Source organism: Brevibacillus gelatini (assembly GCF_003710935.1).
GTDB lineage: Bacteria > Bacillota > Bacilli > Brevibacillales > Brevibacillaceae > Brevibacillus > Brevibacillus gelatini.
The window spans coordinates 169,679-285,021 of sequence record NZ_RHHS01000017.1; the positions used below are offsets into that span (position 1 = coordinate 169,679).

The 115,343-nt window shown below is 53.5% G+C and carries 123 protein-coding genes and 2 pseudogenes (2 of these 125 running past the window's edge); 111 read left to right on the top strand and 14 right to left on the bottom strand.

Going from position 1 to position 115,343, the window contains the following annotated elements:
• Positions 1-159, top strand: the 3' portion of a protein-coding gene (locus tag EDM57_RS07255) for a M24 family metallopeptidase (protein ID WP_122904093.1). 912 nt of this gene lie to the left of the window's left edge; 159 of the gene's 1,071 nt are visible here — the last part of the coding sequence; its start codon lies beyond the left edge, outside the window; its stop codon occupies positions 157-159.
• Positions 160-201: 42 nt separating this feature from the next.
• Complete coding sequence (efp, locus tag EDM57_RS07260) at positions 202-759, top strand: elongation factor P (protein ID WP_122904094.1); 558 nt, start codon at positions 202-204, stop codon at positions 757-759.
• Between the two features lie 113 nt (positions 760-872).
• On the opposite strand, the gene EDM57_RS07265 is transcribed toward efp, so the two are convergent.
• The 3 genes from EDM57_RS07265 to comA are packed head-to-tail and all read right to left on the bottom strand — an operon-like array spanning position 873 to position 2,917.
• Entirely contained in the window at positions 873-1,343 is a 471-nt protein-coding gene (locus EDM57_RS07265) for a DUF441 domain-containing protein (protein WP_122904332.1), read from the bottom strand.
• 39 nt (positions 1,344-1,382) lie between these two features.
• A complete protein-coding gene (locus EDM57_RS07270; protein WP_122904095.1) occupies positions 1,383-2,105 on the bottom strand; it encodes a 2-phosphosulfolactate phosphatase in 723 nt (240 codons plus the stop codon).
• Complete coding sequence (comA, locus tag EDM57_RS07275; RefSeq protein ID WP_122904096.1) at positions 2,096-2,917, bottom strand: phosphosulfolactate synthase; 822 nt, start codon at positions 2,915-2,917, stop codon at positions 2,096-2,098. The genes EDM57_RS07270 and comA overlap by 10 nt, the downstream gene beginning before the upstream one ends.
• A gap of 151 nt (positions 2,918-3,068) precedes the next feature.
• On the opposite strand from comA, the gene EDM57_RS07280 reads away from it, so the two are divergent.
• From EDM57_RS07280 to EDM57_RS07380, 21 genes are all read left to right on the top strand, one after another.
• Positions 3,069-3,332, top strand: a complete 264-nt coding sequence (locus EDM57_RS07280; protein WP_122904097.1) for a YqhV family protein — start codon at positions 3,069-3,071, stop codon at positions 3,330-3,332.
• Between the two features lie 77 nt (positions 3,333-3,409).
• Positions 3,410-3,895: a CD1247 N-terminal domain-containing protein gene (locus EDM57_RS07285; RefSeq protein ID WP_122904098.1), complete on the top strand. Its 486-nt coding sequence runs from the start codon at positions 3,410-3,412 to the stop codon at positions 3,893-3,895.
• Positions 3,896-4,089: 194 nt separating this feature from the next.
• Positions 4,090-5,052, top strand: a complete 963-nt coding sequence (gene spoIIIAA, locus EDM57_RS07290; RefSeq protein ID WP_122904099.1) for a stage III sporulation protein AA — start codon at positions 4,090-4,092, stop codon at positions 5,050-5,052.
• A complete protein-coding gene (gene spoIIIAB / locus EDM57_RS07295; RefSeq protein WP_122904100.1) occupies positions 5,040-5,558 on the top strand; it encodes a stage III sporulation protein SpoIIIAB in 519 nt (172 codons plus the stop codon). Before spoIIIAA ends, spoIIIAB begins: the two co-directional genes overlap by 13 nt.
• 16 nt (positions 5,559-5,574) lie before the next feature.
• The gene (gene spoIIIAC, locus EDM57_RS07300; protein ID WP_005827263.1) at positions 5,575-5,778 is read left to right on the top strand and encodes a stage III sporulation protein AC; all 204 of its coding nucleotides are present in this window, start codon (positions 5,575-5,577) and stop codon (positions 5,776-5,778) included.
• 13 nt (positions 5,779-5,791) lie between these two features.
• Positions 5,792-6,181 carry a stage III sporulation protein AD gene (spoIIIAD, locus tag EDM57_RS07305; protein WP_005827266.1) on the top strand — a complete coding sequence of 130 codons (390 nt, stop codon included), beginning with the start codon at positions 5,792-5,794 and terminating at the stop codon, positions 6,179-6,181.
• Between the two features lie 16 nt (positions 6,182-6,197).
• Positions 6,198-7,385 carry a stage III sporulation protein AE gene (gene spoIIIAE / locus EDM57_RS07310; RefSeq protein WP_122904333.1) on the top strand — a complete coding sequence of 396 codons (1,188 nt, stop codon included), beginning with the start codon at positions 6,198-6,200 and terminating at the stop codon, positions 7,383-7,385.
• An 8-nt stretch (positions 7,386-7,393) separates the two neighbouring features.
• Positions 7,394-8,068 (top strand): stage III sporulation protein AF, encoded by a 675-nt coding sequence (gene spoIIIAF / locus EDM57_RS07315; protein ID WP_122904101.1) that lies wholly within the window; start codon positions 7,394-7,396, stop codon positions 8,066-8,068.
• A gap of 31 nt (positions 8,069-8,099) precedes the next feature.
• Entirely contained in the window at positions 8,100-8,738 is a 639-nt protein-coding gene (spoIIIAG, locus tag EDM57_RS07320; RefSeq protein ID WP_122904102.1) for a stage III sporulation protein AG, read from the top strand.
• A gap of 13 nt (positions 8,739-8,751) precedes the next feature.
• Positions 8,752-9,423: a SpoIIIAH-like family protein gene (locus EDM57_RS07325; RefSeq protein ID WP_122904103.1), complete on the top strand. Its 672-nt coding sequence runs from the start codon at positions 8,752-8,754 to the stop codon at positions 9,421-9,423.
• Between the two features lie 221 nt (positions 9,424-9,644).
• Complete coding sequence (accB, locus tag EDM57_RS07330; RefSeq protein ID WP_122904104.1) at positions 9,645-10,154, top strand: acetyl-CoA carboxylase biotin carboxyl carrier protein; 510 nt, start codon at positions 9,645-9,647, stop codon at positions 10,152-10,154.
• Positions 10,155-10,170: 16 nt separating this feature from the next.
• Positions 10,171-11,526, top strand: a complete 1,356-nt coding sequence (gene accC / locus EDM57_RS07335) for an acetyl-CoA carboxylase biotin carboxylase subunit (protein WP_122904105.1) — start codon at positions 10,171-10,173, stop codon at positions 11,524-11,526.
• Between the two features lie 70 nt (positions 11,527-11,596).
• Positions 11,597-12,013 (top strand): Asp23/Gls24 family envelope stress response protein, encoded by a 417-nt coding sequence (locus EDM57_RS07340; protein WP_122904106.1) that lies wholly within the window; start codon positions 11,597-11,599, stop codon positions 12,011-12,013.
• A gap of 145 nt (positions 12,014-12,158) precedes the next feature.
• Positions 12,159-12,716 (top strand): alkaline shock response membrane anchor protein AmaP, encoded by a 558-nt coding sequence (gene amaP / locus EDM57_RS07345; protein WP_122904107.1) that lies wholly within the window; start codon positions 12,159-12,161, stop codon positions 12,714-12,716.
• A gap of 12 nt (positions 12,717-12,728) precedes the next feature.
• Entirely contained in the window at positions 12,729-12,941 is a 213-nt protein-coding gene (locus EDM57_RS07350; protein WP_122904108.1) for a DUF2273 domain-containing protein, read from the top strand.
• A 57-nt stretch (positions 12,942-12,998) separates the two neighbouring features.
• The gene (gene nusB, locus EDM57_RS07355) at positions 12,999-13,403 is read left to right on the top strand and encodes a transcription antitermination factor NusB (RefSeq protein ID WP_122904109.1); all 405 of its coding nucleotides are present in this window, start codon (positions 12,999-13,001) and stop codon (positions 13,401-13,403) included.
• A gap of 19 nt (positions 13,404-13,422) precedes the next feature.
• Positions 13,423-14,388, top strand: coding sequence for a tRNA (adenosine(37)-N6)-threonylcarbamoyltransferase complex transferase subunit TsaD (locus EDM57_RS07360; protein ID WP_122904110.1), 966 nt, complete (start codon positions 13,423-13,425; stop codon positions 14,386-14,388).
• A gap of 85 nt (positions 14,389-14,473) precedes the next feature.
• The gene (folD, locus tag EDM57_RS07365) at positions 14,474-15,328 is read left to right on the top strand and encodes a bifunctional methylenetetrahydrofolate dehydrogenase/methenyltetrahydrofolate cyclohydrolase FolD (protein ID WP_122904111.1); all 855 of its coding nucleotides are present in this window, start codon (positions 14,474-14,476) and stop codon (positions 15,326-15,328) included.
• 90 nt (positions 15,329-15,418) lie between these two features.
• Positions 15,419-16,798, top strand: a complete 1,380-nt coding sequence (xseA, locus tag EDM57_RS07370) for an exodeoxyribonuclease VII large subunit (RefSeq protein ID WP_122904112.1) — start codon at positions 15,419-15,421, stop codon at positions 16,796-16,798.
• The gene (gene xseB / locus EDM57_RS07375; RefSeq protein WP_005827293.1) at positions 16,767-17,018 is read left to right on the top strand and encodes an exodeoxyribonuclease VII small subunit; all 252 of its coding nucleotides are present in this window, start codon (positions 16,767-16,769) and stop codon (positions 17,016-17,018) included. Before xseA ends, xseB begins: the two co-directional genes overlap by 32 nt.
• Positions 17,019-17,025: 7 nt before the next feature.
• On the top strand, positions 17,026-17,919 hold the full coding sequence (locus tag EDM57_RS07380; RefSeq protein ID WP_122904113.1) for a polyprenyl synthetase family protein: 894 nt from the start codon (positions 17,026-17,028) through the stop codon (positions 17,917-17,919).
• Positions 17,920-17,972: 53 nt separating this feature from the next.
• On the opposite strand, the gene EDM57_RS07385 is transcribed toward EDM57_RS07380, so the two are convergent.
• Positions 17,973-19,667, bottom strand: a complete 1,695-nt coding sequence (locus EDM57_RS07385) for a M3 family oligoendopeptidase (RefSeq protein WP_122904114.1) — start codon at positions 19,665-19,667, stop codon at positions 17,973-17,975.
• A 251-nt stretch (positions 19,668-19,918) separates the two neighbouring features.
• On the opposite strand from EDM57_RS07385, the gene dxs reads away from it, so the two are divergent.
• The 11 genes from dxs (at position 19,919) to EDM57_RS07440 (ending at position 31,721) form a co-directional block, all read left to right on the top strand.
• The gene (dxs, locus tag EDM57_RS07390) at positions 19,919-21,805 is read left to right on the top strand and encodes a 1-deoxy-D-xylulose-5-phosphate synthase (protein WP_122904115.1); all 1,887 of its coding nucleotides are present in this window, start codon (positions 19,919-19,921) and stop codon (positions 21,803-21,805) included.
• Positions 21,802-22,620 (top strand): TlyA family RNA methyltransferase, encoded by an 819-nt coding sequence (locus EDM57_RS07395; RefSeq protein ID WP_122904116.1) that lies wholly within the window; start codon positions 21,802-21,804, stop codon positions 22,618-22,620. The genes dxs and EDM57_RS07395 overlap by 4 nt, the downstream gene beginning before the upstream one ends.
• 112 nt (positions 22,621-22,732) lie before the next feature.
• Positions 22,733-23,590 (top strand): NAD(+)/NADH kinase, encoded by an 858-nt coding sequence (locus EDM57_RS07400; protein ID WP_122904117.1) that lies wholly within the window; start codon positions 22,733-22,735, stop codon positions 23,588-23,590.
• A 5-nt stretch (positions 23,591-23,595) separates the two neighbouring features.
• On the top strand, positions 23,596-24,045 hold the full coding sequence (gene ahrC / locus EDM57_RS07405) for a transcriptional regulator AhrC/ArgR (RefSeq protein WP_122904118.1): 450 nt from the start codon (positions 23,596-23,598) through the stop codon (positions 24,043-24,045).
• A 15-nt stretch (positions 24,046-24,060) separates the two neighbouring features.
• Complete coding sequence (gene recN / locus EDM57_RS07410) at positions 24,061-25,785, top strand: DNA repair protein RecN (RefSeq protein ID WP_122904119.1); 1,725 nt, start codon at positions 24,061-24,063, stop codon at positions 25,783-25,785.
• Positions 25,786-25,948: 163 nt separating this feature from the next.
• Positions 25,949-27,283 carry a SpoIVB peptidase gene (gene spoIVB / locus EDM57_RS07415; protein WP_122904120.1) on the top strand — a complete coding sequence of 445 codons (1,335 nt, stop codon included), beginning with the start codon at positions 25,949-25,951 and terminating at the stop codon, positions 27,281-27,283.
• Positions 27,284-27,636: 353 nt separating this feature from the next.
• Positions 27,637-28,428 (top strand): sporulation transcription factor Spo0A, encoded by a 792-nt coding sequence (spo0A, locus tag EDM57_RS07420; RefSeq protein ID WP_122904121.1) that lies wholly within the window; start codon positions 27,637-27,639, stop codon positions 28,426-28,428.
• A 257-nt stretch (positions 28,429-28,685) separates the two neighbouring features.
• Positions 28,686-29,075 carry a hypothetical protein gene (locus EDM57_RS07425; RefSeq protein ID WP_122904122.1) on the top strand — a complete coding sequence of 130 codons (390 nt, stop codon included), beginning with the start codon at positions 28,686-28,688 and terminating at the stop codon, positions 29,073-29,075.
• A gap of 115 nt (positions 29,076-29,190) precedes the next feature.
• A complete protein-coding gene (locus EDM57_RS07430) occupies positions 29,191-30,174 on the top strand; it encodes an NERD domain-containing protein (protein ID WP_122904123.1) in 984 nt (327 codons plus the stop codon).
• A gap of 109 nt (positions 30,175-30,283) precedes the next feature.
• The gene (locus EDM57_RS07435) at positions 30,284-30,862 is read left to right on the top strand and encodes a beta-class carbonic anhydrase (RefSeq protein WP_122904124.1); all 579 of its coding nucleotides are present in this window, start codon (positions 30,284-30,286) and stop codon (positions 30,860-30,862) included.
• A complete protein-coding gene (locus EDM57_RS07440) occupies positions 30,849-31,721 on the top strand; it encodes a metallophosphoesterase (protein WP_246005763.1) in 873 nt (290 codons plus the stop codon). Before EDM57_RS07435 ends, EDM57_RS07440 begins: the two co-directional genes overlap by 14 nt.
• Here the strand turns inward: EDM57_RS07440 and EDM57_RS07445 are convergent.
• Positions 31,715-32,581, bottom strand: coding sequence for a LysR family transcriptional regulator (locus EDM57_RS07445; protein WP_122904125.1), 867 nt, complete (start codon positions 32,579-32,581; stop codon positions 31,715-31,717). The genes EDM57_RS07440 and EDM57_RS07445 overlap by 7 nt on opposite strands.
• Before the next feature lie 98 nt (positions 32,582-32,679).
• Here EDM57_RS07445 and EDM57_RS07450 point away from each other — a divergent pair, with 98 nt between their 5' ends.
• The 8 genes from EDM57_RS07450 (at position 32,680) to EDM57_RS07485 (ending at position 38,311) form a co-directional block, all read left to right on the top strand.
• A complete protein-coding gene (locus EDM57_RS07450; RefSeq protein WP_122904126.1) occupies positions 32,680-33,483 on the top strand; it encodes a class I SAM-dependent methyltransferase in 804 nt (267 codons plus the stop codon).
• A complete protein-coding gene (locus tag EDM57_RS07455) occupies positions 33,467-33,841 on the top strand; it encodes a VOC family protein (RefSeq protein ID WP_122904127.1) in 375 nt (124 codons plus the stop codon). The genes EDM57_RS07450 and EDM57_RS07455 overlap by 17 nt, the downstream gene beginning before the upstream one ends.
• A gap of 1 nt (position 33,842) precedes the next feature.
• Positions 33,843-34,619, top strand: coding sequence for a class I SAM-dependent methyltransferase (locus tag EDM57_RS07460; RefSeq protein ID WP_122904128.1), 777 nt, complete (start codon positions 33,843-33,845; stop codon positions 34,617-34,619).
• Positions 34,620-34,757: 138 nt separating this feature from the next.
• Positions 34,758-34,934 (top strand): DUF2759 family protein, encoded by a 177-nt coding sequence (locus tag EDM57_RS07465; RefSeq protein WP_122904129.1) that lies wholly within the window; start codon positions 34,758-34,760, stop codon positions 34,932-34,934.
• Positions 34,935-35,044: 110 nt separating this feature from the next.
• Positions 35,045-36,211, top strand: coding sequence for a putative cytokinetic ring protein SteA (gene steA / locus EDM57_RS07470; RefSeq protein WP_122904130.1), 1,167 nt, complete (start codon positions 35,045-35,047; stop codon positions 36,209-36,211).
• 9 nt (positions 36,212-36,220) lie between these two features.
• On the top strand, positions 36,221-36,778 hold the full coding sequence (locus EDM57_RS07475; protein ID WP_122904131.1) for a copper transporter: 558 nt from the start codon (positions 36,221-36,223) through the stop codon (positions 36,776-36,778).
• A complete protein-coding gene (locus EDM57_RS07480) occupies positions 36,765-37,457 on the top strand; it encodes a glycosyltransferase family 2 protein (RefSeq protein ID WP_122904132.1) in 693 nt (230 codons plus the stop codon). The genes EDM57_RS07475 and EDM57_RS07480 overlap by 14 nt, the downstream gene beginning before the upstream one ends.
• Positions 37,439-38,311, top strand: coding sequence for a UbiA prenyltransferase family protein (locus EDM57_RS07485; RefSeq protein WP_122904133.1), 873 nt, complete (start codon positions 37,439-37,441; stop codon positions 38,309-38,311). The genes EDM57_RS07480 and EDM57_RS07485 overlap by 19 nt, the downstream gene beginning before the upstream one ends.
• Before the next feature lie 37 nt (positions 38,312-38,348).
• Here EDM57_RS07485 and EDM57_RS07490 read toward each other — a convergent pair whose 3' ends face one another.
• On the bottom strand, positions 38,349-38,609 hold the full coding sequence (locus EDM57_RS07490) for a DUF2627 domain-containing protein (RefSeq protein ID WP_122904134.1): 261 nt from the start codon (positions 38,607-38,609) through the stop codon (positions 38,349-38,351).
• 171 nt (positions 38,610-38,780) lie between these two features.
• Here EDM57_RS07490 and EDM57_RS07495 point away from each other — a divergent pair, with 171 nt between their 5' ends.
• The 10 genes from EDM57_RS07495 to EDM57_RS07540 all read left to right on the top strand — a co-directional run bounded on the left by EDM57_RS07495 (position 38,781) and on the right by EDM57_RS07540 (position 52,932).
• Positions 38,781-40,856, top strand: a complete 2,076-nt coding sequence (locus tag EDM57_RS07495; RefSeq protein WP_122904135.1) for a sigma 54-interacting transcriptional regulator — start codon at positions 38,781-38,783, stop codon at positions 40,854-40,856.
• Positions 40,857-41,064: 208 nt separating this feature from the next.
• On the top strand, positions 41,065-42,156 hold the full coding sequence (locus EDM57_RS07500) for a Glu/Leu/Phe/Val dehydrogenase dimerization domain-containing protein (protein ID WP_122904136.1): 1,092 nt from the start codon (positions 41,065-41,067) through the stop codon (positions 42,154-42,156).
• A gap of 199 nt (positions 42,157-42,355) precedes the next feature.
• Positions 42,356-43,777, top strand: a complete 1,422-nt coding sequence (gene lpdA / locus EDM57_RS07505) for a dihydrolipoyl dehydrogenase (protein WP_122904137.1) — start codon at positions 42,356-42,358, stop codon at positions 43,775-43,777.
• Positions 43,778-43,793: 16 nt separating this feature from the next.
• Positions 43,794-44,786, top strand: coding sequence for a thiamine pyrophosphate-dependent dehydrogenase E1 component subunit alpha (locus tag EDM57_RS07510; protein WP_122904138.1), 993 nt, complete (start codon positions 43,794-43,796; stop codon positions 44,784-44,786).
• Positions 44,787-44,800: 14 nt separating this feature from the next.
• Positions 44,801-45,784 carry an alpha-ketoacid dehydrogenase subunit beta gene (locus tag EDM57_RS07515; protein WP_122904139.1) on the top strand — a complete coding sequence of 328 codons (984 nt, stop codon included), beginning with the start codon at positions 44,801-44,803 and terminating at the stop codon, positions 45,782-45,784.
• A gap of 21 nt (positions 45,785-45,805) precedes the next feature.
• Complete coding sequence (locus tag EDM57_RS07520) at positions 45,806-47,152, top strand: dihydrolipoamide acetyltransferase family protein (RefSeq protein ID WP_122904140.1); 1,347 nt, start codon at positions 45,806-45,808, stop codon at positions 47,150-47,152.
• 277 nt (positions 47,153-47,429) lie between these two features.
• Positions 47,430-49,577 (top strand): copper amine oxidase N-terminal domain-containing protein, encoded by a 2,148-nt coding sequence (locus tag EDM57_RS07525; protein ID WP_122904141.1) that lies wholly within the window; start codon positions 47,430-47,432, stop codon positions 49,575-49,577.
• Positions 49,578-49,968: 391 nt separating this feature from the next.
• Positions 49,969-50,382: a methylmalonyl-CoA epimerase gene (mce, locus tag EDM57_RS07530; RefSeq protein WP_122904142.1), complete on the top strand. Its 414-nt coding sequence runs from the start codon at positions 49,969-49,971 to the stop codon at positions 50,380-50,382.
• A gap of 101 nt (positions 50,383-50,483) precedes the next feature.
• Entirely contained in the window at positions 50,484-51,608 is a 1,125-nt protein-coding gene (locus tag EDM57_RS07535; protein ID WP_122904143.1) for a M20/M25/M40 family metallo-hydrolase, read from the top strand.
• Positions 51,609-51,726: 118 nt separating this feature from the next.
• Entirely contained in the window at positions 51,727-52,932 is a 1,206-nt protein-coding gene (locus EDM57_RS07540; protein WP_122904144.1) for a DUF3866 family protein, read from the top strand.
• A gap of 10 nt (positions 52,933-52,942) precedes the next feature.
• Here EDM57_RS07540 and EDM57_RS24035 read toward each other — a convergent pair.
• A pseudogene (locus tag EDM57_RS24035) lies at positions 52,943-52,987 on the bottom strand (hypothetical protein); the annotation flags it as partial.
• Positions 52,988-53,092: 105 nt separating this feature from the next.
• Between EDM57_RS24035 and EDM57_RS07550 the strand changes: the two are divergent.
• The 42 genes from EDM57_RS07550 (at position 53,093) to EDM57_RS07755 (ending at position 93,041) form a co-directional block, all read left to right on the top strand.
• Positions 53,093-53,656: an NUDIX domain-containing protein gene (locus tag EDM57_RS07550; RefSeq protein WP_122904146.1), complete on the top strand. Its 564-nt coding sequence runs from the start codon at positions 53,093-53,095 to the stop codon at positions 53,654-53,656.
• Positions 53,656-54,834 carry an endonuclease Q family protein gene (locus EDM57_RS07555; protein ID WP_122904147.1) on the top strand — a complete coding sequence of 393 codons (1,179 nt, stop codon included), beginning with the start codon at positions 53,656-53,658 and terminating at the stop codon, positions 54,832-54,834. The genes EDM57_RS07550 and EDM57_RS07555 overlap by 1 nt, the downstream gene beginning before the upstream one ends.
• 57 nt (positions 54,835-54,891) lie before the next feature.
• Positions 54,892-55,527 carry a stage II sporulation protein M gene (gene spoIIM / locus EDM57_RS07560; RefSeq protein ID WP_122904148.1) on the top strand — a complete coding sequence of 212 codons (636 nt, stop codon included), beginning with the start codon at positions 54,892-54,894 and terminating at the stop codon, positions 55,525-55,527.
• Between the two features lie 94 nt (positions 55,528-55,621).
• Positions 55,622-56,086 (top strand): ferric iron uptake transcriptional regulator, encoded by a 465-nt coding sequence (gene fur / locus EDM57_RS07565; RefSeq protein WP_122904149.1) that lies wholly within the window; start codon positions 55,622-55,624, stop codon positions 56,084-56,086.
• A gap of 253 nt (positions 56,087-56,339) precedes the next feature.
• The gene (locus EDM57_RS07570; protein ID WP_122904150.1) at positions 56,340-56,579 is read left to right on the top strand and encodes a DUF4227 family protein; all 240 of its coding nucleotides are present in this window, start codon (positions 56,340-56,342) and stop codon (positions 56,577-56,579) included.
• A gap of 88 nt (positions 56,580-56,667) precedes the next feature.
• Positions 56,668-57,555 carry a site-specific tyrosine recombinase XerD gene (gene xerD / locus EDM57_RS07575; RefSeq protein WP_122904151.1) on the top strand — a complete coding sequence of 296 codons (888 nt, stop codon included), beginning with the start codon at positions 56,668-56,670 and terminating at the stop codon, positions 57,553-57,555.
• Between the two features lie 168 nt (positions 57,556-57,723).
• The gene (gene deoB, locus EDM57_RS07580) at positions 57,724-58,896 is read left to right on the top strand and encodes a phosphopentomutase (RefSeq protein WP_122904152.1); all 1,173 of its coding nucleotides are present in this window, start codon (positions 57,724-57,726) and stop codon (positions 58,894-58,896) included.
• Between the two features lie 62 nt (positions 58,897-58,958).
• A complete protein-coding gene (locus tag EDM57_RS07585) occupies positions 58,959-59,768 on the top strand; it encodes a purine-nucleoside phosphorylase (protein ID WP_122904153.1) in 810 nt (269 codons plus the stop codon).
• A gap of 24 nt (positions 59,769-59,792) precedes the next feature.
• On the top strand, positions 59,793-61,100 hold the full coding sequence (locus EDM57_RS07590; protein WP_122904154.1) for a pyrimidine-nucleoside phosphorylase: 1,308 nt from the start codon (positions 59,793-59,795) through the stop codon (positions 61,098-61,100).
• A 330-nt stretch (positions 61,101-61,430) separates the two neighbouring features.
• The gene (locus tag EDM57_RS07595; protein WP_122904155.1) at positions 61,431-61,901 is read left to right on the top strand and encodes an Lrp/AsnC family transcriptional regulator; all 471 of its coding nucleotides are present in this window, start codon (positions 61,431-61,433) and stop codon (positions 61,899-61,901) included.
• A 112-nt stretch (positions 61,902-62,013) separates the two neighbouring features.
• Positions 62,014-63,663: a peptide ABC transporter substrate-binding protein gene (locus tag EDM57_RS07600; protein WP_122904335.1), complete on the top strand. Its 1,650-nt coding sequence runs from the start codon at positions 62,014-62,016 to the stop codon at positions 63,661-63,663.
• A 237-nt stretch (positions 63,664-63,900) separates the two neighbouring features.
• A complete protein-coding gene (locus EDM57_RS07605; RefSeq protein ID WP_122904156.1) occupies positions 63,901-64,833 on the top strand; it encodes an ABC transporter permease in 933 nt (310 codons plus the stop codon).
• Between the two features lie 7 nt (positions 64,834-64,840).
• A complete protein-coding gene (locus EDM57_RS07610; protein WP_122904157.1) occupies positions 64,841-65,758 on the top strand; it encodes an ABC transporter permease in 918 nt (305 codons plus the stop codon).
• A gap of 14 nt (positions 65,759-65,772) precedes the next feature.
• Complete coding sequence (locus EDM57_RS07615; RefSeq protein ID WP_122904158.1) at positions 65,773-66,768, top strand: ABC transporter ATP-binding protein; 996 nt, start codon at positions 65,773-65,775, stop codon at positions 66,766-66,768.
• A gap of 14 nt (positions 66,769-66,782) precedes the next feature.
• The gene (locus EDM57_RS07620) at positions 66,783-67,742 is read left to right on the top strand and encodes an ABC transporter ATP-binding protein (protein WP_122904159.1); all 960 of its coding nucleotides are present in this window, start codon (positions 66,783-66,785) and stop codon (positions 67,740-67,742) included.
• A gap of 169 nt (positions 67,743-67,911) precedes the next feature.
• Entirely contained in the window at positions 67,912-69,984 is a 2,073-nt protein-coding gene (locus EDM57_RS07625; protein ID WP_122904160.1) for a methyl-accepting chemotaxis protein, read from the top strand.
• A 98-nt stretch (positions 69,985-70,082) separates the two neighbouring features.
• Positions 70,083-71,270 carry a D-alanyl-D-alanine carboxypeptidase family protein gene (locus EDM57_RS07630; RefSeq protein ID WP_122904161.1) on the top strand — a complete coding sequence of 396 codons (1,188 nt, stop codon included), beginning with the start codon at positions 70,083-70,085 and terminating at the stop codon, positions 71,268-71,270.
• 149 nt (positions 71,271-71,419) lie between these two features.
• The gene (gene spoIIAA, locus EDM57_RS07635; RefSeq protein WP_122904162.1) at positions 71,420-71,770 is read left to right on the top strand and encodes an anti-sigma F factor antagonist; all 351 of its coding nucleotides are present in this window, start codon (positions 71,420-71,422) and stop codon (positions 71,768-71,770) included.
• Positions 71,771-72,220 carry an anti-sigma F factor gene (spoIIAB, locus tag EDM57_RS07640; protein ID WP_122904163.1) on the top strand — a complete coding sequence of 150 codons (450 nt, stop codon included), beginning with the start codon at positions 71,771-71,773 and terminating at the stop codon, positions 72,218-72,220. It abuts the gene before it with no gap.
• Positions 72,221-72,231: 11 nt separating this feature from the next.
• Complete coding sequence (gene sigF, locus EDM57_RS07645; protein WP_122904164.1) at positions 72,232-72,987, top strand: RNA polymerase sporulation sigma factor SigF; 756 nt, start codon at positions 72,232-72,234, stop codon at positions 72,985-72,987.
• 162 nt (positions 72,988-73,149) lie between these two features.
• Entirely contained in the window at positions 73,150-73,764 is a 615-nt protein-coding gene (locus EDM57_RS07650) for a stage V sporulation protein AA (RefSeq protein ID WP_122904165.1), read from the top strand.
• Positions 73,761-74,180, top strand: a complete 420-nt coding sequence (locus EDM57_RS07655) for a stage V sporulation protein AB (protein ID WP_122904166.1) — start codon at positions 73,761-73,763, stop codon at positions 74,178-74,180. The genes EDM57_RS07650 and EDM57_RS07655 overlap by 4 nt, the downstream gene beginning before the upstream one ends.
• Before the next feature lie 102 nt (positions 74,181-74,282).
• A complete protein-coding gene (gene spoVAC, locus EDM57_RS07660) occupies positions 74,283-74,771 on the top strand; it encodes a stage V sporulation protein AC (RefSeq protein WP_122904167.1) in 489 nt (162 codons plus the stop codon).
• Between the two features lie 14 nt (positions 74,772-74,785).
• A complete protein-coding gene (gene spoVAD / locus EDM57_RS07665) occupies positions 74,786-75,811 on the top strand; it encodes a stage V sporulation protein AD (RefSeq protein WP_122904168.1) in 1,026 nt (341 codons plus the stop codon).
• The gene (gene spoVAE / locus EDM57_RS07670; protein ID WP_122904169.1) at positions 75,811-76,161 is read left to right on the top strand and encodes a stage V sporulation protein AE; all 351 of its coding nucleotides are present in this window, start codon (positions 75,811-75,813) and stop codon (positions 76,159-76,161) included. Before spoVAD ends, spoVAE begins: the two co-directional genes overlap by 1 nt.
• Before the next feature lie 33 nt (positions 76,162-76,194).
• Positions 76,195-76,809, top strand: coding sequence for a stage V sporulation protein SpoVABEA (gene spoVAEA, locus EDM57_RS07675; RefSeq protein ID WP_122904170.1), 615 nt, complete (start codon positions 76,195-76,197; stop codon positions 76,807-76,809).
• Positions 76,763-78,232 (top strand): spore germination protein, encoded by a 1,470-nt coding sequence (locus EDM57_RS07680; protein WP_122904171.1) that lies wholly within the window; start codon positions 76,763-76,765, stop codon positions 78,230-78,232. The genes spoVAEA and EDM57_RS07680 overlap by 47 nt, the downstream gene beginning before the upstream one ends.
• 174 nt (positions 78,233-78,406) lie before the next feature.
• The gene (lysA, locus tag EDM57_RS07685; protein ID WP_122904172.1) at positions 78,407-79,729 is read left to right on the top strand and encodes a diaminopimelate decarboxylase; all 1,323 of its coding nucleotides are present in this window, start codon (positions 78,407-78,409) and stop codon (positions 79,727-79,729) included.
• Positions 79,730-79,922: 193 nt separating this feature from the next.
• The gene (locus EDM57_RS07690; protein ID WP_122904173.1) at positions 79,923-80,357 is read left to right on the top strand and encodes a peptidylprolyl isomerase; all 435 of its coding nucleotides are present in this window, start codon (positions 79,923-79,925) and stop codon (positions 80,355-80,357) included.
• 122 nt (positions 80,358-80,479) lie between these two features.
• A complete protein-coding gene (locus EDM57_RS07695) occupies positions 80,480-81,148 on the top strand; it encodes a site-2 protease family protein (protein WP_122904174.1) in 669 nt (222 codons plus the stop codon).
• A gap of 20 nt (positions 81,149-81,168) precedes the next feature.
• Positions 81,169-81,930, top strand: a complete 762-nt coding sequence (locus EDM57_RS07700) for a segregation and condensation protein A (RefSeq protein WP_122904175.1) — start codon at positions 81,169-81,171, stop codon at positions 81,928-81,930.
• Positions 81,920-82,504 carry an SMC-Scp complex subunit ScpB gene (gene scpB, locus EDM57_RS07705; RefSeq protein ID WP_122904176.1) on the top strand — a complete coding sequence of 195 codons (585 nt, stop codon included), beginning with the start codon at positions 81,920-81,922 and terminating at the stop codon, positions 82,502-82,504. The genes EDM57_RS07700 and scpB overlap by 11 nt, the downstream gene beginning before the upstream one ends.
• 99 nt (positions 82,505-82,603) lie before the next feature.
• Positions 82,604-83,773 carry a D-alanyl-D-alanine carboxypeptidase family protein gene (locus EDM57_RS07710; protein ID WP_122904177.1) on the top strand — a complete coding sequence of 390 codons (1,170 nt, stop codon included), beginning with the start codon at positions 82,604-82,606 and terminating at the stop codon, positions 83,771-83,773.
• Positions 83,766-84,356, top strand: coding sequence for a nucleoside recognition domain-containing protein (locus EDM57_RS07715; RefSeq protein WP_122904178.1), 591 nt, complete (start codon positions 83,766-83,768; stop codon positions 84,354-84,356). The genes EDM57_RS07710 and EDM57_RS07715 overlap by 8 nt, the downstream gene beginning before the upstream one ends.
• Before the next feature lie 11 nt (positions 84,357-84,367).
• Entirely contained in the window at positions 84,368-84,901 is a 534-nt protein-coding gene (locus EDM57_RS07720; protein ID WP_122904179.1) for a spore maturation protein, read from the top strand.
• A gap of 113 nt (positions 84,902-85,014) precedes the next feature.
• Positions 85,015-85,764 carry a pseudouridine synthase gene (locus tag EDM57_RS07725; RefSeq protein WP_122904180.1) on the top strand — a complete coding sequence of 250 codons (750 nt, stop codon included), beginning with the start codon at positions 85,015-85,017 and terminating at the stop codon, positions 85,762-85,764.
• A 109-nt stretch (positions 85,765-85,873) separates the two neighbouring features.
• Positions 85,874-86,401 (top strand): thiol-disulfide oxidoreductase ResA, encoded by a 528-nt coding sequence (gene resA / locus EDM57_RS07730; RefSeq protein ID WP_122904336.1) that lies wholly within the window; start codon positions 85,874-85,876, stop codon positions 86,399-86,401.
• A gap of 8 nt (positions 86,402-86,409) precedes the next feature.
• Positions 86,410-88,038: a cytochrome c biogenesis protein ResB gene (gene resB / locus EDM57_RS07735; RefSeq protein WP_122904181.1), complete on the top strand. Its 1,629-nt coding sequence runs from the start codon at positions 86,410-86,412 to the stop codon at positions 88,036-88,038.
• Between the two features lie 24 nt (positions 88,039-88,062).
• Positions 88,063-89,292: a cytochrome c biogenesis protein CcsA gene (gene ccsA / locus EDM57_RS07740; protein ID WP_122904182.1), complete on the top strand. Its 1,230-nt coding sequence runs from the start codon at positions 88,063-88,065 to the stop codon at positions 89,290-89,292.
• A gap of 91 nt (positions 89,293-89,383) precedes the next feature.
• A complete protein-coding gene (locus EDM57_RS07745; protein WP_122904183.1) occupies positions 89,384-90,100 on the top strand; it encodes a response regulator transcription factor in 717 nt (238 codons plus the stop codon).
• The gene (locus tag EDM57_RS07750) at positions 90,101-91,891 is read left to right on the top strand and encodes an ATP-binding protein (RefSeq protein ID WP_122904184.1); all 1,791 of its coding nucleotides are present in this window, start codon (positions 90,101-90,103) and stop codon (positions 91,889-91,891) included. It begins immediately after the preceding gene.
• 16 nt (positions 91,892-91,907) lie between these two features.
• The gene (locus tag EDM57_RS07755; protein WP_122904185.1) at positions 91,908-93,041 is read left to right on the top strand and encodes an HAD family hydrolase; all 1,134 of its coding nucleotides are present in this window, start codon (positions 91,908-91,910) and stop codon (positions 93,039-93,041) included.
• A gap of 101 nt (positions 93,042-93,142) precedes the next feature.
• Here the strand turns inward: EDM57_RS07755 and EDM57_RS07760 are convergent, their stop codons facing one another.
• From EDM57_RS07760 to EDM57_RS07780, 5 genes are all read right to left on the bottom strand, one after another.
• Complete coding sequence (locus tag EDM57_RS07760) at positions 93,143-94,426, bottom strand: ArsB/NhaD family transporter (RefSeq protein WP_122904186.1); 1,284 nt, start codon at positions 94,424-94,426, stop codon at positions 93,143-93,145.
• Between the two features lie 126 nt (positions 94,427-94,552).
• Positions 94,553-96,136, bottom strand: coding sequence for a phosphoglycerate dehydrogenase (gene serA, locus EDM57_RS07765; RefSeq protein ID WP_122904187.1), 1,584 nt, complete (start codon positions 96,134-96,136; stop codon positions 94,553-94,555).
• Positions 96,129-97,283, bottom strand: a complete 1,155-nt coding sequence (locus EDM57_RS07770) for a pyridoxal-phosphate-dependent aminotransferase family protein (protein WP_122904188.1) — start codon at positions 97,281-97,283, stop codon at positions 96,129-96,131. Before EDM57_RS07770 ends, serA begins: the two co-directional genes overlap by 8 nt.
• A gap of 635 nt (positions 97,284-97,918) precedes the next feature.
• Positions 97,919-98,125 (bottom strand): ferredoxin, encoded by a 207-nt coding sequence (locus EDM57_RS07775; protein WP_122904189.1) that lies wholly within the window; start codon positions 98,123-98,125, stop codon positions 97,919-97,921.
• A 102-nt stretch (positions 98,126-98,227) separates the two neighbouring features.
• Positions 98,228-99,046, bottom strand: a complete 819-nt coding sequence (locus tag EDM57_RS07780) for a hypothetical protein (protein WP_246005765.1) — start codon at positions 99,044-99,046, stop codon at positions 98,228-98,230.
• 187 nt (positions 99,047-99,233) lie between these two features.
• Here EDM57_RS07780 and EDM57_RS07785 point away from each other — a divergent pair, with 187 nt between their 5' ends.
• The 7 genes from EDM57_RS07785 to EDM57_RS07815 all read left to right on the top strand — a co-directional run bounded on the left by EDM57_RS07785 (position 99,234) and on the right by EDM57_RS07815 (position 105,451).
• A complete protein-coding gene (locus EDM57_RS07785; RefSeq protein ID WP_122904191.1) occupies positions 99,234-100,352 on the top strand; it encodes a YpbB family protein in 1,119 nt (372 codons plus the stop codon).
• Entirely contained in the window at positions 100,345-101,853 is a 1,509-nt protein-coding gene (locus EDM57_RS07790; protein WP_122904192.1) for a RecQ family ATP-dependent DNA helicase, read from the top strand. Before EDM57_RS07785 ends, EDM57_RS07790 begins: the two co-directional genes overlap by 8 nt.
• Positions 101,854-101,871: 18 nt before the next feature.
• A complete protein-coding gene (locus EDM57_RS07795; RefSeq protein ID WP_122904193.1) occupies positions 101,872-102,453 on the top strand; it encodes a CPBP family intramembrane glutamic endopeptidase in 582 nt (193 codons plus the stop codon).
• On the top strand, positions 102,450-103,118 hold the full coding sequence (locus tag EDM57_RS07800) for a LysM peptidoglycan-binding domain-containing protein (RefSeq protein WP_122904194.1): 669 nt from the start codon (positions 102,450-102,452) through the stop codon (positions 103,116-103,118). Before EDM57_RS07795 ends, EDM57_RS07800 begins: the two co-directional genes overlap by 4 nt.
• Before the next feature lie 59 nt (positions 103,119-103,177).
• On the top strand, positions 103,178-104,107 hold the full coding sequence (locus EDM57_RS07805) for an NAD(P)/FAD-dependent oxidoreductase (protein WP_122904195.1): 930 nt from the start codon (positions 103,178-103,180) through the stop codon (positions 104,105-104,107).
• Between the two features lie 92 nt (positions 104,108-104,199).
• Positions 104,200-104,565, top strand: a complete 366-nt coding sequence (locus tag EDM57_RS07810) for a hypothetical protein (RefSeq protein WP_122904196.1) — start codon at positions 104,200-104,202, stop codon at positions 104,563-104,565.
• 286 nt (positions 104,566-104,851) lie between these two features.
• Positions 104,852-105,451 carry a genetic competence negative regulator gene (locus EDM57_RS07815; protein ID WP_122904197.1) on the top strand — a complete coding sequence of 200 codons (600 nt, stop codon included), beginning with the start codon at positions 104,852-104,854 and terminating at the stop codon, positions 105,449-105,451.
• A 71-nt stretch (positions 105,452-105,522) separates the two neighbouring features.
• Here the strand turns inward: EDM57_RS07815 and EDM57_RS07820 are convergent, their stop codons facing one another.
• Complete coding sequence (locus tag EDM57_RS07820; protein ID WP_122904198.1) at positions 105,523-106,275, bottom strand: PIG-L deacetylase family protein; 753 nt, start codon at positions 106,273-106,275, stop codon at positions 105,523-105,525.
• A gap of 315 nt (positions 106,276-106,590) precedes the next feature.
• Here EDM57_RS07820 and EDM57_RS07825 point away from each other — a divergent pair, with 315 nt between their 5' ends.
• A complete protein-coding gene (locus EDM57_RS07825) occupies positions 106,591-107,880 on the top strand; it encodes a Glu/Leu/Phe/Val family dehydrogenase (protein WP_122904199.1) in 1,290 nt (429 codons plus the stop codon).
• 115 nt (positions 107,881-107,995) lie between these two features.
• Here the strand turns inward: EDM57_RS07825 and EDM57_RS07830 are convergent, their stop codons facing one another.
• Positions 107,996-108,967 carry an asparaginase gene (locus tag EDM57_RS07830; RefSeq protein WP_122904200.1) on the bottom strand — a complete coding sequence of 324 codons (972 nt, stop codon included), beginning with the start codon at positions 108,965-108,967 and terminating at the stop codon, positions 107,996-107,998.
• Between the two features lie 83 nt (positions 108,968-109,050).
• On the opposite strand from EDM57_RS07830, the gene prsW reads away from it, so the two are divergent.
• The 9 genes and pseudogenes from prsW to rpsA form a co-directional block, all read left to right on the top strand.
• The gene (gene prsW, locus EDM57_RS07835) at positions 109,051-109,725 is read left to right on the top strand and encodes a glutamic-type intramembrane protease PrsW (protein ID WP_122904201.1); all 675 of its coding nucleotides are present in this window, start codon (positions 109,051-109,053) and stop codon (positions 109,723-109,725) included.
• A 21-nt stretch (positions 109,726-109,746) separates the two neighbouring features.
• Positions 109,747-109,905 carry a hypothetical protein gene (locus EDM57_RS23245; protein ID WP_170163409.1) on the top strand — a complete coding sequence of 53 codons (159 nt, stop codon included), beginning with the start codon at positions 109,747-109,749 and terminating at the stop codon, positions 109,903-109,905.
• Positions 109,906-109,937: 32 nt separating this feature from the next.
• Positions 109,938-110,604, top strand: a pseudogene (locus tag EDM57_RS24040) (cell wall hydrolase).
• Between the two features lie 36 nt (positions 110,605-110,640).
• Positions 110,641-112,008: a germination protein YpeB gene (ypeB, locus tag EDM57_RS07845; RefSeq protein WP_122904203.1), complete on the top strand. Its 1,368-nt coding sequence runs from the start codon at positions 110,641-110,643 to the stop codon at positions 112,006-112,008.
• A 120-nt stretch (positions 112,009-112,128) separates the two neighbouring features.
• Positions 112,129-112,812 (top strand): flagellar brake protein, encoded by a 684-nt coding sequence (locus tag EDM57_RS07850; protein ID WP_281274226.1) that lies wholly within the window; start codon positions 112,129-112,131, stop codon positions 112,810-112,812.
• A complete protein-coding gene (locus EDM57_RS07855) occupies positions 112,809-113,021 on the top strand; it encodes a hypothetical protein (RefSeq protein WP_246005767.1) in 213 nt (70 codons plus the stop codon). The genes EDM57_RS07850 and EDM57_RS07855 overlap by 4 nt, the downstream gene beginning before the upstream one ends.
• A 190-nt stretch (positions 113,022-113,211) precedes the next feature.
• On the top strand, positions 113,212-113,883 hold the full coding sequence (gene cmk, locus EDM57_RS07860; RefSeq protein WP_122904205.1) for a (d)CMP kinase: 672 nt from the start codon (positions 113,212-113,214) through the stop codon (positions 113,881-113,883).
• Positions 113,880-114,473 carry a lysophospholipid acyltransferase family protein gene (locus EDM57_RS07865; protein WP_122904206.1) on the top strand — a complete coding sequence of 198 codons (594 nt, stop codon included), beginning with the start codon at positions 113,880-113,882 and terminating at the stop codon, positions 114,471-114,473. The genes cmk and EDM57_RS07865 overlap by 4 nt, the downstream gene beginning before the upstream one ends.
• Positions 114,474-114,659: 186 nt before the next feature.
• Positions 114,660-115,343, top strand: the 5' portion of a protein-coding gene (gene rpsA, locus EDM57_RS07870; protein ID WP_122904207.1) for a 30S ribosomal protein S1. 489 nt of this gene lie beyond the right edge of the window; only the first 684 of its 1,173 coding nucleotides appear in the window; its start codon is at positions 114,660-114,662; its stop codon lies off the right edge, out of view.

Below are 115,343 nucleotides of genomic sequence, written 5' to 3' on the forward strand. Positions count from 1 at the left end.
ACGTACGTACTGGAGCCAGGCATGCTCGTGACGATGGAACCGGGCATTTACATCACCGGAGTGGGCGGAGTGCGCATCGAGGACGACGTGCTGATTACGGCAGACGGGCATGAGAACCTCAACAAATCTACGAAAGAGTTGCTCATTTTGCCCGTGTAATTTATACTATTCTACGTTATTGATTGATTTGGGAGGACAACGATGATCTCTGTAAACGATTTTCGGACCGGTTTGACGATCGAAGTGGATGGCAACATCTACACCGTGTTGGAATTCCAACATGTAAAACCAGGTAAAGGCGCGGCGTTTGTACGCTCCAAACTGCGCAACCTGCGCAACGGCAACACCACAGAAATGACTTTCCGCGGCGGTGAAAAAGTAAACCCTGCCCGCATCGAAACCAGCACCATGCAGTATCTGTATGCGAGCGGTGACGAGTACACGTTCATGAACACCGAAACGTATGAGCAACTGACCTTCTCGCGCAGCCAAATCGAGCGCGAACTGCGTTTCCTCAAGGAAAACATGAACGTGCAAATCGTGCAGTACAACGGCGAAACAATCGGTATCCAGCTGCCAAACACCGTTGAGCTGGTTGTTACCGAATGCGAGCCAGGCGTAAAAGGCGATACTGCTTCCAACGTAACGAAAAAAGCAACATTGGAAACCGGCTTCGTCGTCAACGTTCCGCTCTTCGTAGAAGAAGGCGACCGTCTGATTATCGATACGCGTACAGAAGCATACGTTTCTCGCGCGTAAGTCGGAACCCGCAGCAGTATGTATGCAAAAAGCTGTGCCCAATCGGGTGCGGCTTTTTTTCTTTGTACCGGATAAAAATCCCCTCTTCCCGGATGAAAAGAGGGGGAGCCGTTTTATTGAGGCCAGCGCCCGCCGAACCATTCCCACAGCTTCAGCACGAATGCAGTAATCCCTGCCGCCATCAGGGGACCGACTGGAATGCCGCGAAAAAACACAATGCCGATGATCGACCCGATGACAAGACCGATAATCATGTGCGGCTCGGTGCGCAAGAGGTCGAGCCCCTTGCCGTTCATCCACGTGGCAAGTGCGCCTCCTGCGAGTGCTGTGAAGCCGACGACCGTTGTAAACAGGGGCGTGACATCTTTCCACGATATTTTTTCACTGGCAAACGGGACCAGCACGGAAATCGTCAAAAAAAGCAAACCAAGCTCCAGTCCGCGGCGCTCGACTGAGGGGAAAAAGCGTTCCAGGGCCGTCAGCTTGAGCACCAACAGGATGCTCGCCGCCGTCGCGATAATCGGTGAACGGCCAATTAATCCTATGACGATCAGGATGACAAGCATGACTTCTCCAGACATCATCATTGGCATCAAAACCCCTGTCCCTATTCTCCTTTCACTCTATGAGACGAGGTGGGGGAGTATGCGTTTGTCCTTGACGTAGGGGACGAGCTGGAACTGGTCGACCTGGGAGCAGAAGCGGAGATCGTCGGCAAATTGGTGGGAGACGAGCCGCTTGCCTGTCGTGGTCTTTAGCAATTGCTCGCTCAATTTGTCGGCGTAATACAGGTAGCTTCCTTTCAAAGCTTCGCCCAGATCGCACGTCTGGATGTTGGCCAACGCTTTTTGCGCCTGCACGATCATCAGCCCGGCGGCAAGCCCATCCTCCAGCGCGAATTCGGAGCGCGTGCCCGCACAGTACAGGGTAATATCCAGATGATAGCTGAGCGCGTGTCTGATGCAGGCTGTCGCGTTTAAAAAGCAGCCGATCAGCAGGGCAGAGGCTCGCTCCGCCTTTTGGATCGCGCGCGTTCCGTTCGTCGTCGTCAGCACGAGTCGCTTGCGCTTGCCGGACGTTTGGGTCGCAGAGATTTCCGTTGGCGAGTTGTTGCAGTCAAAATCAGGAATTTTGCGGCAGTGCCGCTCGCCGGCCAACAGGCAGTCAGCAGCGCGCAGCGAGTTGGCCTGCCCGATCGTCTCAACCGGAATGACACAGTCAAAACCGTTTCCCAATGCCGTGACAATCGTGCTGGAAGCGCGCAGGACGTCGATGACGATGACGACATGGTTGCTGATCTGGTCAAAGCGAATTTCCTCGACCGTCGGCACGACTTCTATTCGCACGGGGCAGGCCTCCCCTCTTCCATCATCACGGCCGTATCCCCGCGCAGGCCCCGACGCAGCGTCTCTACGGACAAGACATCCGTGTACGCGATATTGCCCAGATTGACCTCGCTGCCAAGCGCATGGATCAAGCCTACCTGCTGGTCTTTTTGCGGGGCTTCCCAAATCAGCCGCTCCGCATTTTCTTGGGCAAGACAGACAATGTCCTGCACAAAGTCGTGATCGACCTTGCCGTTTCCATCGAAGACGCCGACCGTTCCGCTTTCCCTCGCTTCAACAATGACGTGGCTGGCCCCGGCTTGCAGGTCAAAGTCCAGTGTTTCCAGCAGCTCCTGGCGCTGTGCGCGGTAGCCGGCAGCCTTTTTGCCTACCTCTGTATAGACGACAAGCCCGGATTCCACCCCCAGCACAATTGCTTCCTTGCGCTTTTCAAACGAAAGGGGAAAAGTGCCGTCGGAAATTTCCACAGCGGAAAATCCGAGCGAGCGGATTTGCTGCATGTACTCCTTGATCGTACTGTACCGGATGGCAATCTCGAATAACGTACCGCCAGGCATGATGTGCAGCCCGTGCGCCTTCGCGGCTTCGAGCTTTTGCCGGAGCACTTTTGGCGGATAGAGGGCAGTCGTGCCAAAGCCGAGTTTGTATATATCGATATAGGGAGAAGCCAGATCCAGCAAATCGAAGTAAGCTGTAAGTCCCAGGCCTTTGTCAATGACCATGGTCAGCCCTTTTTGGCGAGGCTTTTCGCGCATGCGCCCGGACGGGTTCGCCCAGTTGGCGGGCAAAAACGGATGTTCATAATCTACCATCGCATTTTCCTCATTTCTTCTAGGCGTATGGTTCAGTGTATGCCCACTCAACAGGAGGAGTGAAGGGGAAAGGCGGTAGGCGATCACCCATCTCCAGTGCTGAAATGAAGGAGTACAGGCATAGAGTGAACGGAGGGGAGGACGAGACGGTATGTGGGAAAAAGCGATTATAGGCATGGCCGCACTGCGGGTTTTGTCAGGCAGTATCGAGATTTTGGCTGCCTTGCTCATTTTGAAGGTCAATCAGGTGGAAAAGGCGCTGCTCATCAATTCCGGGCTGGCGATTGTCGGGCCTGTCATTTTGATTGTGACGACCGCGATTGGTCTTGTCGGCATGTCGGATCGGGTGAGCTTTGCCAAGATCGCCTGGATTTTGCTCGGCATCTCATGTATCCTGATCGGGGTTCGCAAGTAGTCATCCAGTTCCTTCTACTTGTAAAAGACGCCATACTCGGGAATGCTAGTCTCAAATGGCCAACGGGAGGGAATGGAATGATCGAAGCAATGGCGAATCGAATCGCCTATTTGCGCGGACTGGTTGACGGTCTGGATGTAAGCGAAAAAAATGCGGAAGGCAAAATCGTGGCGGAGATGATCGAGATTATGGACGAGGTGTGCGCCCAGTTCCGCGAACTGCACACCCGCGTGGAAGAAGCGGAAGATTATATCGAGGCGCTGGACGAGGACCTCGAAGACGTGGAGCTCTATCTTTTTGGAGAGGACGACGATTTGTACGAAACGATCGAAGACGACGAGGACATAGAGTACGCTACCTGCTACGATCTCGACGATGACGAAGACGCTTACCTGTACGAAGCAAATGGCGATGCGCATCTGGAGGGCGGTTACGAATTTTCCTGCCCTCATTGCCAGAAAGAGATTCGCTTGCGAGAGGGCCGCGATGAGGAAGGCTACTCGCACTACCTCATCGAACGGTCAACTGACGAGCGCGAATGCCAGCCGATCAATCCTACGTAAAAAAAGCTTGTCCCGGCGCGTGAAAAAAGTGCCGGGGCAAGCTTTTTTGTTTGCAGCGGCGAGCGAATTGGCCCGGCTGCTTTTTCGCATTTTGCCAAAAGAGTCTTAGCATAAATCTCGTCCATTCCCGCATAGGATGGAGGTAAGTCAATGTGGACAAACGAGAGTCAGCCACAAAAAGGAGGGTACCGGATGTGAGAGAGATCATGGCGATTTTGCCGGAAGCCATACGCTCGATTTTGACTGCTCTTCCCTCCACGGTCAAAGAGCATTTGGAAGAGATACGACTTCGGCAAAATCAGCCGTTGGAAGTGCGCTTTGGCCAGCAATCCAGCTACGTGACGCCGACAGGCCAGCTTACCTCCACCGCGAGCAAAGGATGGATGTTTTCCGCAGAGCAGGCAGTCAAGCTGTTGAATCAGGTCAGCCAGCATTCTTTGTACGCGCTGGAGGAAGAGTTGAAGCGGGGCTACATTACAGTCGTAGGCGGCCATCGCATCGGCATCGCAGGCAGAGTGGTGCTGGACAAAGGGGATGTCAAAGGCATCAGGGACATCACCAGCTTCAATATCCGGATCGCCCGGGAGAAAAAAGGGGCTGCGCAAAAAGTAATGCCCTATTTGTTTGAAGGCGGCAAAGTGCTGAGTACGCTGGTGATCTCTCCGCCGCAATGCGGGAAGACGACGCTTTTGCGCGATATGGCCCGCTCCTTAAGCTACGGGAGCGAATGGGCGTCCAGTCGCAAGGTCGGGATTGTGGACGAGCGTTCCGAGCTGGCAGGGTGCCTGCAAGGCGTCCCGCAACGAGACGTCGGACCAAGGACAGATGTGCTGGACGCTTGCCCGAAAGCCGCAGGGATGATGATGCTGATTCGCTCCATGTCGCCTGATGTGCTGATTGTGGACGAGGTGGGGCGGGCAGAGGACGGGGATGCTGTCTGGGAAGCGATTCATGCCGGAGTTGCGGTGATCTGCTCCGCGCATGGTGCCGACATCGAGGAGGTGGCCCGGCGTCCGATGCTTGGCAACCTGGTGCGGCATGGCGTGTTTGCCCGCTATATCGTGCTTAGCCGGGCGAAAGGCGTGGGCACGATCCAGGCGATCTACGACCAGAGAATGAAGCCGCTGGAAAAGGAGAAGATCGCATGGTCAAGCTGATTGGTGCGCTGCTCATCCTGTTTTCCGCTTCCATGGTCGGCTGGCAGATCAGCAAGTACTACGCCTATCGCCCGGTTCAGCTACGAGCGCTGCTGGTTGCCTTGCAAATGCTGGAGACGGAAATCGTCTACGGCATGACACCGCTGCACCGCGCTTTTGTCAAAGTAGGCCACCGTGTCTCCAAGGAAGTGGGCAATCTGTTTCTGCACGCCGCAGAGCTTCTGGTCAGCGAAAAGGCGCATTCGGCGGAAGATTCCTTGCAGCAGGCGATGGGCAAGCATTGGCCGCAAACAGCCCTGCGCAGGCAAGAGCGGGAAGTGCTTGCGAGTCTCGGACAGGTTCTCGGTTCATCCGACAGGGAAGACCAGCAAAAGCATCTGCGTCTTGCGGTTACCCACCTGCGGGGGCTTGAGGAAGAAGCGCGGGCCGAGCAGGCCAAGTACGAACGCATGTACAAAAGTCTGGGCTTCCTTGGCGGGCTCTTGGTCGTCATCCTGATGTTCTAAAGGCGAGGTGTTCACAGTGGATTTTGATTTGACACCTGTTTTCCAGATCGGAGCGGTAGGATTCATTACAGCGATCTTGCACACGGTACTCAAACAGGCGGGAAAGGAAGATATTGCGCACTGGGCGACTCTGGTCGGATTCATCATCGTCCTGTACATGGTGTCCCACTACCTTGGCGACCTGTTTTCTGAGGTGAAACGCGTCTTCCTGTTCAACTGAGGAGGGGCTCTCGATGGAAATCGTACAAATCGTTGGACTTGGACTGGTCGCGACCATACTTGCCCTGGTGATTAAGGAACAAAAGCCGATGTTCGCTTTTCTTTTGGCGATTGCAAGCGGCGTCATCATTTTCTACTTTTTGGTAGGAAAAATCGCCGAAGTCATTCGCATCCTGGAAAGGCTGGCGGTCCAGGCAGATTTGAATCTCGTGTTTCTGGAAACGATTTTAAAAATTATCGGAATTGCCTACATCGCAGAATTTGGGGCGCAAATGACCCGCGATGCTGGACAAGGGGCGATTGCCTCCAAAATTGAGCTGGCAGGAAAAGTGCTGATCCTGGTCATGGCCGTGCCGATTATCCAAATCATCATCGAAACCGTGATCGACTTGCTGCCGGCATAAGGGAGGTGGGATGTCTGTGGTGCACACTGGCAAACTGATCCTGATATGGTTCGCACTCTTATTCTGTCTGTCGCCTTGTATGGTCTACGCAGCCGGGGCATCCGCAGCCAGCCCGATCAACCAGATTGTCGAGGAGCAAGTCGATCACCTGCAGCTGGACCGCGTCGAGAAGTATTGGCACAAGCTTCAGCGGGAGTACCAAGGCTACCTGCCAGACTTGAAATCCCAGGGCTTCATCCAGATTTTGCTGCAGCAGGAGGAACTGTCGATCGCAAGCTTCCTGCAAGGGATGGGCAAATTCATCTTCCACGAAATCTTGATAAACGGTAAGCTGCTCAGTTCGATCATCATCATCACGGTTTTTGCGATGATCCTGGAGACGATGCAAAACGCGTTCGAGCGTAACGCCGTTTCCACCGTCGCCTATTCAATTGCCTATCTCGTCCTGATGGTTCTGGCCATCAACAGCTTTCACGTCGCCATCACCTATGCCAAGGACGCGATCAACAGCATGACGGATTTCATGCTCGCCATGATTCCGCTCGTCATCGCCCTCCTGGCTTCGGTGGGGAACCTCGCGACAGCGACCATGTTTCACCCGCTGATTATTTTCATGATTAACATCAGCGGCATGATGATTACGTACGTCGTGTTCCCGCTCCTGTTTCTCTCGGCGATGCTGTCGATTGTCAGCCTGTTTTCGGAACGCTACAAGGTCACTCAGCTTGCGACCCTGCTCCGCAATATCGCGATGGGCGTGCTCGGTTCCTTCCTGACCATTTTTCTCGCAGTCATCTCGATTCAGGGCGCCACCTCTGCTGTCACAGACGGCGTCACCCTGCGGACTGCCAAATACATTACCGGCAACTTCATCCCGATTGTCGGACGCATGTTCTCCGATGCAGCCGATACGGTCTTGAACGCATCGCTTCTGGTCAAAAACGCAGTAGGCCTGGCGGGAGTGGTCATCCTCATCATCCTGTGCGCTTTCCCGGCTCTCAAGATACTGGTTCTCGCTCTGATCTACAACCTGTCATCCGCCGTGCTGCAGCCGCTCGGCAATAGCCCGATCATCAGTGCGCTCGGCACGATTGGCAAAAGTCTCCTGTTCGTCTTCGCCGCACTGGCGACGGTGGGATTGATGTTCTTTCTGGCAATTACCATCATCATTGCGGCAGGCAACATCTCCATGATGGTTCGGTAGGTGATGACATGGCATGGTTAACGCTTTGGCTGAAAAAAATCATCCTGCTCGTCCTCCTGGCAGCCTTTCTCGATCTGATCCTGCCCAATACGACCTTGCAGCGCTACGTGAAAATGGTGATGGGGCTGATCCTGCTTCTGACGATCATCTCCCCGGTGTTTGCCCTGTTCAGTCTGTCGCAGGATGACCTCGCCCTCCGGCTGGATCGCTACCAGCAGGAGCTGAACAAGCCAGCGTCCGTTGAATGGAAAAAAATGACTGACAAGCTGATGGGACAGCAAAACGAGCAAATAACCGCCTATGTGCAGGCGCAGGTAGCATCGGCTGTCAAGGCGAGAATCAAGGCAGACTACGGCATGGAGGTGGCGGACGTGACAGTTGTCGTCGATCAGAAGCGGGGGGAGCCGACCTTGTCCCGCATGGAGCTGGTGATTCGCGAAGCGGACGAAAGTCCAGACGAGAGCGGATCGCAGCAGGTCAAGCCGATTACGCCCATCAAGCCCGTCGCTCCGGTAGAGATCACGATTGGCGAAGGGCAAAAGCAACAACAGGAAATCGCCGTTACGGCCCGCGAGGAAAATGCGCTGATGAGCCGGATGGCAAGCGATCTGGCCGAGCAATGGGGACTTTCCAAAGAGCAGGTCATCATCAAAGACGAGTCGAGGGAAAGCGAAAGACAGTAATGGCGCTGGCGACACAAGCGAGGTGAGAAAAATGCTGGAAAAGCTGAAAAAACTGTGGGAAGGAAACGACAGCAGCAAAAAGCTCAAGCCGCTGCACTACTTGATCGTCGTACTTGGCATCGGGATCGCTGTCATGATCCTGACCGATTTTCTGCACGTTGAAAAAGATCAGCCGCTCGGATTCGCGATCAACACCGCGGAGACATCGTCGCAACCTTCCGGCGATGCGACGACTCCGGTGTTCGGCGGGTCTCCCGCGCCGGACATTATCGCGGAGTACGAAAACATCTACGAGTCCCAGCTGAAAGATATACTCGCGACTGTAGTCGGCGTGGGCGAGGTCGAAGTCATGGTCAATCTGGAATCGACACCAGAGCTGGTCGTCGAAAAAAACACGAATGTCCGCTCCTCGGTCAACCAGGAGACGGACAAGGAAAAGGCAACCCGGAATCAAAGTGACCAATCGCGCGATTCACAGGTCGTCATTGTCCAGGGCGGGAAGCAGGACCAGCCCGTCATCGTCAAGACGCTGAAGCCGCGCGTCCGGGGGGTGCTGGTGGTGGCCAAAGGGGCCGACAACATCCAGGTTAAAGCGTGGATCACCGAGGCCGTGCAAAAGGTTTTGGATGTTCCCGCTTACAAGATATCCATTTTGCCCAAAAAAGGGTAGGAGGTAATGGCGAATGATTCTGCGCAAGCAAACAGTTTGGTTGTTGACGATGCTGGCTGTCATGGTTGTACTCTCCGGCTACTATCTGGTGAAGGGACCGCAGGAGCAGGTTCCGACCTTGGGAGAGGAGCAGGCGGTCCAGTACCAGGAGCAGATTTCCGGTGTAGAGGTTGAGACGAAGCAGGTCGAACAGGCTCCGGGCGCAACGGCGGTCGATGCCAAAGATGCCAAGGATGGCAAGCCGGAAGCGACGACCCCTGTGGGGCAAACTCAAGCCACGGAGGAAGCGAAGCAAACCTCCGGCAATGCGGTCGTTCCGCTCACCGAGACGACGGCAGAAGTTTTCCAGGGCTTCAAGCTGAACCGGGAAGCGCAAATCCAGCAGCAAAAAGCTGAGCAGATGGAAATTATCAACAATGCCGACGCATCTCCCCAGGCGGTAGCAGAGGCCAAGGCCAAGTATGATGAATTGTCCAACCTGGAGACGGCTACGATGAACGTAGAGGAAATACTCAAGGCCAGCGGCTACAAGGATGCGGTCGTCCTCGTCCAGAACGACAAAGCGACCGTGATTGTCCAAAAAGACAAACTGAGCGCAAGCGAAGTGGTGGAAATCATCGCTCAGGTCAAGCAGCATTTGAACATGCCGGCAACGAATATCAACGTCCAGTTCAAGGCTTCCTGACAGATGAAAAAGGGCTGAGCTACCCCTTATAATTTGCCCCTGAAATGGGCATGCTGGTAAGGATTTTCTCGCTTCCTCTCGGCAGGAGGCGGGGAAATCCTTTCTTGACGTGGTATAGGCAACAGGCTACCATGGATTTATGGTTTGCCAAAAGGATACATATGGGACTCCCTGTTCCGCTATTGACGTTATTGAAACAAACGAAGGAGTGCTTTTTCGTCATGAAAATTCATGAAATCCGAGAAATTATCAAGTTGATCGATCAATCTTCCATTAATGAATTCAATCTGGAGACGGAAGGGGCAAAAGTGTCCCTGAAAAAATCCAGCGGTACTGAGACAGTAGTCGTGACTCAACCTGTCGTACAAGCCCCGGCAGCTCCTGTTGCGGCTGCGCCGGTAGCAGCGGCACCAGCGCCTGTGCAAGCAGCTCCTGCTGCGGTGGAAGCGCCCAAAGCGGCTCCGAGCGCTCCTGCTGCGGACGACGCAAACCTGCACAAGATCGTCTCACCGATGGTCGGAACCTTCTACTGCGCACCAGAGCCTGGCAAGCCTCCATATGTGCAAGTTGGCGACAAGGTCACTCCGAACAAGGTCGTCTGCATCGTGGAAGCCATGAAGCTGTTCAACGAGATTGAAGCGGAAGTAAACGGCGAGATCGTCAAGGTACTGGTCGAAGACGGCCAACTCGTCGAGTACGGTCAACCGCTGTTTTTGGTGAAGCCAGAATAAGGTGGGGGAGAGCGAAATGTTTCAAAAAGTATTGATTGCCAATCGCGGGGAGATTGCCGTGCGGATTATCCGGGCATGCCGCGAACTGGGCATTCGTACGGTCGCTGTCTACTCCGAAGCGGATCGTGAAGCGCTTCATGTGAAAATGGCCGACGAAGCTTACTGTATTGGTCCAAAAGCATCCAAGGAAAGCTATCTGAACATAGCGAACATCATGAGCGTAGCGACCAAGGTGGGCGCAGATGCCATTCACCCGGGCTACGGATTTTTGGCGGAGAACGCCGACTTTGCGGAGATTTGCGCAGCTTGCAATATCACCTTTATCGGTCCTGATCCGGAATCGATCGTGAAGATGGGCGACAAGTCCACGGCAAAAGATACGATGAAGGCGGCGGGAGTGCCGACTGTGCCAGGGACAGAAGGGCTGATCGAAGATATTGAGAGCGCCATCCGGACCGCCAACGAAATCGGCTATCCGGTGATGGTCAAGGCGACAGCGGGCGGCGGCGGACGCGGCATGCGCGTAGCGGTCGACGACGAGGATCTGGAAAAGGCGATCCGCCAGGCGCAAAACGAGGCGAAAACCGCTTTCGGCAACCCAGGCGTGTACCTGGAAAAATTCGTGGAAGGTCCGCGTCACGTGGAAATCCAGATCATGGCCGACAAGCACGGCAATGCGGTCTACCTGGGCGAGCGCGACTGCTCCATCCAGCGCCGTCACCAAAAGCTGATCGAAGAAGCGCCATCGCCTGCCTTGAGCGAAGAGACTCGCAGGCAAATGGGCGAAGCGGCTGTCGCGGCAGCCAAGGCGGTTTCTTACCACGGCGCAGGTACGGTTGAATTTTTGCTGGACAAGCACGGCAAGTTTTACTTCATGGAAATGAACACGCGGATTCAGGTAGAGCATCCGGTGACAGAGCTGGTGACAGGGATTGATCTGATTAAAGAACAGCTGACGGTAGCAGCCGGAGCGCCGCTGTCCTTTACACAGGAAGACATCAAGCTCGATGGCTGGGCAATCGAATGCCGGATCAACGCGGAAAACCCGGCGAAAAACTTCATGCCATCACCTGGCCGGATCAGCGAATACCTGCCTCCGGGCGGCTTCGGCGTGCGGGTAGACAGCGCAGCCTACGCGGGCTATTCCATTCCGCCTTACTACGACTCCATGATCGCCAAGCTGATCGTATGGGGCAAGGATCGCAGCGAGGCGATTGAACGGATGAAGCGCGCGCTCGGCGAATTTGTCATCGAGGGCATCACCACGACCATCCCGTTCCATCAAAAAGTGCTGGAGCATGAAGTGTTCGTGAGCGGCCACTTTGACACCAAGTTCCTGGAAAACTACGAATTGAACCTGGATGAAGAATAAGCAAGGCTGATTTGTAAAAAAACGGTGCGCTTGGTATAATGAATTACAAATCTAGAGGGAGGTGCGAAGCGTGGAAGAGTTTACTCCAGATTTAGATAGAACAGAGCTTGGCAAGGTCCAGATCGCTCCCGAAGTGCTGGAAGTGATCGCCGGAATGGCTGCGTCCGAGGTGGAAGGCGTAGCGCATATGAGCGGCGGTTTCGTAGGGGAAATAGCTGAACGATTAGGCCGTAAAAATATAGCTCGCGGCGTTCGTGTGGAGGTTGGCTCCCGCGAAGCGGCAGTGGATGTCTCCATCATTGTCAAGTACGGACATCGCATTCCAGATGTCGCCCGTAATATTCAAGACAGTGTGCGCAACGCGATCGAAGGAATGACCGGACTTTCCGTGGTGGAAGTAAACGTACATATCGTCGATGTAGAGCTGAAAGCCGAAGAAAAAGCTCCGGCGACGCCTGTAGTCGAAGATTACCAGCGTGTGCGCTAACATGCACCGGATGGATGCCCCCTACTGACAGGGGGCATTTTCCTCATTCAATCAGTCGTTTCCAAGCCTTGGCTAAGGTGGGAAATAAGCCTTTGACCGTGCCCTGTTTGTCTCCTTTCAAACACGGCGAAAAGGAGAGATGCAAGTGAATTTGTTTGACCGCTTTATCTTGACGATTTACAGCTTTGCGCTGATTATTTTGTCCTGCATCGCGATTGCAGCCACCAGCAGTTTGCTTTCACCCGAGTTTTTCCGGCCTTACGTTGAACAAATGCTGGCGGGAACGAACATCACGTATCTCATCGTCGCGATCATTTTCCTCGTTGTGAGTCTTCGCTTCTTTTTCAGTTCTTTTCGCTCCACGAAGCCAAAAGCCGATCGTGGCATTCGCCAGCGCAGTGACCTTGGGGAAGTCAACATTACGATCCAGACGATCCAGACGATTGCCGAGCGCGCTGCCCGTCGCGTAAAAGGCGTGCGCGATCTGAAAACGGCAGTCAAGGTGCTGGAGAGCGGAAACATCATCACCTTGCGCGTTTCCGTCGATGGTGAAACCCCGCTGCCGGAGCTGACGCACAAGCTGCAAGCGGACGTGAAGGAGCAAGTCGAAGGAATTGCTGGCGTCGTGATTTCCGAAGTGTCGATTGTGGTAACGGAAGTGGCTCAGCAGGAAAACTACGCGGCTCGCAAGCGAGTGGAATAGAAGGTGAAGTCCATGATGTGGGAGTTATTGTGGGAACACAAGGGGAAGCTGCTGGGGATTTTGGCCGGAATTTTTTTCGGCATCATCTACCTTCTTGTCGGCTTTTGGAATACACTGGTCTTTGTTGTGTTTGTCGGGACCGGCTATTACATCGGTCGCAAGCTTGACCATAAGGAAGACTTGCGCGAAATACTGGATCGGATTCTGCCTGGCAAGTTTCGGTAGCACAAATGAGGGGAAGAAAACAGCTTCCCAGCTGACTTTAACTAGTAGGTGAATGGAATGAAGCGTAGAACAGCACGAGAAAAAGCAGTCCAATGTCTTTTCCAGATCGATATGGCCGATGTGCCTGTCGAGGAAGCGGTGAATCTGGTCATGGAAGAGTCCACGGAAAGCTCGCAGTATTTGCGGCATTTGCTCGATGGGGTTTTGTCAAACCTGACCGAGATTGACGCCGAGATCAAAAAGTATTTGCGCGGCTGGCAGCTAGAGCGGATTGCCAACGTAGACCGCGCCATTTTGCGTCTCGCTTTTTATGAGATTATGTTTGAAGCAGACACGCCTGAAAAGGTCGTCATGAACGAAGCGATTGAAATTGCAAAGCTGTTCAGCGACGAAGCTTCCCACCGTTACATCAACGGTGTACTGGCGAGCTTCTTGCAGACACGGGAAGCACAAAAGGCATAAACAGGCAGGAGATACAAGCATGAGTAAGGTAATGTTAGGCATTGATACGAGCAATTACCGGACATCGCTGTGCTTGGCTCAGGAAGACGGCCGAATTGTTGCAGAAGCAAAACGCCTTCTCAAAGTGAAGGAGGGAAAACGCGGTTTGCAGCAATCCGAAGCCGTCTTTCAGCATGTGATGAACTTGCCGGAACTAAGCGAGCAAATGAAGTGGAACGAATACGAGATCGAAGCGATTTGCGTCAGTGAAAAGCCAAGGCCGGTCGACAATTCGTACATGCCTGTGTTCAAGGTAGGGGAAGGTTTGGCCAAATCGTTGGCCACCTACCTGCGTGTTCCGCTGCATCTGACTACCCATCAGGAAGGCCATATTGCAGCAGGAGAGTTCACGGCAAAAAAACGTCCGGAAGAGGATCGTTTTCTGGCTGTTCATCTGTCCGGGGGGACGAGTGAGCTGCTGTTGTGCGAGCGCCATGCGGCCGGGTATGTCATTGAAAAAATCGGCGGCACAATCGACCTGCACGCCGGACAACTGGTGGATCGGATCGGAGTAGCGCTCGGGCTGGCTTTTCCTGCGGGACCGCAGCTGGAACAGCTGGCAAAAGAGTCGACAGGCGAATTTCGCATTTCCTCGGCAGTGGACGGCTTGACCTTCAGCTTTTCCGGTCCGGAAGCGTCGCTGTTGCGGGCCATCGAGCGCGGAGAGACGAGCCATGCCGATATTGCTCGCGCCACGGAACAGTGTATCGCCAACACGTTGGAAAAAACATTGCGCCATGCTGTAGAGCAAGGCTATCCGCGGGACATACTGATCGTAGGGGGAGTCGCTGCCAATCAGTACATGCGCGAACGTTTGATAAAACGGCTGGAGCACCCGGCGGTCAAAGCCAGACTGTATTTTTGCGACCCGGTCTACTCCGGTGACAACGCCTACGGAGTGGCCATGCTTGGCTGGATGAAACAAAAGACGAACATTAAAGAATAATGAACTTTTTATGATTCGGCTTTACAGTTGCGGACGAAATCGGTACACTAGTGGTATCGACGTTTAAGAAGGAGGCTTTTTCTCCATGGCTGCAACCATTCTCCAAGGAAAAGAAGTGGCAAAAAGCATTCGCGAAGAGCTCGCGAGCGAAGTGGCAGAACTGAAAAAACAAGGCATTGTTCCTGGTTTGACCGTTGTGCTTGTGGGGGATGATCCCGCATCGCATTCATATGTACGTGGAAAATCAAAAGGCTGCGAAGAAGTGGGCATCCACTCCGAACTGATCCTGAAGGAAGCTTCGACGACAGAGGAAGAACTGCTCGCAATTATCCATGAATTGAACGAAAATCCGAACGTTCATGGGATTTTGGTTCAACTTCCTCTGCCGGAACATATTTCAGAGAAGGCAGTCATTGCCGCGATTCATCCGGAAAAGGATGTGGACGGCTTCCATCCGATCAGCGTAGGCAACATGGTGCTGGGCAATGAGACGATGCTGCCTTGCACTCCGCATGGCGTCATCGAGCTGATTAAGCGGACAGGAACGGACATCGCAGGCAAGCACGCTGTCGTCATCGGGCGCAGCAATATTGTCGGCAAGCCTGTATCCCTTTTGCTGCAACAGGAAAACGCTACGGTGACCATGTGTCACTCGCGGACGCAAAACCTGGAAGAGCACACGAGAAAGGCAGATATTCTCGTGGTGGCGGCAGGCCGTGCGCACATGATCGGCAAGGAGCACGTAAAGCCGGGAGCGGTAGTGATCGACGTCGGGGTAAACCGGATCGAGAGCGGGAAGCTGGTCGGAGACGTCAAGTTCGACGAAGTGCAAGAAGTCGCCAGCTTTTTGACTCCGGTACCAGGCGGTGTCGGTCCGATGACGATTACGATGCTGCTGAAAAACACGGTCATGGCGGCACGCAAGCAAGCGCAACTGTAGAAGAAACTTCGCAAGGAATGGATAGGGCCTGTGCTTTATCCATTCCTTTTTGCATCGGAACAAACAAGAGACTGAAAGGAGGAAGCGTGGATGGCAGCCCCCAACATTTTGTCTGTCAGCGATCTCAACCGTTACATCAAGCTCGTGCTGGAACGAGAGACGAATTTGCAGGACGTCTGGGTGCGAGGGGAAATCTCCAACTTTACGCACCATTCCAGCGGCCATATGTATTTTACCTTGAAGGACAAGGCGTCGCGGATCAAAGTCGTGATGTTTGCCAGCTACAACCGTTTCCTGCGCTTTTTGCCCAAGGACGGGACGAAGGCAATCGTGCGCGGCTCCATTTCGGCCTACGAACGCGATGGTGCCTATCAGCTCTATGCAAAAGAGATGCAGCCGGACGGGCTTGGCTCGCTCTACCTGGCTTTTGAACAGCTCAAGGAAAAGCTCGCCCGGGAAGGTCTGTTCGCCGCAGAGCGAAAGCGCGTCCTCCCGCGTTTCCCAAAGCGGGTAGGGGTGGTGACCTCTCCGACCGGAGCGGCCATTCGCGATATTTGCACGACGATCCGCAGGCGATACCCGCAGGCAGAGATTGTGCTGTCGCCAGCAGTCGTACAAGGAACGGAGGCTCCTGCTTCCATCGTCTCGGCGATTCGCATCATCAACCAGCAGCCTGACATTGACGTATTGATCGTCGGTCGGGGCGGCGGCTCGATTGAAGAGTTGTGGGCCTTCAACGACGAAAGCGTAGCGCGAGCGATTGCCGCGTCGAAGATTCCGGTTATTTCGGCGGTGGGTCATGAGACAGACGTTACGATTGCCGATTTTGTGGCCGATGTCCGTGCGGCGACGCCAACGGCTGCGGCCGAGCTGGCCGTGCCGCACTACCTGGAATGGGTGGAGCGGGTTCGCCAACTGGACATTCGCATGCAAAGAGCGGTGCGCAATCAGTTGGCAGAGGAGCGTGCCCGACTGGACCGCCTCGTCAATTCGTATGCGATGCGACAGCCGCAGCGGCGGCTGGAGGAAGCGGCAGAGCGGCTGGATCGGACTTTTTTGCGGATGCGCCAGGCGATGAAGCACCTGATGGAGCGCAGGCGCGAGCGCTACACGCGGTTGGACGAGCAGATCAAGCGGTATCGGCTGGCGGATCAGGTCAGCGAACGGCGTAAAGCAGTCGCGACGACTCGCTCCCGGCTGGACGAGCGGATGCTGGCGCAGCTCAACCAAAAACGCCTGGCTTTTGCCTCGCGTGTCGCCACATTGGAAGCGCTCAGTCCGCTTGCGGTCATGAAGCGCGGGTTTTCGCTTGTGTACACGGGTGACAAGCTTGTAAAATCCGTGGAACAATTTGCCCCTGGTGATGAGATCGTGGTACGATTAAGTGATGGCAGTGCCACTGCACGAGTGGAACAGTTGAATCGGGAGGAGAAGCGCAATGGCTCGCAAGAAAACGGACCAAGAGACTGACATGCAGTTCGAAGAAGCGATGAAGCGGCTGGAAGAAGTCGTCGGCAAGCTCGAAGAAGGAGACATCCCGCTGGAGGAAGCGATTACGCTGTACCAGGAAGGGGTAACACTCTCGCGGATTTGCGGACAGAAGCTCGATGCCATTGAAGCCAAAATCATTCAACTGGTGGAAGAAGACGGGCAGTTGAAGCAGAAGGCTTTTCGCGTGGAAGGGGAATAAAGACATCGTGGCTACATTCCAACAGTATTTGGCGGAAAAAACATCTTACATTGAGCAGCATCTTTTGCCTGCACTCGAGCAAGAAGGCGTCCCGGCCCAGCTGTACGAATCCATGCAGTATTCGCTCATGGCGGGCGGAAAAAGGCTGCGCCCCATGCTCGTTCTCGCTGTGCTCGAAGCGCTGGGCAAACCGATTGAGCGCGGGATTCCGTTCGCGGTTGCCCTGGAGATGATCCATACATACTCGCTGATTCACGACGACCTGCCCGCTATGGACGACGACGATTTGCGGCGCGGCAAGCCGACGAATCACAAAGTGTTCGGGGAGGCGACGGCGATTCTCGCGGGAGACGCGCTTTTGACGCGGGCGTTTGCCTACATCGCGGAGGCTTACCAGGAGCGCTCCGATGTGACGCCTGCCACGACTGTCAAGCTGATTGCCGAGCTGGGCAAGCGGGCGGGCGCGACAGGCATGGTCGGCGGACAGATGGCGGACATCGAGGGAGAGAGCAAGCAGCTTGACCTCGGGCAGCTAGAGTTCATCCATCGTCACAAGACAGGCGATCTGCTGGTGGCAGCATTGCGCGGCGGCGGCTATTTGGCGGAAGCGAGTGAAGCGCAGATGGACGCGCTGACCCGCTACGGGGTCTGCATCGGACTTGCTTTTCAAATCCAGGACGACATCCTCAATGTGGAAGGGGATGCAGCCGAGCTGGGGAAAGCCGTTGGCAGCGATGCGGACCGGAAAAAGGCGACTTACCCGTCCCTGCTTGGACTTTCGGAGTCCAAAGACAGACTGACGGCTTTGATCGCAGAAGCGAAAGCTGCCCTGGCAGATGCGGGAATCGAGCATTCCGCATTAAGCCCGCTGGCAGATTACGTGCAAAACCGGACCAAGTAACAAAAAGCTGGCATCCGCATGGAGATGCCAGCTTTTTTGCTTCTATGCCCAGTTTACAAACGTTTGTCGTCCACGCTGTTCAGCCACGCCTCGATGTCACCGATGACCGACTGGATGCTGCCCTCTTCAAAAGGAGAATGCAGCTTCGCGACTTTGACCAGCTCGGTAAACGACTTGCTGCCGCCCTCGCGACAGAGCGTCAGGTAGTCGGCCCACGCCTGTCCCGGATTTTCCTGGGCTCGCTTCCAGAACTGGAAGGCGCAAATTTGCGCCAGCGTGTAGTCGATGTAGTAGAACGGATCGCGGAAAATGTGCGGTTGCTGCTGCCAGAAACCGCCTTGTTCCAAAAACTCGTTTTCGTCGTAATTGCGGTATGGCAAATATTTGCGCTCGATCTCGCGCCAGGTGCGCTTCCGCTCGGCCGGAGTCATCTCTGGATTTTCATAGATCGCATGCTGGAACTCATCGACGGCGACGCCGTACGGGATGAACAGGATCGCACCGCTCAAGTGCGAGAACTTGTATTTGTCTGTATCCTCCTGGAAAAACAGCTCCATCCACGGCCAGGTCAAAAACTCCATGCTCATCGAGTGGATCTCACATGCTTCGTAGGTCGGGAAGTGGTACTCCGGGACGGCAAAGTCACGGCTGACGTACACCTGGAAGGCGTGCCCGGCCTCGTGGGTCAAAACGTCGATGTCGCCGGAGGTTCCGTTGAAGTTGGCGAAGATGTAGGGGAGCTTGTACTTGCTCATATACGTGCAGTAGCCGCCTGTCGCTTTGCCTTTTTTGCTCAGTAAATCAAGGCATTCGTTTTCGAGCATGAAGCGGAAAAACTCGTCGGTTTCCGGAGAAAGCTGCGCGTACATTTTTTTGCCGTTTTCCACAATCCAGTCCGGTGAGCCTTTTGGTGTCGGATTACCCGTAGCGAAGTCGAAAGCCAAATCGTAATACTTCATAGTATCGACGCCGATCCGCTCGCGTTGCCGCTCAACCAGCCTGGTAGCGACTGGAACAATCTGCTCCTCGACCTGGCGGCGGAAGCTGGCGACCATCTCGGCATCGTAGTCGGTGCGGTTCAGCCGGGCGTAGGCAAGCTCTACAAAGCTGTTGAAGCCGAGCTTCCTCGCGATGCGGGTCCGCACCTTGACCAGAATGTCGTAGATGCTGTCCAGTTGCTCCGAGTGCTGGCGCAGGAAATCGTACTTGGCTTCGTTCGCCTTTTTGCGCATGTGCCTGTCCGTTGAAGTCTGGAACGGGAGCAATTGCGGCAGCGTGCGCTCTTCGCCTTCGAACATGATTTTCGCAGAGGCAATCAAGGCGACGTACTGGCTCGTCAGGCGGTTTTCTTCCTGCAAATCGGCGACAACCTCCGGGGAGAAGGTGCGAAGCGTTGTTTCAGCAATGCGGAAAAGCTGGGGACCCCATTTTTGCTCCAACTGGGAACGGAAAGGAGAGCGGACGATTGCCTCGTAGTAGCGGGAGATGATACCTTGATACACCGGGCCGGCCTCGTCCCAATAGTCTTGCTCTTCCTTGTAAAAGGGGTCCTCCGTATTGATCGTGTGGCGAATTTGCGCTACTTCCCGCGCGGATTCCACCTCTTGCCGCAGTTCGTTCAACCGGGCCATCACCTGGTCTTGCTCCTCAAAGCTTGCCGCCTGTTGAAACGCTTCCAACAAGCTTGCGAACCGCTTCTCGACGTCTGTCATGTCAACGCGTATGTACGGTATTTCCGAGAATTTCACGAGGTTCCACCTCTTTTTTCAGAATGGAATGATCCATTTTATTTTACCAGAAGTTAGCAGTCGTTGCGTACAAGATTGCGAGTGCGGATCAAAAGTGGTGTTTTTATCAAGAAACCGTTATAATGAATCAAGTTGAAATTAGCGGAGTATAGGCTTCTAGCCACACGAAGAAGCCCAGTTTTCCATGTGGTGGATTGAATTGCAGCATGCACAATCGCCGGAGAACGAACAGTGGAAAGTGAGGAATACGAATGCTGCTTACTACCATAAATGATCCTCAAGACCTGAAAAAGTGCAATTCGCATGAGCTGCAAACGCTAGCATCCGAAATCAGGCAGTTTCTGGTCGAGACGCTCTCGAAAACAGGGGGACATCTGGCGCCGAATTTGGGCGTTGTCGAGCTGACGCTTGCATTGCACTACGTGTTTGAAAGCCCAAAGGACAAGCTGATTTGGGATGTCGGACACCAGGCTTACGTACATAAAATGCTGACCGGACGCCGGGATATGTTCCCTACGCTGCGCCAGTACAAAGGGCTGTGCGGCTTCCCCAAGATGAACGAGAGCCCGCATGACGTCTGGGAAACCGGGCACAGCAGCACATCTTTGTCCGCTGCGATGGGAATGGCGACTGCCCGCGATCTGAAAAAGGAAAAAAACCACGTCGTGGCGATCATCGGAGACGGGGCACTCACAGGCGGCATGGCGCTGGAAGCGTTGAACCACATCGGTCACGAGCGCAAAAACGTGATTGTCGTGTTGAACGACAACGAGATGTCGATCGCGCCAAACGTGGGCGCTTTGCATAACTACCTGGGCAAAATCCGCTCGACGGAAAACTACCAGTGGGCCAAGGACGAGCTCGAAGGACTGCTCAAGGCGATTCCGGCTGTAGGGGGCAAGCTGGCCTCGTTTGCCGAACGCTTCAAGGACAGCATGAAGTATTTGCTCGTATCCGGCGTTCTATTCGAGGAGTTGGGCTTCACCTACATCGGTCCGATTGACGGACACAACACGGAGCTGTTGATCGATACGCTCAAAACGGCGAAGCAGACAAAAGGTCCGGTGCTGATTCACGCCATTACAAAAAAAGGCAAAGGCTACCCTCCGGCCGAGGCGGACTCGGTGAAGTGGCACGGTATTGGCACGTACAAAATCGAGTCCGGCGATACGCCGAAGTCGGCTCCGACCTATACGTCCATCTTTGCGGAAACGATGATTGAGCTTGCGGCCGAGGACAAGTCGCTGGTCGCCGTGACGCCAGCCATGCCGGCAGGCTCCGGCCTGATTCCGTTTGGGCAAAAATATCCGGACCGTCTGTTTGACGTCGGGATTGCCGAGCAGCACGCTTGTACCTTTGCGGCTGGCCTTGCGACACAAGGCTTGAAGCCGGTGCTTGCGATTTACTCGACGTTTTTGCAGCGGGCGTACGACCAGTTGATTCACGATGTAGCGAGACAAAAGCTGAACGTCGTGTTTGCCGTCGACCGGGCAGGGCTCGTCGGCGCGGACGGGGAAACCCATCAGGGTATGTACGACATCGCGTTCATGCGCATCATCCCGAACATGGTCATCATGGCGCCAAAGGACGAAAACGAGCTGCGCCACATGATGAAAACGGCGATGGCCTACAACGAAGGGCCGATCTCCTACCGCTATCCGCGCTTGCCGGCGCGCGGCGTGCCGCTGGATCGGGAGTTGCAAGTGCTGCCTATCGGCAAGGCGGAAATCGTCCGCGAAGGAAAACAGGTGGCGATCCTCTCCTTTGGGCACGTCTTTGAACTCGCAGAGCAGGCAGTCAACCAGCTGAATGCGGAAGGCATCAGGCCGATGCTCGTAAACGCCCGCTTCTGCAAGCCGCTCGATGAGGAACTGTTGTTCAGGCTGGCGAAGGAAGGCTACGACATCGTCACCGTCGAGGAAGGCTGTGAGCTGGGCGGGTTCGGCAGCGCCGTCCTTGAATTTTACAACCGCGCGGGCTACCACGATATTAACGTACAGGTTGTCGCCGTTCCGGATTATTTTGTCGAGCATGGCAGTGTAAAAGAACAGCGTCAAGAGGTCGGGCTGACTGCGGAGAACATCGCTTCCCGGGTACGCGCCTTGATGCCGTTGTCGAAGGGTGTACTGGAAGCATGAGTGTGAGAAAAGAACGAATCGACGTACTGCTCGTCGAGCGAGGATTTTTTGAAACAAGAGAAAAAGCGAAGGCAGCCGTCATGGCCGGACTCGTTCAGGTGGCGGGCGAGCGCTGCGACAAGCCAGGCACCAAGTTTGCCGAGGACGTCGCGATTACGGTCAAGGGTGAGGTTCATCCATACGTCAGCCGCGGCGGACTGAAGCTGGAAAAAGCGTTGAAAGTGTTTGACATCGACTTGCACGACAAGGTGATGATGGACATCGGGGCGTCGACAGGCGGCTTTACCGACTGCGCCCTGCAAAACGGCGCCCGCCTGGTCTACGCAATTGACGTCGGCTACGGACAGCTCGCATGGAGTCTGCGCCAGGATGAACGGGTCGTCGTCATGGAGCGGACGAACTTCCGCCATATGGACCCGGATGCGTTCGAAGGGGAACGCCCGGACGCTGCTTCCATTGATGTTTCCTTTATCTCGCTGCGCCTGATTTTGCCCGTCCTGTACCGCTTCTTGAAGGAAGACGGCGACGTGGTAGCGCTGGTCAAGCCGCAGTTTGAGGCAGGCAAGGACAAGGTCGGAAAAAACGGGATTGTACGGGAGCCGGAAATTCATGAAGCGGTGCTCACAGACATCGGGCAATTCGCGAGCGGCCTTGGATTTGCGCTGAAAGGATTGGACTTTTCACCGATTACCGGTGGAGAAGGCAATATTGAGTTCGTCATGCATGTGGCAAAAAGCGAAGGCGGCCTGGACGCAGAAGCGTGGCTGAAGCTCGTGGGCGAGGTTGTCTCGCAGGCCCATGCCAAACTGAAATAGGACAAAAAACAGAAGCCTCGGGCGATTTGTTGCAAACGAGGCTTTTTATTTATGCATGAAAAGTTGTATACTTGTATAAGGATTTCCAACCAACCAGTTTGGGGTGGACCATGTGAAGAAGATAGGAATTATTGCAAACAAAGGAAAGCCTGAGGCACGGATTGTGGCGCGGGAGCTTGTCTACCTGTTGGAAGCACGGGGAGCGCATGTCTTTCTGGAGGAAACAATTGCCCTGGATCTGGGACGCGCGGAACTTGGCGCTTCCATCGGGGAAATCGGCCGCCACGCTGATCTGGTATGCGTGCTCGGCGGCGACGGCACGCTGCTCAGCATCGCCCGCAAGCTCGCCGGACAATCCATCCCCATTTTCGGGATCAATCTGGGCACGCTCGGCTTTTTGTCAGAGGCCGAACCGGAGCACTTGCCTCACGCCGTAGATAATCTGCTTTCCGGAAAGTACAATATCGAGGAGCGCACCATGCTGGAAGCGTCATTAGTCCGCAAAGGCAGCACGCTCGGTACATATACCGCGATGAATGACATCGGCATCGCCAAAGGCTCGTTCTGCCGGATCATTCAATGCGCCGTTTACGCGGATGATGAATATGTAGCTACCTTCAACGGAGACGGGGTCATCGTATCGAGTCCGACCGGATCAACCGCCTACTCGCTGTCGGCAGGCGGACCGATTGTGGCGCCGAATGTGGATATGCTATTACTGACTCCGGTGGCGCCGCACTCGCTGACGGCGCGGCCGATGGTGTTGTCGGGCAATCAGACGATTCGCGTAGAGGTCGATGCCATCCACCAGGAGATGGGATTGTCCATCGACGGCCAGTTCGGTTATCGGCTGGAGGGCGGCGATCAAATCTACGTCAAAAAGTCTCCGTACGTCACGCCGCTCATCAAGTGGAAAAAGGGCAGCTTTTTTGAAGCAATTCGCACGAAACTACAAGGGGAATGGGAGTAATCCATATGAACAAGGGGCAACGACATATCCGTATTCGGGAGATCATCAGCAATCAAGAGGTGGAAACCCAGGATGAACTGGTGGAGCGTCTGCGCGCCGCAGGATTTAATGTTACGCAGGCGACCGTATCCCGAGACATCAAGGAATTGCATCTGGTCAAGGTGCCACTCCCTGATGGGCGATATAAATATTCCATGCCTGTTGAACAAAAATTCAATCCACTACAAAAGCTCAAACGGATGCTGGTCGACTCGTTTGTCAGCATCGACCAGGCCGACCACTTCATCGTGTTGAAAACACTTTCCGGCCACGCCAATGCTGTAGCGGAGCTGATCGACAACCTGCCTTGGGAAGAGATCATGGGGACGATCAGCGGGGACAACACGATCCTGATTATTTGCCGCTCCAAGGAAAATACAGCAGAAGTTACCAAGCGTTTTATGGAAATGCTGTAGAGGTGGGCGCAACAGATGCTAGTGGAACTCTCTATCCGTAATTTTGCCATTATCAAATCGGTCACAGTCTCCTTTCAGCGAGGTTTGAATATCCTCACGGGGGAAACGGGTGCCGGTAAATCGATCATCATCGACGCCCTTGGGCTGCTTCTGGGCGGACGCGCTTCCGCAGATTTTGTCCGCTATGGCGAACAGCGCGCAGAGGTGGAAGGGCTGTTCGAATTGCCCCCTGGTCATCCTGCGCTTGCGGTGTGTGCCAATGTGGGGGTACAGGTCGAGCAGGATGGCATGCTCGTCGTCCGGCGCGACATTTCCAACCAGGGCAAAAGCATTATCCGTCTGAACGGGCAGATGGTGACGCTTGCCATGCTGCGCGAGCTGGGGCCGTGGCTGGTCACCGTACATGGACAGCACGACACGCATATGCTGATGCAGGCGGACAAGCATATCAACTGGCTGGACGCCTACGGAGAAGCTGCGCTTGGTGCGGCAAAAGAAGAGTACGGCAAGCTGTACGCTGCGTACCGGAAAACGAAGCAGGACCTCGAACGGATGGCCAAAAACGAGCGTGAGCTGGTACAGCGCATCGACCTTTTGCAATACCAGCTGGACGAAATCGAAGCGGCGGCGCTCTCGCCAGGCGAGGACGAGAAGCTGATGCAGCAGCGCAAAAAGTGGATGAACATTGAGAAGGTTTACGCGGCCGTTCAGGATGCGTACCACTCGCTGCACGGCGATCAAAAAGGCATGGACTGGCTCGGACATGCGATGAGCGAGCTGGAGCGCGGTGTTGCGTACGAGGAGCAGTTGGCTCCGCTTCTGGAGACGGTGCAGACGGCGTATTACCAGATGGAAGACGTCGTGCATAAGCTGCGTCAGCTCTCCTACCACCTCGACTTTGAGCCGGAGCAGCTCGCAGAAGTCGAGCGCAGGCTCGATCAAATCCAGTCGTTGAAGCGCAAGTACGGAAAAAGCGTGGATGACATTCTGGAATACGCCGCCACGATTTCCGACGAGTTGGACGAGATGCACCATTACGAGGATCGGCTGCAACAGGTGGAAAAGCGGCTGCAGGAGCTGGCGGCAGACTTGGCTGTGGAGGCGCTGGAGCTGTCCGTCATTCGCCAGGAGTGTGCGACAAAGCTCGCCCGCGAGATCGAGCAGCAGCTAAAAGAGCTGCATATGGAGCGGGCTCGCTTCGCCATTGACGTGCGCCAGACCCCTGACGAGGATGGGGTAGAAATCGAAGGAATCAAGCGGCTCGTTGATGCTAACGGCATGGACCAGATCGAGTTTTTGATTTCCCCGAACCCGGGCGAGCCATTGCGTCCGCTTGCCAGAATCGCTTCCGGCGGGGAGCTGTCGCGGGTGATGCTTGCAATCAAGACGATTCTCGCCGGAACCGACCAGGTGGAAACGCTGATTTTTGACGAGGTCGATACCGGGGTGAGCGGAAGAGCGGCGCAGGCCATTGCTGAAAAGCTGGCCCGCGTCGCCCAGAAGCGGCAAGTTTTGTGCATTACGCACTTGCCGCAAGTGGCGTCCATGGCCGATGCGCATTTTCTCATTAAAAAGGAAATGAGCGAGCACGAGACAAAAACCGTCGTGACCAGTCTCTCCGAGGAAGAGCGGGTAAAAGAACTCGCCCGCATGCTCAGCGGAGCCGAAGTAACGGCGAAAACAGAAGAACACGCGCGCGAGATGATTATCCTCGGCCGCGAAAGAAAGGCTGTCAACTGACTACGGTTGGCAGTCTTTTTTTGCCGCAAAAAAGTTTGCAATGACGCTGGCAGGTGAGGGATTTTCCTGACATAATCCGCTTGGCTGGAGGCAACATTAAAAGTACACAAGGTGGAGGTGTCTCTTTGTAGGTGTAGGTAGGGAACGGTAGGAGTGATTGCTGGTGATCCGACAAAACAAAAGAAAATGGATGGGAAGTCTCCTTCTCCTCATCACGGCGCTTGTCGTGAGTTCCACCCCGTTTCGCGATCTGTCCTCCTTTCCCCGTGAATTGCGTTTGATGGAAGGGTCCCTTGAGCAGTTACGGGTCTCCGTGCCGGTGATGGGCACGCTAATCAATAGCAATCCTGACATTTTGCACGTCAACGGGACAGAAGCGCGTGAAGTATCCGTTGATTTGAGTCAGCCGATGTCGGTAGAACCGCGCAAGGCTGGCGAAGCCGAATTGCAAGTAAAATGGCGAAACATTCCGCTGACGGCTGTCAAGGTAAATGTGCTGCCGGACCTGCGCCTGTACCCTGGCGGGCAATCAATCGGGGTCAAGCTGCAAACGGCGGGTGTTCTCGTTGTCGGTCATCACCTCGTGGACAATGGCAAAAGCAAGGCTTCCCCGGGCGAACAGGCCGGCATTCACGTTGGTGACATGATTGTCAAAATGAACGATCTGTACATCAATGACATGAATGATGTGAAGAAGCTGGTTAACGAAGCCGGAAAAAAGAATAGTCCGCTGCAGCTGCTCGTCGTGCGCGGGAAAGAGAAGCTGAATCTGACGCTTCATCCCGTCAAGGACCAAAAAGACGGGGAATACCGGATGGGACTGTACATTCGCGATTCCGCCGCTGGCGTGGGCACCCTGACCTTTTTCGATCCCCACTCAAAAGCGTACGGCGCGCTGGGACACGTCATTTCCGATGTTGATACGGGCCAGGCCATCGTGGTAGGAGATGGCCAGATCGTCCAGGCCAGTGTGACCTCGATTGAAAAAGGCCAGAGCGGCAATCCGGGAGAAAAATTCGCCCGCTTTTACAACGAAAGCGAAGTGCTGGGAAACATCACCAAAAACACACCGTTTGGCATCTTCGGCAAAATGAAAGAAGAGCCGAAGCGCAGCTACTACCGTGAGCCGCTACCCGTAGCGCTCGCCGAGCAGGTCGTGGAAGGCCCGGCGAAAATCCTTACCGTCGTCGAAGGACAAAAGGTGGAGGAATTCGATATTGAGATCGCCAACGTCATCAAGCAGCATTTTCCCGCGACAAAGGGAATGATTATCAAAGTGACGGACAAACGCCTTCTGGAAAAGACTGGCGGCATCGTCCAGGGAATGAGCGGGAGCCCCATCATTCAAAACGGAAAGATTGTCGGCGCCGTCACCCATGTGTTTGTCAACGACCCGACATCGGGCTATGGCTGCTACATTGAATGGATGCTGCAGGACGCTGGCGTGCAGGTGCGCAGTACGCCACAGCCGAATGCCAAAGCCGGGCAGGTTGCCTGAATACGAAGAGACGAGCCGTCACGCAGCCGAAGCGAGGCGGCTTTTTTCCATGTCGTGTTGTGCACATACAAGCTTGGATGCGTCTTCATGAGCATAACCTTCCACAGGACCAACCTCGGCTTACATGGGAAAATGATGGAGGCTTTTGACGAAATGAACGAAAGATATGGAAATTCTTTGTCGAAATATCAGTAAAATCATTCAATCTTTCGTCATTGGCAGGAAAGAATTTGGCTTTGTCGAATTATTTTTCTCAGAGAAAAAGATGGTATGGACTTCCCGGTTGTAGAAATGGAAACCTCAAGAACGCCACCTTCTTTCCAAAAGACCGTCCATTGTTAGGAGGAACGACTTTGAGCAAGATTGAAGTGTTGTTGGCAGATGATAACAGAGAGTTTGTGAGCCTGTTGGAAGAGTATATCAACAGCCAGTATGACATGAACGTCATCGGTGTAGCGTACAATGGCAATGAAGTTGTACGATTGCTGCAGGAACGGGTACCCGATGTACTGATTCTGGACATCATTATGCCTCACCTGGATGGACTCGCCGTCCTGGAACAGATCCAGGCCATGCGCCTTAGTCCCCAGCCCAAAATCATTATGCTGACGGCATTCGGACAGGAAGAGATTACGAAAAAAGCGGTGGAACTGGGAGCAGCCTACTACATTCTCAAGCCGTTTGACATGGAAATCCTTGCCCAGCGCATCCGGCAAATCATCACGACAAAACCAGCCTCTTCCTTTGTCACCAATACGGTCAAGCCGCAGTCGACCATGCAAGTGCGTGGTCGCAACCTGGACGCAAGCATCACCAGCATCATCCACGAGATCGGTGTGCCTGCCCACATCAAAGGCTATTTGTATTTGCGCGAAGCCATCACAATGGTCTACAACGACGTCGAACTGCTCGGCTCGATCACCAAAGTGCTGTACCCGGACATCGCCAAAAAGTTCAACACCACCGCAAGCCGCGTAGAGCGGGCCATCCGCCACGCCATCGAGGTCGCCTGGTCCCGCGGAAATCTCGATTCCATCTCCAGCCTGTTTGGATACACCATTTCCAATACGAAGGCAAAACCGACCAACTCTGAGTTCATCGCGATGGTCGCGGACAAGTTGCGGATTGAGGCGAAAATTAGTTGAGAGTAGGCAGGAAAAGGGGTTGTACTAATTTCGATAAGTGACAACCTCTCTTTTTACGCGATCCATAATTAATCGATTCCCTCATTGGATAGAAAAATGGGGGAATTTTTTTATGACCGAATAAATCGCAGGTTGCTCAAAGAGCAGCGAAAATGTACCCCCATCCAAAGGAGTGGAACACCTCGTAAAAATAAAAGAAAATTTGGATGCCTTGGATTTAGGTGGAGGCCTGCCACTGGGAACAGGAAAAGAGGAAAGTGTTCAAGAAACTGAACAAAAGTGAAGCCGAACTTGTCAATCATGTATACCTGAAACTTGATAATGGTTTCGTTTACAGAATTTCAAAAGGATCGAAGGCAATCTCACCAGACCCGGAGAAGGAGCAAATTACAACGATTGTTGCAAATATGGAACCTGTCACGCAAGAAGAGATCGAATCTGTATTTGGTGAAGAGTACGATTCGTTAACCATTGATAAAAATGTAACGTTAACCTACCGGTACAAAAAGTCAGACAAGAAAAATCTTTTACTCCTTTATGGGGAATCAGGAAAGCGACCATTTTACCTCGTCTTCCTTGCAGTACGAGCCTATACGGGAGAATTTGGACGGTCAAAAAGAATAAAAGGCAACAAGGAATACCAATAACCTGGATGCCGGGTTGCCAACACCAAGCTGGAAAGATGGTATAATATGACTATTCATGGATGGTAAATATTTCACCAAAATCCTGCATGCACTAAATTTTCAAGGGGAATGGCTTATGTCTTTCTTTAAACAATTATTCGGTCAAAAAAGGACAATAAAGAGTCCGATTTTCGTTAAGGAGTTTTCAAAGGACAATCGTCAACTCGCTGCTTTGCAAGAACTTTTGCAAAAAGTGGTAGATGGAGAAAAGAAGGATAACATAGAGCGAGATATAAAACTTTTGAAGTATGGCTTGGATGGCGAAAATAATGTTTATTTCGAGTTAAAAAATTCATTTTTACCAATTTTATGTCTGCATGACGTTCGAATCGCGTATAACGATTACGTTGCGCAGTTGGATTTCGTCGTCATTTCTCATAAATTCATCTGTTTGTTGGAAACAAAAAAATTAAGTGGAAATATTTCCATTGATCGAGAAGGAAACTTCGTGAGAATCATGAAAACGAAGGACGGCAAAGAATATAGGGAAGGATTTTATAGTCCTATTACGCAAACCATGAGGCATGTTGATATTATAAAACATAGTTTGTTAAACGAAATGAAGTTTGATAAATTGCCAATCTACTCGCTCGTCGTAATGGCAAATGCCAAAACGATCGTCAACAAATACAATTGTCCAGCCGAGATCGAAAATGTAATTATCAAGTACGATCAGATCAAGGCTACGCTGGAAAGGTTCTTGAATGACAGGACCAATACATATGATTTATCTGAAAAGCACATGTACGATCTTGCAAATAGGCTGGTTGCCTTGCACTCTCCGATTGAAATGGATTTGATGGCGAAGTACAGACTTTCGCTCGACGATTTTTCCAAAAAACCGGAGGAGCAGCTGCGTGAAGAATTGAAGGCGTATCGACTGCAGACTTCGAGAGCGGAGAAGATCAAGGCGTATTATATTTTCAACAACAATGAAATGGAGGACTTGATTGCAAAGTATCCGCGAACGGAAGAAGAGTTGTTAAACGTCAAAGGATTTGGAAAAGCCAAGGTAGAAAAATATGGGGGGCAAATACTGAGTATCTTCAATAATTCATGACTCCCATGCAAGCCCCCCACACCAAAGTGCTCCGCTCGCTTGAACGATGCCAATATGTATGTACAATAGAAAACATACTCCTAACAAAAAGCGAAGAAGGTGTTGCACCATGCGCAATCTGGATGAAATTCTCGCATTTAACCGTCAATTTGTAGCGAATCGCGAATATGAAAAATACAAAACAACCAAGTTTCCCGACAAGCGCCTGGTTGTTCTCTCCTGTATGGACACACGCCTGGAAGAGCTGTTGCCCAAGGCGATGAACATGCGCAACGGCGACATCAAGCACGTCAAAAGCGCCGGAGCCATCGTATCCCACCCTTTTGGCAGTATCATGCGCAGTATTCTCGTGGCGATTTATGAACTGAATGCCGAAGAAGTGATGGTCGTCGGCCATTACGACTGCGGGATGAGTGCGATCGACAGCAGACGGACCATGGTGAAGATGCAGGAAAAAGGCATTTCGGCCGAGACCTTTACCATTCTTCAGCACGCGGGGATCAATCTGAACAAATGGCTCCATGGTTTCGACTGCGTGGAGGAAAGTGTGCGGAAAAGTGTGGAGACGATCAAGAAGCATCCATTGTTGCCCTCTTACGTCGACGTTCACGGTCTGCTGATTGATCCCGAAACAGGACGCCTGGACGTCGTCGTAAACGGCTACGAGCGAACGGATGCAAGCGAATGATCCAAAGCTTGTCACAATCTCACGCCGGGCCTTTTTACGCCGTTCGATGAAGTGGGTGGGGGGATTGGTAGGGCTCGGCGTTGTGGCGTGTACGTACGGCTATGCATGGGAGCGCACCGCGCTGCAGATTGAGCGGGTGTCGCTTTCCCTGCCGCGACTTCCGAACAGCTTCGCCGACTGCAAGCTGGTACAGTTCAGCGACGTCCACCTGGGGCACTTTTTCAAACCAGAACAACTGCAAGGCGTTCTCGACCTGATTCAAAATGAGCAGCCGGATTTGATCTGTTTTACGGGCGATATTGTGGACCTGGAGACACAGTCGTTTTCCGCGGCGATTCCCATGCTGGCAAAGCTGGAAGCGCCGCTTGGAAAATTTGCAGTGCTCGGCAACCACGACTACCGGGCAGGCCAGCAGCATGCGATTCGCCAAGGCTGGGCTGCTGCTGGCTTTGCGGTGCTGGACAACCGCCATGTGGCGCTAGGAAAAAATGGCGACAGTCTGTACATCGCCGGAATCGACGATGCGCTAGTGGGCGTGCCTGATCTGCCAAAAGCGCTGGCCGGGATTCCCGAAGGGGCGAGCGTCATCCTGTTGGCGCACGAACCGGATTTTGCCGAGGAAGCCGCTCGCTATCCTGTCGATCTGCAATTGTCCGGGCACAGCCACGGCGGACAGGTGCGCCTGCCGCTTGTCGGGCACGTCCTGACGCCAAAGCTGGCGACGAAATACGTCAAAGGCTTGTACCACGCAGGCGACAGCCAAATGCCGGTGTACGTGAACAGGGGACTGGGGACGACGATTTTGCCTGTCCGGTTTTTGTGCAGACCCGAATTGACTGTCTTCACCTTGCATCAATAATGATCTTTGATCCACTGGACGAATTGCTGGAACGCGTCGTCCTCTTTTTTTTGCTGCAAATAGGCGATGAGCGTGGGACGCTGCAACGTGCCGGCTGCAATGTCGTGGGCGACCAGCCTGCCATCTGAAAGCTCGCGCAAGATCGTTCGCTCCGGCAGCATCGTGATGCCGAGCTGGCGCTCCACCATTTTTTTGACCGCGCTAAAGCTGTCCAGCTCCATGATGACGTTGGGAAACACGCCGTTTCGCGCGAGAAAACGATCGATGCGCTGGCGGTAGGGAGCGGTATGATTGCCGAACAAAATCATTTCCTGCGTCCCCCAGCCGGAAAAGCCCGGAAAGTGGCTGGCCCATGGATGCTCCGGCGACATGACGAGCAATATTCGGTCGCTCGGCAAAAATTCCTGGTGGATGTGCGGATGGTATATCTCACTGCCGAGAAAGGCAATATCGGCGGTGCCGGTTAGCAAGGCGCTGAGCGATTCCTCGTACAACGTCGAGCGGACGTAACAGGTAAAGCCGGGATTCGCCTGGCGATATTCGCCGATCAGGCGAGGCAGCTCATAGGCGACAAACGCTTTTCCGGCAACGATTGTCATGGATTTTACCTGTTCCTTTTGCTCCAGAAACGAACGCATCTGCTCGACGATGCTCGCTGCGACAGGCAGCAGGCGGCGTCCTTCACCCGTCAGGCTCACACCAGAGGCGGTCCGCACAAACAGAGGACTGCCGATTTGCCGCTCCAACTGCTTGAGTCGATGTGTCAGGGTAGATTGGGCGAGAAACAGCGCCTGCGCAGCACGGTTGATCGATCCGTGATGGGCGATGGTCAAAAAAATTTCCAGGCTCTCTTTGTCCACAAGAACCCCCTCCTATTCAAAAACTCGATAACTCGTTATCCGTATTCTATAACAACGGCAACAAAAATTGGCATAAAATACGAGCAGGAGGTGGTAGCATGGACAAAAATCTGGAGGTAAAGCGTGTCGTGCAGCAGCAATTCGGGAAAAACGCACAGGAGTACGTGCAGAGCAAGACGCACGCGCAAGGAACGGATTTGCCGCTGTTGGTGGAGTGGCTTTCGCCGCAAAAAAGCTGGAAGGTGCTCGACATCGCCACGGGAGGTGGACATGTTGCCCGTACATTGGCGCCGCTAGTTTCGCTTGTCGTCGCGACCGACCTGACGCGCCCCATGCTGGCGGCAGCAGCAGAGGCGAACCAAAAAGAGTCGAACATTTTGTATGTCCAGGCGGATGCAGAGGCACTGCCGTTTTTGTCCGAGTCGTTTGATCTGGTCACTTGCCGAATTGCGGCGCACCATTTTCCCGATCCTGCTGCGTTTGTCCGAGAGGCAAGCCGCGTGCTGCGTCCAGGCGGATGGTATCTGTTTATCGACAACGTAGCGCCCGAGGAAAAGCAGCTCGCCGACTTTGTGAATCTGGTAGAAAAGCGGCGCGACCCAAGCCATGTGCGCTGTCTGTCGGTGAGCGAGTGGAGAGAGCTGCACGCGGCCCATGATTTGCAGGAGCGCCAAGAGCGGCTGCGGAAAAAACAGTTTGCCTTTTTGCCGTGGGTACAGCGGACGTCGGAATCGCCGGAGCAGGAGCAGGCTGTCGAGCGGTTGCTGTTGGATGCGACCGACGAGCAGCAAGGCTATCTGGGCGTGAAAATCGAGCAGGGCAGAGTCGTGGCGCACCAGATCGATGAGTGGATGGTTATGTGCCAGAAAAAAGGAGGAAATGACGATGAACACAAAATTTGAATGGGTAGGACTGGATCACGTTCAATTGGCCGCACCGCCAGGAGCAGAGGAAGAGGCACGGCGCTTTTTCACGGGTTTGCTCGGCATGCCGGAAGTGCCCAAGCCGGAAAAGCTTCGGGCGCGCGGCGGCGCTTGGTTCCGCTGCGGCGCACAACTGATTCACCTCGGCATCGAACAGGGCTTCATCCCGGCGAAAAAAGCACATCCAGCCTTTGTCGTGCAAAATATCGAGGCGCTGATCGCGCATTTGCAAAAAGCGGGTGTACCGATTCGCATCGATGACGAAATCCCCGGGATCGTTCGTTTCTTTACGGAAGATCCGTTTGGAAACCGCCTGGAGTTTATGGAGGCGAAGTAGCATGAAAATGAATTTTCACGCCAACGAAAACGCAGAAAGCTACACCGGAAGAGAAGCGGACGACACATGGGCGCGCACCATGCTGTCTGTCGTCGATCCGCGAGGGAAGCGCGTGGTCGACATCGGCTGCGGAGGCGGTATCTACAGCAAGGCGTGGGCGAAGCTCGGAGCCGCCAGCGTAACCGGAGTCGATTTTTCCAGTGCGATGCTCAAAACAGCGCAGAAGCAATGCGCAGATGAGCCGCGTATCTCATTCGTGCAGGGCGACGCTTTACAAACCGGACTGCCTGACGCAAGCGCTGATATTGTCTTTGCCCGGGCGCTCATTCACCATCTCGAGGATCTGAACGGATTTTTTGCCGAAGGAAAACGGCTCCTTGCACCTGGCGGCATTTGTATCATCCAGGATCGAACAATCGACGACTGCGCTGTTCCCGCGTCAAAAACGCATCTGCGCGGCTATTTCTTCGAACAGTTTCCGCGGTTGCTGGCCGTCGAGGCCAAACGCAGGCCGGAAGACCGGACGGTTCAGGCAGCGATGCAGCAGGCAGGACTTGCGGACATCAGGCTGCTGTCGCTCTGGGAGGTCAGGCGCGTCTACGGAAACCTCGCTGAACTGGCAGATGATCTGCGCTCGCGGAAAGGGCGGTCTTTGCTCCACGAGCTTGCGGACGAAGAGCTGGAGCAGTTGGTGGACACCATTTGCCAAAAATTTTCCGGACAGGAAACGATCAGCGAGCAAGATCGCTGGAGCATATGGATAGGCAGGCACGTTTGAGGCACAATAAAAGAAAGCGTAAATGTGAATTTGTTTGTCACAAATTTGGATATGCTTGTCTCTTAATACACGAGGATATATAATAATATTGCCATTGTATTTTCGGTTAGCGTCATCATGGTGAAGGAGTTGTCGTACATGAAGATTGTTTTGTTTGATATTTTGATGTTCGTCTTCACGTTTTTCATCGCTTGGGGCTGTATTAATTCGTTCAAGGCAAAAAACAAGTTTGCGATCGGATTTGGCTTGATTGCGTTGCTGGTTTTCCTGTTTGCTGACGGTTTGATTATTTACTACATAACAAAGGGAGCCTAATTCACAAGGCGATCCGTCCGGCCGAAAAGAGGTTGTGCGATTTTTTGCACAGCCTCTTTTTTGCATGCTCCAAGGAAATTTTTAGCATACTATGCGTGGAGGTGGAAAAGATGGGCAAGCGAAAACGTCTCGATTTTCTTACCTATACGGGAGTGATTGCTGCTGACCGCAAAACGAAGCAGCTTTGCAAACGGCTCCACCCCCACCATATCGCCATCATCGATCATCCGGATGTGGATGAGATGGCGGCCCGGTCCTTACTGGAAGCGGGGGCAAAGGTGGTTGTGAACCTGTCCCCTTTCATGACCGGGCAGTATCCGGCTGAAGGTGCGCGGCTCCTGCTGAAAGCGGGCGTCGCTTTGTACGAGGCAGCCTCTCCTTTGGCTGAACCGTCCGCAATAGATGCGTGGAACGGGCAGTTTGCCGCCGTCCGGGATGACAGCCTGTACCTGAAACGAAATGCACAATGGGAGCTTGCCCTGACGCTTGTGCCCGTATCGCTGGAGGCGATTCTCGAAAAGTGGGCCGAAGCACAAAGCAGGCTGGATGAGACGCTCTCCCTATTCATTGATAACACGCTCATGTACGCCAATAAAGAAAAAGACTTGTTTTTAAAGCCACTCTATCCCATGCCGCTGCGCACCAGACTGGAAAAACGGCATGTTGTCGTCGTCGTCCGCGGCAAGCATTACAAGGAAGATTTGCAGACGCTTTCCTCCTACATACGCGAATGCCAACCCGTGCTCATCGGAGTCGACGGGGGAGCAGACGCTCTTTTGCAGGCGGGGTACAAGCCTGACCTCATCGTCGGGGACATGGACAGCATCTCGGACAGGGCGCTGAAGTGCGGGGCGGAAATCGTCGTTCACGCCTTTGTCGACGGGACTGCTCCCGGAAAAGCCAGAGTCGAGCAGCTAGGGGTGGCTCATCACGTCCTGCCTGCGCCCGGCACGAGCGAAGATGTGGCCATGCTGCTTGCCTATGAGAAAAAAGCCGAGCTGATCGTGACAATCGGCGCCCATACGAACATGATTGACTTTCTGGAAAAGGGGCGCAAAGGGATGGCCAGTACGTTGCTGGTCCGCACGAAGATCGGGCCCAGACTGATTGATGCCAAAGGAGTCAGCCAGCTCTATCAGCCGACTGGCTCCTGGAAGCTGTGGGGCTGGTGCATGGCGGCGATGCTGTTGCCTGTCACGGCCGCGCTGATGATTCATCCAATTGCCCGTTACGCGGCGCAAATGCTCTGGACGCAATGGCGGACCTGGGCTTTTTAAGGAGGCGCTATGATTTCGTTTCGTTATCATCTGATTACGTTGGCGGCCGTATTTGTGGCGCTCGGCGTCGGCATCCTGCTGGGCGGGACGGTGGGCCATCCGTGGTTTTCCAAAGGAGCACAGGAAATTTTGGCGAAAATGGAGGCCAAATATGACCGGGCGCTGAAAAGCAACCACGATTTGAAAAAGCAAATCAATCGGCTGCTTCAGGAAGTGGAGCAGAGCAATCAGGAAGTCGTCCATATGATGGCGATGCGCTACGGCAATGACCTCGCAGGAAAAAAGGTGTACGTCTGGCAGGATGCAGACAAGGAAGCGAAGCAAATTACCCGCCTGATGCACGCCGTGGGCATCCATGTCATCCGGTACGAAGGGGGCGGAACCTGGGAGGACGGCTTGCTGCTTGTGGTCGCGGGCCAGCCGCCGCTATGGCTGGAACAACGGGCGGACGCAGGAAAATGGCTTTGGATCGAGCAGGAGCCGGATTCGTTGGCCAAGCAGTGGGCCTTGCTGGAAAAGGTGCAGCAAGAAATGACAGAAATGAGGGTCGGGCGTGAAAAAAGTTAGCGTCATCATTCCTGCCTACAATGAAGCGGACGCGATCGGAGCGACGCTGCGGGCGATTCGGGAACGCCTTTTTTGCCACGAGCTGATTGTCGTCGACGATGGCAGCGAGGATGCGACCGCTCATTTGGCAAAAGACTGGGCTGATCTCGTCATTCGCTTGCCGCGCAACCGGGGCAAAGGAGCTGCCGTCCAGATCGGCTGGCAGCGTTCGAGCGGGGATGTGGTCATGCTGCTCGACGGCGATTTGCGCGAGAGTGCGGGGGAAGCCGGGCATCTGCTTGCGCCTGTGCTTGCGGATGCGTGTGATATGGCAATCGCGATCCTGCCACCGCCTAAGCAAAAAGCCGGAATGGGGTTGGCAAAAGGGCTGGCCAAGCGAGGGATCAAGTGGCTGACAGGCTTTGAAGCCCGCGCGCCTTTGTCCGGCCAGAGGGCGATTCGCCGCGATCTCTTGCAAAAGCTGGGAAAAATAGACAGGGGCTTCGGCATTGAGGTGGGGCTTACCGTAGATGCCCTGCGTGCTGGCTACCGCATCCGGGAGGTGCCCGTGCCGTTTTTGCATCGGGAAACGGGCAATGACTGGCGAGGCTATTCGCATCGCGGCAAGGAGTTTGTCGCCATTGGCCGGACATTGTGTACCAAGTGGTGGGAGGGTAAGCCGTGGATACGCACACCATAATACAGGCCCTGCTCATTGCGCTCGGTTTGCCACTCGTCCTGCAGCGTCCCCTGTTTTGCTTCTGCTCACGACTGATCGCCAAAAAAGGCATGAGCCGCCCCAATTATCGCGGCGAGCAGGTGCTGACGGCAGGCGGGCTGGTGCTTGTCGCGAGCATGGCCGTGACGGTGCTTGTTGAGCTGCTTCTGCTTGCACGGGCGAACGCTCCCCGTGAGCTGCTCCAGCACGGCCTGCTGCTTGTCTGTGGAATGGCGGCGATGGCTTGCTGGGGATGGATGGACGACAAGGCTGGGGACGCGATGACAAAAGGGTTTCGCGGCCACTTTGCCGCGCTGTTGCGCGAGGGGCGCGTGACGAGCGGGATGTGCAAGCTGTTTGGCGGGGGGATGACGGCTGTCGGCGTATCGCTGTTCGTATCCGTTGGCTTCTGGCCGTGGCTGGTCGCCTGCGGCTTGCTGGCGCTATCCCCGAACATCCTGAACCTGTTTGACTTAAGACCAGGCCGCGCGATCAAGGTGTTTTGGCTGCTCATCTCGCTTGCTGCCGCGCTCAGCGCTTTTGGGGCGAAAGCCGGGCAGTCGCTTGCTGTCTGGCTGTTTCTTTTGCCGCTTCTCGTCGCCACTGTGCTGTTTTTTCCACATGACGCAGGCGGCCGGATCATGCTCGGGGATACCGGGGCCAATACGCTTGGCTTTGCCATTGGCTATACATACGTGACGGTCGCGCCGATTTCGTGGCAAGCCGCCATCCTGTGCGGATTCGTCGCCATTCAGGTTGCAGCGGAGTTCGTGTCCTTTTCCCAGATCATCGAAAAAAAAGCGTGGCTCAGAAGGCTGGACGAGTGGGGGAGATGAGGGCAAACAAAAACAGGCAGATGTCCACCTGCCTGTTCTACTCGTCTTCTTCCGGCTCTCGAATCATGAAGCGGGGTTGTACCCGATTTTTTTTTCGGTCGTGATGCAAAATGAACCCGGCAATAAACAAGACCGGGATGGCGAAAGCAAGTATGCCGAGAACGAGCTTTCCCCACAGAAAGCCGACATCGGGCGCCATCGAGTAAAAAAAGGCGTCGCGAATCAGCTTGATTCCGTACATGGCAATCGCAGCCGGAATGACCATGATTAAGAGCGCAATGATTTTTTGAACGACCACTGGTGGTTCACACCTCTCTCTCATCCTTCCATCATATCGGATGCCAGGTTGCTTGTCCACCGTCCATCCCCTGCACACGAGCGAGCGCACGTTTGGGAAGAGAGCCTGTCCTTCAACAGTTTGTTGCAGTACAATGGTTACGAGTAAGATGAAAAGTGAGGGGTCTGGCGCATGCACAAGCTTCTAATCGTAGGTGCTGGACGAGGCGGAACGGCCCTGCTGCGGACGCTGAACCAGATGGACAGGCTGAAAATTGTCGCCGTGGTCGATCGCAGGCCAGACGCGCCCGGGATCGAGCTGGCAAGGTCGCTTGGAATCAAGGTCGCCACGGATTATCGTCCTTTTTTGGACGATGAGCTGGACGTGATTTTGGAAGCGACAGGGGACATGAAAGTATACGAGCAGCTGCGGCAGTTGAAGCGGGACAAGACAGTGCTCATTCCCGGCACCTTTACGCGCATTGTCATGCGGCTCATCCGCGAGCGTGACAAGCTGATTGCGGCGATGATGCAAAATCAGCGCGAGCGCGAAACGATGCTCGACTCCACGCACGATGCCATCATCGGAGTCAATCGGCAAGGTATCATCACGCTGTTCAACAAAGCGGCCGAGCGCCTGATGGGCATCGAGGCAAGCGAAGTGCTGAATACAAAAGTAGCTGAGTGTATCCCCAACACCAGACTGCATATTGTACTGGAAACAGGCTGTCCTGAACTGAACCAGGAGCAGATTTTGCCGAACCAGACGCGAATCATCACCAACCGCGTCCCCGTGCGCAACGACAAGGGGGAAGTTGTGGGGGCAGTGGCGATCTTCCGCGACATTACCGAGGTGATGGCGCTGGCAGAAGAAGTGACCAATCTCAAGGAATTGCAGAGCATGCTGCAAGCGATCATCCAATCTTCGGACGAAGCGATTTCCGTCGTCGACCAAAACGGCATCGGTCTTTTAATCAACCCCGCGTACACGAGACTGACAGGGTTTACGCCAGACGATATTATCGGCAAGCCAGCGACGGTCGACATTTCCGAAGGCGACAGCATGCACATGCAGGTGTTGAAAACGAAGCGTCCGGTCAGGGGTGTCCCGATGAAGCTCGGGCCCAAGCGCAAGGACGTGGTTGTAAACGTGGCTCCGGTCGTCGTCGACGGCGAACTGAAAGGAAGCGTCGGGGTCATTCACGACGTCTCCGAGTTCAAGCGGCTGACGGAAGAGCTGGAAAAAGCAAGACGCATCATCCGCACGCTGGAGGCGAAGTACAGCTTCGCGGATATTATCGGCAACAGCGAGCAGATGAAAAGCGCTATCGAGCAGGCGAAAATAGCGGCGCTGACGCCAGCCACCGTGCTGCTTCGCGGCGAGTCCGGCACGGGAAAGGAGCTGTTTGCGCACGCGATTCACAACGCCAGCGAGCGCAAGTACAACCAGTTTATCCGGGTCAACTGCGCGGCGATTTCCGAAAGCCTCCTGGAAAGCGAACTGTTTGGCTACGAGGAAGGCGCCTTTACGGGAGCGCGCAGAGGGGGCAAACGCGGTCTGTTCGAGGAAGCGAGCGGAGGCACCATATTTTTGGATGAAATCGGTGAGCTGTCGATGGGGATGCAGGTCATGCTTTTGCGCGTGCTGCAGGAACGGGAGGTCGTCCGCGTCGGAGGGACGAAGCCGATCAACATCGACGTTCGCGTCATTGCCGCTACCCACGTAAATCTGGAGGCGGCGATTGGCGAGGGGCGTTTTCGCGAAGACCTGTACTACCGCCTTCACGTCGTGCCTATCCACATTCCTCCGCTCCGCCAGCGGCTGGAAGACATTGAGCCGATCGCGATGTACCTGCTGCGCAAGGCGAATCTGGAATACGGCAGAAACGTCGAGGAGCTGCACGAAGATACCTTGAAAATGCTTTTGTCTTACCATTGGCCGGGCAATGTGCGCGAGCTGGAAAACGTCCTTGGCCGGGCGATGATCCACATGCGCATCAACGAACGCACCATCATGCCCGAGCACCTGCCTCCTTTGGAACGAAAAATCAGCATGAGCCAAAAGGAAGCAGAAACAGTGGCCGGCCCCACGGGGAAAACATTGAAGCAAGCGATGGAGGAAGCGGAACGTCAACATATTATGCGGGAGCTGGCTGCGGCCAAAGGCAATCGGACCTTGGCGGCCAAGCGGCTGGGAATCGCGATCCGCAGTCTGTATTACAAGATGGAAAAATTGGGAATCATGGATGAGCAGGGAGATCAGAATTGAATGTGCAAATTTTTGCATGCAAATATCTGCGCGTCCGTGCAAAAAAATGCACACTTAATGAATGGAGAATTCATCCAGTCTGCCGTAAATAAAGCGCTTTCAAAAACCGATGGCGTTGGCATGGCTTTTGCATAATCTGCTTGGCGGGAAATTCTCCACACGGAGCCCACTGTTTACCCAGAAGAATGATACTAGGGAGGTTTCTTCATTGAACATCTTTGACTACATGCAAAAGTACGATTATGAGCAACTGGTATTTTGCCAGGACGAAAATTCCGGTTTGAAAGCAATCATTTGCATTCATGATACGACACTTGGACCAGCGTTGGGTGGCACGCGCATGTGGCCGTACCAAACAGAAGAAGAAGCGATCATCGACGTACTGCGCCTCGGTCGCGGCATGACCTACAAAAACGCGGCAGCAGGGCTCAACATCGGTGGCGGTAAAGCCGTTATCATCGGCGATCCGCGCAAGCACAAGAGCGAAGAGCTGTTCCGCGCGTTTGGCCGTTACATTCAAGGACTGAATGGCCGCTACATCACAGCAGAGGATGTAGGTACGACCGTTGCGGACATGGATATGATCCACCTGGAGACAGACTATGTGACTGGCGTTTCTCCTGCATTCGGCTCCAGCGGCAACCCGTCTCCTGTAACAGCGTACGGCGTGTACCGCGGCATGAAGGCAGCGGCGAAGCTCGCTTTCGGCTCTGACTCTCTCTCCGGCCGTGTCGTTGCCGTACAAGGCGTTGGAAACGTAGCCTACAACCTGTGCCGCCATCTGCATGAGGAAGGCGCTCACCTGATCGTTACCGACATTAATGAAGAAAACGTAAACCGCGCTGTCAACGATTTCGGAGCAAAAGCGGTTGGCGTCAACGAAATTTTCGGCGTAGAGTGCGACATCTTCTCTCCTTGCGCGCTGGGTGCGATCATCAACGACGACACCATTCCGCTTCTGAAAGCAAAAGTAATCGCGGGTGCTGCCAACAACCAGCTGAAAGAAGAGCGTCACGGCGACCTCATCCACGAAATGGGCCTGATCTACGCACCAGACTACGTCATCAACGCGGGCGGCGTTATCAACGTGGCTGACGAACTGCAAGGCTACAACCGCGAGCGCGCCCTGAAAAAAGTAGAAACCATCTACGACACAATCCTGAAAGTGTACGAAATTGCCGAGCGCGATGGCGTGCCATCCTACAAGGCAGCAGACCGCATGGCCGAAGAACGCATTGCCAGAGTGAGCAAATCCCGCAATACGTTCCTGAAAAACGGCAAAACGGTCTACGATCGCTAAGCGTTATTGATAAACCAGTCATTCCCCTGCCCCCACACTGTCCCGACCATTTGGCGGTCAGGGGGTACATATCCTTTTTTCTTAGAATATTCTTATTCTCTAAAAAACGTAGGCAAGCGTTCCGAAACATCAGCAGCCAGCTTATTCGACTGTCTTCGCCCGTGCGTGAAGACGCTTCGCATGAAAGGAGAGATCAAGCATGTCCCAAGAATTTGATCTGGTCGTTCTCGGTGGCGGTACCGGCGGCTATGTAGCAGCAATCCGCGCTTCCCAACTGGGAATGAATGTCGCCATTGTTGAAAAAGAAAAGCTGGGCGGCACATGCCTGCACCGCGGCTGCATCCCGTCCAAGGCGCTACTGCGCAGTGCAGAAGTGTTTGCGACCTTGAAGGAAGCAGACAAGTACGGTATTTCTGCAGGCGATGTCGGCTATGACTTCAGCAAAATCCAGGATCGCAAGCAGGGAATTATCGACCAGCTTCACAAAGGCATTCAGTATTTGATGAAAAAAGGCAAAATCACCGTCTTTGAAGGCTTCGGGCGCGTGATGGGTCCGTCCATCTTTTCCCCGCAGGCTGGCGCTGTCCGCATCGAAAAAGAAAACGGCGATCAGGAAATCATCGTGCCGCGCTTTTTGCTGCTTGCGACCGGTTCCCGTCCGCGCACGCTTCCGGGCCTTACCATCGACGGGTCTTACGTCGTGACAAGCGACGAAGCTTTGCAATGGGAAAAGCTGCCTGAATCTGTCGTAATCGTCGGCGGCGGAGTCATCGGCGTCGAGTGGGCGTCCATGCTCAACGATTTTGGCGTAGAAGTCACAATTGTCGAGTACGCAGATCGCATTTTGCCGTTTGAAGACGAAGAAGTGAGCAAGGAACTGGCACGCCTGCTGAAAAAACGCAAAGTCAACATCGTCACAGGCGCGAAGGTATTGCCGGAGACGCTGGAAAAAGGCGAAGGCAAAGTCGTTATCTCGGCTGAGACGAAAAATGGCGTCGACACCTTTACAGCAGAAAAAATTCTCGTGTCGGTAGGGCGCCAGGCCAATGTGGAGAACCTCGGGCTGGAAGCAACCGAAGTCAAGGTTGAGCGCGGAGTCATCGTCGTCAACGAACATTTCCAGACAGCGGAACCGCATATATATGCCATTGGCGATGTGATTGGCGGCTTGCAGCTCGCGCACGTCGCATCCCACGAAGGAATTTTGGCAGTCGAACACATGGCTGGCCTGAATCCGCATGCGCTCGATTACACGAAGGTACCGAAATGCACGTACAGCCGTCCGGAAGTGGCGAACGTCGGCTTGACGGAAAAAGAGGCGCGCGAGCAGGGCTTTGAAGTGAAGGTAGGCAAGTTCAGCTTCAAGGCATTGGGCAAAGCGGTGATCCACGGCGAAAATGACGGCTTTGTCAAGCTGGTCGTCGATGCGAAAACAAACGACCTGTTAGGCGTACACATGATTGGCACGCATGTGACCGATATGATTTCCGAGGCGGGTCTTGCCCGGGTGCTGGATGCCACACCGTGGGAGATTGGACAGACCATCCACCCGCATCCTTCGCTCTCGGAGGCAATCATGGAAGCGGCCCTGGCCGTAGATGGAAAAGCGATTCACAATTAGCAGGGAGGTATCCACGATGACAACCAAACGGCATGAACAAGTTGGTTTGACTGATGCACAAGTCCTGGATATGTACTATTACATGCTGCTTGCGCGGAAAATTGACGAGCGCCAGTGGCTTTTGAATCGAGCGGGCAAAGTGCCGTTCGTCATTTCTTGCCAGGGACAGGAGGCGGCTCAGGTAGGAGCGGCTTTCGCCCTGGAGAAAGACAGAGATTTTTTGTGCCCGTACTACCGTGACCTGGGACTGGTGCTCGTATTCGGCCAGACGGCGCGTGACTGCATGCTCTCTGCTTTTGCCAAGGCAGAAGATCCGAACAGCGGCGGACGTCAGATGCCGGGACACTTCGGCGGCAAAAAATACAATATCCTGACAGGCTCCAGCCCGGTAACGACACAGGTTCCGCACGCAGTCGGGATGGCGTTGGCAGGCAAAATGCAAAACAAAGACTTTGTCGTATATGCCTCCTTCGGGGAAGGTTCCAGCAACCAGGGGGATTTCCACGAGGGTGCCAACTTCGCGGGCGTCCACAAGCTCCCGGTGATCTTTTTCTGTGAAAACAACAAATACGCGATCTCCGTTCCGCTGAAAAAGCAGCTCGCTTGCGAAAGCGTAGCAGACCGTGCGATTGGCTACGGGTTCCCTGGCGTCAGCGTAGACGGCAACGATCCGATCGAAGTGTACCGCGTCATGAAGGAAGCCGTGGACCGCGCTCGCCGCGGCGAAGGACCGACATTGATCGAAGCGGTGATGTATCGTCTGGTTCCACACTCCAGCGACGATGACGACCGTGTGTATCGTACGCGCGAAGAGGTGGAAGAGGCGAAGAAAAAAGATCCGCTGATCGTTTTTGCCGCCTATTTGCGCGAAGTCGGCTTGCTCGATGAAAATACAGAAGCGGATATGCTGGCCCGTGTGCAGCTCGAAGTTGACGAGGCGACCGAGTACGCGGAAAACGCTCCGTATCCGACACCTGAATCGACATTGACACACGTCTACGGGAACTAAGGGGGGATCTTTTCATGGCAGTCATTTCGTTTATTGATGCGATTACGATGGCGATGCGCGAAGAGATGCGTCGCGATCCGAATGTGTTTGTTCTTGGGGAAGACGTAGGGGTGCGCGGCGGCGTGTTCCGTGCGACCAACGGATTGATTGAAGAGTTCGGCGAGGCGCGCGTGATTGATACACCGCTCGCAGAATCCGCGATTGTCGGCGTAGGGATCGGGGCGGCGGCTTACGGCATGCGTCCGATTGCCGAAATCCAGTTTGCCGACTTCATCATGCCGGCTGTGAACCAGATTGTCAGCGAAGCAGCGAAAATGCGCTATCGCTCCAACAACGACTGGAATTGCCCGATCACGATTCGCGCTCCTTTTGGCGGCGGCGTGCACGGCGCTCTCTACCACTCGCAGTCGGTTGAGGCGATGTTCACCAACGTTCCTGGCTTGAAGGTCGTGGCCCCTTCCACGCCATACGATGCAAAAGGTCTGCTCAAGGCTGCCATCCGTGATGATGATCCGGTGCTGTTTTTCGAGCACAAGCGCTGCTATCGTCTCATCAAGGGCGAAGTGCCGGAGCATGACTACGTGCTGCCAATCGGCAAAGCGGATGTGAAGCGCGAGGGCACAGACATTACCGTCATTTCCTACGGCCTTACCCTGCATTTCTGCCTGCAGGCAGCGGAGAAGCTCGCGCAGGAGGGCATCAGCGCACACGTTCTCGACTTGCGCACCCTGTATCCGCTGGACAAGGAAGCGATTATCGAAGCGGCGTCCAAGACCGGAAAAGTGTTGATCGTGCATGAAGACAACAAAGAAGGCGGCGTCGGCGGAGAGGTAGCGGCGATCATTGCCGAGCACTGCCTGTTCGATCTGGATGCGCCGATCAAGCGTCTGTGCGGACCGGATGTACCGGCGATGCCGTACAGCCCGCCGATGGAGAAATTTTTCATGCTCAACCCGGAAAAAGTATTGGAAGCAATGCGCGAGTTGGCCAACTTTTAGAGGCGAGGAGGACCAAAGATCATGGCAACGAAAGTACTTATGCCCCAGCTCGGTGAGAGTGTAACCGAAGGGACCATCAGCAAATGGTTGGTCAATGTTGGCGACACCGTCAAAAAATACGATCCGTTGGCGGAAGTGACGACTGACAAGGTGAATGCGGAGGTTCCTTCCACCGTATCCGGCCGAGTCACGGAGATCGTCGTTCCCGAAGGAGAAACGGTAGCAGTCGGGACATTGATCCTATATATAGAAGAAAGTGGTGCAGCGGGCGGATCAGCAAGCCCGGCACAAGCAGATGCACCCGTCTCAGCTCCAGCGGCGACACAGGCGAGCACCGCAGCAACTGCCCAAGCCGCAGCACCAGCTGTACAATCTGCACCGCCAGCCCGGCAAGCGGCCGGAAACGATGGAGCGAAGCAACGCTATTCGCCTGCCGTCGTGATGCTCTCGCAGCAGCATGGCATTGATTTGTCCCGCGTCGTGGGCACGGGAGCAGGCGGCCGGATTACGCGCAAAGACGTGCAAGCGATCATTGACGCAGGCGGCCAAAAGCCGGCTGAACAAGTGGCCGAAGCACAAGCACCTGCGGCAGCTCCGGCTCCGACAGCAGCGCCAGCGCAAACAGCGCCTGCTGCGACGCCAGCGCCTTCCGTCGACATCCCGGTTGCGACTGGCGATCAGGTTGTTCCGGTCACGCCAATCCGTCGGACAATCGCCAACCGGATGGTGCAAAGCAAGCACGAAGCGCCGCATGCCTGGACGATGATCGAGGTGGATGTGACCAATCTGGTCAACTTCCGCAACCAGGTAAAAGCCGAGTTCGCGAAAAAAGAGGGGCTGAACCTCACCTTCCTGCCGTTCTTTATCAAGGCGGTTGTCGAAGCGCTGAAAGAATATCCGATGATTAACTCAACATGGGCGAACGACAAAATCATCGTGAAAAAAGAAATCAACATTTCCATTGCGGTTGCAACAGATGACGCGCTTTTCGTTCCGGTCATCAAGGACGCCGACCAGAAGTCGATCCTCGGCATTGCCAAGGCTGTCGACGATCTGGCTGCGCGCACACGCGCCGGCAAGCTGACGATGGACGACATGACGGGCGGTACGTTTACTGTCAACAACACCGGCTCGTTTGGCTCCGTTTTGTCGCAGCCGATCATCAATTCGCCGCAAGCGGCTATTCTCAGCGTGGAATCCATTGTGAAGCGTCCGGTCGTCATCAACGACATGATCGCCGTTCGCTCCATGGTAAACCTGTGCATGTCTCTCGATCACCGCGTGCTCGATGGGCTGATTTGCGGACGCTTCCTGCAAAGCGTGAAGCAAAAGCTGGAGAGCATCGGCCCGGATACGAAGCTGTACTGATGGGTGCCAAAAAGTGAGCAACACCAACCAGGTCGAATCCGGCCTGGTTTTTTCACTTATGGCCGTCAAAAGCATGGTCATCAGTCAGCAAAAAAATTTTCCTGTGAACGCATTTTGCCTGTAACTTTTTCGTGGGTGAATGCGTCTTAGCAATAGTAGCCAAGGAGTCTCTGAATCTTCCATAGAAGAGATTCCCTCCAGATATCATTTATGGTAGACTGGTAGCGACCTGCTAGAGAATGATTTCCAGATTACGGGTAATTATGGGAGGAAAAACATGAAGAAGAGTAAAAAAGCACTGCCAATAGTGCTGGCATCAGCGCTGGCCGCTACACCTTTTGTCGCTGTACCGCAAGAGGCTCACGCATTGAAAAAATTGTCCGTGAAGCCGGACGACAATGGGGCTGACAAGGAAAGCTCTTACGACATCAGCTTTACGCTGGAAGAGGATCTGAGCAAGGGAGATACCATCACGATTGAGTTCGATTCCGATTATACGGTGAGCAAAAGTATCAGCAAGAGCGATATAGATGCTAGCTTCGATGTGAAAAGCGTCAAGGTAAGCGGCAAAAAAGTCATTATTACCTTGGACGAAGATCTCGATGATGGCGATAAGGTTACGATTACGATTGAAGACGGCATTACAAACCCGGATGACAAGGGAACTTATGACGTAGCTGTATCAACCAGCAGCGAGGATGAAGAAGTCGCTGACGTCTCGATCAAAAGCAGCTCCAGCAGCTCCAGCTCCAGCAAAAAAGACTACTCCGTCTCGCTCAGCAGCAAGCAAGCAGGTGCGGAGACAAGCGTCAAGCTGGGCAAAATCTCGCTGAAAGGCAGCGACGAGCTGGAAACCAACGAGTACATCACTGTCATTTTCCCGGATGAAGACATGCTTCCTTCGAAAATCGACGCAAGCGATGTCAAGTTGAACGGCTACTCTGTGAAAACGGTCAACGTAAAAGACGACGAGGTGGAAATCAAGGTCCCAAGCTCCGTTAGCGGAGATAATTTCATCACCCTCGAATTCAGCAAGTCTGCTGGCATCGAAAACCCGAGCGCTGGCAGCAAGTACACGTACAAAGTCAAATACGATGGTGTTACATACGAATCGGAACAGTTCGAAATCACCGGTTCGAGCAGCAGCACCAGCACATCGACCAACAGCTTTACGGTCAACCTGTCCGATCCGTCTGCGGGAGCGCGCTCCAGCTACACATTTGACGCTGACTTCGGCAGCAAACAGTTGAAAGCAGACGAAGACATCGTTCTGGAGTTCCCGTCCGCAGACATGGTTCCAGGCATTTTGTCCGCATCTGATTTTACGCTGAACGGAAAAACGGCGAAACGCGTAAGTGCTGCCGGCAACAAAGTGTACATTACGGCTCCGTCCAACTTCTCTGCCAGTAGCGAAGTAAAAGTGGTCGTTTCCTTCTCGGCCTGGATCACGAACCCGAAAACAGCAGGCAGCTACACGCTGAAGGCGACAGCTGCTGGCAAGACTTTGGAGTCCAAGGCGTTTACAATTGGCGGATCTGTTGTCAATCCGACGCCGACTCAGCCGCAAACACCTGCGACGACACCAGCACCGAGCAACACGGTGAACAACAGCACCGCTACCATTGCCCTGACGTCGACAGCAGTTGGCAAACCGACAGGTATCAATGTAGCGATCAAAGGTCTGGGTGTAGGACTCGTGAAGCAGCGCGATTTCATTGAGCTGGTGTTCCCTGCGGGATACAAGGTTCCGGCTTATATCGCTCCGGCAAACGTAACCGTCAACGGCGTAGCAGCCAACTATGTAGCGGTGCGCGGCCAAAACGTCCTGGTTTACCCATCGCAGGACATTCCGGCAGCAACAGCGGCAAACATCAGCATCAATGCTGCTGCCAACATTGTGAACCCTGCTGTGAAAAACACATACAGCATCAGCGTCTATACTTCGGAAGAAAAAGGACTGCTGTTTGCGCGGGCAGTAGGCGTGGGCATGCCAGCTCCGGCTCAACCGGCTCCGCAGCCGACAACACAGCCGCAGCAGCCGGCAGTGACTGTGCCGACGAATGCAGCGCTGTTCAAGGTGAATACAGCAAACTTTACCCTGCACGGCAAAACCTACCCATTGCAAGTAGCGCCTTACATCGCGAACGGCAATACGACAATGGTACCAGCGCAATTCTTCAAGGAAGCGCTCGCTTTGACCACCCAATGGAATAACTCGACTGTAGCGATTATCAGCGGAACAAAAGTCATGAAGTTCACCGTTGGCTCCAACAAAGCGAAAGTGGGCACTCAGGAAATCACCTTGCCTGCTGCTGTCGCCCTGAAAAATGGCATGCCGATGATCCCGGTTCGCACCGTAACCGACAACCTTGGCTACAAAGTAGGCTGGGATGCGAAGACGTCCAGCGTATTCGTTTACAAGTAAAAAGGTCGGCAGTGAATGGAAAACCCCCTGCACAGCATGACGGCTGCGGCAGGGGGTTTTTGCCTGAAAAAATAGCAAACGCGCTTTTTTGGTACCTGCAACATACTTACATATAATAAAAAAACGTCGGCACAATGAGAGAGAGAATCAGCAAACCGATCAGGATTTTCGCAAACAGCGACTGAAATTTCATGCTGGAAAAACCTCCTTTCCAATCGGGAAATGACCAAATGAGAGGAAAATATCGGGTGAATTCGATTCCAGCTATGCTAGAATGAAAAGGGAGTTAAGCTTGAATATGTTCAGTCAGTCATGCATCAATGTGTGACCTCAACAGGATTGTACCGAAATGTAGCCAAAGAGACAACCATTTGCGAAAAGGATGATGGATGTGAGCGCACCAAACAAGATTGCCCATATCGGGATTGCAGTGAAAAGCCTGGAGCAGTCGCTTCCTTTTTACACGGAGCAGCTCGGCTTGAGATTGGTCGGGACGGAGAAAGTCGAAAGTGAGCAGGTCAACGTAGCGTTTTTGGCGATTGGGGAAAGCCGGATCGAATTGTTGGAACCGCTTTCTGCTGATAGCCCGATCGCCAAGTTCATCGAAAAGCGGGGGGAAGGCGTGCACCACATTGCCTTCGATGTCGATGACGTGGCCAGCCGCTTGCAGCAGTTGAAGGAGCAAGGAGTAGCGCTCATTCACGAAACGCCGAAAGACGGGGCGCATGGGGCATTGATCGGATTTTTGCATCCGAAGGCGGCAGGCGGCGTTTTGTATGAGCTGTGCCAGTATCCGAAAGCATAAAAGAATGGAAAGCGATTTCGTGGTAGAAAAAATTTTTTTGATGTATACTTAAACCTGTGAATATGTACCAAAATCGGGCAAGTCATTGGGAGGTAACGAGTGTGAGTGCGATCAACGAAGAGCGTTTGCTAAACGAATTTCTGGAGCTTGTACAGATTGACAGCGAAACGAAAAACGAGGCAGCAATCAACAAGGTGCTGAAACAAAAGCTGATCGAGATGGGCTTTACGGTGGAAGAGGATGACGCGGCGGCCAAGACCGGCCATGGCGCGAACAATCTGATTGCGACCCTGGAAGGCACAGGAAAAGGCCCGACGATTTTGTTCAGCAGCCATATGGATACCGTCGTGCCTGGCAACGGCATCAAGCCGCAAATCCGCGATGGCTACGTCTATTCCGATGGCACTACCATTCTTGGAGCGGATGACAAGGCGGGGATTGCGGCTATTTTCGAAGGCATTCGCACGATGAAGGAACAAAACTTGCCTCACCCAACCATTCAGGTGGTTCTGACAGTCGGGGAAGAATCTGGTCTGGTCGGTTCCCGCGCTTTGGACGCAAGCCTGCTGAAAGCCGAGATGGGCTTCATTCTCGACTCGGAAGGCCCTGTTGGCAAAATTACCGTAGCAGGTGCGGGGCAGTACCGAATTGTGACCAAAATCCATGGGAAAGCCGCTCACGCTGGCGTTAATCCAGAGGATGGAATCAGCGCGATTACAGTTGCCAGCAAGGCCATTTCCCGCATGCCGCTGGGACGCATTGACGAGGATACCACCGCGAATATCGGACGCTTCGAAGGCGGCAAAGCGTACAACATCGTTACCGATTACGTGGAAGTCTGGTCCGAAGCGCGCAGTCTCGTGATGGACAAGCTGGAAGCGCAAGTGAAGAAAATGACCACAGCGTTCGAGGAAGCGGCAGCGGAGATGGGCGCTACGTGCGAGAATGACGTCATTTTCATGTATCACGGCTACAAATTCAATGAAGAAACGCCAGTCGTGAAAAAAGCGATCGCAGCCGTCAAGCGCATTGACCGCAATCCGGAGCTGGTTGCAAGCGGCGGCGGCAGCGACGGCAACGTGTTCAACGGCTACAACATCCCGTGCGTGAACTTCGCCATCGGCTACGAGGAAATTCATACGAAAAACGAGCGCATGCCAATCGCTGAGCTGAACAAGGCGGCCGAGCTGGTACTCGCCATTATCGCAGAAGTAGGGGAACAATAGAAACAAAGCTGGCGGAATCCCGATGAGGGTTCCGCTTTTTGCTTTTTTTCGCCGGGATGATTGGGACAAACGTTGTCTGTCATAGACTGTAGGAAGGAGCGGGACGAGGGGGAGAAGCATGCTGCATCTGGTGACAGGTACGGTCATTCGTATAGAGGAAAAGCGCGCGGGAATGCAACTGCTGGAGGTCGAGCTGGCAGATGGGGCTTTGGGCCCGCAGAAGGCGCTTTCGTTTTCCCGGGAGGAGTACCGCATTGGCGATACACTTCTGCTCAACACGACGGCGCTCCGTCTGCAACTCGGGACGGGCGGGTATCACCTCGTCGTCGGCAAGGCAGACGAACACACAGGTCGAGACGTCATGCCGAGCAAATGGGGGCATATTATGAAAATGCGCTATTCGCCCTGGCAGCTCGCCGTGGACGCCGTAGAAGAACAGGCCAGCCCTTTTCACGACCTGTTTCGGCAGCCGGACCTGTCGCTGGACGGTGCGCCCGTGCTCATCGGAGAGCTGCACAGCCTGCTGCCGCCGGCCATCCTTGCGTTAAAAGAAAACGACCCCAGGCTGCGGCTGGTCTATGTCATGCCCGACGCGGCTTCGCTGCCGATTGCCCTTAGCCGTCATGTCCAGGAGTTGACGCGCACGGGCAGCTTGTCTGCGACGATTACGACAGGACATGCGTGGGGCGGCGATCGCGAGGCGGTGACGATCCATAGCGGCTTGCTGGCTGCGCGCCATGTGGAGCGGGCAGATGTCATTGTCTGCATGCTCGGACCAGGTGTCGCTGGGACGGGCACTTCCTACGGTTTTTCCGGAGTCCAGCTGGCAGAAGTGATTCACGCCGTAACGGCACTGGGAGGAACGCCGTTTTTTGTTCCACGAATCAGCTTTGCCGACCAGCGCAGCCGTCATTACGGCATCAGCCACCATACGACTGCGATTCTCGGCCGCTTTGCCCTCTGCCCCGTGCTGGTGGCAATGCCGCGCCTTGGCGACGAACGCGATGCCATCATCGAAGAGCAGCTCGTGAGCATTACAGAAAGCCGGGCAGGGCACACGCTTGTTTTTGGGCAGGCGCCGTCTGTCTCGCGCCTGGATGCGCTGGAAAAAGGCTACGGCTTGCCCTTTACGACGATGGGCAGAAGCTGGCGGGAGGACCCGGTTCCGTTTCAGACAGCGGTTTTGGCCGCCGATCTTTTGTGGAAAAGCCTTTCGTATCCAGGTACGGCGCAGATGTCTAGCGGCGAGTCGCGTTTGTCCGCTTCGTCAAATACGCTTGCAGCGTTAGCTCTTTATTTGACCACGAACGGAGAGCGGCCTTGATCTCCCATGCTTTTCCGACCATCCGCAGGTGCTTTTCGCTGACATAGGTTTTCATTCACAATCTCCTCCGATACAATGAGTGTGGACAGGCTTCATGCTCCCAACTTATGGAGCTGGGATTCGATTTAGAACGATCAAGCTGAAAAAAAGGATGATGAATGTGAGCAAGCAAGACCACTTGTACGAAAAAACGATTGCCAGCCAGCCGATCTACCAAGGGCGGATTATCAGTCTGAAGGTTGACGAGGTGCTTTTGCCAAACGGACGTACAGCGAAGCGGGAGATCGTCAATCATCCCGGAGCGGTTGCCGTCATGGCGCTGACAGATGACAACAAGCTGGTGGCGGTGCGTCAATTCCGCAAGCCGCTGGAGCAAACGATTGTGGAGATTCCTGCGGGCAAGCTGGAGCCGGGAGAAGAGCCATTGACCTGCGCCATGCGTGAGCTGGAGGAAGAGACTGGCTATGTGGCGAGCCACTTTGAGCCGCTCAGCTCGTTTTACACTTCGCCAGGCTTCGCTGACGAGATACTGCATGTGTTTGTGGCGACTGGTTTGCAAAAAGGCGAGAGCAAGCCGGACGAGGATGAATTTGTCGATACGCTTGAGCTGACGCTGGAAGAGGCGCATGCCCTGCATCGAAGCGGGGAGATTCGCGATGCGAAAACCGTAGTGGCGCTGTTTGCCTGGGAGAACATGCTGCTTCGAAAGCAGTTGAAGCGGTAATGCAGACTTATTTTTGCGACATGCACATTCATATCGGCGGCACGTGGACAGGCAAGCCCGTGAAAATTACAGCATCGCGCCAGATGACCCTGACGAAAATTTTGGAGGAAGCTTCGGAAAAAAAGGGGCTGGATGTGATCGGGATTATCGACGCGCATTCGCCGGAGGTGCAGGATGAGCTGCTGTCGCTTTTGGAGTCCGGTGTGGCGTCAGAGCATCCCGACGGCGGAATTTTATACAAAGGGACGATGCTGATTCTCGGCTGTGAGCTGGAGATCAAGGAGCCGGGACGGGGAGAGGCTCACTTCCTCGTCTACCTGCCCAAGCTTGCTGACATGCAGCAATGGACCCGCTGGCTTTCTGCGCGCTGCAAAAATGTCCAGCTCAGCTCCCAGCGCGTGGCGGCTCGACTCGGCGAGCTTCAGGATGCGGTGGAACAGATGGGCGGCTTCCTCATTCCGGCGCACATTTTCACGCCGCACAAGGGGCTGTACGGCAGTTGTACCGACCGTTTGGCAGATGTGCTTGATCCGACCCGCATCTACGCTGTAGAGCTTGGGCTGAGCGCGAACACAGAGATGGCGGATCGGCTGTCCGAGCTGCACGACAAAACGTTTCTCACCAATTCCGATGCGCACTCACTCGGCAAGATTGGCCGCGAGTATCAAAGCATTGTGATGGAACAGCGCTCTTTTGCCGAGTGGGTCAAGGCGATTCGCCGCGAGGGCGGCAGAGGGGTAACGGTGAATTACGGGCTGCATCCGCAGCTGGGCAAATACCACCAGTCAGCTTGCCAGGGCTGCCAGTCGCTTTTGCCTGCAAACGCGGAGGGAAGATGCCCGGAGTGCGGATACAAACGGATCGTGCGCGGCGTGGCTGCGCGCATTGACGAGCTGGCAGACTGTAAAGCTGGCGAGCATCCGGCTTTTCGTCCGCCGTATATCGAGCAGTTTCCGCTGGAATTCATTCCGGGCGTCGGGCCGAAGCTGCTGGCCAAGCTGTATCACGCCTTTGGCACGCAAATGAATGTCGTGCACCGAGCGACAGAGGAAGAACTGGCACAAGTCGTCGGCGAAAAAATTGCCAAGCTGATCGTCGCAGGCAGAGCAGGTACTTTGCACGTGCAAAAAGGCGGCGCGGGAACTTACGGAAAGGTGATCTTGCCCGAAATGTCATAGCGCTCACCTCCGGCGCATAAGCTGTACAGTAATCAGCGAAGCGGGAGGGGACGAACCGTGCGTTCACGAGTCGGACAAACTATCCAATCCTATATGAGAGAACATCAGTCGCTCTATTGGTTCACGATTGTCCTTTTTACCATGGGGATTATTTTCGGTGCCGTGCTCGTCAACTCGCTGCCACTTTCGCAAAAGCAGGAGCTGTACGGTTTTCTGCAATATTTTTTTAACAGCCTGAGCACGAGCGGCATCCCGGAAACAAGCGCCCATTTTCAGCAGGCGTTCGGACACTATGCGAAGACGGTTGCGATCATGTGGGTATTGGGGTTGTCGATCATCGGCCTGCCGATGCTTTTGCTCATGCTGTTTCTCAAGGGAGTCGTTGTCGGGTTTACCGTCGGCTTTCTGGTCAGCCAGTTGCAGTGGAAAGGCGTAACGTTCGCCATGCTGGGCGTGCTTCCGCAAAATTTGCTGGTCGTTCCGGCTCTGTTCATCATCGGCGTGAGCGGCATTTCTTTTTCCCTCCGGCTGATCCAGACCCGGCTGTTGAGCAGGCGCGATGTGATTGCGCCGCATTTTATGGGCTATACGGTGCTGGTCATTTCCATGCTGGGGGTGCTGACGCTGGCCGCCTTGTTTGAAACATTTGTGTCGCCGAAGCTGATGCAGCTCGTCCTCCAATCGGCTAATTAAGAATAATTATCAGGTAAGAACTCATGTATTTGACTTACCCGACGCCCCTCTACTATAATAGGAACAGGTTTCATGCGAGCGGGGAGGGGCATTAATGTTGGAAGAAAAATTAGAGAAAATCAAGCAACAGTTGCATTCACAAAACTACAAGCTGACACCACAGCGTGAAGCCACTGTTCGCGTCTTGCTGGAAAATGAAGAAGACCACTTGAGTGCGGAAGATGTTTATTTGCTGGTAAAAGAGAAAGCACCGGAAATCGGGCTTGCAACCGTATACAGAACGCTTGAGCTTTTGAGCGACTTGAAAATCCTTCATAAAATGAACTTTGGCGATGGCGTTGCCAGATACGACCTGCGCGATGACAACGCAGCGTATCACCACCATCACCTGATTTGCCTCAACTGCGGCACTGTGGACGAAATTTTTGAAGACTTGCTTGTCAGCGCGGAAGAAAAAGTCAAGACTGTTTACAACTTTGCCATTACCGACCACCGCCTTACCTTTTACGGAATTTGCAGCCGCTGCATTGACAAAGTGAACGTGGAGGACTTCAAATAAGCCAACTTCTCTGGGAACGGAGAAGTTTTTTCTTTGCTCTTTTCGTGCATTTGTAATGGCAGGCGTTTTCCTGTGGCATCCTAAAACAGTACAATTGCCTGGACGAGACCAGCGACCGGACTGCGGGGCTGTGGCTCTCTCGTTGCCGTGGCCGTACACGCCGCCGGACGAGCTGTGCCGAGGGAGCTTTCGCTGTGGGGCGGCATGGGCGAAGAGACAAGTGCATACATATGAAGAGCAGGGAGGTGGATGGATGGGTTTCCCGTATCGCCGGATGATGGAGGCGCTTCGCTTTTTGCTGTTGCTTGTGACGTGTTCATTGCTCTCTTACGGAATCATCACCTTGCTTGCGGAAAAATTGTTGCCTGCCGACCCTTACCCCGAGCCGCACGGGAATGCGGTGAAAGTCGTGAAAATCATCAATTCCTCGCAAACGCAGGACCTGGACGGCTATCTGGCACGCCTACAGCTTTTTTATTTGACAGGCGAGTAACTACACTTTTTTGTCTAGGGGCAGCAGGAGATTTTTACTCGATGTGGAAAGCAATACAGGATACTTATCACCTGAAGGGGACAGCTTCATGGACAGTCTGATTGATCTATTTATCCATTTCCTTGCTGTGGAAAAAGGGCTATCGCGCAACACCCTGGAATCGTATCAGCGGGACATGGTCGCCTATACCTCGTATTTGCAAGAGCAGGGCGTGACCCGGATCGAGGATTCATCGCGGACGCACATCATCGGCTACTTGCTCGTGCTGCGGGAAAAGGGACGGGCAACGTCGACGCTTTCGCGCAATATGGCATCGATTCGCGCTTTTTACCAGTTTCTCGTGCGGGACAAAATCATTGACAAAGATCCTTCGATCCACCTGGAGACACCCAAATTGGAGAAGCGCCTGCCAAAAGTGCTCTCGGTCGACGAAGTGGAGCGGCTTTTGGACAGCCCTCCTGTCAATCACCCGGCCGGGCTGCGGGATAAAGCGATGCTGGAGCTGTTGTATGCGACAGGCATCCGCGTCTCTGAGCTGGTCAATCTGGACAAAGCAGACGTCAATCTGGATATGGGCTTTGTCAAATGCATGGGAAAAGGCTCCAAGGAACGGATTATTCCCCTTGGCTCCGTTGCCATTGAGATGGTCCGGCACTATTTGCAGGCAGGACGTCCCAAGCTGGTGAAAGGGACTGGCGATTCGGCTCTGTTTCTCAATCATTTGGGCAAGCAGATCACGCGTCAGGGCTTTTGGAAAATTATCAAGCGCTACGCCGCGAAAGCCAACATCCAGGCAGAGATTACGCCCCATACCTTGCGCCATTCCTTTGCTACCCACCTTTTGGAAAACGGGGCGGATTTGCGCTCGGTACAGGAGATGCTCGGGCATGCGGATATTTCCACGACGCAAATCTACACGCATGTAACCCGGACGAGGATCAAGGACGTTTATGCCAAAACGCATCCGCGAGCGTAAGGGGGATGCGGGTTGGGATACGATGAAGCCCCCCCTGCCAACGCTGGAAAAAAGACAGACAGATGACTCCGCCCGAGTCTGAGGCGGAGCAAGCTTATCTCCATCAGGTCAGACGTCTGACGACCTGACTTGCAACTTTATCCATTTTTTGAACTGGAGGCGTTAACATTGCGTTATTCACGTGTTTTTCTGATCGTTATGGATAGCGTGGGAATCGGCGAACAGCCGGATTCTCCCAAATTCCGCGATGAAGGAGCCAATACGCTCGGCCATATCGCAGAGCGTGTCGCAGGCTTTTCCCTGCCTCATTTGCAAAAGCTCGGTCTTGGAAATATTGCGCCGCTGAAAGGCGTGCCTGCCGTTGAAGTGCCGGCTGCCCACTATGGAAAAATGCAGGAAATTTCCATGGGAAAAGATACGACAACAGGCCACTGGGAAATCATGGGCTTGCATGTCGCCACACCGTTCCGGACGTATCCGGACGGTTTTCCAGCCGAGCTGATTGCCGAATTCGAACAGCGGATCGGGCGGAAGGTGCTTGGCAACAAAGTCGCTTCCGGCACGGATATTCTCGACGAACTGGGCGAGGAGCACATGAAAACAGGGGCTGTCATTGTCTACACATCTGCGGATAGCGTTTTCCAGGTGGCGGCCCATGAGGACATCGTGCCGCTGGAGGAGCTGTATCGCATTTGCCAGGTGGCGCGCGAGCTTACCCTGCGCGATGAGTTTGCCGTCACACGCGTTATTGCCAGACCTTTTGTCGGAGAACCTGGCAATTTCACCCGCACCGCCAATCGCCATGATTACTCCGTCAAGCCTTTTGAGCCGACCGTGATGAACCGTCTGCAAGATGCCGGACTGGCTTCCATCGCGATTGGAAAAATCAGCGACATTTACGCTGAGGAAGGAATCACGCAGTCGATCCGCACCAAAGACAACATGGATGGCGTGGACCAACTGATCGCCACGATGAAGCAGTCGTTTACGGGCCTGTCGTTTGTCAACCTCGTCGATTTTGATGCGAAGTTCGGACATCGCCGCGATCCGGAAGGCTACGGTCAGGCGCTGATGGAGTTTGATGCGCGCATACCGGAAATTTTGGCCGCCATGCAAGAAAACGACCTGCTCGTGATTACGGCTGACCACGGCAACGATCCGGTCCACCACGGAACCGACCATACGCGTGAATACGTTCCGCTGCTGGTGTACCACAAAGGGATCAGCGCCGGAGAAAATCTGGGGATTCGCGAGACATTTGCCGATCTGGGCGCGACGATTGCGGACAACTTTGGCGTAGCCGCGCCAAGGATTGGAAAAAGCTTCCTGAACCATTTATAAAGGTTAAGTAATTATTAACAATTATATATAGAAGAAACGTAACCGAAGAGGAGTGTTTTCACATGGCAAATTTCCAAGAGGCAGTAGCGTTTATTGAACAAAAGCTGGCAGAAAAGCCTACCATCGGTCTTGTATTGGGTTCCGGGCTGGGTGTTCTGGCCGATGAGATCGAAAATCCGGTCGTCATTCCGTACCACGAGATTCCTGGCTTTACCGTGTCCACGGTAGTCGGACACAAAGGGCAACTGGTCATCGGCAAGCTGCAAGGCAAACAAGTAGTTGCCATGCAAGGACGCTTTCATTTCTACGAAGGCCACGGGCTGGATGCGGTCGTTTTCCCGATCCGCGTGATGAAGCTTTTGGGCGTGGAGACGATCATTGTCACCAATGCGGCAGGCGGCATTAATGAAAGCTATGAACCGGGCGATCTGATGCTGATTTCCGACCATATCAACATGACCTTCCGCAACCCGCTGATCGGGCCAAACGACGACGAGCTTGGCGCACGCTTCCCTGACATGTCCGAAGCGTACTCCAAAGAGCTGCGCCAATTGGCTCACCAGGTAGCGGCAGAGCAAGGCATCAAGCTTCGCGAAGGCGTGTACGTGGGTCTGCTCGGTCCAAGCTATGAGACACCGGCAGAAATCCGCATGCTCCGTCTGCTCGGCGGCGATGCTGTAGGGATGTCGACTGTTCCGGAAGTGATTGTCGCCCGTCACATGAAAGTGAACGTGCTTGGCATTTCCTGCATCAGCAACATGGCTGCGGGCATTCTCGAACAGCCGCTTTCGCACGAAGAAGTAATGGAAACGACCGAAAAGGTAAAAACGCAGTTTTTGGCACTGGTCAACGGCATCGTAGCCAAACTGTAAAGAACAAGGCGGAGGGGATTCTCTATGCGGATGGTCGATATTATCGCCAAAAAGCGGGACGGCGGCGAACTGACAACAGAGGAAATACAGTTCCTCGTAGACGGATATACAGACGGAACCATTCCGGATTACCAGATGTCCGCATGGGCCATGGCGGTATTGTTCCGTGGCATGACCGCGCGTGAGACAGCAGATTTGACGCTGGCCATGGCAGGATCGGGCGAGCAGCTCGACCTGTCCTCGCTTGAAGGCATCAAGGTGGACAAACACAGCACAGGGGGCGTAGGCGACAAGACGACACTTGTCGTCGCTCCGCTGGTGGCTGCAGCAGGCATTCCGGTAGCGAAAATGTCGGGCCGCGGTCTGGGCTACTCGGGAGGCACTATCGACAAGCTGGAGTCGTTTCGCGGCTTCCAAGTAGAGCGCACACGCGAGCAGTTTTTGCAGCAGGTGCGTGATATTGGCGTGTCTGTCATCGGGCAGTCCGGCAATCTGACTCCGGCAGACAAAAAACTGTACGCGCTGCGCGATGTGACCGCGACCGTAGAAGCGGTTCCGCTGATCGCAAGCTCTATCATGTCCAAAAAGATTGCGGCAGGCGCCGACGCAATCCTGCTTGACGTGAAAGTAGGCAAAGGCGCGTTCATGAAAAACCTGGAAGAAGCAGAAACACTGGCGAAAGCGATGGTAGCGATCGGCAGCCAGGTCGGACGCAAAACGGTGGCGGTCATCAGCGACATGAACCAGCCGCTGGGCTTTGCTGTGGGCAATGCGCTGGAAGTGAAGGAAGCGGTAGAGACGCTTGCAGGCAGAGGGCCGAAAGACTTGACCGAGCTTGTGCTCTCGATTGGCTCGCGCATGCTTGTTTTGGGTGGACTCGTATCGAACGTCGAGGAAGGCCGGGGCAAGCTGGAGGAGCTGATGGCGAGCGGAAAAGCCGTGGACAAGCTGGCCGAAATGGTCGAAGCGCAGGGCGGCGACAAAGCGGACGTGTACGACCTGTCCCGTCTGCCGCAGGCGAACATCATCCATGAGTTTGTCGCAAAGCAGGATGGCTATGTAGAGGCGATTGACGCAGAAGCGGTCGGGCATGCCTCTGTCGTATTGGGAGCTGGCCGTTTGACCAAGGAAATGCCGATTGATCTGGCTGTGGGCTTTGTGCTGCATAAAAAACGTGGCGATCAGGTTCGTGCCGGAGAGACTCTGGTAACGATCCATGCAAACGACGAGAAGCTGTTGCAAAGCGCGTTGGAAGAACTGGAAGATGCTTACACGATTTCGACAGAAATTCCGGCTGCACAGCCGCTGATTTATAAAATCGTCGAGGCGTAAATCGCACGGATTGATTGAAGGATAAACCAAAAGAAGAGTGTGCTATTTTTGCGTGTGCACACTCTTCTTTTGTGTAAAAAAACAGTTTCTCGAGAAAATATAGTTGATTAAATTGTCATTTTCCTTTTCAATAGGAGAAGGGATTGCTTGTTTGATTATATAAAATATTTTTTACTGTTAGGCTACACTTTATAATATTTTATATTTCTACTTGTCAAATTTCGTTGACACCGCTAACATTTCAGATTACTTTTAATGTATCAGACAATTTGTTTAAGATTATTTCGAATTTCGCAAAAAATGGATGGAGGTCCCCGGAAAAACGTATTTATGAGGAAGCTGGATCATGTTGACAGGCAGATTCTGCAAATTCTCCAGGTAGACGGACGAATCCCGTATACAGAAATCGCGCACCAACTCGGCGTGAGCGAGGGAACCATCCGATCTCGAATTACCCGTCTGCTGCAGGATGGGGTCTTTCAATTCGCGATTCAACCCGACCCGGCAAAGCTTGGGCTGAAAGTACAGGCGATTATCGGGTTAACCACAAAACTGGGTTTGCAACAAAATGTGGCAGAAGAATTGAGCAAATTATCTGCCGTCCGGTTTGTGGGTGCGTTTAGCGGTAAGCACGACTTGATTATCCAAGCGTGTTTCCATAGCAATGATGAGCTGATCACATTCGTCAATGAACGACTCTCACAAATTGAAGGGATCGTCGCCGCTGATGTTTCGCTTGAACTGAAGCAGTACAAAGATTCCTTCTCTATCGTTCACGATGACGAAGTGACCCTGCAGTGAAAGGGGTTGATGCCTTCTAGCCGAATTCAGGAAGCTTCGGGCCATGTTCGTTTTTATCGTCTTTTATTTTCTGAAAAAAGACAAAAAAGAAAAAGTACGGGGGGTTATTGCGTTGAAAAAGAATGTATTTGCACTTGTAAGCTCGATTGCAGTATTGGGTACAGCATTGGCAGGTTGCGGCGGCGGCCAGCAAGCTGCACCGGCACCAGCGAACAATACGTCCAGCGAGCAGCCAGCGGCAACACCAGAAGCAGAGAAAAAACCACAAGTTCTGAAATTGAACCTGCACTCTGAGCCACCTACGGCTGACCCTGGTCTCTCTGAAGACACGACCTCCGCAGCGATTATCCGCGCTACCTTTGACGGTCTCACTCGCATCGGAGCAGACGGAAAGCCGCATGAGGCTGCTGCCGAGAAAGTAGAAGTCTCGGAGGACATGCTGACCTACAAGTTCACCATTCGCGACGCAAAATGGAGCAATGGCGATCCGGTAACAGCACACGACTTCGAGTTCGCCTGGAAGCGGGCACTCGATCCGAAAACCGGTGCAAACTACGCTTATCAGCTCTACTATATTAAAAACGGTGAAAAAGCGAACAAAAACGAAGCCAAGCTTGATGATGTTGGTGTGAAGGCACTGGACGACAAGACTTTGGAAGTAAAGCTTGAAAATCCAACTCCATTCTTCCTGGAGCTGACCGCTTTCCCGACCTACTTCCCTGTTAACAAAAAAGTGCTCGAAAGCAATGAGAAGTGGGCTGGCGAAGCGAAAACCCATGTGGGCAACGGTCCGTTCAAAATGGAATCCTGGGAGCACAAAAGCAAGCTCGTGCTCGTGAAAAACGAAAACTATTGGGACAAGGATGCCGTGAAGCTCGATCGCATCGAGTTCTCCATGGTAGAGGACGAGAATACCGAATTGTCCATGTTTGAAAACGGAGAACTGGATTGGGCGGGTGCGCCAATGAGCGCGTTGCCGACAGACGCGATTCCTGCGCTGAAGGATCAAGGCAAAATTACGACTCAGCCAATCGCGGGTACGTACTGGTATAAATTCAACGTGGAAAAACCTCCGTTTGATAATGTGAAGATTCGGAAAGCTTTCGCGTACTCGATTAACCGTCAAGCCCTGATTGACAATATCCTGCAAACCGGACAACTCCCGGCAACAGGCGCAGTACCGCCATCCATGGTGCTGAACGCGAACGGCTACTTCAAGGACAACGACCTGGAAACAGCGAAAAAGCTGCTGGAAGAGGGCATGAAAGAAAAAGGCCTGACCAAGCTGCCGCCAATTACCTTGTCGTACAACACTTCCGAAGCTCACAAAAAGATCGCAGAAGCGATTCAGGACCAATGGAAGAAAAACCTTGGCGTAGAAGTGAAGCTGGAAAACAAAGAGTGGAAAGTGTACCTGGAAGACATGCATGAGGGTAACTTCCAGATCGGCCGCATGGGCTGGCTCGGCGACTTTAACGATCCAATCAACTTCCTGGAGCTGTACAAGGACAAATATGGCGGCAACAACGATACGCGTTGGGAAAATCCGAAGTTCAAGGAGCTCCTGAACCAATCCGCTCTGGAAGCCGATCCGGAAAAACGCAAGAAAATTCTTGCGGACGCAGAGCAAATTTTGATGGACGAAATGCCAATCATGCCAATTTATTTCTATACCAACTCTTGGGTACAGAAAGAAAACGTCAAAGGCGTTGTCATTGGCGGTCTGGGCGACGTCGACTGGAAATGGGCATACGTAGAGTAATCTAACCAAAGGAATCAGGTATTGCGTCAGAGGGTATATGGAAACCCATATACCCTCTGCTATGCAATCCCTTCCCATAAATCGTTGCCGGCAATCATCCGGCAACAAAAAACAGAGAGAAAAATACAAGCAATCATTTGGGTTATTTACACAGCCGATTTTTGCACTGTGTCGGTAACGTCCGCAGTGTAAAGATGGGACGTGAAAGCAATCAAATCTGTCAAGGGGGTAAGTTTGTTGATCCGTTATCTTGGTAAGCGCATCTTTTTCATGCTCATCTCGCTTTTCCTGATCGTAACGGCCACCTTCTTCATCATGAAAGCAGTACCTGGTGGACCATTTACATCAGAGAAAAACGTGCCGGAGGAGATTAAAGCGGCACTAGAGGCCAAATACAAGCTCGATTTGCCGCTGCACGAGCAGTACTTTGAATACTTGAAGGGTGTCATTACTTGGGACTTGGGCCCATCGTTCACCGAGAAATCTTCGACCGTAAACGAAATGATTAGCCGCGGTTTCCCGGTATCCGCGCACTTGGGAGCACAGGCGTTGCTTCTGGCAATCTTCGGAGGCATTATCCTTGGTGTGATTGCCGCACTGAAGCATAACAAGTGGCAAGACTACTCCGCCATGGTGATAGCAGTTTTGGGGCTGTCCGTTCCAGGTTTCATCTTGGCATCATTTTATCAATATTTCTTCGCGATTCAATGGGGCCTTTTGCCCATCGCAAAGTGGGAAGGCTTCGAATACACGATTTTGCCATCTCTCGCACTCTCCGCGTCTCCAATGGCTTTTATCGCCCGTTTGACGCGTTCCAATATGATTGAAGTGCTTGGACAAGACTACATCAAAACGGCAAAAGCAAAAGGTCTGCATACCTTTACCATTACGGTAAAGCACGCGATCCGCAACGCGCTCTTGCCGGTCATTACTTACCTTGGTCCATTGATTGCCAACATCCTGACGGGTGCATTCGTTATCGAGCGTATTTTCGGGGTTCCTGGTCTGGGTCGTGAATTCGTATTGTCCATCACTAACCGCGACTACACGGTTATCATGGGGACAACGGTCTTCTACTCCATCATTCTCGTAGTGATGATCCTGATTGTAGACATCGCTTACACCTTGATAGACCCACGAATCAAACTCGCAGACGCAGGAAGGGAGTAATGTAAAAATGCAGCATTTGACAAAAGAGCATTTTGAACCGATTTCGGTTGATCTTCGTCAGGCCGAAGAGATCAAACGTCCGAGCCTCTCCTTCTGGGCGGATGTATGGCGTCGCCTGAAAATGAATAAAGTCGCGATGGCTTCCCTGATCTTTATCGTCGCGCTGATTGTTTGTGCGGTCGTGATTCCGATGGTGTCTAGCAACGACTATTTCACAACGGATTTGGCTGGCAAAAACAAAAAGCCATCCGCTGAGCACTGGTTTGGTACAGATGACCTGGGACGCGATATGTTCGTCCGTATTTGGTACGGCGCTCGCATTTCCCTGGAGGTTGGTCTGGCTGCTGCCTTCATCGACTTGATTATCGGTGTCATCTGGGGCGGTATTGCCGGCTTCTATGGCGGAAAAGTAGACGAGATCATGATGCGTATCGCAGATATTTTGTTCGCAATCCCGTACTTGCTCGTTGTCATTTTGTTGATGGTCGTTTTATCCCCTGGGGTCGGCACGATCATTATCGCTCTGACGATAACGGGGTGGATTGGGATGGCCCGGATTGTGCGCGGGCAGATTTTGCAGCTCAAGTCGCAAGAATTCGTGCTGGCAGCGCGTTCCCTTGGTGCTGACAGCGGCCGTCTGATTTTCAAACACCTGATTCCAAACGCTTTGGGTCCAATCATCGTTACCTTGAGCTTGACTGTACCGACTGCGATTTTCGCAGAGTCTTTCCTGTCCTTCATCGGTTTGGGGGTTGCGGCACCTGTTGCCTCGTGGGGCACGATGTCGTCTGAAGGACTGCCGGCCATGAAGTACTATCCGTGGCGGTTGATGTTCCCGGCTGTATTCATCTCCGTAACCATTCTGGCATTCAACTTGTTTGGTGACGGTCTGCGCGACGCAGTAGACCCACGCCTGCGTAAATAGGAGGGATCATCGATATGGAACGCATTCTCGAAGTAAAAGACCTGCAAGTTTCCTTCCATACCTATGCAGGTGAAGTCAAAGCCGTTCGAGGCGTCAATTTTCACGTAAATCGCGGGGAGGCAGTGGCGATTGTAGGGGAGTCCGGTTGCGGGAAATCCGTAACCGCCCAAACCTTGATGAAGCTGATCCCGATGCCGCCAGGCGAGATTAAAAAAGGCGAAATCCTCTTTAACGGAGAGGATATCGTCAAAAAATCCAATAAAGAAATGGAATCCATTCGCGGAAAAGAGATCGGGATGATCTTCCAGGACCCGATGACTTCGCTGAACCCGACGATGACCGTTGGCAACCAGATTGCCGAAGGACTCATCAAGCACCAAAACATGAGCCGTGCAGCTGCTCGTGATCGTGCGATTGAGCTGTTGACCATGGTAGGCATCCCGCAACCGGAAAAACGTGTGGAGCAATATCCACACGAGTTTTCCGGCGGTATGCGCCAACGGGCGATGATTGCGATCGCTCTGGCTTGTTCGCCAAAGCTGTTGATTGCCGATGAGCCGACAACAGCTTTGGACGTAACGATTCAGGCGCAGATTTTGGACTTGATGAAAGAGTTGCAAAAGAAAACAGGTACCTCCATTATTCTCATTACGCATGACCTTGGTGTCGTCGCGGAGATGTGCGACCGCGTAATCGTGATGTACGCCGGTAAAGTGATTGAAACGGGAACGGTAGATGATATTTTCTACAACCCGCAACATCCGTACACGAAAGGTCTGCTGCGCTCTGTGCCGCGTCTCGACTTGAACCGTGATGAGCCGCTCACTCCGATTTTCGGAACGCCGCCGGATCTTCTGCGTCCGCCAGTGGGCTGTGGCTTCACTGCCCGCTGCGAATCGGCCATGCGCGTTTGCCAGGAGATCGATCCTGAGTTGAATCAAATCAGCACAACCCAACGAGCAGCATGCTGGCTGCAGCACCCGCTCGCTCAGAATCGCGCAGGATCGTAGGAGGAGGGTAAACAGTGGATAACCGTGATACACTCATTGAAGTACGCAATCTGAAAAAGTTTTTTACCATTGGCGATAATACACTGAAAGCTGTAAATGATATTTCTTTTGAAATCAAACGGGGAGAAACGCTCGGGGTAGTAGGGGAGTCCGGTTGTGGAAAGTCCACCGCGGGCCGCACGATTCTTCGCCTGTATGACGCAACGGATGGCGACGTCCTCTTCGAAGGCAAAAGCATCATGAAATTGAACCATCAGGAAATGAAGGCGATGCGCCGCAACATGCAGATGATCTTCCAGGACCCGTACGCTTCCTTGAATCCGCGTATGACCGTTGGCGACATCATCGGTGAAGCCCTTGACATTCACGGTCTTGCTACCGGTCAAAAGCGCAAAGAGCGCATCCAGGAGCTGCTTTCTTTGGTCAGCCTGAACCCTGAGCACATGAACCGTTTCCCGCACGAGTTTTCGGGCGGTCAGCGCCAGCGCATCGGGATTGCCCGCGCCCTGGCTGTAGAACCGAAGTTTATTGTTTGCGACGAGCCGATTTCCGCTCTCGACGTATCCGTTCAGGCGCAGGTTGTCAACCTGCTTGAACAGCTCCAGGAAAGAATGGGACTGACCTACATGTTCATCGCCCATGACCTGTCGATGGTGAAATACATTTCTGACCGGGTAGCGGTGATGTACCTGGGGAAAATGGTAGAGTTGGCTGAAAGTGACGCTTTGTATGAAAAGCCGCTGCATCCATACACGCAAGCTCTGCTGTCTGCCATTCCAATCCCAGACCCAGAGGTTGAGCGCAACCGCGAGCGCATCGTGCTGCAGGGCGATGTACCTAGCCCGATGAACCCGCCAAGCGGATGCCATTTCCGTACGCGTTGCCCGAAAGCAATGCCGGAATGCGCAGCAGCTGTGCCAGTATGGAAGGAAGTCGAGCCAGGACACTTCGCTGCTTGTCACCTGTACAATTAAGTTTTCTTGAGGAAAGCGAGTTCTCGAATGCCGGGGCTCGCTTCCCTTTCATAAAAGCAAGGGAAACTCTTGAAAAGAAGGCGATAGAAGGTACTTATGTAAACCTTTTCAAGGGATTTTTTTCAAGAACAACACTGGGAAAATGAGGGCATGAAAAGGAGGCAGCATCATGAGCGGGTTATTGTCGCCAAAATGGAAAAAGAAAGGGGGCAAGTTTTCGCTTTCAGACAAAGTAAACATCAAGAGCTTACTCGCGACCGAAAAACTGCGCGGTTCCCTGGCAACCAAAATGATTGTTTTTGGCCTGATTCTTGTACTAATCATTATAGGTTCTCTGCAGTACATAGCGCTTTCTTTTTCAAAATCAACTTTGTTCTCCATTACTTCCAGGCAAGCGAAGATGCTGGCGGAGCAGCACGCGGCCAGCATGGAAGACTGGCTTCAGACGATCAGGAAGTCGACAGAATCGGCGGCAGCAAAACGGGTCATGACGACAGAGCTGGAGCCGCTGATTAAGGAACAATTCACGCTGTTGCGGCAAGCGCATAAGGAAATTACGAAAATTTATTTGGTGGACAGCAGTACCGGGAAATCGCTTTACTCGCTGACAGGGAAAAACGAGATTGATTTCAAGCAGAAGCAGTATTTTCAACGGGTCATGAGTACCGGGAAAACAGTGATTTCCGATGAGGAAATTGTGGAAGGCGTAAATAAGGGCATTCTCTATATCGCAGCGCCGATTGGCGAGAAAAACGACGATACAAGCCGTCTGCTCGTCGTCGGATTCTCGATTGACCAGATAACCGGAAAAATTCCTGAAATCTCTTTCATGCAAAACGGATATGCGTTTGTCGTTCGTCAAGACGGCCTCGTCGTCGCCCACCAAAACCCGGAAAACAACAACAAGCTGGTACTTGCCGGGCAGTCGGACTACGAGGAAATGCTGGAGATGATGAAGTATGAAACCAGCAACAGCTTGCTGTACTCCGATCACGGCAAGGATTCGTTTGCCGCTTTTGCCCCGATTCAAATGTTGAAGTGGAATGTCGTCCTGTCGACTGGCAGCGATGAAGTGTACGGCGAAGTGAACGGAATGTGGCTGTACTTTGTCCTGTTCAGCCTGCCGATTATTGCGCTGTCTGTCTGGGCGATCTGGTGGTTCGCCAAACGGATTCGCCTCTCGCTGTTTGCGATTGCAAGAGACATGGAGCGAATCGGCTCCGGGCACTTTGACGTTCATGTCAAGGTAAACGGCAACGACGAGTTGGCGATGGTAGGCCGCAAAATGAATGAAATGGCCGCCGAACTGCGCAAGCTGATCGCGCTTGTGCAGGGACAAGCAACCCAGTTGAACGTGGCCACAGACGAGCTGACGCAGTTTGCCCATGACAACAAAGGAGCGATCAACGTCATTACCGACAATATCTCAACCATCGCGCAACGAGTCTCCACCCAGACAAACGAGGTGCAAGCGACAGCGCTGACAGTTTCTGAAATCTCGCAGGGCGTCGAGCAGGTAGCAATCGCGGCGGAAGCGACTTCCATCGCAACGACGCGGACATTTGAGCGTGCCCAGGGCGGCATGCAGCTCGTGGAGGACGTCATTGACACGGTTCGCCGCGCTTCTGGCGAAGTGGAGCGGACAGCCGTGCAAATGCACAGCCTGCGGGAGCGTGCCCGCGAGATTACAAGTATCGTGGAAATGATTACAGGCATTGCCTCCCAGACGAATCTGCTGGCGCTGAATGCGGCGATTGAAGCGGCACGTGCTGGCGAAGCAGGACGGGGCTTCTCTGTCGTAGCGAGCGAGGTGCGCAAGCTGGCAGAAGAGAGCAGTTCCTTCTCCGAGCGTATTGCCATGATTGCTCACTCGATCAACGACGAAGCCATGGATATGACCAAGCATATGGATGAAATCGTCACGATGGTAGGGGGCGGCCTGCAGTCTGTCGAATCTGTCGGCAAGGCGTTCCAAAACATCGTGGCCGAGATTCAGTCGGCAGCAGAGCAAAGCGAGTCGATGACGGCGACCTCCGAGGAAATGGCCGCAGGCAATCAGGTTGTGACCAACTCAATCCAGCGGTTGGCCAGCATGTCTGATGAAATCAGCGAATCGATCTCCGGGGTTGTCGAGACGGTTGATGAACAACTGAATTCGATTGCACGCATCAACGAAAATGTGGAACAACTGAAAAAGATGGCGGACGAGTTGACGCAAAGCGTCAGCCGGTTTGTAATCTAGGACGAATCCCTTCTGCGAAATGCGGAAGGGGTTTTTTTGTGAATATTTTCCTAACCCCTTGGTGAGAATAAAACCATGAATGGAGGGAAGAGACTGCTATGAAACGGATAGGATACCTGGCTTCTTGCTTCATCTTGTGTGTGAACATCTTTTCTCCGCTGGGGGCGCTGGCAAAAGAAAAAGCAGCTCCGCCAAACAGCGAGATGAACTTTGCCCCGCATGCCTCGGCTGCAATCATGATGGAAGCAGACACGGGAACGGTGCTGTACGAAAAAAATGCACATGAAAGAATGCCACCCGCCAGCATCACCAAGGTGATGACGATGCTCCTGATTATGGAGGCGGTGGAGCGGGGAGAGCTTAAACTTACCGATAAGGTCAGAACCAGCGAAAGAGCGGCGTCGATGGGCGGTTCGCAAATCTTTTTGCAGCCGGGCGAGGAAATGACCGTCGAAGACATGTTGAAAGGAATTGCAATCGCCTCGGGCAATGACGCTTCGGTGGCGATGGCTGAGCATCTCGCCGGGACGGAAGAAAGCTTTGTCAACCGGATGAACGAGCGGGCGAAGCAGCTCGGGATGAAAAACACGCATTTCGTCAACTCCAACGGCTTGCCTGCCGAAAATCACTACAGCTCGGCGGCGGATATTGCGATCATGTCCCGCGAACTGTTGAAGCACGAAGGAATTACGAAGTTCACAGGGACTTACCAGGATTACTTGCGCAAAGACTCGGCAAGTCCGTTCTGGCTGGTCAATACGAATCGGCTCGTCCGTTTTTACGAAGGCGTGGACGGCTTGAAAACCGGATATACGAGCGAAGCCAAGTATTGCCTGACCGCCACCGCCAAACGCGACAACATGCGGATCATTGCAGTCGTCATGGGCGAGCCTGACGTGAAAACACGCAACAGCGAAGTATCCACCATGTTCAACTACGCCTTTACCCATTTCCAGGTGATGCCGATGTACAAAAAAGGCGAGCAGGTTGAAGTGCTCACGGTGGACAAAGGGCAGTCGCCAAAAGTCAATGTGGTGACGCCGCATGCGGTCAGCCTGCTGATGAAAAAAGGAGAGTCGGCTGACACGTACACGAAAGAAATCGTCATGAATCGCTCCGTCAACGCTCCGGTATCGAAGGATCAGGTCGTCGGCCACATTTTTATCCGTACCAAAGATGGGCGTGAAGTCAACCGGATTGACCTGTATCCGGAGCAACAAGTGAATAAAGCAAGCATGTGGGAAATTCTCAAACGAACCACCAAGAGCGTTTTGATCGGTTACTGACAGACAGCATAGAAGTGCGAAAAGAATCGAGTTGCCTCGAATGCAATGGTGCGGCTGCTCGATTTTTTTGTTCTTTTGTCGCCTGGCAGGAATTGGTTTGCCCAAGGCAGAAAGAGAGGTTTATTCAAGGGAGAAGGAGTGAGTCTGCCATGAGTTTACGGATTACGACGGAGACCCGGCAGGATGTGCTGGTAATCCGCTTGCAGGGAGAGCTGGACCATCATACAGCGGAAGAGCTGCGGAGCAAAGTGGATGATCTTTTGCGTTCCCCCGATATTCGCCATATTGTACTGAGCCTGGCTGATCTGGCTTTCATGGACAGCTCCGGTATCGGTGTCATTTTGGGGCGCTACAAGCAAATATCCGCTCGTTCGGGGGAAATGTACGTGTGCTCGATCAACCCCACCATTTACCGGATCTTTGAAATGTCTGGCCTGTTTAAAGTCATCAAGTTCCGCGAAAATGAAGCAGATGCACTGCTTGTCCTGGGGGTGGCGTAAGTGAAGGAACCGCGCAATTTCATGTCCGTATCGTTTGCAGCCATGAGCCAGAATGAGGCGTTCGCCCGCATTGCGGTCGCCTCCTTTATCTCGCAGCTCGACATTACGATGGATGAGCTGGAAGAGATCAAGACGGTTGTATCAGAGGCTGTCACCAACGCCATCATTCACGGCTACGACGAAAACCCGGAGGGCGTCGTACATATCTCTGTACGCATCGACGAAGGAGCGGTGGAACTGGTTGTGGAGGACAACGGAAAAGGAATCGAGGACGTGGAGCAGGCCATGCAGCCGCTGTATACGACCAAGCCTGAGCTGGAACGCTCGGGAATGGGCTTTACCATTATGGAGAACTTCATGGATTCTTTGGAAGTTGCGACCGCTGTTGGAAAAGGGACAACCGTTCGTCTGACCAAACGTCTGTCGTTTGCCAAAGCCTTGCAAAATTAGGAGTAGTGCCAATGGGTGCCGATATTAAAAATGCAAGTCAACCATTTCTGACCAATGACCAAGTGAGAGAGCTAATCGCCAAAAGCCAGGCTGGGGACACCGATGCGCGCGAGCTTCTTGTGAACAGCAATATCCGTTTGGTCTGGTCCGTCGTCCAGCGTTTTATTAACCGAGGGTACGAAGCGGATGATTTGTTTCAAATTGGTTGTATTGGCCTCTTGAAAGCAGTGGACAAATTCGACTTGACCTATGACGTGCGTTTTTCGACGTATGCCGTGCCGATGATTATCGGAGAAATCCAGCGGTTCCTGCGTGACGACGGGACAGTCAAGGTCAGTCGTTCCCTCAAGGAGACTGCAAACAAGGTGCGACGAGCAAAGGATGAGCTGTACAAGCAATTTGGCCGCGCCCCCACAATCGCCGAAGTGGCAGAAGCCGTCGGGATCACGCCGGAGGAAGTGGTTTTTGCCCAGGAAGCAAACCGGGCACCCTCCTCGATTCATGAGACGGTCTTTGAAAATGACGGGGACCCGATCACGCTGATCGATCAGATCGCCGATGACGGCGTGAACAAGTGGTTTGAAAAAGTCGCGCTGAAGGATGCGATCAGTCGTTTGAGCGAACGCGAGCAGCTCATTGTCTATTTGCGCTACTACAAAGATCAGACCCAGTCTGAGGTAGCAGAGCGGCTCGGAATCTCCCAGGTGCAGGTGTCCCGTCTGGAAAAGCGCATATTGCAAACGATCAAGGATCAGATCGAACATTGATAGCTCAATAGTAAGGATGGAAAACACCGAAGCCTGGGCGCTTGGGTGTTTTTTATTTTGCCTGCAAGTGACAGCCGCAGCCTTTTGGGGTATGGCTTTTGGCAGAGGGCACATACTACGGGAGAGTGACTACGCTTCAGCTGCACGCAGGGGGGAGTTTTCATGAAAGACGCGTTGTTTCTCCGTCTGAGAAAGCGCCTGGCCGTCAAGCCGGAAGCGATGATTACGCTAGGCGATATTTGCCAGCTTTTTTGGGATGGGGAACGCGAGATTGCGATAAGGCGGATGCCCATCTATCAGGTAAAGCCGAAGGACGGAAACTTGATCGTGATTGACATCATGCAGGTGATCCAAAAAATTCGCTCGATCTATCCGGAGGTCGAGCTGGAAATCCAGGGAGCACCGCAAATAATTGTGGAAGTGTTGAACCCGAGGAAAAAAGCGAACCCTGTACTCGTAGCGCTTGTCTGGTTGCTGCTCTTTATCGGTTCGGGCCTTGCGCTCATGAACTTTCACACAGACGTCAGCATGCGCGAGGTGCACGAGCGCATTTTTTATCTCATCACAGGTGAGCGGAGCGAGCAGCCGTTGTGGCTGCAAATTCCGTATTCAATCGGGATCGGCATGGGGATGATTCTGTTTTTTAACCACATTTTCAAGAAAAAAATCAACGAAGAGCCCAGCCCTCTGGAAGTCGAGCTGTTCATGTACCAGCAAAGTCTCGACGAGTATTACATCCAGCACGAGAACAAAGAGAACCAGCGAACGAAGCTATGAGCATATGGGTATACGCCTTGCTGATCCTGATTGGATTGGGTGGCGGGCTTGCGGTGGGGAGCGGGCTGGTTGCCTTTATTACCGTGCTGGACATCATCCCCCGGCTGACGCAGTTGACGAATGCTCACCGTCATATTCGCGCTCTGGAATGGGCCTTGGTGATGGGGGCACTTTTTTTTACGCTGGTTGACTTTTTTCACATCCATGCTCACTTGCCTGTCGTCGTCACTTCCCTCTATGGACTGTTTGCAGGGTTATTTATCGGCACGCTGGCTGCCGGGCTGACCGAGGTGCTGAACGTCTTTCCGATTTTGGCGAAGCGGATCAACATGGATGGAAGTTTGCTCTATTTGCTGATGGCAGTTGTGTTTGGAAAAGTCACAGGCTCGCTTCTGCAATGGCTTTTGCATCTGTGAGCTGGTAAATACCGCTATTCATAGACAAAGTTTGAAAAAGGAAAGATACAGGTAGGGGATGACGCTGGCACGATTTCTGGATTGGCAAAGGAGGGAAACGGCATGGCAACCAAAACGAAATCCGGATCGCTCGGATCATCCATGCAGATGACAAAGCAACTCTACCAGCAGCAGGCTTCCAAGTATCAGCCCAAGCGAAATGTCCTCCTGAACTCGCTGCGGGCGTTTTGGGTCGGGGGAACGATCTGTCTTTTGGGACAGGCTATCCAAAACATGTATATTTATTTTTTCGGCTTTACCGAGAAGACGGCGAGCAATCCCACAGTGGCTACGCTGATCTTTTTATCGGTGCTGCTGACAGGGCTCGGCGTCTATGACAACATCGGCCAGTACGCCGGGGCAGGCTCTGCCGTTCCGGTAACTGGATTTGCCAACTCCATCGCATCAGCCGCCATCGAGCATCGCAGCGAGGGGCTGGTTCTCGGTGTGGGTGGCAACATGTTCAAGCTGGCTGGCTCCGTCATTGTTTTCGGGGTGGTGGCGGCATTTGTTGCAGGCGTGATAAAAAGCCTGTATCACATGTTCTTTTGACGGGAGGGCTGTCTGTGTCAAGCGATCCACATCTAAAACGCGTAAGCCGCCAGACCTGGCACTTCGACCAGGATGTCCGCCTGCAAAGCGCGGCGGTCGCTGTCGGGCCGAAGGAAGGGGAAGGTCCGCTGGCCTCTTTGTTTGACGTGATTTACGACGACATGTACGCGGGGCAGGATACGTGGGAGAATGCGGAGCGCAAGCTGATGGAGGACGCAGTCTCCGCGGCGCTGCAAAAAGCGGGCGTGATCGGTCAGGACGTCGATGTCATTTTGGCTGGTGACTTGCTGAATCAAAACATCACGACCAACTTCACGGCACAAAAGCTGGAAATCCCGCTGCTTGGCATGTACGGCGCCTGCTCGACCTCGATGCTGACACTCGCGACGGCAACGGCTTTGGTGAACGCCGGGTACGCAAACAAGGCGATTGCTGCCTGCAGCAGCCACAATGCTACGGCAGAGCGCCAGTATCGCTATCCGACCGAGTACGGCGGACAAAAGCCGCCGACTGCGCAATGGACGGTGACAGGAGCGGGGGCCGGGCTGATCGGGATCGGGGGCACGGGACCGCGCATCACGTATGCGACGATCGGAAAAGTGGTGGACATGGGGATCAAAGACCCGTTTGATATGGGGTCAGCGATGGCTCCCGCGGCGGTATCGACTTTTTTGACCCATTTTCGCGATACAGGACGCGAGCCGAAGGACTACGATCTGATTGTGACAGGAGATTTGGCGTCTGTCGGCTATCCCATCGTAAAAGAGTTGATGCTCGCGGAAGGCTACGACATGGACGGCGTGTACAACGATTGCGGCCTGATGATCTACAGACCGGATCAGGGCGTATTCGCTGGCGCGAGCGGGTGTGCCAGCAGCGCTGTTGTTACCTACAGCTACATTTTGGACCAGTTGAACCGCGGTTTGCTGAAAAAAGTGCTGGTGTGCGCGACGGGTGCCCTGCTCAGTCCGGTCAGTACCCAGCAGGGCAATTCCATTCCGTGCGTTGCCCACGCGGTTGCGCTCGAAGGAGGACAATGATGGAATATGTGATTGCGTTTGTCGTAGGTGGGCTTGTTTGCGTCATCGGGCAGTTGCTGCTTGATGTCGGCAAGCTCACCCCGGCCCATGTGATGAGTACATTGGTTGTGGCAGGGGTTGTGCTCGATTTTATCGGAGTGTATGACAAGTTCATTGATTTTGCCGGAGCAGGGGCCACCGTGCCGATTACAAGCTTCGGACATGCGCTGTATCACGGGGCGATCAGCGAAGCGGAACAACATGGTCTGATCGGTGTCGCAACCGGGATTTTTGAAGTCACCAGCGCAGGAATATCGGCAGCGATTGCGTTCGGTTTTTTGGCTTCGCTCGTTTTCAAACCGAAAGGCTGACGCTTTTTCGGGAACAGGGACGGTGAGCAAACAATGGCGGAACCGCGACGCAAGGTTATCGTGGTGACGGATGGCGACCATATCGCGCAAAAAGCAATCGAGAGCGTCGCAAAAGAGCTCGGGGGTAGATGCATTTCCCTGTCGGCGGGCAATCCGACCCCTGTTTCCGGCGAGCAGGTGGTGGAGCTCATCAAAATGACGCCCCACGATCCGGTCATTGTCATGTTTGATGACAACGGCGATTTTGGCAAAGGGCGCGGGGAGCGGGCGATTGAATACGTCGCGAGGCACCCGGACATCGAGGTGATTGGCGTGCTCGCAGTCGCCTCTCATACGAGCTGGGTACACGGCGTGACGGTTGCCTGTTCGATCAACAACCAGGGGCAAATCGTGGAGGGAGCCGTCGACAAGGACGGCTATGCCGACGAAAGGCTGCAGCATCATATTTATGGCGACACCGTGGACATTTTAAACAGCTTGAAGCTGCCCAATGTCATCGGCATCGGAGACATCGGGAAAATGGATGGGCGAGACAGCTTGCAAAACGGCTGCCCGATCACGAAAAGGGCAGTGCAATGGATCATGGAAAGGAGCGGCGTGGATGGCACAAATTACGGAAAAAAGGCGACCGATCTCGGACCGGCTTGAGGAAAACCAGGAATATTTAAACGACAGGCTGGGAGTCGGGAAAAGCTTTGACATCGGGGTCCACGAGTTTTTCGTGGGCAACACGAAGCTGTTGATGTACTACATAAACGGATTTGTGGAGAGCCAACTCGTCACACAAATTATGCGCGAGATCAACGATTTGCGCGGCAGGGATGTCGCGGACAATTTGTTCGATACGCTGTTTCACAAGTTCATTCCGTTTTTCCAGCTGGTCAAAGTCGAGACGACAGACGAGTTCATGGACAAGCTGCTGGTCGGGCAGGTCGGGCTGATTATCGACCGCTTCCCTTATGCCATCATCATGGATGCGAAAGTGTTGCCCACCCGCTCGCCGGAGGAGCCGGATACGGAGCGGATTGTTCGCGGGGCGCACGATGGCTTCACAGAGGCTCTCGTGACAAACACGGTGCTGACTCGCAGGCGGATACGCGACGAGCGATTGCGCTTCGAGATCATGCAGATTGGTGAGCGCACCAAAACCGATGTCGCCATTGCATACCTGCAAGATGTCGCCAACCCGGATCTGGTGGACGATCTGAAAGAACGGCTGCAAAACATCCAGATCGACGGGATTCCGATGGCGGAGAAGACGATTGAGGAATTCATCATCGGGAAGACGCTGAACCCGTTTCCGCTGGTCCGGTATACCGAACGGCCCGACGTGGCGGCCGTACACCTGCTGGAAGGACATGTGCTGATTTATGTGGACACCTCGCCGAGTGTCATGATTACGCCGGCTACTTATTTTCACCACGTCCAGCACGCAGAGGAATACCGCCAGACTCCTGTTGTCGGAGCCTACTTGCGTTGGGTGCGGTTCTTCGGGATACTGGTTTCCGTATTCGTTTTGCCGATCTGGCTGCTTCTGGTAATGCACCCATCCATCATTCCCGAATCGCTTCATTTCATCGGGATCAAGGATAAAGGAAGCATTCCGCTCCTGGCGCAGTTTATCATGGCGGAGCTGGGGCTGGACTTGATGCGGATGGCGGCGATCCATACCCCCACACCCCTTTCGGTCGCGATGGGTCTTTTGGCGGCCATTCTCGTAGGGGATGTGGCGATCAAAGTCGGGTTGTTCGCGCCAGAAGTCATCTTGTATCTCGCTGTAGCGGCAATCGGCATGTTTGCGACGCCAAGCTACGAGCTGAGTCTGGCAAATCGGCTGGTGCGCCTGTTCCTGATCCTGATGGTCGGGCTCTTCGCGACTCCGGGCCTGATGATCGGCCTTCTCGTTGTCCTCGTCGGCCTGGCTACGACACGCTCGCTCAACACGCCTTATTTGTGGCCGTTCATTCCGTTCAACTACAAGGCGATGAAGGATGTCGTCGTCCGCCTGGCAGTTCCGCACAAAAACCAGCGTCCAAGTATCGTTCGCTCCCAGAATTCCGCCCGTCAATAATATTCAGAAAACGGAAATCTTCACCCATTGTCAAAAGTACGGCCATGTAGTACATTGAATGATAAGCCTTACGATGCTTGTAATGTACGGCAACTGACTCTCGTGGGTCGGTTGCCTTTCTCTATAGGATCTGGGCTGTTACAATCGGCGGGTTTAGACTGGGAGGAGCCATATATGTTTTTACACGGGACAAGTCGAATAAACGAGCAAGGACACTTGGAAATCGGGGGCTGTGATACGACGATCCTGGCAGCGACGTACGGCACGCCGCTGTATGTGTATGACGAGGCGCACATTCGCGCCAAGTGCCGCAGCTTTGTCGAGGCGTTCAGCAAAACGGGCTTCGCGTTTCAGGTAGCGTATGCGAGCAAAGCTTTTTGCACGATGGCGATGTGCAAGCTGGTAGAGGAAGAAGGTCTTTCCCTCGATGTCGTATCGGGCGGGGAGCTGTACACCGCGCTGCAGGCAGGCTTTCCGGCAAAGCGCATTCACTTCCACGGCAACAACAAATCATTGGACGAAATCAAGATGGCGCTGGATGCGAAAATCGGCTGTTTTGTCGTGGACAATTTTTACGAGCTGCATGTGCTTGCCGATCTCGCCCAGGAGCGCGGCGAAAAGGTAGCGGTTCTCTTGCGTGTGACACCAGGCGTGGAAGCTCATACCCATGAATATATATCCACGGGCCAAATTGACTCCAAGTTTGGCTTTGACGTGCAAAACGGCCAAGCACTTGAGGCGATCCGTTTTGCATTCGAATGCGATCATCTGCACTTGTTGGGGATTCATAGCCATATCGGCTCGCAAATTTTTGAAACAGACGGTTTCCTCATAGCGATCAAGCGCTTGGCAGAGCTGCTGGGCGAAGCGAAAGAGCAGTTCGGCTTTTTGCCGGAAGTCCTCAACGTCGGCGGAGGCTTCGGAATCCGCTACGTGGAGGGCGACACGCCTCAGCCAGCCGAGACGTACATCAAGGCGATTACCGATGTCGTTCGCGAGGAGCTGAGCGCGCGAGAGATTCCGCTTCCTGAGCTGTGGATCGAGCCGGGCCGCAGCATCGTCGGCGACGCGGGCACTACCCTGTACCGAATCGGCTCCCAAAAAGAAATTCCGAACGTCCGCAAATACGTCGCGGTGGACGGAGGCATGACAGACAATTTGCGTCCTGCCTTGTACAATGCGCAGTATGAAGCGGCGATTGCCAACAAGATGAACCAGCCTGCCAGCGAGGTTGTCTCGATCGCAGGAAAATGCTGCGAATCTGGCGACATGCTGATTTGGGACGTGAAGCTGCCGCCAGCCGTTGCGGGCGACATTTTGGCTGTGTCCAGCACAGGGGCTTACGGCTATTCCATGTCCAACAACTACAACCGCATCGCGCGTCCGGCTGTCGTGTTCGTAAAAGACGGCGAGGCCGAACTGGTTGTGAAACGCGAGACGTACGCCGATGTAGTCAGCCACGATCTTTTGCCAAAACGGGCGCAACTGCAGCGCTGAGCGAATCAATAGACCAGACCCTTCCGACAATGCTGCGGGAGGGTTTTTCCTATTACCTTCCCTCCGCTCATTGCTTGCCAGATCGATTCGTTTCGGCGTACTTCGCTGACTGGCGTGGAGGCATGAATTGGACGGCGACATTCTCGCGTGGTAAAATAGGAACGTTAACTTTACAAGGTCTGGAGGCTCATCCATGAAAAAAGCGCTTATCACCATGGAAAATGGAAATCAAATCGAGCTGGAGCTGTTCGATCAGGAAGCTCCGGGAACCGTTGCAAACTTTGAAAAACTGGCCAACGAAGGCTTCTACAACGGTCTTACTTTCCACCGTGTCATCCCTGGATTCGTAGCCCAAGGCGGCTGCCCTTATGGAACAGGCACAGGCGGCCCTGGCTATACCATCAAATGCGAAACAAAAGGAAACCCGCACAAGCATCTGCGCGGTTCGCTGTCCATGGCGCATGCAGGCAAAGACACAGGCGGCAGCCAGTTCTTCATTTGCTACGATTCCTTCCCTCACCTCGATGGCGTACATACTGTGTTTGGCCGCGTGACTTCCGGCATGGAGCATGTCGACGCGATCAAGCAAGGCGACAAAATGGCAACCGTGAAAGTAGAAGCCGAATAATCAGCGTTTTGCAGCACTGGCGGGCCCGCGCTTGCCGGTGCTTTTTACTTGTAAGCCTATCCATCTGCTGGTATTCTAATGGATAGACGATTTTTTGCCGAGAGGCTGGTAAGGGGGAACCAATGGATCTTTTTCACTTTGATTGGAAAACGGTACCGTTTCGCATGATTGCATTCGTTATCGCTTTCAGTTTGCACGAATGGGCGCACGCCTTTGTCGCCTGGAAATTGGGAGACAATACTGCCAAAAATGAGGGCCGTTTAACGATAAATCCAATCCCGCACATCGATCCGTTCGGTTTGATCCTCATTCTGTTTGGACCGTTCGGCTGGGCCAAGCCTGTGCCGATTAACCCGTTTCATTTTCGCGGGAACAAGCGGCTGGGCATTGTGTACGTGTCAGCGGCGGGGCCATTGATTAATCTGGTGCTGGCGATTCTGTTCTACGTCCTTTTCATACTGGTAGGCTTTTTTGGCGTGATGGACGGCATGAGCGAAAAGGCGGCGTTTGCGCTGGACACGACGCTTCGTTTCTGTATTATCATCAATATCGGTCTGTTTGTGTTCAATCTGCTGCCAGTTCCACCGCTTGACGGGTACAAAATCGTGCGGTTCCTGTCGCCGAGCCGTTGGGACAGCGCCTTTTACAACTTTGAAATTTACGGCCCGTGGCTTTTGCTGCTCTTGATCTTTATCCCGGGGGTTAGCTCTATGATCTTCGGAGTTCCCATGGGCATGATGCTGGAATTTGTGCGACAAGTTGCAGCGGGCATCGTGAGTGTGTTCATTTAAAGGAAACGAGGGGACGTCTTTTGGCATACAGCATCAAACTTGATTCCTTTGAAGGGCCCCTTGACCTTTTGTTGCACCTGATCGACAAGGCGGAAGTAGACATCTACGACATCCCGATAGCGGAAATTACCGAGCAATACCTCGCGACGATCGATCGAATGCAAGAGTTGCAGCTTGATGTTGCCAGCGAGTTTGTCGTCATGGCGGCGACGCTTCTCTCGATCAAGAGCAAGATGCTGTTGCCAAGAAAAGAGGAGCAAGTGTTTCAGCCTTTTCTCGATATGGATGTCGAGGAAGTGGACCCGCGCGAAGAATTGGTGGCGCGACTGTTGGAGTACAAGCGCTACAAGCTGCTGGCCGAGCAACTGCGCGAGATGGAAATCGGCCGCAACAAGGTGTTTACCCGTCCTGCTGAAAATCTGGCGCCGTACGTGCGCGAGGAAGATCATACGATCAAAAACGTAACCTTGTACGATCTGATTCACGCACTGGAAAAGCTGGTGCAAAAAGCAAAGGACAAGGAGCCGATGACGAAGGTTTCCCGTGACGAAATCTCGATCAAGGACCGGATGACGCAAATTCGGCAGTTGGTGCGTGTCGGCGGCGGGATGGTACGTTTTTCCCAGCTTTTTTCCAAGGGGGCTACCCGTTCAGAAATCGTTACGACATTCCTTGCCTTGCTGGAGCTGATGAAGGCAAAGCACATTACATGCATACAAAATCAATTGTTTCAGGACATCATGATTTGTGAAGCGGAAGGAGCCCAAAACGATGAACTATGACAAGCTGAAAGGCGTGATCGAAGGCTTGCTGTTCATCTCGGGTGATGAAGGCATCGATGCCAGGCAGATCAGTGAAATCGTCGAGGTGCCGGAAGAAGAGGTCGTCGATTTGATCGAGGACATGAAAGCGGACTTTCGCCGGGCAGGGCGCGGCGTGCAAATCGTGGAAGTGGCCAAGGCGTATCAATTGACCACCTTGCCCGAACATGTCCCGTATTTCGAGCGACTGGCAACCTCGCCGGGACAGTCAACACTGTCCCAGGCCGCATTGGAGACGCTCGCCATCATTGCCTACAAGCAGCCTTTGACGCGCTCTGAAATCGAAGAAATACGCGGTGTGAAGTGCGAAAAGGCACTCAATACACTTTTGTCGAAGCAGCTGATTCGCGAAGCGGGCAGGGCAGAGGGGATCGGACGGCCGATTTTGTATGCCACGACCAAAGAGTTTCTGGAGCATTTTGGCCTGCGCGAAATTTCCGATCTTCCCGAGCCGCCTGTGAATCTGGATATTGAGGAAGTCCGCATGGAAGCAACCGCGCTCTTCGGCAAGCAGGAAGAAAAGACAAACGACTAGTCACTTCGGACAGTTTTTCGTACTACCTCCCGACTCGTCCCCATATATATGTACAAACCTGTGTATCGGTGGTGTACTTTTGGGATGGGGAGGAAGTTTATGAACGTGCGAAAACTTCTGTCCGGCGGACTCGTCGTTTTTCTTTTTATACAGCTGTTGCTGGCTCCGGTATCTGTTGCAGACGCGGCAGCGCCGCCAAGCCTGTCTGCCGAAGGGGCGGCGCTGATTGATGTAGCCAGCGGGCGGATTCTCTACTCGAAAAACGGCAGCAAAAAAATGCGGATTGCCAGTCTGACAAAGACGATGACGGCGATTGTCGCGATTGAGAACGGGAAGCTGGACGACGTGGTGACTGTACCGCCGGAAGCGGTGGGGGTGGAAGGATCTTCCATCTACCTGAAGCGCTCGGAAAAGCTGACGCTGGAAGAACTGCTCTACGGGCTGATGCTGCGCTCCGGCAATGACGCGGCGGTTGCGATTGCCACCCATATCGGCGGCTCGGTCCAGGGCTTTACGTATTTGATGAATGAAAAGGCCGCCTTGATCGGAATGGAGCATACGAATTTTACCAATCCGCACGGGCTGGATGACAGCAACCAGCATTACTCCACACCGGAGGATATGGCGAAGCTGTCTGCCTACGCCTTGCGCAATCCCGTCTTTCGGCAGATCGTATCCACAAAGGTCAAGGACATCTCCTGGGAAGGCGAGGAGTGGGACAGAAGGCTTATCAACAAAAACAAGATGCTGCACCTGTACAATGGAGCGGACGGCGTCAAAACCGGGTATACCAAGCTGGCCAAGCGCTGCCTTGCTGCATCGGCCACTCGCGACGGAAGACAGTTGGCGACGATTACGTTGAACGCTTCGGACGATTGGAACGATTCGGCAAAGCTGTTGGACTACGGATTTGCCCAGTTTCCGGTGAAACAGCTAGTCGGTGCGGGGCAGGACATCCGTCCGGAGATGCCTCTTCCGATGGCGACAGGGGCTCATCTCGTGACACAAAATGCGTTTTCCTATCCGCTCCAGACGGCGGAGGAAGCGGCGATCAAGCAACGCGTGGTGATGGGACAATCGACGATTACGGCTGACATGGATGGGCAGCTCGTCGGTTTTCTGCAGCTTTATTTGAAGGAAAAAATGATCGGGCAGGTTCCGCTGCTCGTCCGCGTGGATAGCCCGACGAGCAGCCAGCCGCTGACGGGCGCCTATGCGTTTTGGAAACAATTCTGGGACATTGTGGCAGGGGGGCTGTGGAGTGCTTAATGTCATATGGCTCGGACTGATTGTCATTAGCATCGTGGTGGCAGCCGTCACGGGACGGATGGAAGCGGTCAATGCCGCCGCTTTTGAGGGGGCAAAAACAGGAGTCACGGTATGCTTCGGCCTGCTCAGTGTGCTCGCTTTCTGGATGGGCATCATGAAGGTCGCGGAAAAATCAGGGCTGCTCGCGCTCTTGTCGAAGCTTTTGTCGCCGATCATCCAGCTGCTGTTCCCCGATGTGCCAAAAGGGCACCCTGCCATGGGCTACATTTTGTCGAACATGAGCGCCAACCTGCTCGGGCTTGGCAACGCAGCGACGCCGATGGGACTGAAAGCCATGGAGGAACTGCAAAAGCTGAACCCCAATAAGCAGCACCCCTCCCCGGCCATGTGTACACTGCTTGCGATCAACACTGCGAGCATCACGATCATTCCCACCACGATGATTGCCATCCGCATGCAGTACGGCTCGGTCAATCCGGTGGAGATTGTCGGTACGACCCTTGTCTCTTCCTTTGCGGCTACCATCGTGGCGCTGCTCATCGACCGCTGGTATCGCTACCGTCACTTACGACGTCACAATTAGGGGGAAACCGTATGTACCAATGGGTATCCCTGATCTCGCTCTGGGCGATTCCCGTTACGATCGCGTTTGTCCTGTTACATGGGTGGAAGAGAGAGGTTCCGGTTTACGAAACATTTGTCGAAGGGGCAAAAGGGGGGCTGACCACGACCATCCGCATTCTGCCTCATCTGATTGCGATGATGGTCGCAGTCAACATGTTTCGCGAGTCGGGAGCGCTGGATTTGCTGTTGCGCGGCATCAAGCCAGTGCTGGATGTGTTGCATTTTCCCGAGGAACTCGTTCCGCTTGCCCTGCTGCGCCCGCTGACCGGAACAGGCTCGCTTGCGATTGCGACCGATCTGATCGCCCAATACGGGCCGGATTCGTTTATCGGCCGATTGGCTGCCACGATGCAAGGCAGTACGGACACGACGCTGTATGTACTGACCGTCTACTTCGGCGCAGTCGGCATTCGCAATTCAAGCTACGCCTTGAAAGTAGGTTTGTGGTCGGACCTGGCAGGGGTCATTTTTTCCTTGCTGATCGTCACCTATGTGTTCTCCTGAATCACATACAAACAAGCCGGATGAGAAAACTTCCTCGAACGATGGGGAAGTTTTTCCCTTTTTCTTGTCCACACTGGTAAGAATGGGTATGATGTTGTAGAGGTGATCCAACAATGGAACGTTTGCAAAAAGTATTGGCGCATGCTGGAGTCGCCTCTCGCCGGCATTGTGAGGAACTGATCGCACAGGGACATGTGCAGGTAAATGGCCGGGTCGTTCGCGAGCAAGGGGTTAAGGTCGATCCGGCCACCGACCGGATTACGGTAAAAGGAAAGGAAATCGTGCTGGAGCAGCATGTCTACTATTTGCTGTACAAGCCGACTGGCGTTATCACCAGTGTTTCCGATCCCCGCGGACGGCGGGTCGTGACAGACTTGCTGACAGGAGTAAAAGAGCGCGTCTATCCGGTAGGACGTCTCGACTATGATACGTCAGGCTTGCTGCTCTTGACGAATGACGGCGACCTCGCAAACAAGCTCGCCCACCCGAGCTACGAGATCGACAAGGTGTACCGCGCCTGGGTCAAAGGCGTGCCAAGCCCGGACAAGCTGAAAAAACTCGCGACCGGGATTCGTCTGGAGGATGGCATGACTGCGCCGGGGGCGTCCAGACTGGTGAAGGCAGAGCCAGGCAATGCGAAGGCGCTCATCGAGTTGACCATCCACGAAGGGCGGAATCGGCAAGTTCGCCGGATGTGCGACGCCATCGGCCATCCCGTGTTGACGCTGGAGCGCATTCGTCTCGGCTTTTTGACGCTGGAAGGCTTGCGGCCTGGCCAGTACCGTCCGCTGTCGCGGCAGGAGGTAGACAAGCTGAGACAGGGACTGATTCAAAACAGGCGCAGCAGAGGGGCCAAAACGTGATTCGTTCAAAATCTGTTCATAAGTTATGCGCTGGCGGAAAATCCAGGAACGCTATAATGGAAGGGATAATGTCTGCAATTGAATTGCAGGAGATGGGAGTATGGGCATCATGAACAAAAGCAATCGTACATATGTCAGGATCGCGGTATTGGGCCTTTTGCTTGTCGCCCTGGTCTTTGCTCTCTATTCCAGTTTTGTGAAGGACCCGGATGCCGTAAAAGTAGGCAGAGCAGCCCCGAATTTCAGTCTGGAGCAACTGAATGGACCGGAATTGGCCCTCGACGATTTGAAAGGGAAAGGTGTCGTGCTCAACTTTTGGGGGACATGGTGTGAGCCCTGTAAAAAAGAAATGCCAGCCTTGCAGGAGCAGTACAACAAGTTCAAGGACAAAGGGCTGGTCGTACTCGGGGTGAACATCGGCGAGTCACCTGTTGCGGTAGAGCCGTTTGTGAAGCAATTTGGCGTCGAATTTCCGATATTGCTGGACCGCCAGTCGCAAATTACGAAGCTGTACCGGATTGGTCCGATTCCGACGACTTTTTTCATTGCGCCTGATGGTGAAGTCAAGGAAATTTTCATCGGACAACTAAATGAAGCGATGATTGCGGACAAACTGTCCAAAATCTTGCCTAAGTGAGGAGCATTATGGATCAGCGAAAATGTGAATGTGGACATACGAATCCCGTCGGAACGCTGCTCTGTGAATCGTGCGGGAAACCGTTGGATGTGGAAGTATTCGAACAGACACAGTTTCCCGACATGCGCTACGAAGGGATGGCACGGCGTTCCCAGACGTACTCGAAAAAGTGGATCGACCGGATTTGGAATGCGTTTTCCTCGGTCAAAATTGCAATCGGTATCATTATCGTTATACTGGTTGCTTCTGCCGTTGGGACGGTGTTTCCACAGCAGCAATACATACCTGTTCCAGTGCCGACAGAAGCAGATGTAGCACGGTTCTACACGGAAACATACGGAACGCTGGGGACCGTTTACTACGAACTGGGCTTTCACAATCTGTACTCTTCCTGGTGGTTCGTGACGTTGCTCGTCCTGTTGGGAACCTCACTGGTCATCTGCAGTCTCGACCGGGTTGTTCCGCTCTACAAGGCGCTCAGCAAGCCGCGCCTCAACCAGCACAAGTCGTTTTTGAAGGGACAGAAGCTGTTTGGCGAAGGTGAGCTTGCGCCGGAAGCAGATCAGGCAGAGCTGTTGGATCGTGCGGCAGTGGCCCTGAAGAAAAAAGGCTACCGGATTTTCCGGGCAGAGCGGGCGATCATGGCGGAAAAAGGCCGCTTCAGCCGCTGGGGCCCGTACGTCAATCATATCGGCTTGATCCTGTTTCTGATCGGTGTACTCATGCGCAACATCCCCGGCTTTTACCTGGACGAGTACGTCTGGGTGCGCGAGGGACAAACCGTTGCCATTCCATCGACGCCCTACTACATAAAAAGCGAGAACTACGAGACGACGTACTGGTCGGAGGAAGAAATGCCGGAAAAGCTGGAGTTGAACGGGGGCGCAATCCCGAAAAACTTCCAGACCGATGCTGTCCTGTATTTGAACAAAAACGCGGACGTACCGGGCAAAAAGCCGGAACTGGTAGAAGTGCAAAAAGGCCCGATTGTCGTCAACCATCCGATGATAGAAGGAGATATTGCGATTTACCAGTCAGGGGTACAGGAAATGCAGCTTGGCGCTCTCAATTTTGTTCTGGTTGATGCCAAAAACGGGAACAAGGAATTGGGAGCATTCAAGTTCGATCTGTACAATCCGGAAGCAGAGCAGGAGGTTGCAGCCGGAATCAAGGTGCGGGTCCTGGATTACTTCCCGGACTTTATCATGGGAAGCGACGGCAAGCCTGCTACGAAAACCAACCTGCCCAAAAATCCGATGGTGGCACTGGAGATCGTCGATGGAACCGCGCAAGTGAGCGAGAAGCTGGTCTACTTGCAAGGCTCCGTTTTGACGCAAAAAGAGGATGCCCGCTTCAATCTGACGTTCCAAAAGCCCGATCTGGTCGACATCTCCGGCTTGAATGTACGGATCGACAAGGCTGTGCCGCTCATCTACTTCGGCTCGTTTATCTTTATGATCGGCGTTGTGATGGGCTTCTTCTGGCAGCATCGCCGCATCTGGGTGCAGACGCAGGACGAAACGGTTTTGCTGGCAGCCCATACGAACAAAAACTGGTTCGGACTTCGCAGGGAAGTGGACGGATTGGTTGACCAGTTGCAGCTCCCTGTAACCATCGAAGAAAAAACGAAGGCGTAAAAACTCCAAGGGGGTACTCTCGACGTGCAGCTCATACAATTGAGTGACTGGTTACTGGATATTGCGTTTTTGCTGTACGTGATCTCGTCGGTTTTGTTTGTCGTGGCGATGACGGGGAAAAACTGGGCGGGACGCGATCCGAAGCAACATGAGGAACGCTATGGACGGATTGCCTATTGGCTTGCGGTCATTGGCTTTCTGGCACAGACAGGGTATGTGATTGCCCGCTGGATTGGCGGGGGACACAGCCCGACGAGCAACATGTTTGAGTTTATGGCCTTTTTGGATTACTGTATTATCCTGGCCTATTTGATTATTTACCGCATCTACAAGCTGACGGTAATCGGGGCGTTCGTCCTGCCGCTCGGGGTCATCATGCTGGCGTATTCCTACGTGTTCCCGAAGGAAGTAACGCCGCTGATTCCGTCTTTACGGAGCTACTGGCTGCACATTCACGTGACGACAGCGGCGCTTGGTGAAGGCATTCTCGCAGTCGGATTTGCAGCCGGGCTGATGTATCTGATCCGCACGGTGCCGCAGCATATTTCTACGCGCAGCACAAAGTGGCTGGAGGGCGTGTTGGCTGTCGTGCTGATGCTGGTCGGGTTCATTTTGATGGAATCTACGTTTTCCCGCATGGACCAAAAGACGGTTTTTGAAATGAACAAGGAGCAGATGAACGCGATTGGACAGATGGAAAAGGTACGGGTCGAGTACACCATGCCGGCGATCGTCGCTCCTGCCGATTCGAAAATCGTTCAGGCCGGGCCGATGAATCCGTGGTTCGAAGCCCCGACATGGATGGAAGGGAAGGACGCGGCGCGCAAAATGAATACGATGCTCTGGTCGGTCTTAACAGGTGTGATCCTGTATGGCGGACTTCGGCTGATCTTCCGCAAGCGTCTCGGCGCTGTGATCCAGCCATCCCTGGAAGGCATCGAGCCTGACCTGCTGGATGAGATCAGCTATCGCGCCATCAGTATCGGTTATCCGGTATTTACCCTGGGCGCCTTGATCTTTGCCATGATTTGGGCAGAAGAAGCATGGGGACGCTTCTGGGGCTGGGACCCGAAAGAAGTATGGGCACTCATCGTCTGGCTGTTTTACAGTGCGTATTTGCATCTGCGCCTGTCGCGCGGCTGGATTGGTGCAAAATCAGCCTGGATGTCCGTCATCGGATTCGTTATCATTTTAATTACATTGGTCGTGGTCAATCTGGTCATTGCCGGTTTGCACTCTTATGCAGGCGTGTAACATAGCCTTCCAAAAAGCTGGTAATATTGCCAGCTTTTTGGACTATCTTCAAACCGATTTACCATTATCATGAGGCCAAGAGGTGTGAAACATGGAAAAAATGGCACGTATTCTCGTAGTAGATGATGAGGAGCGCATTCGCCGTCTGCTGAAAATGTATCTGGAAAGAGAAAACTTCCTCATCGACGAAGCAGACAACGGCGAGCAGGCTGTCGAGATGGCTGTCGGCAGCGATTACGACATTATTTTGCTCGACCTGATGCTACCTGGAATGGACGGGATCGAAGTATGCCAGCGCATTCGCGAGTTCAAGGCGACCCCGATCATCATGCTCACGGCAAAAGGCGAGGAAACAAACCGCGTGCATGGCTTTGAGGCTGGAGTCGATGATTACGTTGTCAAGCCGTTCAGCCCGCGCGAGGTCGTGTACCGCGTGAAAGCGATTCTTCGCCGTTCCTCCGCTACCGCTTACTTGAAGACGGAGACGTTTAACAGCCACTCTGTGCTTGTTTTCCCTGAGCTGACAATCGACCATGACGCGCACAAAGTCATTGCCAGCGGCCAGGAAGTGAGCCTCACCCCAAAAGAATACGAGCTGCTGCACTACCTTGCCCTGTCGCCGGACAAAGTGTTTACGCGCGAAGAGTTGCTCAAGGACGTCTGGCATTACGAGTTTTTCGGAGATTTGCGCACGGTCGATACGCACATCAAGCGACTTCGTGAAAAATTGAACCGGGTTTCTCCGCAAGCGGCCAATATGATCGCAACCGTCTGGGGAGTCGGCTACAAGCTTGAGGTGCCGAAATAAGTGGACGTTATTTTTCGCAGTGTAGTCGGAAAGCTATGGATGACGATCATCGCTTTGTTTGCGCTCGTTTTGACGATCTTCAGCCTGTTGCTCGTGCAGTCGTTTGACAGCTTTTACAGCAACCGCCAGACGAAAAATTTGCAGGAGCTGGCAGAGGGATTGACCAAAGGACTGGAAGCGAGCGAAGACAAGCTGGAAGCATTGGAGATGGCTTCGACCTTTAGTCTTGTGCATCATACCGGAATGGTGGTACTGGATAAAGACAGCCAGGTCATTGGAAAAAGTGAAGGCGTGGGTTTGCCGGACATTCCGGTCGAGCAACTGCTGAAAGACCAGGAGTTGCATCTGGCAGACGCCTTGGCCGGGAAGCATCCCGCCCCGCAGCGTATTTATTTGCCGGTCGCTTCGAACAACTCGAACGACCACATGAACAGTGTGCAAATGCTGGCGGTGGCGGTGCCGTTGGAGGTCACACCGGGCAATCCGGGTGCCGTCGTGATGTATCAGGCTATCGAAGATTTTGATGATACCGTAAATGAAGTGCGGTTTTTAATTTTTATCGTCGGAGTTATTGCATTCGTTTCTACCACTGTCTTTGCGTTCTTTCTGTCTTCGCGAATTACGATTCCGCTGCGGCAGATGAAGGAGACGGCGCATCGGATCGCGGAAGGCGATTTTCACGCGGAGGTTCCGATCAAGACGACGGACGAAACAGGTGAGCTTGCGGCATCGTTCAATACGATGGCGAGCAAGCTCAATCAGCTCGTCGACGCCCTGTCCAAGGAAAAGGAGCAGCTTGCAAGCGTCTTGCGCTCGATGGTCGACGGGGTGGTCATGATCGACGTCAACGGGAAGATTGCCGTCACGAACCCGCCTGCAGAACGCTTTTTGCGCGATTGGGAGTTTGAGCATAAGGATGAGCAGGTGCCGCTGTTTGCTTTTTACCAGCAGGTGGTGCAAACGGGGCAGGAGGTCAGGGAGGACATTCCTGTACAGGGCCGCATCTGGGCGCTTGTCATGGTGCCGCTCAACGACCGCGAGCAAATCCGCGGGGCGGTAGCCGTCCTGCGCGACATCACCCAGGAGCGAAAGCTGGACAAAATGCGCAACGATTTCGTGGCGAATGTCTCGCACGAGCTGCGCACACCGCTGTCCATGCTGCAAGGCTACAGTGAAGCGATTGTCGACGATATTGCGACAACGCCGGAAGAGCACAAGGAGCTTGCGCAAATCATTTACGACGAGTCTGTGCGCATGACGAAGCTGGTCAATGAGCTGCTCAGTCTGGCGCGGATGGAAGCCGGACACGTGGAACTGTTTCAGGAGATTGTGGAGCTGCGCCCGTATTTGGAGCGCATCCAGCGCAAGTTCACGAATCTTGCCCGGGAGCGCGGAATTTCCCTGCTGCTGGAAATGACGACATCGCACAGGGAAGTTTATATCGATCCGGATCGGATGGAGCAGGTGCTGACGAACCTGATCGACAACGCGCTCAGGCACACGCCGAGCGGTGGAAGTGTGACCATCCGCGCGCGCGGTGACAAAACGTTGCTGATCGAGATCAGCGACACGGGCAGCGGCATTCCGCAAGAAGATTTGCCGTTTGTGTTCGAGCGCTTCTACAAGGCTGACAAGGCCCGGACACGCGGGCGCGTAGGCGGAACCGGACTTGGTCTTGCCATCGCGCGAAACATCGTCGAAGCACACGGTGGCACCATTGGCGTGCAAAGCAAGCTGGGAGAGGGTACGACCTTTACGATTGCCATGACCGAACAGGCGAAAAACAACTAGGAGTGTAAAAGAGACCATGATAAAAACGATCTTGTTTGATGTGGATGGGGTTTTGCTCAGCGAAGAACGCTACTTTGATGCGTCCGCTCTGACGGTATGGGAGCTTTTGTTCAGTCCGGGCTACGTCGGGTTGCAGGGAGATACCTTTACTCCGGCCCCGAGTGAAGCGATCATCAGGCGTGTTCGTGAGCAAGTGTTTGCACACGATGAAGTGCTGAATTTCATCAAATCTCGCGGCATCAATTCAAACTGGGACATGGTCTTCCTCGCGTTTTCCTATCAGCTGATCCGTTTGGTCGAAGTGCTCAAGCCGCAAGTGCCGGAAGCGGCAAGCCTGCTTACCGTTCAGCTTGAGCGACCACAGCTTGCCCAACTGCGCGAGTGGGCAAACGCCTACGCTCCTGATTTTCAGGTCGATTACGCTGCGTTTCTCCCTGACTTTGCCAAAAGTTCAGCGCAAAAGGCAGACATGCTGTTGTATTTGAACGAGCTTGCCCGCGAGCGGTGCGGAGTGGAAACCGCGATGTTTTCGCCAAACTGCGTCCTGTGGCAATTGGTGCAAGAAACGTTTCAGGAATGGTATTTGGGTGATGAACAAGTGGCGGCATCGATTGGGCGTGAAACGATGCAGCCAGGCAAAAAGGGCTTTTTGACAGACGAAATTCCGATTGTGCCGCCAGAAGACATGATCGGGCTGTTCCGTACGTTGAAAGAACGCGGGTACACACTGGGCATAGGAACAGGCCGCCCAAGCATCGAAACACACGTTCCTTTGCGCGCGATGGGCCTGTTGCAATGGTTTGATCCCGAGCGGGTAGTGACCGCCACTCATGTGCTCGAAGCAGAGGCAAACTGCCCGGACTACGTCCCTTTGTCCAAGCCGCATCCTTTTTCCTATGTAAAAGGCTTGCTCGGCTTGACTACTCCGGACCGTGACGTGCTCCAATACCCGCTGCCGCTCACAAATGGCGAGGAACTGCTGATTGTGGGAGATTCGTTGGCCGATTTCCTCGCGGCTCGCTCCATCGGCTGCCGATTCGCGGCGACATTAACCGGATTGTCTGGCCAGGAGGCCCGCAGCAAATTTGAAGAAGTGCAAGCCGACTACATTTTGGATGATGTCCGCGGTCTTTTGGACATCTTGACGTAACGCAAATGCACGGCATAGAAAAAAGACTCCATCGCTAGGAAAAGCGACGGAGTCTTTTGGTTTGCTTTGGCTCGAGCGCAGGGGCGAGGCCTAAAGCCCGTTTACCAAACAAAGTAACGCAAGTAAATGTACAGATGGGAAATGACAATCGACATAATCATCAGCGGGAATGCCACCTTCATGAAGCTGACAAAACCGATATGCTCGCCTTCTTTGGCGGCAAGTCCGGCGACGATGACGTTGGCGCTGGCGCCGATGAGTGTTCCGTTCCCGCCCAGGCAGGCGCCGAGAGCGAGACTCCACCAAAGTGGCTCGAGATTGGTAATGCCCAGTGCGCCCATCTCTTTAATCATCGGGATCATTGTGGCAACGAACGGAATGTTGTCCACAAACGCCGAAGCAATCGCACTTAACCACAAAATGAGCAGGGACGTATTCAGCGAATCACCACCAGTGAGGTTGATCGCCTGGCTCGCCAGTTCGGCGATGACGCCTGTTTCCACCAGACCCGATACGAGGACAAACAAGCCGATGAAAAAGAATATCGTATTCCACTCGACTTTGCTGATCGCGTCCTCGAGGTAATGCTCTCCGGTGATGAGGAGAAGCAGGAAAGCGCCAGTGAGTGCAATCGTAGCAGATTCAAGATGCAGGGCGCCGTGCAGCATGAATCCGATAATCGTCAAAGCCATGACAGTCAACGATTTTTTCAAAAGGGTCGTATCTGTAATTTCATCGCGTTCGTTCAATTGCATAATCTTCGCACTTAGCTCCGGAGAAGTCTGCAATTGCTTCCGGTAGATGAGCACAAGGCACAAGATGGTAAGGGCCAAGATAATGACAATGATCGGGCTCAAGTTCAGCAAAAATGCCATGAAATCCAGCTCGGGAACGGAGCTTCCAATCATGATGTTCGGCGGGTCGCCGATCAACGTTGCGGTTCCCCCTGTATTCGAGGCGATAATTTCACTGATTAAAAAAGGAATCGGATTCAGCTTAAGCTGTCTGGCGATGCTGAATGTAACCGGGACGATCAAGAGCACTGTCGTTACGTTGTCCAGAAAAGCAGAAGCGACAGCGGTGATGATGCTCAAATAGACGAGAATGCGGATCGGCTTGCCTTTTGCCAGCTTGGCTGCGCGAATGGCCAGGTATTTGAACACACCTGTTTGCGCTGTTACAGCGACGAGAATCATCATGCCGATCAGGAGGCCAAGCGTGTTGAAGTCGATGTGATGAATCGCCTGCTCCTGCGTGACGATGCCAAACAGCACCATCAGAATCCCGCCGCTCATCGCAACGATGGTTCTGTGCAATTTTTCACTAATAATAAAGGCATACGTGACTAAGAAGATGCCAATGGCGAATAATGCCTGGTTCGTCATAAGAAACTCCTCTCCTGGTGTTTGGTCATCTTGTCCCATTATAGCGCTAACATTTTGCAGGGTAAAGGAAAAGACCCGGCGAGCAGCCAGGTCTTTTTCCGGAATGTGAAAAGAAGGGGAAGCGGCCTACAGTTCAATTTGCGTCACGCTTTTTACTTCTGCCAGCTCGCCCATTGTATCGAGCAGTTCAGGCGTCAACGGTTTGTCTACCGAGAGCATCATGATCGCGTCTCCGCCGACATCGCGGCGGCCTACCTGCATCGTCGCGATGTTGACGCTGTTTTCACCAAGGATGGAACCAACGCGTCCGATGACGCCCGGGCGGTCGTTGTGGTGAATGTAGAGCAAATATCCTTCTGGTGCCACGTCGATGGCGAAGTCGTCGATTTTCACAATCCGCGCGCCGTAGCCGTTGAGACGGGTACCCGCAACGGTGCGAGTTTCTTGTTTCGTTTTCAGCGTAACCGTCAGCAAGTTGGTGAAGCCTTTGTTTTGCGCGGCTTTTTGCTCGGTAACGGTGATGTCGCGCACTTTTGCCAGCAACGGCGCATTGACGTAGTTCACGCCTTCGCCAAGGCGGAAGGAAAGGACCCCTTTCAGTACAGTGCGGGTCAGTGGCGACGTATCCACTTCGGTCAGTTCGCCGCTGTATTTGATTTCTACCTCGGAGATCGAACCGACAGTTACTTGGGCGAGGAAATGGCCCAATTTTTCACCCAACTGGAAGTACGGCTGAACCTTTTCCATCACATGTGCAGGGATGGACGGCAGGTTGACGGCGTTCTTGAACGGCTCGCCGCGCAGTACCTTCAAAATTTCTTCCGAGACATCGACTGCGACGTTTTCCTGCGCTTCCACTGTCGATGCACCAAGGTGAGGGGTTGTAACCACTTGCGGCAGGCCGACCAGCGGGTTGTCCACAGGCGGCTCTACCTCGAACACGTCCAGAGCGGCTCCGGCGACTTTGCCGCTTGTAATTGCTTCGTACAACGCTTTTTCGTCGATGATGCCGCCGCGTGCGCAGTTGATGAGGCGTACGCCGTCTTTCATCTTGGCGAATTCGCGCGTGCTGATGATGTGGCGTGTTTCTTTTGTCAGCGGCGTGTGAACGGTAATGAAATCGGCTTGGCGGCAAATCTCATCGACAGTCGAGTGGATGACACCCAATTTTTGTGCGCGTTCTTCCGTCAGGAACGGGTCGTAGCCCATGACGGTCATTCCAAACGCCTTGGCCCGTTTGGCCACTTCGGAGCCGATGCGGCCCATGCCGATGACGCCGAGCACTTTTTTGTTCAGCTCCACACCTTGGAAGCTTTTGCGGTCCCAGGTGCCGTCGACCAGCTTTTTGTGCGCCTGCGGAATGTTGCGGGCAACCGCCATCAGCATAGCGAAGGAATGCTCGGCAGTGGAGATCGTATTGCCGTCCGGTGCGTTGATGACCGGGATACCCGCCTGGGTCGCTGCGGCGATGTCGATGTTGTCCACGCCTACGCCAGCGCGGCCGACTGCTTTCAGTTTTTTCCCGGCAGCAAGCACTTCGGCAGTCACCTGTGTCTGGCTGCGGACGAGCAGGGCGTCGTAGTCGCCGATCACTTCGAGCAACTCGGCAGGGGAGAGGTTGGTTTGGCGGACGACTTCGACATCTTCTGCGTCCAACAGTTGCTGGATACCAAATTCGCTAAGTGGGTCAGTAATGAGAACTTTATACATGTGCAATGAGCACCTCCTGAGCAGCTTTGACACCGGCACCCAGCTCGACTGGTGCGCCGATTTGATGGAGCGACATTTCAATCGCGGAAATCACTTGCAGGACATCGAGCGGCTCGCAATAGCCCATGTGTCCGATACGGAAAATTTTTCCCTTCAAATGCTGTTGGCCGCCGGCAATCGTGACGTTGTACTGCTTCGTCAGCACCTTGCGCAGCGCTTCTGCATCAAACGCCCCTTGAGGATCGCAGGAAGTGACGGTCGCAGCAGCGTAAGCGTCATCGGCCATCAGGTTGACGTTCAAGGCTCGCATGGCAGCGCGGGTCATGTCGCGCATCAGCTCATGGCGCTTGATGATCGCTGGCAAGCCTTCCTCGTCAAGCATATCGAGCACTTCTGCCAGGCCGAAGATGAGCGAAACAGCAGGGGTGTACGGTGTTGTCTGGTCGGCGAGGCTTTTTTTGTACGCCTTCAGATCGAGATAAAAAGCGAGCGACTTGTTCGCTTCGATGACTTTCCAGGCGCGTTCGCTTGCCGCCAGAAAAGCAAGGCCGGTCGGCAGCATGAACGCTTTTTGCGAACCGGTTACGACGATGTCGACACCCCAGGCGTCCATTTCGCATGCGACAGCGCCAAGGCAGCTGACCGCATCCACGATGAACAAGGCGTCCGAATGGGCACGGATCGTTTTGGCCAGTTCGGGAATCGGGTTTTGCACCCCGGTAGATGTTTCACAGTATGTCGCAAATACCGCTTTCACTTGTGGCTTTTCTTTGAGAAAAGCCTCCAGCAGATCTGGTGTAACGGCTTTTCCCCAAGGAACCTCCAGACGGTGAGCAACCACGCCATAGCGCTCGCAAATTTTGGCGAAACGCTCGCCGAAAGCACCGCTGACGAGAATCACTGCCTCATCTCCAGGCTGCAAGGTGTTCACGACGCCTGTTTCCAGCGCGGCGGTTCCGCTGCCAGCCAGGATGTACACATCCTGGGTCGTGCCGAAGTAAGGCTTCAGTCGTTCCGCCGTCCGCGCGAACAAGGCGGAAAACTTGCCGCTGCGATGCCCGATCATCGGCTGGTTCATCGCCATCTGTACGCGAGGGGGGATCGGGGTAGGGCCGGGAATGCGCAAAATCATTTTGTCTGTGAACATGTCTCTCTCCTCCTAAATGAATCAATAATAAAAAAACCTCCCGTTCTCACACTGCTCCTGTTACAGAACAGTGAGGGACGAGAGGCTTTGCTTCGCGGTGCCACCCTCATTCGCTCCTTTTTTCTCAAAAAGGTGCCTTGCCAGGTACATGACCTGTAGAGATAACGGATCTACCGTTTGCATCTAGTGGGACGAGAAAAATCGTCCGTTCAACGCAGCAGCTCGAAAGTGCTTATCTGTGGAAGAAACCGCCGATTCGCAGCAACCATCGGCTCTCTGGGGATTTCCGGCCCACAGCATGTCTTCGTCATCGCTGTTGGTGATGTGGTGTTTCGTAAGATTTGTACTTAAGATACCACGGCAAAATGACACCGTCAAGCAAAAAAACGAGAAAAAAATGAACGATATTTTTAAAAACAGACTTATCGTTCGTAAATAATGCTGATTTCACAAGGGTAAGGAGGTTAAATTCGATCAAAAACCGAACGTTAAGATATTACTCTCACAAAATCTGGAAAAAACGCGCCGGAATGTTCGGTTTTTCTGCATGTTGACAGGTCGAGCATCCGTTCAGGCAAAAAAACAGAAAAACCTCTTACACACAAAGTATGTAAGAGGTTTTGGTTCCTGGAATCCTATTCCACTTTGATAGAGTCGGTCGGGCATCCTTCTGCAGCGTCGCGAACGTCGTCTTGAAGGATATCCGGGATTTCAACACTGTTGGAGTTGTCATCCAGCTTGTTGTATGCAAGACCCTCATCGTCGTAGTCAAAGACGTCAGGGGCAGTGGCGCCACAGGCACCGCAAGCAATACAAGTATCTTTATCTACCCATGTAGTCATCGTGGTTTCACCTCCCGTTACAAGTGGTACGTCCACTATCATAGACAATTGTATGCTCTTGCTCCCAAGATTTCAAGATTGAATCAGTCTAAAAATATACGACTACTTGTAAAGCGGGATTTCAGGTGTGTTCAGAACAGAATAAAGTTTGCCACTCAACTTTTTGAAATCCCCGGAGTGGACGGCATCTGTTGCATGCAGCACCTTCACTGCGGCAGCCACATCCTTGATTCCCAAAGTTTGCGACTCGCTGGAAGAGAGCAGCAGGTCCAGACGGGCCGTCAAGTCTTCCGGATTGTAGCTGTCCCAGCGCTTGTTCGCCGACATGAACTGGGCGGCCAGATAAGTCCTGTAGTGGAAAGGGTACTGCTTCCATTGTGCTGTTGTAACGGTAGCAGGCACTGCCTCTGGCATCGGCTTTTTCACCACATAGGCCGATTCCCAGGCCGCCACGGAATGGTAGACCATTTCCTGCGCCGTCAACCAGCTGTTCTGGGAAAGCGTCAAGCCGGAAGCGATGACAGCGGGCGTTGCGGCATTACTATTCTGATCGGATTGGATTTGCTCCATACTATCCAAATAAGCCCGGACACTGTTCGTATAATGAGTGTGTGCTTGTGCGAGCAGCGGAGAGGTCGGCAGCGGCACGTTTTTTTCCAGCTCCTTCAGCGTCTGTTGGGCGAGCTTTTCCAGATGCTTCAATGCTTCCGTGCGTCCTTTTTGATCGAGGCTTCCCCACTTGCCCATCGCCTCGAAGTGAGCTTGCTTCCATTCCAGCACCGGAGCGTACACCGCGTAGTAAAAACGAATGAAGTCCTGCTCGCTGTACAGCTTTTGCTCACGCAGCAGCTTTTCCTTTTCCGCCTCTTTTTGTTTGGCTTCCATCGCTGCCGCTTGCTCGGCTTCAATGGATGTCTTCATATAGTGTGCGCCGAAAAAAAATCCACCAACAGTGCATGCAAGTGTTATGATGATCATGTACGCCATCATAAATTCTGACCTTTTCAAACGTTTTGTCATAAAAGAAATCCTCCAAATCCAGTGCAGCGAAAATGACGCAGGCTACGGTTCCTGCAAAAAATAATAATAAAAAGAGCAAGGAGTACCAATGAACAATCAAAACAGTGTGGCAGAGGATCTTGAGCTTCTATGCGCTGTCGCCCTGAATGCGATGATTCCTCTCGCGAACGAGCGGACGCTGCAGTCGGCTTACTACATACTGCGCGGCAGAAAAGCGAATCAGACTCTGCAGGATGTGCATTTGTACAGCCTTTATCCGTATTATCGGATGTTTCCCGGGTTTTCAAAAGAGGATTGGGATAAAATTGTTGCAACTTTGTTTCAAAATGGACATGTGCAGCAGCGCGAAGGGGAAGGAGCCATCGCCAAGCCGACGTTTTTGGTCACTGAAAAAGGAAAGCAGGCAGCCCAGGAGGCGTATGAAAAATACCGTTTCGCTGTCTGGTTTTCGCCCTTTACGCAGTTTGACCTCGCTGCTCGCATCGAACCGTTTTGGCAAAGACTTCATCTGCTGGTGCAAACGGTGTCGCAAATGCTGGGAAAAGACCTTAGTTTTACCCCTGTCGTGACTGACAAATCGGTCCAGCTTTGGGTCAAGCAGCAGCTGCAGTTTCCGGAGGCGAGAGCGGTTTGGATGAGCGGATTGCGCGAGGAGCTGTATCATCTCTGGGAGCCGTTGGAGCCTGATGTGCAAAAACTGCTGGTCGCGCAACTGTCCGGGATCTCGCAGGTAGGAAAAACGCTGGGACAACTGGCGAAGCAACAACAGGTGGCCCGCGTCTACCTTACGCTTTTGTTCCGCTATGGGCTGGCTGCCTCGATTCAGCGGCTCATGAAGGAAGCACAGACGTTTCCGCTGCTTTCCCGGCTGGTCAGCCAGGAGAACAGGCTCGATCCGCGGCTGAGCAACAGCGCGGCCCGGACGTATGCGATGGTGCAGCGCGGATTGACCAAGGCAGAGATCGCCACCAGACGGAACATGAAGGAAAGTACCGTCGAGGATCACCTCGTGGAAATTGCCCTGCGCTGTCCGGAATGGGATGAATCGGTCTATTTGCCGCCCGAGATGCGAAGCGTAATCGTCGCCGCAAGCGAAAAGCTGCAAACGAGCAGATTGCGGCTCATCAAGGACTATGTCGGGCCTGGCGTCAGCTATTTGCAAATCCGTCTGGCTTTGGCCCGCAGGCAAGGGGAGACGAATGGATAAAGACCTGCATTTTTATCTACAGGAGTATTTTGGCTACGAGACATTTCGACCGGGTCAAGCGGCCATCATCAGTCGAGTGCTGAACGGACAGAGCGTTCTTGGCCTGATGGCGACAGGCGGCGGGAAATCCGTCACTTATCAGCTTCCTGCCCTGTTGCTGCCGGGTATCACGGTGGTCGTTTCCCCGTTGATTTCGCTCATGGTCGATCAGGTTCAGCAGTTGCGCACGAAACGACGCATACAAGCCGCCTACCTGAACAGCACGCAAGACCCGGCAGAATCGCGGGAAGTGCTGCAAAAGATCGCGGCTGGCGCCTGCAAGCTGCTGTACATTTCACCGGAAAAACTGCAACAGTCTTACGTGCAGCACGCGCTGAAACGTGCGCGGGTGTCACTTGTGGCGATTGACGAGGCCCACTGCATCTCTGCGTGGGGACACGATTTTCGGACCGATTATCTGCGCCTGCCTGATACGGTAAAACTGCTGGGGAATCCGCCTGTTTTGGCTGTGACCGCGACGGCGACGACAGCGGTGCGCAACGAAATCTGCACGCTGTTCGGAATTGCCCAAGAGAACGTCGTGGTGCAGACGCTCAATCGCGCAAACATCGCCTACGATCTGGCGGAAGTGAACGGGGAAAGCGAGCGGCGTCAACTGACGTTTGAACTGGTGGACAGGCTGGAAGGACCGGGAATCGTGTACTGCAGCACGCGGCAGGCAGTCGATGTGCTTGTCGCTGCCTATCAGCTCGAAGGGAAAAGGCGCGTGGAAGGCTATCACGGGGGCATGAACAGCATGGAGCGGATGCTGATCCAGACGCAGTTTCTGGCTGGAGAGCTGGATGTCATCATCGCGACGAACGCTTTTGGCATGGGCATTGACAAGCCGGATATTCGCTATGTCATTCACTACCAGATGCCAGCGAGCCTGGAAGCTTACTCCCAGGAGATCGGTCGAATCGGCCGGGATGGACAGCCCGGCTATGCCATGCTCCTGTACGGCCCGGAGGACGTTCAGATTCATCAATACATGCTGGACAAGGAGTATCCGACTCCGCTGCAGGTCCAGCAATTTTTGCAGCATCACCGAGCAGGTGTGTCGATGGATGCGCAAGCATTGGCGCTGCTTGGCATGTCCGAGGAAATGACAGCCATGCTCACTTTTTATACAGAGCGCGCACTGGCCAGAGCACAGGCAAGCACCCCGAAAGAAGGGGACAATTTCGCCCGGGATATTTGGCAGGAGACGGAAAAGCGAAAGGCAGTCAAGCGCAAAAAACTGTCCGAAATGGTATCGTATGTGCTTGCTGACAGTTGCCTGCGCAAGCACCTGAATCAATACTTTGGAGAAGCAGACGACAGCTATCACCGCTTTTGTTGTACGCGCTGCGGGTTGCAGCGGGGAGCTTATGAAGGAGAGCGGACGGTGCTTTTGCAGCAGGATGTGCAAAACAGCTGGAGTTTGCGGCAGGCATTGGACATGCTTTTGCCGAAAAAATAATAAGGAGAGAACGATCACGTGAAAGAAAGTGGGCTGGAGTTGGACGAAGCGACGCTGCGATTTAATCTGTGGCTGACACAAGGTTTGGTTTTGGCGGCGGCGGCAGTAAGCAGCTTCTGGGTCCACGGATGGCAGGGCACGCTTGGCTTGTTCCACTTCTCCGGGTGGGAGGGAGTCGGGCTTGCGTGCCTGGTGGCAGCAGGGATTGTCTTGCTGAGTATTGCCATGGAAAAATATTTGCCGAAACACTGGCAGGACGATGGCAGCATCAACGAAAAAGTTTTTGGCGCCATGTCTTCCACCCTGACGGTGCTGGTGTGCGTAATCGTCGGTATTGGCGAGGAATGGCTGTTTCGCGGCGTGATCCAGCCGTTCGCCGGGAACGTTTGGACGAGCCTCGCATTTACGCTCGTACACGTGCGCTATTTGAAAAAGCCTTTGTTAATCGCGAGTGTGTTTGGCACGAGCTGGCTGTTAGGACTGTTGATGGATGTACACGCTTCCTTATGGCCGCCCATCGTCGCGCATATCGTGATAGATGTTTCGCTGGCCTTTTATCTGCAAATGACTTTGAAAAAAGAGAAGGGGGAGGAAGAGTGAATCTGGAGACCAATCAATTGCCGCCTCGACGCTCCCGTCATACCCGCAAAAAGGCGTCTGTGGGCATGAAAACATGGGTTCGCTCGGGACTCTTGGTGTTTGGCGTCGTTTTTTTCGGGCTGATTGGCCTGGAGCTGTACAAGGCAAATCTGGAACGGGAAAAAGCGGAAACCGTCCGCATGAGCATGGCAACACAAGAAACCAGCGAAGCGAAGCCGTCAGCCGCCGGAGCGGAAACGGCTGCGCCTGAGCCTGAGCCGAAATCTGTCGTACTCCATACGACTTCTGCTGAGCCTGCGCAGACAGCCGAACAGGCGCAGCCTGCTGTTGCTCCCGCTTCTGCCGCTCGTGCTTCCGCGAGCAGTGCTCCCGCAAGCACGAGCGCATCGGAAGCTCCGAAAACGCAAAGCAAGCCTGTTCAGGCGAAAACGGAAGGGGCTTTAACCGCTCCTGCAACCCAAGTTTCCAAGCAGAAGCCGACCCCTTCTGCGCAAAAACCAAAAGTCGTCAAGCATGTGGTGAAAAAGGGAGAGACACTGTACATGCTGTCCCGCAAATATTTTGGCAACAACTCCAATGTATCCCGCATTGCCAGATATAACGGTTTTCACCCGGAAACGCAGCTAGTGGAAGGAAAGGTCGTGTTTGTCCCGCTCGCTCCGTAATCGTTTCGCCCGCCTGCGGAAATGCTAAAGGCAGTGGACGGATCAGTGGAGGACGAATCATGTACGATACGATCATTGTAGGTGGGGGGATCGCGGGACTGCAGACGGCGATCCAGTTGGCCAGATGCCTGCGCCGTGTGGCCGTCATCGACGTGCCGGGAGGACGATCGGCGGTCGCCAAAAACTACCGGAACATTCTCGGATTCTCCGAAGGGGTCAGCGGCGATTATTTTCGCCAGGAAGGCCGGAAGCAGGCAGCGAAATACGGCGCCGAGTTCATCGCGGATGAAGTGACAGAGCTTGCCGTGCATCCGGATGGAGGCTTCCGGGTCAGAACAAAAGGAGCGGGCGCACACCCGTTGCAGACGAAAACGCTCGTCATGGCGACAGGGATGGCGGACCCTTTTCCGGCGATTTCCGGGCTGCGCGACTGTCTCGGGCTCTCGATTTTTATCTGCCCGGATTGCGACGGATACGAGAGCGTCGGGCAAAAAACGGCGGTGATCGGCGATGGCTCACATGCCGTCCAGATGGCAGGGGAGCTGTTTTACTACACGAAAAAGCTCGTCGTCGTCAATCATGGAGGCAGTGAGATCAACGCGAAGGAGCTGGCGCTGCTGGACAGGCTTGGCATCGACTATCATGCTGCGCGTGTGGAAAAGCTCGTCCAAACAGGCGGTCAGCTGCAGCAGTTGCAGCTTTCCTCCGGGGAAAGTCTGGCTGTGAACCGGGCTTTTTTGGCTTTTCCCGGAGCGTTGGCCCAGACAGATTTGTTGCGGGCTTTTTCCGTACATATCAATGAAAAAGGACACGTGCGAACCGATCCGCGCACAAAGGAAACGGATCAGCGAAACCTGTGGGCAGTCGGAGACATCGCTGTTCATTCCCAGCAAGTTGCCATCGCCATGGGGGACGGTGCGCAGGCAGCGATCTGGATACAGAAGCGGCTTTGCGAACTGGATGGGGAGAGGCCGTTTTCTCTGGAATAGTTCCTGTGCAGAGGGCAGCAATGGGGCGCGGAACCCGAACGGGCAAACATCCATATACATGAAGGGAAAAATGATCGGGAGGACCTGGAATCATGCTGGTGATGGGAAGAAGCCTGTTTGTCGGGCTGCTGGCATGGCTGTTGGGAAGCGCTGCCCAGCACGTTTTTCCCGCAAATCATCTGGATCTTTTGCGATTCGGAGACTGGCTGGCGATGTTGCTGTTTTGGCCTGTGGAGGTCATGCTGTCACTCCTGTTGTTCGCCGGAGCTTCCATCCTGCTGTTCGGCCTTTTGCATTTTCATATCAGCCAATTTTTGTACGGCCGGATGCTGCAAACAGGTTGGATGCATGCCACGCTATGCTTCTTCTCCTTTTTTGTTCTGCTGATCCAATTTGTCAAAATGCCCGTTCCCACCTTCCTGGCGGCCGCCGTCGCACTCATGATTGGATGGCGCTAAATGAGCAGCTTTTCCTGGGAAAGCGCAGGAAGTGACAAGTTGCTACAAAGTCTGCTTTTCGCCCATCTGAATCGACACAGATGGGCGAAACTGCACAAACAGCCTTGGAGAGTGTCAGGTGACTATGTTCCTGCTACCAAATGTGATATGATAGGACTACCCCGGATTTTCCCAAATGCGTAAAAATAGTTGAATGCAGCAGTGGCATTCGTCGGAAAATGCGGAGAACTCTTACAGGCTTAGCAACATATTTTGTAGTACGACTGGATGGCGAGGAGGGACAGTCATGCGTGTTGAACGCCTTGGTCAAGACAAAATACGAATCTTTTTAACGTTTGACGACCTAACAGAGCGCGGGATAGAAAAAGAAGACATGTGGCGTGACATTCCTAAAGTTCATGAACTGTTCAACGACATGATGGAGCAGGCTTATCACGAATTGGGATTTGAAGTATCAGGGCCTGTTGCCGTTGAAGTGTTCGCCTTGCCAGCTCAGGGAATGGTCGTGATCGTAACTCGCGGCAAAACAAGCTCAAGGGACGGAAAAGAAGAAGAATTTGAGGAAGAAGACGTGTACGAATTGGAAGTCACCCTAGAGGAAAGCGATCTGATTATCTACGCCTTCCGTGACTTTGAGCATATGGTTGAAGCTGCCCACCGAATCAATGCCATGCTGACCAATGGAGGGGCGGCCTACTTCTACCAGGGGAAATACTATCTGGTGCTGGAAGAGGTGGAATTGGATCAGGAGCGATACCACAAGTTGATTGCGATTCTCTCTGAGTACGGGGAAGCGACGCCGACAACGATTTATGTACTGGAGGAATATGGAAAGGTTGTCGTTGCCGACGATGCTGTCAAGGAAATATGCAGACATTTCACGTAAGCAAAAGAATGAAATGCCTGGGAGAATAAACAGCACCTAGTCTATCAACTAGGTGCTTTTGCTGTCTGGCGTTATGATGGGCGGTCAAGGCCGGTGAAAAAGTCGGCTTCCTTGCCGGTGATCGTGTAGCCGGGAAGGTTGTGCCAGGCCAGAATGTAGTAATTGCTTGGAGGCACGGATTCAAAGCCGCCAGCCGTGACGCCGGGAAACACACGCTCCACGGACAGATGCTGGGTGCGGTGTGCCCGCAGAGCACTGGCTACCTGCGGCTTGTACGCTGCCCCTTCAATGATGGTGGTAATGCTCTCGATCGGGTCGGAAAACGGCGGCTGTACGGCTCCGAATGGCCCGTTGGAAGGGCGGGTTGCGTAGTACAGCTTGCGAACGCTCGTCGCTTTGCCGAGCGACTGGACAGCCTGGGTTGTCGAAAGCGAAATCGCCTGGTGGTCGGGATGGCCGGAAATGCCGTGCGGGGCAAACGTGACGAGCACATCCGGCTCGATTTTTTCGACCGCCTGATGGATGCGTTCGACCAGTTCCTGAACGGGCACGGTGTTCAGCAGCTTATCCTGATAGTCCCATATGTCCACGCTCGCAAGCCCAAGGATGGACGCCGCCTCTCTCAATTCCTGCTCACGGTATGCGGGCAGCTGCTCGATGGTGCAAAGCGGCGGATTGCCGGGTTTGCCAGCCTGGCCTTTCGTGGCGCAGAGCAGGTGGCATTCTGCCTTGTTTTCCTGGGTGTATTTGGAAATGGTGATGCCAGATGCAAAGGTTTCGTCGTCAGGATGAGCGAAAACGAACAAAATCTTATTTTTTTTCATAAACACGCCTCCGTGAATAAACTTCCAAAATTACTGTTTCCATTATGACATAAATGAATTTGCTCCGTCATGAAAGAATGCACTTTGGGAAGACTACAACGAACAAGGAATGTACGTTTTTATGCCGTGCAAGCCCGTATGGACGCCATTTGTTTCCCTCACGCGACCGACTGGTCAATCGTTGTATTTATATGCAGAAGAGCCAGAGAAACCGTTTTCGAAATGGAAAAAAAACTTTTTTTTGCTTCTCATACCTGATACAAGCGTGTATACTAAAGGCTGCATTGACCGATAACATTTTTGAGGTGGTAAGTAATGGGTAATCAAGACGTGGTAACCGAAAGCACCGAAGGGAAAGAAAAGCAAGAAACACTGAACTTGCTGCATTCGACTCAAACGGTGATCAAGGAAGCACTGGAAAAACTAGGTTACCAAGAATCGATGTTTGAACTCTTGAAGGAGCCGCTTCGCGTTTTGACCGTACGCATTCCGGTTCGCATGGACAATGGCGAAGTAAAGGTGTTTACGGGCTATCGTGCTCAGCACAACGATGCGGTTGGTCCGACCAAGGGAGGCATTCGTTTCCACCCGGAAGTTACAGAGGATGAAGTTAAAGCGCTTTCTATCTGGATGAGCCTCAAAGCCGGTATCGTCGACCTGCCATATGGCGGTGGTAAAGGCGGTATCATTTGCGACCCGCGCGAAATGTCCTTCCGCGAACTGGAAAGACTGAGCCGTGGCTACGTTCGCGCAATCAGCCAGCTTGTGGGTCCGACAAAAGACATTCCGGCTCCGGACGTCTTCACAAACTCGCAAATCATGGCTTGGATGATGGACGAATATAGCCGTATCCGTGAATTTGACTCACCTGGTTTCATTACCGGTAAACCGATTGCACTTGGCGGTTCGCATGGACGTGAAACAGCGACAGCCAAAGGGGTTACGATTTGCATTCGCGAAGCAGCGAAACGCCGCAACATTGACGTAAAAGGCGCGCGCGTTGTCGTTCAAGGCTTCGGTAACGCAGGCAGTTACCTCGCGAAATTCATGCACGACGCAGGCGCGAAAGTAATCGGTATCTCCGATGCTTACGGCGCTCTGCACGATCCAAACGGCCTGGATATCGACTACTTGCTCGATCGCCGCGACTCCTTCGGTACTGTCACCAAGCTGTTCAACAACACCATCACGAACAAAGAACTGCTTGAGCTGGATTGCGACATTCTCGTTCCGGCAGCAATCGAAAACCAGATCACGGCTGCAAACGCCCACAACATCAAGGCGAAAATCGTCGTAGAAGCGGCCAACGGCCCAACTACGCTCGAAGCGACCAAGATCCTGACAGAGCGTGGCGTTCTGCTCGTACCGGACGTACTGGCAAGTTCCGGTGGTGTAACCGTTTCCTACTTCGAATGGGTACAAAACAACCAGGGCTACTACTGGAGTGAGGAAGAAGTAGAAGAGAAACTGGAAAAAGTATTGGTGCGCGCGTTTGAAAATGTTTACTCCCTGTCCCAAACACGCCGTGTGGACATGCGCCTCGCCGCTTACATGGTCGGTGTCCGCAAAATGGCAGAAGCTTCCCGCTTCCGTGGCTGGGTATAAGCAAACCACCTTTCAGATATGTGAAAAAGGCTTCGCTGCTCATGTGGCGAAGCCTTTTTGCGCGGAAATGAGAAAACCCTCCCGAAATAAGGTGGGAGGGTTGTCCGACATTTTTTTATTGAGCGAACAGCTTTTGCAGTTCGGCGAAGTCGCGTGTTCTTTGCAGGGCGACGATCAGCTTGATGCGCGCTTTTTGCCCGTTGAGTCCGTTGGAGAAGATAATGCCCATGTCTTTCAGTTTGCGGCCTCCGCCTTCGTAGTCGTAGACGTCCTGTACTTGTCCGTTGTAACAGCGGGACACGAGAACAATCGGGGTTCCGCGGTCCAGCAGCTGCTGCAAGGTCGGGATAATGGCTGGCGGCAAATTGCCGAGGCCGAATGCTTCAATCACGAGGCCGTCAATCGGCTGATCGAGCAAAAACTGCAGCCAGGACGGGTCCATGCCAGCGACCGCTTTAATCAATGGCACGTTTCCGTCGGCATGCGCAATGGTGTAATGCTCCCGCACCAGAGGCGCATGGTGGTACTGTACGCTTTTTTTGGCGATGGTGCCAATCGGACCGTATTGCGGCGATTGGAACGTCGCGACATTGCTCGTATGCGTCTTGGTAACGTGGCACGCTGCATGGATTTCATCGTTGAATACGACCAGCACGCCTTTGTTCATGCTTGCCGGATCAGCGGCAGTGCGCACGGAGGAAATCAGGTTGACCGGGCCGTCCGCGCCCAGCTCATTGCTGCTGCGCATGGCGCCAGTAACGACAATCGGCACGTCGACAGACAGTGTCAGGTCGAGGAAATACGCAGTCTCTTCCAGCGTGTCGGTTCCGTGTGTAATCACTACGCCGTCGTAATGCTCCTGGCGAAACGCCTCTTCGATTTGCAGGCGCAGTTCATTCATAATCTTGGGAGTCATGTGCGGGCTTGGCAGATTCAGGAAGTTTTTCATGGTGACGTCCGCATAACGCTCCAAAAAAGGAAGATTTTTGGTTACAGCTTGGTCATCCAGCGGCTTTACACCCTCCGTATCATCTACAGACATGGCGATGGTGCCGCCGGTGTTGACTACCAATATTTTTTTCGACATGGTTCTCTCTCCTGTAGCGGGTTTTCATGATTTAATATTCATGGTACGATGAATAGCAGCCTTGTGTAAAGGAGTAATCATCGATGATTGCAATGATCGGCGCGGCAATAGCCCCCGGTATCGCCATCATGAGTTATTTTTACCTGCGTGACAGTCTCGAACCGGAACCGATCTCTATGGTCATCCGGTCATTTATCTTTGGGATGCTGCTGGTCATTCCGATTATGGTGCTCCAGTACATCATGCAGACAGAATGGAACTGGCGGAACGGAGTTGTCGCGGATATTATCCAGTCCGCTGTAGTCGAAGAGTTTTTCAAATGGATGGTCATCTTCTTCACGGCCTACAAGCATGTGGAGTTCGATGAGCCTTACGATGGCATTGTTTATGCCGTCGCTGTGTCGCTCGGTTTTGCCACGCTGGAAAACCTGTTTTACCTGATTATCAACGGGCTGAATATCGCCTTCTGGCGCGCGCTTTTGCCCGTCTCCAGCCATGCGCTGTTCGCCGTCTGGATGGGCTATTATCTGGGACGTGCGAAGTTTACGCAAAAGAAAGAGCAGGAGAAGCTTTTTCTCTGGCTGTCCATCACGCTGCCGATCGGCCTGCACGCCCTCTACAATGCCATTTTTCTCTCCATTCAAAACTGGCTCGTGGTCATCGTGCCGTTCATGCTTGTGCTCTGGTGGCAAGGCTTGAAAAAGGTACAGCGCGCTCATGATTTCGGTTCTAAAAATCTTTCTTCGCGTCCACAATAGACGATAAGGAGGAGACGAGACGTGCTGAAATCCGAACGAACAAAAGTGACCATTCAATGCAATGTATGCGGAGAAAAATTTACCCTCCGTGGACGCAGGGAACCGGGCGGGCAAGTGGAAACGGGATTCAAGCAATGCTTGTGTGACAACGATCAGTATTTTCGCATTGACGAAATGTAAACAAACGAATAGCAAGCTGTACAAAAAAACCGATGCCAAGCCGTATCGGTTTTTTTGTGCTGGAAACCTGGTCAAGGCACGTCTCACCCCGGCGGATTTGCATGTATAATCCATTCTCCCTCCACTAACACTATGCAAAGATTTCAATTCATGCCAAGGAGGATTTTCGCCGTGCAAAAAATCTGGATCGCAGGTTTGTTGATCTTGCTAGTAGCGGCAGGCTTTTGCGGATACGAGCTTTTCTCCAGCCAAAAAAGCGCTGCGGCCGCACGGGAAGTACAGATCGCTGCACCGGCAAAACAGAGCCAGTCGAAGGCAAAAGCCAGTTTTCATCCTTCGCGTCTCTCGGAAAACGACTTGAAGCTGATGGCCAATGCGGTTTACGGAGAGGCAAGGGGCGAGCCGTTCGAAGGACAGGTGGCGATTGCAGCCGTCATTTTAAATCGTGTGAAAAGCCCATCCTTTCCTGACACGCCATCCGCGGTCATTTTTGAGCCGCGTGCGTTTACGGCTGTAGCGGACGGCCAGATTTGGCTGACACCCAATGAAAGCGCGCGCAAGGCAGTGAAAAATGCGCTGAACGGCTGGGACCCGTCGGGAGGCTGCACCTACTATTTCAATCCGGCAACGGCGACCTCCAAATGGATCTGGAGCAGGCCACAGGTCAAAAAAATCGGGAAGCACATTTTTTGCAGGTAACGGCTTTACCAAAAAGGAGAGAAGGAGTGACAAGGGATGGTATACGGAGCAACGGCACGCGTTCTGTTTCCCGTCGCCCTGGTTGCCTTGGTTGGCGCAGGGATGTGGGGATACCAGGAGCACAACGAAAAAAACTCGGTTCTGATTAAGGCAGAAAACTCGTATCAGCGCGCTTTCCACGATCTGACCTACCACATAGACAAATTGCATGACGAGCTTGGCAAATCGTTGGTGGTCAACTCCCGGCGGCAAATGACCCCGACCTTGACCAATGTATGGCGGCTTGCCTATGCGGCGCAGTCGGACGTGGGCCAGCTTCCCCTGACCTTGATGCCTTTCAGCAATACGGAGGAGATGCTATCCCGGGTCGCTGACTTTTCGTATCGGGTTGCCGTGCGCGATCTGGAGAAGGAGCCGCTTACCGACAAAGAGTACAACACGCTGAAGAGCTTGCACAAGCAGGCCAAGGACATTCAGGACCAGCTGCGCAACGTCCAGGCCAACGTCATCGACAAGCAGCTTCGCTGGATGGATGTGGAGACGGCGCTCGCCTCCGACGACAAAAAGTCGGACAACACGATTATCGACGGGTTTCAGACAATCGAGAAAAAAGTGCAGGAGTTTCCCGATCTGGACTGGGGAGTCGGCATCCAGAGCCTGGACAAGAAAAAGCAGCAGCGAATCAAGGGGATCGACGGCAAGCCTGTCAGTCCGGAAGAAGCGAAAAAAAGCGCGCTGAAATTTTTGCGCCTGAACACCCAGGACGCCAAAGTTGAAGTCGATGAAAACGGCAAAGGCCAAACCTACACGGCTTACAGCGTCCGCGTCATCCCCAACGGGCAAAAGGCCGCGATTAACCTCGATGTGACCAAGCGCGGCGGCAAAGTCGTCTGGATGATGAGCGAGCGCGAGATTGGGGAAGAAAAGCTCGATATGAAGCAGGCGCAGGAGCGGGGCGAAGAATTTTTGCGCGAGCGCGGCTTTGCCAACATGGTCGTCTCCGAGATTGACAGCTTTGACCGCAACGCGCTCTTTACGTTCGTACCGATGCAGGATGGCGTGCGCATTTACCCGGATTCGGTGACAGTCGAGATTGCACTGGACAACGGGGAGGTAACAGCTTTTAACGCTACGGAATATTTGTTTAACCATAAACAACGCATCCTGGGCAAGCCGCGCATCTCCAAAGAAGAAGCGCGCAAAAAAGTCAATCCGAGCGTAAAGGTGACGAACGAACGACTCGCTCTCATCGAAGGGAAAAACGACGGCAAGGAAGTTTTGACCTGGGAGCTGACCGGCAGCTTCGAAGGAAATTCGTACATGGTGTACATCAACGCGATGAACGGCGACGAGGAAGAAGTCGTGAAAATGGAGACGGACGAAGGCCAGGACAATCAGCAATAGGCATGCGAAAAAACAAGGGGAAAGCTGATTTTGACGGCTTTCCCTATTTGCTGATTGGAAAGAAAAGAGTATATAATGAAGGGGTGAGAGGAGAAAAAAGGAGGAACGTTTGCTGAGATGATGTTTCCACGGGTAGGACAAACCATACGCCTTCAGTTCGCCGGTTCCTCTGAAGAAGAGCACAGCTTGGAGGATTTTAAAAGCCGCGTAACCGACATGACAGAAGGGATGGCTTCCATCGAGTTGCCGATTAGCGAAAATACCGGGCGGACGGGCGTGTTTCGGCCTGGCACAAGCTGCCTGGTCTGGTATGTAGGCGAAGATGGATCGCGCTATGAATTCCAGTCTACCATCGTCAGCAGGGAGAGTGGACATATTCCTGTGCTGCTGCTGCAATTGCCGAAAAAAGAACAGATCGTGCGAACGCAGCGGCGCAACTACTTGCGGATCGACAGTGCGCTGGACATCGCTGTCAAGCATCAGGACCCGATTCGGTGCTATCATTTTTTGGCGAAAACCGTCGACATCAGCGGTGGCGGCTTGGCTTTCACTTGTGACGAGTCTTATCGTCTGCGTGAAAAAGACGTGTTGCAAGTGTGGATCGCGCTGCCGAGCAAAAACGGACAGGTACAGCACGCCTTCGCCGAACTGGAGATCGTCAGACAAAAGGCCCCGGAAGAGAAGGGGTTGCACCAGTGGATATCGGGAAGGTTTACGAATATTAGCGAACAGGATCGGGTAAAAGTGGTAAGGGCTTGTTACGAAAGACAACTGGAGCTTCGCAAAAAAGGCATCGAGGTTTGACGCTTGCCAAAAAGGAAGTGACCCCATTGACCAGTCAGTACGACGAGCGTTTTCGCCGATTTTCCAGACGGGTAGAAAAAGGCATCATGATAGGAATTGCGGTTTGCGCCATCGCGCTGACAGCCGGGGAGATCCTGATCCAGTACGTTCCCGCTCGGGCTGTCCTGATCGAGACAGAACGCTTGGAAGGCGTGCCGGATAAGCCCTAAAGGTTTGCGCATGCTTCCATACTATGGTACTATTATTATAGATAACATAGAAAACGGTCAGGGGCGTTTTCGCAGACCGCGCGCGGTCGCCACGTGTTTTTCACCACACATGAATGGAAAAGGGCTTCGGGCAGAAGCTTTTCTTGTTTTACTCCCTTTCTGAATTACTGTACATAGCAGGTGAGACATAATGAACATAGCGATTGATGGACCTGCGGGAGCAGGGAAAAGCACGGTTGCACAACGGGTAGCAAGGCAGCTGGAATACGTCTACATCGACACCGGCGCCATGTACCGCGCTCTCGCTTGGGCTGTTTTGCAAAAGCAGCTTCCGATCAGCGACGAGAATGCTGTTTCCGAGCTTTTGAAAAACAACAAGATTGGCTTGGTCAGACAAGCTGGACAGCAGCGTGTGTTCTGGAACGAGATCGATGTGACCGACCAGATCCGTTCGCCAGAGGTCAGTCAATCCGCCTCGATTGTCGCAAGCTACGGCTCTGTTCGTGAACAGATGCTGGTGCTGCAAAGAGAACTGGCAAAGCAAGGCAATGTGGTCATGGATGGCAGAGACATCGGGACGCACGTTTTGCCTGATGCCAAGGTAAAAATTTTTCTGACAGCCTCCAGTCGCGAGCGGGCAGAGCGCAGATGGAGAGAGCTGCGCGAAAAAGGAACCGAGACAGACCTGGCCGAGTTGCAAAAAGAAATAGAGGAGCGAGATCGTCGGGACACACAACGCGAGGTGGCACCCTTGCGCCAGGCGGACGATGCCGTGCTGGTGGATACAACGGGAATGACCATTGACCAGGTAGTGGACCACATCCTGCAAATATGCGAACGAACGGGAGAGTCGGCCAAGTGACCTATTACCGTTTTTTCCGCAGAATATTCCGCCTTATTTTTTCGCTTGTCTTCCGTTGGCAAGTGATTGGGCGTGAACATATACCTAAGGAAGGCCCTGTAATTTTGTGCGCCAACCACATTTCGCTCTGGGACCCGCCGCTTCTCGGTTGCGGCATCGAGCGCCAGGTACATTTCATGGCCAAGGAAGAGCTGTTCAAAATTCCGGTATTATCTTTTTTTATTACAAAATTCGGCGCTTTCCCTGTCAAAAGGGGCGCGGGTGATCGGGCGGCAATCCGCACGGCACTCAAGTTGCTTGAAGATGGAAAAATCTTCGGAATTTTTCCGGAGGGAACCCGCAGCAAAACGGGAGAACCGCAAGAGGCGTTGCCGGGTGTAGCCATGTTTGCCCTCAAGTCGCAAGCAGTGGTCATTCCGGTAGCGATTGTCGGGCCGTATCGGGCATTTCGTCCGATCAAGATCGTCTACGGCGAGCCGATCGACCTCACCAGCATGCGCGAAGCCAAGACCGGCTCCGATGTGCTGAAGGAGACGAGCGATTTAATCATGGCCCGCATCAAGGAATTGCGCAACCAGCATCTTTCCTGAGTCCAGTATAGAATTGGCAAAGGGACAAATACTACATTTGCTGGAACTTACTGGCTACGTCAGTGCTAACTGCCAGCCTTCGGGCGACAGTAAAAAATATACTTGCTCCCGCTTCGTGTAATCTGGTTGTACACAACCTGTACATAGATGGTCTGGGACTGGATGGTATTCAAGGAGGTTTTTTTGATGATGGATGAAACAAACGTAAGCTTGACAGATGCAACAACCATTTCCGTAGGGGATGTCGTCAAAGCGACAGTAACCAAAGTGGAAGACAAGCAAGCTCTCGTTGATGTAGGCTACAAATACGATGGCCTGATTCCGATCAGCGAGCTGTCTCCGCTGCATGTGGAGAAAGTGGCTGACGTCGTTGCTGTTGGCGACACGTTTGATGTAAAGGTAATCAAGCTCAACGATGAAAAAGAAGAGCTTGTCGTTTCCAAGAAAGCGGTTGCGATGGAAGCTGCCTGGGCTGATCTGGAGCAAAAAATGCAGTCCGGTGAAATCATCGAGGCAACCGTCAAGGAAGTTGTGAAGGGTGGTCTGGTTGTCGATGTAGGCGTTCGCGGCTTCATTCCTGCTTCCATGGTTGAACGCCACTTCGTGGAGGATTTCTCCGATTACAAAGGCAAGACCCTGACACTGAAAGTAGTCGAGATGGACAAAGAGAAAAACAAAGTGATCCTCTCCCACAAAGCTGTTCTGGAAGAGGAAGCAAAGGCGAAAAAACAGGCTGTTCTGGAGAAAATCCAGGTGGGTCAAGTGCTGGAAGGCACTGTGCAGCGCATGACCGACTTCGGTGTATTCGTGGACATCGGCGGAGTCGACGGCCTGGTTCACGTATCCGAGCTGGCCTGGAACCGCGTAGAA

Coding starts and splice junctions, on each gene's coding strand:
- scpB (WP_122904176.1), top strand. CDS start 81,920: ATGAACTATGACAAGCTGAAAGGCGTGATCGAAGGCTTGCTGTTCATC.
- EDM57_RS07760 (WP_122904186.1), bottom strand. CDS start 94,426: ATGACGAACCAGGCATTATTCGCCATTGGCATCTTCTTAGTCACGTAT.
- EDM57_RS07710 (WP_122904177.1), top strand. CDS start 82,604: ATGAACGTGCGAAAACTTCTGTCCGGCGGACTCGTCGTTTTTCTTTTT.
- ahrC (WP_122904118.1), top strand. CDS start 23,596: ATGAACAAGGGGCAACGACATATCCGTATTCGGGAGATCATCAGCAAT.
- comA (WP_122904096.1), bottom strand. CDS start 2,917: ATGGTAGATTATGAACATCCGTTTTTGCCCGCCAACTGGGCGAACCCG.
- EDM57_RS07430 (WP_122904123.1), top strand. CDS start 29,191: ATGTCTTTCTTTAAACAATTATTCGGTCAAAAAAGGACAATAAAGAGT.
- lpdA (WP_122904137.1), top strand. CDS start 42,356: ATGTCCCAAGAATTTGATCTGGTCGTTCTCGGTGGCGGTACCGGCGGC.
- spoIIIAB (WP_122904100.1), top strand. CDS start 5,040: ATGGTCAAGCTGATTGGTGCGCTGCTCATCCTGTTTTCCGCTTCCATG.
- EDM57_RS07810 (WP_122904196.1), top strand. CDS start 104,200: ATGCTGGTGATGGGAAGAAGCCTGTTTGTCGGGCTGCTGGCATGGCTG.
- EDM57_RS07285 (WP_122904098.1), top strand. CDS start 3,410: ATGATCGAAGCAATGGCGAATCGAATCGCCTATTTGCGCGGACTGGTT.
- EDM57_RS07830 (WP_122904200.1), bottom strand. CDS start 108,967: ATGTCGAAAAAAATATTGGTAGTCAACACCGGCGGCACCATCGCCATG.
- EDM57_RS07610 (WP_122904157.1), top strand. CDS start 64,841: ATGCAGCATTTGACAAAAGAGCATTTTGAACCGATTTCGGTTGATCTT.
- EDM57_RS07360 (WP_122904110.1), top strand. CDS start 13,423: ATGAGTAAGGTAATGTTAGGCATTGATACGAGCAATTACCGGACATCG.
- spoIIIAD (WP_005827266.1), top strand. CDS start 5,792: ATGGAAATCGTACAAATCGTTGGACTTGGACTGGTCGCGACCATACTT.
- EDM57_RS07695 (WP_122904174.1), top strand. CDS start 80,480: ATGGATCTTTTTCACTTTGATTGGAAAACGGTACCGTTTCGCATGATT.
- folD (WP_122904111.1), top strand. CDS start 14,474: ATGGCTGCAACCATTCTCCAAGGAAAAGAAGTGGCAAAAAGCATTCGC.
- EDM57_RS07775 (WP_122904189.1), bottom strand. CDS start 98,125: ATGACTACATGGGTAGATAAAGATACTTGTATTGCTTGCGGTGCCTGT.
- EDM57_RS07515 (WP_122904139.1), top strand. CDS start 44,801: ATGGCAGTCATTTCGTTTATTGATGCGATTACGATGGCGATGCGCGAA.
- EDM57_RS07720 (WP_122904179.1), top strand. CDS start 84,368: ATGTACCAATGGGTATCCCTGATCTCGCTCTGGGCGATTCCCGTTACG.
- spoIIAA (WP_122904162.1), top strand. CDS start 71,420: ATGAGTTTACGGATTACGACGGAGACCCGGCAGGATGTGCTGGTAATC.
- EDM57_RS07450 (WP_122904126.1), top strand. CDS start 32,680: ATGGACAAAAATCTGGAGGTAAAGCGTGTCGTGCAGCAGCAATTCGGG.
- EDM57_RS07805 (WP_122904195.1), top strand. CDS start 103,178: ATGTACGATACGATCATTGTAGGTGGGGGGATCGCGGGACTGCAGACG.
- recN (WP_122904119.1), top strand. CDS start 24,061: ATGCTAGTGGAACTCTCTATCCGTAATTTTGCCATTATCAAATCGGTC.
- lysA (WP_122904172.1), top strand. CDS start 78,407: ATGTTTTTACACGGGACAAGTCGAATAAACGAGCAAGGACACTTGGAA.
- EDM57_RS07825 (WP_122904199.1), top strand. CDS start 106,591: ATGGGTAATCAAGACGTGGTAACCGAAAGCACCGAAGGGAAAGAAAAG.
- EDM57_RS07820 (WP_122904198.1), bottom strand. CDS start 106,275: ATGAAAAAAAATAAGATTTTGTTCGTTTTCGCTCATCCTGACGACGAA.
- EDM57_RS07510 (WP_122904138.1), top strand. CDS start 43,794: ATGACAACCAAACGGCATGAACAAGTTGGTTTGACTGATGCACAAGTC.
- accB (WP_122904104.1), top strand. CDS start 9,645: ATGAAAATTCATGAAATCCGAGAAATTATCAAGTTGATCGATCAATCT.
- EDM57_RS07280 (WP_122904097.1), top strand. CDS start 3,069: ATGTGGGAAAAAGCGATTATAGGCATGGCCGCACTGCGGGTTTTGTCA.
- EDM57_RS07325 (WP_122904103.1), top strand. CDS start 8,752: ATGATTCTGCGCAAGCAAACAGTTTGGTTGTTGACGATGCTGGCTGTC.
- EDM57_RS07555 (WP_122904147.1), top strand. CDS start 53,656: ATGCAGACTTATTTTTGCGACATGCACATTCATATCGGCGGCACGTGG.
- serA (WP_122904187.1), bottom strand. CDS start 96,136: ATGTATAAAGTTCTCATTACTGACCCACTTAGCGAATTTGGTATCCAG.
- fur (WP_122904149.1), top strand. CDS start 55,622: ATGTTGGAAGAAAAATTAGAGAAAATCAAGCAACAGTTGCATTCACAA.
- EDM57_RS07680 (WP_122904171.1), top strand. CDS start 76,763: ATGGCACAAATTACGGAAAAAAGGCGACCGATCTCGGACCGGCTTGAG.
- steA (WP_122904130.1), top strand. CDS start 35,045: ATGGGCAAGCGAAAACGTCTCGATTTTCTTACCTATACGGGAGTGATT.
- EDM57_RS07440 (WP_246005763.1), top strand. CDS start 30,849: ATGCAAGCGAATGATCCAAAGCTTGTCACAATCTCACGCCGGGCCTTT.
- spoIIIAG (WP_122904102.1), top strand. CDS start 8,100: ATGCTGGAAAAGCTGAAAAAACTGTGGGAAGGAAACGACAGCAGCAAA.
- EDM57_RS07655 (WP_122904166.1), top strand. CDS start 73,761: ATGAGCATATGGGTATACGCCTTGCTGATCCTGATTGGATTGGGTGGC.
- EDM57_RS07780 (WP_246005765.1), bottom strand. CDS start 99,046: ATGAAGACATCCATTGAAGCCGAGCAAGCGGCAGCGATGGAAGCCAAA.
- resB (WP_122904181.1), top strand. CDS start 86,410: ATGGATCAGCGAAAATGTGAATGTGGACATACGAATCCCGTCGGAACG.
- EDM57_RS07850 (WP_281274226.1), top strand. CDS start 112,129: ATGTTTCCACGGGTAGGACAAACCATACGCCTTCAGTTCGCCGGTTCC.
- EDM57_RS07350 (WP_122904108.1), top strand. CDS start 12,729: ATGATGTGGGAGTTATTGTGGGAACACAAGGGGAAGCTGCTGGGGATT.
- EDM57_RS07770 (WP_122904188.1), bottom strand. CDS start 97,283: ATGTTCACAGACAAAATGATTTTGCGCATTCCCGGCCCTACCCCGATC.
- EDM57_RS07815 (WP_122904197.1), top strand. CDS start 104,852: ATGCGTGTTGAACGCCTTGGTCAAGACAAAATACGAATCTTTTTAACG.
- EDM57_RS07525 (WP_122904141.1), top strand. CDS start 47,430: ATGAAGAAGAGTAAAAAAGCACTGCCAATAGTGCTGGCATCAGCGCTG.
- xseB (WP_005827293.1), top strand. CDS start 16,767: ATGGCTCGCAAGAAAACGGACCAAGAGACTGACATGCAGTTCGAAGAA.
- xerD (WP_122904151.1), top strand. CDS start 56,668: ATGGACAGTCTGATTGATCTATTTATCCATTTCCTTGCTGTGGAAAAA.
- EDM57_RS07455 (WP_122904127.1), top strand. CDS start 33,467: ATGAACACAAAATTTGAATGGGTAGGACTGGATCACGTTCAATTGGCC.
- EDM57_RS07615 (WP_122904158.1), top strand. CDS start 65,773: ATGGAACGCATTCTCGAAGTAAAAGACCTGCAAGTTTCCTTCCATACC.
- EDM57_RS07785 (WP_122904191.1), top strand. CDS start 99,234: ATGAACAATCAAAACAGTGTGGCAGAGGATCTTGAGCTTCTATGCGCT.
- resA (WP_122904336.1), top strand. CDS start 85,874: ATGAACAAAAGCAATCGTACATATGTCAGGATCGCGGTATTGGGCCTT.
- EDM57_RS07630 (WP_122904161.1), top strand. CDS start 70,083: ATGAAACGGATAGGATACCTGGCTTCTTGCTTCATCTTGTGTGTGAAC.
- EDM57_RS07595 (WP_122904155.1), top strand. CDS start 61,431: ATGAGGAAGCTGGATCATGTTGACAGGCAGATTCTGCAAATTCTCCAG.
- EDM57_RS07590 (WP_122904154.1), top strand. CDS start 59,793: ATGCGGATGGTCGATATTATCGCCAAAAAGCGGGACGGCGGCGAACTG.
- EDM57_RS07745 (WP_122904183.1), top strand. CDS start 89,384: ATGGAAAAAATGGCACGTATTCTCGTAGTAGATGATGAGGAGCGCATT.
- EDM57_RS07495 (WP_122904135.1), top strand. CDS start 38,781: ATGCACAAGCTTCTAATCGTAGGTGCTGGACGAGGCGGAACGGCCCTG.
- dxs (WP_122904115.1), top strand. CDS start 19,919: ATGCTGCTTACTACCATAAATGATCCTCAAGACCTGAAAAAGTGCAAT.
- EDM57_RS07755 (WP_122904185.1), top strand. CDS start 91,908: ATGATAAAAACGATCTTGTTTGATGTGGATGGGGTTTTGCTCAGCGAA.
- EDM57_RS07725 (WP_122904180.1), top strand. CDS start 85,015: ATGGAACGTTTGCAAAAAGTATTGGCGCATGCTGGAGTCGCCTCTCGC.
- EDM57_RS07520 (WP_122904140.1), top strand. CDS start 45,806: ATGGCAACGAAAGTACTTATGCCCCAGCTCGGTGAGAGTGTAACCGAA.
- EDM57_RS07475 (WP_122904131.1), top strand. CDS start 36,221: ATGATTTCGTTTCGTTATCATCTGATTACGTTGGCGGCCGTATTTGTG.
- EDM57_RS07265 (WP_122904332.1), bottom strand. CDS start 1,343: ATGATGTCTGGAGAAGTCATGCTTGTCATCCTGATCGTCATAGGATTA.
- spoVAEA (WP_122904170.1), top strand. CDS start 76,195: ATGGCGGAACCGCGACGCAAGGTTATCGTGGTGACGGATGGCGACCAT.
- cmk (WP_122904205.1), top strand. CDS start 113,212: ATGAACATAGCGATTGATGGACCTGCGGGAGCAGGGAAAAGCACGGTT.
- EDM57_RS07790 (WP_122904192.1), top strand. CDS start 100,345: ATGGATAAAGACCTGCATTTTTATCTACAGGAGTATTTTGGCTACGAG.
- nusB (WP_122904109.1), top strand. CDS start 12,999: ATGAAGCGTAGAACAGCACGAGAAAAAGCAGTCCAATGTCTTTTCCAG.
- EDM57_RS07395 (WP_122904116.1), top strand. CDS start 21,802: ATGAGTGTGAGAAAAGAACGAATCGACGTACTGCTCGTCGAGCGAGGA.
- sigF (WP_122904164.1), top strand. CDS start 72,232: ATGGGTGCCGATATTAAAAATGCAAGTCAACCATTTCTGACCAATGAC.
- EDM57_RS07585 (WP_122904153.1), top strand. CDS start 58,959: ATGGCAAATTTCCAAGAGGCAGTAGCGTTTATTGAACAAAAGCTGGCA.
- spoIIIAF (WP_122904101.1), top strand. CDS start 7,394: ATGGCATGGTTAACGCTTTGGCTGAAAAAAATCATCCTGCTCGTCCTC.
- efp (WP_122904094.1), top strand. CDS start 202: ATGATCTCTGTAAACGATTTTCGGACCGGTTTGACGATCGAAGTGGAT.
- prsW (WP_122904201.1), top strand. CDS start 109,051: ATGATTGCAATGATCGGCGCGGCAATAGCCCCCGGTATCGCCATCATG.
- xseA (WP_122904112.1), top strand. CDS start 15,419: ATGGCAGCCCCCAACATTTTGTCTGTCAGCGATCTCAACCGTTACATC.
- spoVAE (WP_122904169.1), top strand. CDS start 75,811: ATGGAATATGTGATTGCGTTTGTCGTAGGTGGGCTTGTTTGCGTCATC.
- EDM57_RS07690 (WP_122904173.1), top strand. CDS start 79,923: ATGAAAAAAGCGCTTATCACCATGGAAAATGGAAATCAAATCGAGCTG.
- EDM57_RS07465 (WP_122904129.1), top strand. CDS start 34,758: ATGAAGATTGTTTTGTTTGATATTTTGATGTTCGTCTTCACGTTTTTC.
- EDM57_RS07435 (WP_122904124.1), top strand. CDS start 30,284: ATGCGCAATCTGGATGAAATTCTCGCATTTAACCGTCAATTTGTAGCG.
- EDM57_RS07650 (WP_122904165.1), top strand. CDS start 73,150: ATGAAAGACGCGTTGTTTCTCCGTCTGAGAAAGCGCCTGGCCGTCAAG.
- EDM57_RS07625 (WP_122904160.1), top strand. CDS start 67,912: ATGAGCGGGTTATTGTCGCCAAAATGGAAAAAGAAAGGGGGCAAGTTT.
- EDM57_RS07460 (WP_122904128.1), top strand. CDS start 33,843: ATGAAAATGAATTTTCACGCCAACGAAAACGCAGAAAGCTACACCGGA.
- EDM57_RS07540 (WP_122904144.1), top strand. CDS start 51,727: ATGCTGCATCTGGTGACAGGTACGGTCATTCGTATAGAGGAAAAGCGC.
- accC (WP_122904105.1), top strand. CDS start 10,171: ATGTTTCAAAAAGTATTGATTGCCAATCGCGGGGAGATTGCCGTGCGG.
- EDM57_RS07570 (WP_122904150.1), top strand. CDS start 56,340: ATGGGTTTCCCGTATCGCCGGATGATGGAGGCGCTTCGCTTTTTGCTG.
- spoVAC (WP_122904167.1), top strand. CDS start 74,283: ATGGCAACCAAAACGAAATCCGGATCGCTCGGATCATCCATGCAGATG.
- ypeB (WP_122904203.1), top strand. CDS start 110,641: ATGGTATACGGAGCAACGGCACGCGTTCTGTTTCCCGTCGCCCTGGTT.